Below are 112552 nucleotides of genomic sequence, written 5' to 3'. Positions count from 1 at the left end.
TCGACGCCGGCTGGAACGAACTCGTCGGCACCGACACCGAGCGCATCCGCGCGGCTCTGACCGACGAGCGGACGCCCGAGACGTCGCCGAACCCCTACGGCGACGGCACCGCGAGCCGCCGGATCGCCGAAATTCTGAAGGAGCGAATCGACGGGGACGGCGCGTCGGAGGCGGAACTCGAGTCCGCGGCCGGCGACTGACGCGGATCGCGCGGTTCGCTCGAGAGTCGGTCTCGGAGGGCAGCGAAGTCCGGACCGGCACGGCCGAGGGCGAGGACGACTGGGAAGTCACGAGCGTCCTGATCGAGAAGTCGGTCGGCGAAGACAAAGCCGAGGAACAGGCGACGAAGATCGTCGAGAAGATCGAGTCTTGAGCGGGATATCCGGCGCTCGAGCATCCACAATCCCGGGATCGACGTCTCGAGGCGTCGGCCCGTCTGCGAGTCGATCGCCGTCTCGGTTGCGAACTCCCGACGTCTTTGCGAGCACCGCGAGCAAAGGCTCGGAAGACGAAGTCTTCCGTTGAGTCCACGTCTTCGCGTCGCTTCGCTCGTTCGGTCGTTGACTCGTCGAACATCGCAAACTCTACGGGTTTGCTTAATCCGGGCCAGCAGTTATCCCGCCGAACGGTGGACGAACCTACGCGAACCGAGAGCTCACCGACGACGCGATCCGATTACGCGAGGAGTACTGACCGAAATCTCGCGGTCGGAGCCGCGTTCCCGGCACCGCCGCCGGACCTGCCGACGCACCTCGAAATCGGGCCGGCGGCGGCGGCCCAGCCACGCGTAAAGGGTGGCTTTTTATGGCAACCGTCCGTAGCACGGCGTATATGTTCAAGGCCATCGTGAGCGCGGAAACACTCACCAGCGCGCTCGATTCGATCAGCGTGCTGGTCGACGAGTGCAAGATCCACCTCGAGGAGGACGGCCTCGAGATCCGGGCCGTCGACCCCGCCAACGTCGGCATGGTCGACCTCTCGCTCGACGCGTCGTCGTTCGAATCCTACGAGGCCGACGGCGGGCTGATCGGCGTCGACCTCTCGCGGCTCGAAGACATCGCGGGCATGGCCGAGTCCGGCCAGCTCGTCCAGCTCGAACTCGACGAAGAGACGCGGAAACTCCACATCCAGATCGACGGCCTCGAGTACACGCTAGCGCTGATCGACCCCGACTCGATCCGCCAGGAGCCCGACATTCCGGATCTGGACCTGCCCGCGGAGGTCATCCTCGAGGGGAAGGACGTCAACCGCTCGGTGAAGGCCGCCGACATGGTCTCGGACCACATCGCGCTGGGCGTCGACGAGGCCGACGAGTTCTTCTACGTCGACGCGGAGGGCGACACCGACGACGTCCACCTAGAACTCACGGCTGAGGACCTGATCGACCTGCAGGTCGGCCCCGCCCACTCGCTGTTCTCGCTGGATTACCTGAAGGACATGAACAAGGCCATTCCCTCGGATACGGAAGTCACGCTCCACCTCGGCGAGGAGTTCCCGGTCAAGATCTACTTCGGCTTCGCGGAGGGGCAGGGGCAGGTCACCTACATGCTCGCGCCGCGCATCCAGAGCGACTGACGGAGCGCGTCTCGGTTTCCGGTCGGTCGAGTCTTCGTCCGGCGATCGAACGGTTATCCCCACCGACGGCGACCCGCGGTCGGCCGAGTGTCTCATCTATTACTTAAAATTACTATATAGTAAGGGGACAACCTACCGGTTCGCTCACAGTAACGGATGGTATGCCCTCCGAAGACGACCCCGCCGATGCGGGCGACGTGGACTACGTCGCCACGTTCGACCCGGACGCCGGCGAGCGGGCCAGCGAAGCCGTCCTGACGGCGGTCGCCACCCTCGTCGACGCGCGACCGGCCGACCTCGCGCCCCTCTACGAGGCGGTCGATCCCGACGCGCTCGACGCGCTGGTCGAGCACGCCCGCCGCACGGACGCCGGGACCCACCAGCTCTGGTTCGCCTACGAGGGGTTCGACGTCGGCGTCCGGAGCGGCGGGCGAATCCTGATCCAACCCTCCTCGATCGCGACGAACCCCGACCTCGAGTAGTTCCCCGGTTCCGTCCCCCCGCTGACGCGCCCCCGATAGCTCCGACTGACGCGCCCCCGACTCCTCCCCTCCGACTGACGCGCCCCCGACTCCTCCCCTCCGACCGACGCGAGCGCGACCCTCTCGCGGCGCACGTCGCACTGCTCGCTACTCGTTGGCGTCGAGAAACGCCAGCAGTTCCTCGTTGACCCCGTCGGCGTCCTCGATGAAGAACAGGTGTGAGCCGCCCTCGAACCGCTCGAGGCGGGCGTCCGGAATCGCCTCCTCGAGCAGCAGGGCGTTCTCGAACGGGACGACGCGGTCGTCGGTCCCGTGGAGCACCAGCGTCGGAACCCGAATCCGTTCGAGGCGGTCGCTCACGTCGAAGTTCAGCACGGCCGCGGCTTGAGCCTCCCGTGCCGGGTCGGTGGCGTCCTGCTCGAGGCGCCACTCGATGATCCGGTCCATCAGATGGGGGTTGCGGTTCGTAAAGCGCTCGGTGAAGGCCGGACGCATCCGGTGGCGGATCGTCTCCCGCTCGTTCGCGCCGTCGGGAACGTCGAAGATGAACTCCTGGGTCTCGTCGGGGACCGGGACGGCGTCGGGACCGCCGTGGCTCGTACAGCACAGCGTCAGCGTCTTCGCGCGGGAGTACTCGATCGCGTAGCGCTGGGCGATCATTCCGCCCATGCTCGCGCCGACGACGTGCGCCTCGCGGATCCCGGCGTCCTCGAGGACGGCCTCGAGGTCCGCCGCGAGGCCGCCGACGGAGTAGCCGGCCAGTTTGAAGATGAGCGGCGCGCGGAGTTTCCGGGGCAGGCGCGGAAGCAGCGGCGGCAACCCGGCGTCGGATTGGCCCGTCCCGCGGTTGTCGGGGGCGACGACGTCGTAGCGGTCGCCGACGGCCTCGCGCTGCCAGCGCCACATCCAGCGGCCGTAGCCCAGTCCCTGCACGAAGACGACCGGCGTTCCGCCGTCCTCGCTCTCGTCGCGCTCGTAGTAGATCGACACGCCGTCTCGTATCGCCCGTGGCATACCCGAAGTGACGTATCGGATCCCCTTGTAATCGACCCACGAGTCCCGACAGGTCCGGCGAGCGGATCTGACGCGCGCTCCTAACTCGCCGTTACCCGCCCCTACCACCCCTCGAACAATCAGCGGGTTTAACCCGCCGCAGTAACATCCCATTACCGATGCAGCGACTCCACGCCCGGTACCCGTTCCTCGAGGCCGCCCGCGAGGCCGTGGCGACGGAGGCCGTGGACCTAGCCACCGTGGTCGAGCAGGATCCGGCCGTCGTCGACCGCGCCCGCGAGCGCGTGCTGGCCTCCCTCGAGGGGCGGTCGACCGGCGACCCGCGCCGCGATTCCCGCGTCGAGTTGCTCTCCTACCCCGTCGCGCGCGTCCTCGTCTCGATGGTCGAGGAGCGCGTGCTCGTCCGCAAGTACGCCCGCGCCGAGGCCGCGACGGCCTTCGAGCGCTTCGCCGCCGACCTCGAGGACACGACCGAACTCAAGAGCGTCGAGTCGACGGGACTGGGCCTCGAGGATCTGCTCGCGGAGTTCGACCTCCACGAGGCGACCCGGGAGACCCCCGACGGCTACCGGGTCGACGTCGGCACCTACCTGCCGCTGGCGGAAGCCCTCCGGGACGACGAGTGGCGCCTCGTCAACCGCGCGCTGGCCGACGGCGAGGTGCCGGTTACGGAGACCGAACTACACACCTTGCTCCGCGAGGCCATCCGGAGCCGCATCGAGGACGGCCTGCCGTTCGACGTCCCCGAGGCCATCGCGACGGCCCTCGAGGAGGAGGCCGCCGAGATCCGCGACGTGCTGGCGGACCTCGACCTGACCCGCGAGATCGACACCGTCGTGCCGGACCTGTTCCCGCCCTGCATGAAGGCCCTGCTGGACGACATCCAGAAGGGCGAACACCTCCCCCACCACTCCCGGTTCGCCATCACCGCCTTCCTGACGAGCATCGGGATGACCACCGACGAGATCGTCGAACTCTACCGCGTCAACTCCTCGTTCGGCGAGGAGATGACCCGCTACCAGACCGACCACATCCGCGGCGATAGCTCCCCGACGGAGTACTCGCCGCCCTCCTGTGCCACGATGCAGTCCTACGGCGACTGCGTGAACAAGGACGACCTCTGCGAGCGCATTCCCCATCCCATGGCCTACTACGAGGAGCGGATCGACGACGCCGACGACGACGACCTCGAGGACTGGCGGGAGGCCAACGGCGAGGAAGAGGCGGCCAGCGGCGACTAGGTCCCTACTGCGCTACTGCTGTTCGTCGAGTTCGTCGGCCTGCCGCTGAATCTCGTGGAGCGCCCGTTCCTGTTCGCCGCGGGTGAGACCGCCGGATTCGACGTGGCGACCGTCGTACTGCCAGGGCGGAATCGCGTTCCAGACGTTCGACTCGGTCCCGTCGCCGCCACTGCGGTCGCCAGCGTCGACGTCGCTACTCGGATCGTCGGTGTCGGCCGTCGGGGCCACGGCGCGGCGCCACAGCGCGCCGGCCGCGGCGAGTGCCAAAATTACGATCCCGCCGACGGCGACGCTCGACTCGACGAGCGACGTCACGAGGAACAGCAGCGACGACCCGAGCAGGACGGCGAGGACGACGGCGGGGATCACTGCCCAGCTCGAGCGTGACCGATCCGTCGATTCGACGGCGGCGTCGGAACTGTCCATACTACACGTCAACTGACCAACGTCAAAAAAATACCGTCGTCGTCAGATCGCGCTCCCGGCGTCGGCGTCCGTCTCGTCCGACTCGAGGCCGTCCTCGGGGTCGTTCAGGACGTACGCGAGGGTGATGCCGACGACGAGCATGAGGAAGATGAAGCCGGTGATAGCCATGACGAGCAGTTGGCCGCCGTCGGCCGAGAGCGTCCCGCTGTCGCCGCCGTACGTGGACCCGATACTGATCATGGTCCCGAGCATCACGATGACGGTGGCGACGGCGACGCCGATTTCGATGAGTTGGTCTCGTTCGACCATTGTCCGTTCGTTTCGGCGGCCCGGTCAAAAGGGCTTCGAAGGGGCGGCCCACCGCGTCTCGGCGGGCCAGACGAGCTGGAGGGCCCGGTCTCACGAACGGCTACCAGGATCGACGGCCAGCAGGGTCGAACGGCCGCTGGGGCCGAACGACCGCCGGGTTCCACCGGAAGCGAAGGGGTTCCGCCTCGCGTCCGTACACATAAATCGACACCCAGCAGTCGCCGGCGCGGTCGTTATAGTCCCTGAGCCCCTACCGTATTCGAACAGTGAACCGACTACCGAACCGGTGATCGACGCCGCGTCGACCACCGCTACCGGCGATTTCGCGATCACCACCCGACGCACCTATGAACACAACAGCGTCACCGAAAACAGCACTGCCAGTACCGTCGAGCGACCACCTCGAGGAGCGATCGCGCCGCGCCCGCACCGAACCGATGTCGGTGCTGGGGCTGGGCGACGGCCTCTACGAGATCGAGTCCGCCAACGACCACACCTACCTCGTCGACCTCGAGGCGGGCCGGTGTACCTGTCCGGATCACGTCTTCCGGGACGCCCGCTGCAAGCACATCCGCCGGGTCGCCATCGAGATTACGCACGGCCGCACCCCGCCGCCGGGCCGGATCGCGGTCGCGTGTCACGACTGCGGCGACACCGTCTTCGTCGACGAGTCGGAGTCCGAGCCGTTCTACTGCGAGGAGCACGCGCTCCACCCGGGCGACGCCGTCGTCGACCGCGAGACGGGCGACCGACTCACCGTCGTCGACGTCTCGGACCTCCGCGCCGACGCCGTCGGAATCGGCGGGACCGACACCACCGTCGCCGAGTACGCGACGAACGAGGACTACGAGCCCGACGTCCCCGTCGTCGGCGCCGTCTACCCCCACGCGACCGTCGCCCAGAACGGCGTCGTCCCCGAGTCGCTGAAGGTCTACGTCTTCCCCCGGACGCGACTCGAGAAAGCGACGTAAGCGACGACGATGTTTTTCGGGATGGAGTCGCCCTACGGACGTACCAGCTCGAGCCACCGGGTGCGGTGGCGCGCGCTGTGCCACGGTGAGGGATACCGAACCGTAGCACGAAGTCGTGCGAGGTCGTCGCGGGTAGTGCGGGACCTTCGGTCCCGCAGACTATGCGAATAGGGCGAGACTTCCAGTCTCGCCGACCATGTGAACGGGCGCTTCGCGCCCGTGAACAGACGGCGGCAGCGCCGCCGTGAGCAGATATCACGAGCGAATGGCTTGGAAGACGCGAAGCGTCTTCCTGTGGATGAGTGAGTGAACGAACGTGAACGAGCGTTAGCGCGGAACCAAAGGTTCCGCGAACCATGCGAACGGGCAGAGCGCGGCGCTACGCGCCGCGACTGTCGGGACGGCGAAGCCGTCCCGCAGCGCCCGTGAGCAGAAATCGGTTGGGGGAGGTGGTGGCAATCCCCAGATGCCCCGATAGCAGCAGAAAATCGGGTTCTCTATCCCAGTCACAGTCGCGTACCAGTAGATAGTAGCGCGGCTTCTTTACCTAAATCAGGCTATGAAAATTGGAGCGAGTACAGGTAGTATCTCTACTGGACGGAATCGACCGATAGTCGTCCCAAATATATTGGCAACCAAGTCTTTCTCTCGTGAGAGACTATTCAGCACGCTGAATAGGTGACGAGTTTCTCGACCCCCCACATCATGACCACCAACGACAACTGGGATGAAATAATCCCTGTGTACAAAGTCGATCTGGAGCAAACCCCCGATCAATCGACGAGTTTCATGGTAATCCAAAGCATCGCAGAGTTGACCGGGCAGGAGCCGGACGAACTCGAACCGTTATGGAACCATGTGGATCCGGAAGCGCTGAATTCGGTCGTCGCTCGCGCCGAGGAGACCGCAACTCCGTGCCGGCTGACCTTCCAGTATCAGGGATACACGGTCGAGATCGTTACGAACGACGAACTTCGAATCGTCCCGGACGAAGAACCACTGTCGATAACCGAGTAGCCTCGAAAGGCTACCGGCGATCGTCGTCTCTCACGTGTGAACTGCGTCCTGACGGACAGTCACGTTGCATCTGGAGTTGCCGAACTGGACCGTTTGATTCGGATCTAATTCCGGAAATGAGCCCGTATCGCCAACAGGTTGCAACGACGAAACTCTGCTTGGGCCGAGGCGGCGTACGAGGAGTTCGCGTCGCCGCCGGCTACGAGAGCAGGCGGAAGTCGGTCCCTCCGCAAGGGCAGTTCGCCGGCGAGCCGATCGGTCGAATCCGGCCGTCCGGCCAGACGCGGACCGCGAACGCCGAGCCGCAGTTCTCGCAAACCGCCGTCCGTCGGACGATAGCCGTCGAATTGCTCATTGGTCACCGGATTCAGACCGCCCGAATGGATATCGCTTCAGCCCAACTAGTTGGGCCGGCGGCCGACGGCGGGGAACGCGAGGTCACGGCCGATTCGCGTCGGGTCGAACGCGGCCGACGCGAGGCCACCGATCGAGTCGAGTCGCGTCGGGTCGCGTCGGAGCGAACGCGGACTACTCGAGCAGTTCGGCGGCCTCGTCGACGTCCATCACGCCCTGTTCGACGGCGTTGAGCACCCGCAGGATCTCCTCGTCGGGCCCGTCGTCGGCCTCGCCGACTTCCTCGAGGGTGACCTTCGCCGACTCGCCGACGAACTCGGCGAAATCGGTGCCCTCCGCGATGGCGGTCTCCTTCTTGACCCGGTAGTTGCCGCCGTCGGTGACGTGGAGGTCGCCGGGGTGGAAGAAGTACCAGTCCTCGCGGTCGAACCGGACGCCGATGCGGGGTTTCGCGCCGAAGTTCTGCGAGAAGTAGATCAGCGCCTCAACTTCCTCGCCGGTGAGATAGATGGGGTCGCCGGAACTGGACTTGGCCTCGATCGCGTAGAACCGCTCGCCGTCGCCGGCGAGCACGTCGGGGAGTTCGCGCTCGGTTGCCGACCCGCTCGCGGGGGCGCGCATCACCGCGAAACCGGCGCCGTCGAGTTCGTTGACGAGTTCCCGCTCGCGGCGGTCACCCTTCGCCTGAGACATACCGGCCTCTCGACCGCGGGTGCTAATAAAAGGACGGAGCGCGCGGTGAAAGTGGTCGGCGGAGTGGTCGGCGAGCTACAGCGGAACCGCCGCCAGCGCGTCGACGACCGCGTCGGCGGTCGGCTGAGCCTCTTCGAAGAGGTCGTACTCGAGGGCGAGGTAGAGCAGGCCGAACTGGAAGGCGTTGAAGGTGGCGTGGGAGACGATCGGTACCAGCAGGTTATCCGTTTTCGCGTAGAGGTAGCCGAAGACGAGCGCGCCGCCGGTGACGGTCGCGAGCGGCACCGCGGTCGCGAGCATCGAGTCGGAGAGGAGCGCGTACGACGGGAAGTGAACGAGTCCGAAGATCACGCTGGCGATGACGACCGCCTGCAGCCGGCTGAACGCCGCGTAGAGGCGCTTCTGGACGATGTTCCGGAAGAGGAACTCCTCCGCCGGCGCGTTGAAGAAGAAGACGATGGCGATCATGATCAGGACCATCGTCGGATCGTCGTCGATGTAGGACATGACCTGGTTCTCCGAGGAGGGCAAGGAGAGCGTGGAGACGACGATGCTCACGAGGAAGTAGAACGCGAGGATGGCGACGATGCCGATGCCGACGTACTTCCAGCCCCGCTTCGACGGCATCCGGAGGTCGACGTACGCCCAGCCGTGATCGGTCGCGGCGAGGTAGATGGCCCCCGCCAGCGCGAAGCCGACGAAGTTCAGGATCAACAACACCGAACGAGCGGCCCGCGACGCGTCCGCCGGCGACTCGAGCAACGCGGGATCGAGGAGAAACGCCGGCAGCGTCGTGAAGTTGGCGACGAGGAGGCCGAGTATCGTCAGTCCGGCGGCGACGAGCACCGAGCGGAGCGGACCGTCCTCGCGGCGCCGTTGGGAAGTCTCCATAGCCGGGCGTACGAGGACCGGGTCCTTGGGCGTTCCTCTCTCGGGCCGTCGGCGCCCCTACGAGGGCTCGATCGGCGCCAGCCGCTCGGTGGCGAACAGCTGCGAGAGCAGGCGCTGCTGGCCGATCCGGAGGTGGCGGTTGACCGTCGGCTGGGTCACGTCGAGCATCTCGGCGATCTCCTCGCCGGTGCTCTCGCGGGGCCACTCGAAGAAGCCGGCGAGGTACGCCGTCCGCAGCACCTCGAGCTGGCGGTCGGTCAGGTCGTCGAACAGCGACGTCACGAGTTCCTGACGGGTGTGCATCGCCCGCTGGACGTGTCGCCGCGACTGGAGCTCGACGCCCTCGTACCGATCGCCGAGCATCTCGACGAACTCGCGGACGTCCGTCGTCGTCGGCACGTCGACGGTGATTTCCGTGCGGTCGCCGTCGGCGGTGATCGCCCGCGGACTCCCGCCGTGGCGGACCAGCCGCGAGGCGATCGTCTCCCCCGTCACGGTCGCTTCGAACAGGCAGCCGTCGTCCGAGTCGGCGATGAGCCGAGCGTCGGTGACGGAGACAAGATCCTCGAGCGCGTCGCGAACATCGTCCGCCGAGACGCCGCTCGTCTCGAAGAACAGCACCGGCTCCGATCCCGAGTGCGTGCCAAGGCCTTCGTAGGTGACCGTGCCGCCGGTCGCCGACGCGATCCGCGAGAGGAGGTCGTCACCCTCAAGGCCGAGGGTCAGTTCGACGAGCGTTTCGGCGTGGAGCGCCTCCTGGGTCTCGGCCGCGTTGATGGCGTTCGCGATCCCCTCGCCGAGTTCGGCGAACACCGTCTCCTCGAGATCGCTGAACGCGTCGGGTTCGTCGGAGTACACTGCCAGGACGCCGTAGCTGTACTCCTCGAAGCTGAGCGGGACGGCCAGCGCCGACTGGAAGCCGGCGTCGAGGGCCGTCGTTCGCCACGATTCCTGTTGGAGCCCCTCGACGACGTTTGCCGCGAGCGTCGGCGTCTCCGACCGGGCGGTCAGGACCGCCGGCTCGCTCGAGTCTGCCTCGAGATCGAACGGCAGTGCGTCCAGATACTCCGGATCGCTACCGGCCCAGGCTCGGGGCTCGAGTTGGGTGCCGCCGGCGTCGAGGTCGCCGATCCAGGCGAAGTCGACGGTGTCGGCCTCGACCAGCTGATCGGGGACGGTGCGTTCGATCTCGGCGCGGCCGTCGGCGCCGATGAGCGAGCGGTCGATTCCGCGGATGATATCGGTGATCTGAATCTGGCGTCGCAGCCGCCGGTTCCGGGCTTCCAGTTCCGCGTCGCGCTCCCGCAGGGTCGCCTCGCTTTCGAGGCGGTCGAACGCGGTTTCGGTCGTCGCGACGAGCGTCTCGAACAGCTGCCGGGCCTCCTCGTCGATCGTCGCGGGCGGGGCGACCAGGACGAACACGCCGTGATCGCCGATGGGGACGAGCAGGCCGCCCGGCGCGTCGCCGCCGAACAGCGCCGAACCGTCACCGATCGCGGCGTCGTCGACGACGGTCTGGGTGCCCGTCACGTAGGTCGTCCAGAGGACGGAATCGGAGTCACCGATCGCGACCGACGGCGGATCGTCCGATCGTGGGGCGAACGCCGGCGTGAACGCCACCGGCTCGAACCGGTTCGTTCCGGAATCGAGCAGGTAGACGGCGACGGACACGTCCTCGGTCTCGAGTAACTCGGCGGCCGTCTCGACGACTAGTTCGGCGACCGTCGCTTCGGTCTCCGCATCGAGCAGGCCGCGGGCCGTCTCGTGGAGCGACTCGAGGGCCAGTTCCCGTCGCTTTCGGTCGGTGATGTCCTGAACCGAGCCGCGGAAGGTCTCGAGTTCCCCGTCGTCGTGGATCGGTTCACCCATCGCGTGGACCCATCTGACGTCCCCCGAATCCGACCGGAGCCGTGCCTCGTAGTCGTAGGGTACTTCCTCGATGACCGCCGTCTCGACTTGCTCACGGACGAACGGGCGGTCGTCCGGATGATAGCACGCGAGCGTCGTCTCCAGATCGGGCTCGATATCGCGCGGGAGATCGTGGAGTCGATACAGTTCGTCCGTCCAGATCGCCGTCGACGGGTCGTCCTCCATCTGCAGCTCCCAGCCGCCGACCCGTGCCATCCGCTGGGTGCGCTCGAGGAGGTCCCGCGTCCGTTCCAGATCACGCTCGCGCTCCTTTCGCTCGGAGATATCACGGACGACGCCCGCGGTGCCGGCGAACTCGCCGTCCTCGGTCGGCAACAGCGCGACGTGGTTTTCCGCCTCGATCGCGTCGCCGTCGGCAGTCTCTAGCGCCATCTCGAAGGTTTCGTAGGGCTTGTCTTCGCGGCGGAGTTCCCGCACCAGTTCCTGTGCTCGCTCGAGATCCGACGGCCGCATGAATTCCGAGACGGGCTCTCCGATCATCGTCTCGGGGTCGTAGCCCGTGAGCGGTTCGATCGCATCGTTAATAAAGCGAAAGTCGCCCGACGCATCGAGCGTGTACACCGGATCGCCGATCGCCTGGATGATCGTCTCGTAACGCTCGAGTTCTCGTTCCCGTCGCTTTCGATCCGTGATATCCTGGAAGGAGCCGTGTATCTTGACGACGTCACCGTCCGCCTCGACGGGGTCGCCGATGGTTCGAACCCATCGGTGGCTGCCGTCGCCGTCGTCGTCGAGCACGATCCGCAGTTCGAGATCGTACGCCTCGCCCGCCTCGACGGCGCGCTCGAGCGCCCGTTCGATCTTCGGTCGATCCTCGGGATGGTAGAAGTCGATCGCCGTCTCGAGATCGATTTCGGCATCGAGCGGGATTCTGTGAATCCGGTGAACCTCGTCCGTCAACTCGAGTTCGTACGGGTCCGTCCGAGCGTCGAGGACCCACGCGCCGACGTTCGCGAGCTGTTCGGCCTGCTCGAGCGCGTCCGGGAGCGCGATCCCGAACTGCCGATCGTCCTCCTCGTGGACGACCCGTCACCGGCGCTCGACGAGACGATCGACTCGTACCCGCTGGTCGACTGGCTGCGCCGAGCGGATTCGATCGCCGCCGAGCGACTGCGCCATCGGATCCGGTCACTCGTCGAGCGACGGCGCCTCGCCGCGCTGACACAGCGCTCGCTGACCGGCGTCGAACTCACCCAGGACGCGATCGCGATCGTCACGCCCGACGGCATCATCGAGTTCGCGAACCGGGCGTTCGCGATGCAGTTCGGCTACGACCACGAGGCGCTCGTCGGCCAGCCCTGGCGGACGCTGTTCACCGACGAAAGCGTCGAACACCTCGAGGCGACCGCGATTCCGACGGTCGCGGACGGCTGGCGCTGGACGGGGTCCTGTACTGGGCGCCGACGATCCGGTCGGACGATCCCCGTTACGGTTCGCCTCGGTGGTCCCGAGGACGGCAGTCTGGTGTTCGTGGTAGCAGCATCGACTGCCGACGAAGACGACGAAACGGCCTGAGACGGTCGAGAGACCGTCTTCCAGCCGGAAATCCGTTTTGACGTGATGCCGACGTTCGTGAGTCACAGCGTTACGCTTGCTGTGACGCGACGCACACGACCCGGACAAACAGTTCGAGGGACTGTTCGGTGCCTATTCGCTGGAACGCTCTACGTTCCGTGGTCCCAGCTACCCATGTACTCGCGCTGGGTATCCGTCAGCGAATCGAAGTCGACGCCCTCGGCCTCGAGTTTGATCTCGGCGATCTCTTTGTCGAGTTCGTCGGGGACGTCGTGGACGCCGGCCTCGTACTGATCGGCGTTCTCCAGCATTTCGCGCACGCAGACGGCCTGCACACCGAACGACTGGTCCATCACTTCGACCGGGTGGCCCAGCGAGACGGGCGCGGCGAGGTTGACGAGTCGGCCCTCGGCGATGACGTTGAGTTTGCGACCGTCCGCGAGTTCGTAAGCCTCGACGCCGTCGCGGGCCTCGTGGCGGTCGACCGCCAACTCGTCGAGCGCCTCGAGATCGATCTCGATGTCGAAGTGACCCGCGTTGGCCAGCAGGACGCCGTCCTGCATCTTCTCGAAGTGTTCCTCGACGATGACGTCGCGGTTACCGGTCGTGGTGAGGAAGACGTCGCCGACCTCGGCCGCCTCGGCCATCGGCATCACGTCGTACCCCTCCATGTGGGCCTCGAGCGCGCGGCGGGGCTCGACTTCGGTGACGATGACGTTCGCGTTCTGGCCCGACGCCTTCTGTGCGACGCCCTTGCCGCAGTAGCCGTAGCCCGCGACGACGACGTTCTTGCCGGCCCACGAGAGGTTCGTGGTCATGGCGATGGAGGCCAGCGAGGACTCGCCGGTGCCGTGGACGTTGTCGAACAGCCGCTTCATGGGCGTGTCGTTGACGGCGAAGACGGGATACTCGAGCGCGCCGTCCGCGTCCATCGCGCGCAGGCGGTGGACGCCCGTCGTCGTCTCTTCGGCCCCGCCGACGATGCCGTCGATCAGTTCGGGGTAGTCCTCGTGGATCGCCGCGACGAGATCCATCCCGTCGTCGACCGTGACGGTGGGTTCGTGGGCGATGACGGCCTCGATAGCGGCGTAGTACTCCTCGTCGTCGACGCCGCGTTTCGCGTAGCTGGTGATGTTCTCGTGGGTGTCCAGCGCGGCGCTCACGTCGTCGTGGGTCGAGAGCGGGTTACAGCCGGTGACGGCGACTTCGGCCCCACCCTCCGCGAGCGTCTCGACGAGCATCGCCGTCTTGGCCTCGACGTGCATCGCCATCCCGATGCGCTCGCCCTCGAAGGGCCGGTCGGCCACGAACTCCTCCCGGACGGACTCGAGGATGGGCATGTGCTGGGCGGCCCAGTCCATCTTACGACGGCCCTCCTCGCGTGCGGACTCGAGGTCGTCGAGTTGCTCGCTGATCGGCGGATACGCAGTGTCGGTCATAGGTCGACTGAGTGGGAGGGGACGCAAAACCCTACCGAACCGGCGTCGACGGCGGGCCCGGTTCGATCCGACGGCCGCTACGGAGCCGCCGGCGCTGGGCGGAGAGCCGTCGCTCCCGGGCTCGAGAGGTCGAAAAAACGGTGTGCATCGGTACGCGCAGGGTGGATCGCGAGCGCCCGACGCGAGTCGAGCGGCCGCGATCGGTCGGGACACCGGCGGCGGGATCGTGCCTCTGACAGTACGAACCGCGAGCCGTCGACCGGCGTCCGTCGGTCGGGTCGTCACCTGCCGTCGTCGTCCGACGGGTCCTTACTTCCCGGCGTGGGCCGGCGGGCCGCCGCCGTTACCGCTGCCGTTGCCGTTACCGTTCCCCTTCTTGTCCGACGGACCGCCGGCGTGTTCGGGCTGGCCGCCGCCGTTCTTCTTCTCGTCCTCGCCCGGCGGGCCCGCGTGGTCGGGCGCGTTACCCGGGTTGTTGTCGACGACGAAGCTCGCCACCAGCTGGCCGAGCGGGCCGTCGGTGTCGGAGTTGTTCTTGACGTTCTCGACGAACGCCGAGACGAGCGAGCCGAAGTTCTCCTCCTCGCCGGCGTCCTCGGTCGGCTCGAGCGTCGCCGTCGTCTGGGCGGTCGCGTTGTCGACCGTCGCCGTGACCGTCACGTTGACGCTCTCGTTCCCGGTCGGCGCCTCGAGGGCCACCGTCCCGTTCTCGTCGGTCGTGTACACGCCCGTTCCGACGTACGAGGTGTTCTCGTCGTCCGTCGTAACCTCGACGGTCGCGTTTTCGACCGTTTCGTTCGCCGCAACCGTTACGAGTACGCCGTCGTCCTGTGAGACGGACACCGAAAGCGCGTCCTGGTCAACCGTGGCGGCCGCCGCACCCATCGGTGCGAGCGCCGTACAGACCATGACGGCAGCCAGTGCCGTCGCAAGTAGTCGATATGAGTTCATCCACTCGATACATTCAGTAATTCATGAATAAACCCCCTCGGCAGTTATCGATCGTTCCTCCTCAGCGAGACCGACAGAGAATCGTTTTGAACGTTTATAATCGCCTCTAGGTGTTCAGTTCGTTCATCGAAGTGCGACACTGACCGGCCTCAGACGTCAGCGCGATCGATCAGCGCCGCGGCTTCCTCGCTCGCTCGCGCACGAACCGCGTCCTCGTCGAGCGTCAGCACCTCGTGGTCGCGCATGAGAAGCTGCCCGTCACAGACGGTGTGGCGGACGTCCGCCGCCGCCGCGGCGTAGGCCAGGTGGCTCACGAGGTCGTGGCGCGGGGTGAGGTGGGGCTGCTCGAGGTCGATCACCGCGAGATCGGCGGGGGCGCCCGCCTCGAGTCGCCCCGTATCGAACCCGATGGCGTCGGCGCTCCCCCGCGTCATCATCTCGACGACCGCCTCCGCGGGGACGGCGCTGGCGTCGTCCGCGGCGAGCTTGCCGATCATGGCCGCGTCGCGGGCCTCGTCGAGCATCGAGAGGTCGTTGTTCGAGGCGGCGCCGTCGGTCCCGATCCCGACGGTGACCCCGGCCTCGAGCAGGCGCTGGACGGGCGCCATTCCGCTGGCCAGCTTCATGTTCGAGGCGGGGCAGTGGATCACGCTGGTGCCCGCCTCCGCGAGCAGGCCGATCTCGCTCTCGTCGAGGTGGACGCCGTGGGCGATGAAGTCGCCGTCCTCGAGCATCCCCTTCTCGGCGGCGTACGCGAGGGGGCGGACACCCTCGGATTCGACGATCGGCGCCACCTCGTCTTCGGTCTCGTTGGCGTGGTAGTGGATCGGCACGCCCAGTTCGCGAGCCTGCGGAACGAACTCCTCGAGGTACTGCTCGTCGACCGTCGTCAGCGAGTGGGGCATGAACGCCGACGAGATGCGGCCGTCGCCCATCCCGTCGACGTCCTCGGCGACCGCGAGGCCCTCGCGGGCGTCCTCGCGGACCGCGTCCTCGTCCTTGCCGACCGAAATAACGCCGTGGCCGAGTCGAGCCCGCAGGCCCGCGTCCGCGACCGCCCTGGCGATCGTCGGCACGAAGAAGTACATGTCCGCGAACGCGGTGGTTCCGGACTTGATCATCTCGAGGACGCCGAGTTCGGTCCCGGCTCGAACGGAGTCGGCGGTCAGTTCGGCTTCGACCGGCCAGATGTCCTCCTGCAGCCAGGCGTCGAGCGGCTTGTCGTCCGCGAATCCCCGGAGCAGGGTCATCGCGACGTGACTGTGGCCGTTGACGAACCCCGGGGTGACCAGCGAGTCCGCGGCGTCGAGCGTCTCGTCGGCGTCGGCCGCGAGGTCGTCGCCGATCTCGAGGATTTCGCCGCGGTCCTGATCGATCAGGACGTCCGCACGGGTGACCGTGATGTCGGGCAACAGTACCTGTCCGCCGGTGATCGCCAGCGTTGTCATGGCTCGGCGTTTCTCGCGGAGTCGCCTTATCCTGTCGAATGGGAGTCGGGCAGTGATCCCGCCGAGTTGCAGTCAGGCGCGCGGTTCGCCGGCCCGCTCGAGCAACCAGGACGTTCCGCTAGCGGACTACAGCATCACGAAGCGCGGCAGTCGGACATTTCGCTGTACGGTCAAAGGCGGTGGATCGTCACCGATCCGATGTCGTTTACCGCGGAATTAATCCGAAAATTACATTATACTAATATGAATCTTGAGCGGCCATACTCCATTTTTGGACATTATCACTTACCGAAATGGATACAGGACCGAGACTTAACCCAGCATTCGCTCCAGAACAAGTTCTTGTGTTCGTATTTATACAAGTATGCTTTTATTGTCCTTTAATGGGATAGTTACGCCCATCACCGGTCACATCTTCCAGTTCAATTCAGAATGATCCTGTTACTTTATCTCGACCGTTATCTGACTCTGGCGCAGGGATATCAACTTCTGCCAGCACTCCACCCGAACCAGAATATTCTCCGTAATTTACGTAGTCGTAAGATGTACTGAAGTTGCTTCTTCCGAGACTTACTGGCTGCCAATGGTTCTCGTTCCAGAATATTGCAGCACCATCATCAGGGCAAACACTGTTTGATGTAAGCCAACTGCCCTCTTCAACTAAGGTCCAGCGGTTTACTACGTCGAACGTCCCATTGAAGTTATTATAAACTCCGACGAATATTTCCGTATCTTCATGTGTGCTAGGAGAAACGTATCGGCCATTCTGAATGGATACGTTATTAGCTGGACGTGTGATTGCAAATGAATGCTCGATATCGTTCTTTTCCAGCAATTTTTTAGCTTTTTGGTACTCACCTTTCTCGATAAACTTCCGGACTGCTACAGTTACACCTTTTCCACTGTGATCTTCTTTTGCGGTAGCTGAACTTGCGAGAGTGCTCATGCCAGCAATTCCGATACCAGTGTTCCGAAGAATCTGTCGTCGGGTTCTATCTACCATACAATTGTAGGCATACAATACAATTACGTAATACTACCTATTTAGGAAACTCCATATAGGTGACTAACTTCATATATTTCTGTTGGCTAGTTTTGCTATTTTATAGTAAGTAATTATTGTATTAGACCCTATCCGATAATGTGGAAAATTATATGATATTGGAACAAGATTATTCTATCGAACATGAATAAGCAAAGTATTTACGAGATAGCTGCAATCGGGATAGTAATTATATCTGTCTTGATTATAACTATGTTATTATCTCAGGAGGTAATTGTTTGGTTTGGATACACCTTACTAGTGATTATAATATATCTGTTGTGGAGATTCGTCCAATCGATTGAAAAGATCGCGGATAAATTTTGAAAATAATATTACTGTAAGTGCGTCTAATAGACGGTCGCGCAGTTCCAGAAGATTATTATTCTCTATTTCTGTTATACTGCGCTAAGAGATAATCCCTCCATTGCTCGCAAACGAACTCCTGAAGATGCTCGAGACAGATCATACTTGAACCATTTTACTTTTTCAAAAAGTCGGCGATAAGTTCACTATCTGATCTTGAACTCGTCACCAACACTGGCGTACTCGAGGAGTCGATTCAGCAGATCCGGTCGACGGTCGAGGCGACCAGCGACCGGGTGTGACTACTGTCCCAGATAAGTGCGTGTAGTTTGGCCCGCGAGAGGTGTGTTCGGCCGCCTAACTTCACCCATAGTGTAAAGTGACACTGGTATAGAGAACTACACGAACAATGACTGAATGGGAGAGCAGCGAATCGGCACCAGAGGACGAGATCCGGCGTAAATTCAACGCCCTCGATCGTCGGATTAGTCGCCTCGAGAAAATGCACAAACAGATACTCGACCAAATCCGGAAGATGAACGCTCGAAAGGGCGATGGGCCGACGCTCGAGGCCTGGTCAAACCCCGATCTAACTCATCATGTTCTGTCTATCGTCAAGGAACTGGAGACAGATGCTCAGGGCGCGCACATCGACGAGATCAAGCAGGTTGCAGCCGAGGAGGGAGAGCTAAAGACGGAAACAAAACTTGAGCTCAAAAGCCTCGCCGAAGATGGATATGTGTTACAAAAGGGGGATCGATACAGATTCATGAAAACGCCGGAGGACGACCGGGCCCACGAAGCCGAACATCCCGAGGAGGCCCAGTTGGACTTCGACGAGGACGACATAGATACATTATGAATCGAATTTCGAGATAGAAATCCTCTATTCTCTGGGATCGAAGTGTACGGCGAAATCCGGACGAGTGTCCTTGAGGGGCGATTAGACACCTACCGTGTCGGTCACGGCGGATCAGTTTCGCGTCAGGAGACGGGCTACTGGCGCGGTGATCTCGACGAATGGCAGTCGAGAGTCCGGTTCGCCGGCTCGCTCGAGCATGCCCGCCTGCAGCCGGCGGATTTATCAGACGTTTCGTCGAATTGCCACTATGCGCGACGACGATAGGGGTGGCCGAACCGAAACGGACCCCGACCGCGACGAGTGGCCGCCCGCTGGAAGTCCCGAGAACGACGACGTCGGTCGCGACCGCGAGACGTCGCCGACCGACCGATCCGCGGCCGACCTGCAGGACGAGTCCGGACACGACCCCGGCCGGACCGCCTCGAGTTCCGAACCGAGTCGGGGCGACGGGTCGGAACCAACTCAGCCTCCGGGCGGATCCGATCCGGAGGCCATCCGACGCTGGAGCGCGCTCCTGTTCTCGCTGGCGGTGATCGCGGCCGGGACCGCGGGGGCGATTTTCGTCGCGTCCGACGCGCCGAGAGCGGCCGGCGGCGCGAGTGTTCTCGCGCTCGTATTCGGTGCGGTCGGGCTCCTTGGACGGACGGCCGCGCCGTCGGTTCTCGGCCACCTCGACGACGCGTGGACCGAACACCGGCCGTACGTCTGGTTCTCCGCCGGCGTGTTCGCCGTCGGCGTCGTCCTCGGGGTCGCGCTGTACGCCGCCGGCGTCGACCTCGTCGACTTCTTCCTCGAGATGATCACGCAGGAGTTCGGCGAGGAGGAACTGCCCGGCGAGGTCGGGGATCCCACGGGCGAACTGCCGTTCGAACCGACGGCGACGTTTTTCATCCAGAACAACACCCCGCCGTTCCTGGCGTCGATCGCCGGCGCGCTCACCCTGGGGGTCGTGACGCTGCTCATCATGGGCTTCAACGGCGTCCTCATCGGCAACATCGGGGCCGTCGTCGGCTCCGAGACCGGGTTCGGCCTGATCGTCGCCCTGATCGGCCCCCACGGGATCTTCGAACTCCCGGCGCTGTTCATCGCCGCCGGCGTCGGCTTCCGATTCGTCCACCGCCTCGGCCAGCGCGTCTTCGGTTCTCGCGACGCGCTGTTCACGAGGAGCTACCTCCTGCGGACGACGCTGTTCGTCGTCTTCGGCTGGCTACTCTTGGTCCTCGCGGCGTTCGTCGAGGCCTACGTGACCCTGCTCATCGCGGACACGCTCGTTCCGCTGTGACCGGCGGACTCCGACCGACGGCGGGTTCCGCCTCGAGCCGACTTTACTATGCGGCGGCGCGCGCTGTGACATGGTGAGCGGCGCGAGGCCGAACGAAGTGAGGCCTCGAGAATGCGAGCGGTGACCGGCGGGAACCGCGAGCCGAGCGAACCATGGAACGATACCGCGCGAGGGATGAGCGAACGGAGTGAGCGAATCGGCTGGGGAGGGTGTGGAAATCCCCGTTGCCACGGTACGCTGCATGGAGGCCGTCACTTGCCGGTTACTCTTGCGAAGAGAAAGACACTCGTCGGTTACTCGCCCGAAGCGAAAAACAGTGCAACCACGGTCAGTAACTACGAACTAGCGCCGGAGTCGTCCGAACAGTTCGTAGTCGTGATCCGGGGTGTACCGGCGGAACAGCAGGCTGTTCGAGAGCACCGAGACCGACGACAGCGCCATCGCGCCGGCCGCGAGCACCGGCTGGAGCAGGCCCAGCGAGGCCAGCGGGATCAGCGTCGTGTTGTACCCCAGCGCCCAGACGAGGTTCTGCTTGATCTTCGCCAGCGTCGCCTCGGAGATGCGGATCGCCTTCACCACGTCGAGGGGGTCGTCGCGCATCAGCGTCACGTCCGCCGCCTCGATGGCCACGTCCGTCCCGGAGCCGATGGCCGTCCCGACGTGGGCGACGGCCAGCGCCGGCGCGTCGTTGACCCCGTCGCCGACCATCATCGCCTTCCGCCCCTCGGCCTGGATGGGCTCGAGCGCGTCGGCCTTGTCCTCCGGCAGGACGCCCGCGCGGACGTTCTCGGGATCGATCCCGACGCGTTCGGCGACCGCGCGGGCCGTCCGCTCGTTGTCGCCGGTGATCAGCATGACGTCGAGGCCGCGCTCGCGCAGGGCGGCGACCGCCTCCTGCGAGCTCTCCTTGACCGTGTCGGCGTCCGCGACCACGCCGGCGACCGCGCCGTCGACGGCGACCAGCATGGCGGTCTTGCCCTCGCGCTCGAGGCGTTCCATCGCCTCGGCGGCGGGCGCGGGATCGACGCCTTCCCCCTCGAGCAGTCTGCGGTTGCCGACCAGCACCTCGCGGCCCTCGACGGTCGCCCGGACGCCCTGTCCGGGGACGTTCTCGAACGACTCGGGGTCGGTTAGCTCGAGGCCGCGCTCCTCGGCGCCCTCGACGATGGCCTGCGCGAGCGGGTGTTCGCTGTTGCGCTCGGCGCTGGCCGCGAGGCGAAGGACCTCGCGCTCGTCGAGCGACTCGCGAGCCACTACTGCACCGCCGTCTGCGGCCGCATCCCCGCCGTCCGCGGCCGCGCGGTCGCCATCGCCCTCGAGCGCGACCACGTCGGTCAGCGTCATCTCGCCGGTCGTCAGCGTCCCGGTCTTGTCGAAGACGACGGTGTCGACGTCCCTCGCGCGCTCCAAGATATCGCCGCCCTTGAACAGGACGCCGTTCTGCGCGCCGAGGGTGGAGCCGACCATCGTCGCCGCGGGCGTCGCCAGCCCCAGCGCGCAGGGACAGGCGATCAACACGGCCGAGGCGAAGACGACGACGGCGAACTCGAACGTCGAGAGGGCGGCCGGGCCGCCGCCGACCAGTTCCAGCACCGGGATACCGCTCGCGACGCCCGCGAGCGCGTCGGGGAAGAGGAACCAGACCAGCCCCCAGAACGCCGCGTTGAGGATGACCGCGGGGACGAAGTACGCCGAGATGCGGTCCACGAGGTTCTGGATCTCCGGCTGGCGGGACTGGGCCTCCTTGACGGTCTGCACGATTCCCTGCAGGGCCGTGTCCGAGCCGACCTTCGTCGCCTCGACGACCAGCACGCCGTTCTCGTTGATCGTCGAGCCGATCACCTCGTCGCCCTCCTCCTTCTCGACGGGGACCGACTCGCCGGTCACCATCGACTCGTCGACCGCGGACTGGCCGTCGACGACGACGCCGTCCGTCGGCACCTTCTCGCCCGGCCGGACCTTCATCCGGTCGCCGACCGAGACGTCCTCGAGGGGCACCTCCTCTTCGTTCCCCTCGTCGTCGACCAGCGTGGCCGTCTCGGCCTCCATCTCGAGGAGTTTCCGCAGCGCGTCGCCGGCCCGGCCCTTCGAGCGGGCCTCGAGGTAGTTGCCCAGCGTGATGAACACGAGGATCAACGCGGCGGTGTCGAAGTAGAGGTTCCCCGCGAGCAGGCCCAGCAGGACGACGAGGCTGTAGACGTAGGCCGTCGAGGAGCCCAGCGCGATCAGCACGTCCATGTTGGCGGTCCGATTCTTCGCGAGCGCGGTGTAGGAGTTTGCGAGGAACTCCCGGCCGAGCACGAGGTAGACCGGCGTCGCGAGCAGGAACTCGAGCCAGCCGAACTCGACGCCGAGGATCGTCTCGGGGAGAATCGCCCCGTCGAGCAGGAGCCGATCGGCGATGAACAGCAGGAACGGCGCCGTCAGGATCGCCCCGAACAGCGTCAGTCGGCGGTGTTTGCGGATCTCGGCCTGCCTGGCCGCGTCGCGGCGCTCCTGGTCCGATTCCTCGCCACCGTCGTCGCGGACGGGCGTGTAGCCGGCGTCCTCGATGGCCACGTACAGGTCCTCGAGCGAGACGTCGCTCGGATTGTACGCGACGGTCGCCTCGTCGGTCGCGTAGTTGACCTCCGCCTCGACGACGCCGGGGACGGACTCCAGCGCCGACTCGTTGGTCTCCGCGCAGTTCGCGCAGGTCATGTCCGTGATGCCGATGGAGCGACTCGAGCGCTCGGCCTCGTAGCCGGCCGTCTCGACCGCGTCGTATATCTCGGCGAGCGATACCGCCTCGGGGTCGTACTCGACGGTCGCCTCGTCGGTGGCGAAGTTGGCGTTCGCCTCGCTGACGCCGTCGAGGGATACCAGGGCATCGCTGATCGTCTGCGAGCAGTTCGCACAGCTCATGCCCCGAACGTCCAGGTGCGCGGTCCGGGTACTCATTACTAGGCGGTCCCGCCTTACCCCCTTTACTGGTCAGACTCCGAAGTTCGGCGGCGCGCTCGGTTTGGAATCGAAGGTCACGCGCCCTCCTCGAGTCGAGTGTACCGCGCGTCGAACCGGCTCGAGCACGACGGACAGCAGAAGTGGTACACTTCACCGTCGATGCGCGTCGATTCCCCCTCGCTGTCGACGGTGTTGCCACACTCCGCGCAGGTGAGCGCGAACGACGTGCCGTCGAGCGACGGCGTCCACTCGGCGTCGTCCAGCAGCGTCACGTCGTAGGCGACGCCGTCGGCGGGGAAGAGGCCGTCGAGCCACTCGCGAACCCGCTGGACCTGCGCTCGGGCGTAGAACCAGACCTCGCCGTCGGCGGTGACGAACACGTGCTCGACGGCGTCGGCGTCCGCGACGGCCGCCCTGCAGTCGTCGACGTCGCCCGCGGGAACGTTCGCCCGCACGAACACCGGAATCCCGGCTCTGAGCTGGGACTGGTCCACGTCGACGGTGAAGCCCTCGATGACGCCGGCCTCCTCGAGTCGCCGAACGCGGTCGGAGACGGCCGGCCCGGAGAGGCCGACCCGCTCGGCGATCTCGCTGTACGGCCGGCGAGCGTCCTCGCCCAGCAGCCGCAGAATTTCCATGTCGGTTTCGTCGAGGTCGCGCATACCGCCAGTTCGGACTCGAGTGCAAAGAGGATAGCGACGGTCACTTTGGAATCGAAACTCGAACGCCCGTTCTCGCTCGCGTCGAAAGCAGAAACCCACAAAGACCCGGCGCCCCTACGTCCTCGTATGAGTCAGACCATCACCGTCGAAGGCATGTCCTGCGAACACTGCGAGCAAACCGTCGAGGAGGCGCTCGAGGGCGTCGAAGGCGTCGAGTCAGTAGCTGTCGACCGGGAGGCGGCGCGGGCGACTGTCGAGGGCGACGCGGAGGCGCGAACGCTCGTCGCTGCCGTCGACGAGGCCGGATACGACGCGTCGGCGTGAATCGCCCTCGAGGACGGAAAATATTATAATTCTGACCAATCTACGTGCAGACACTATGCGGTGCTCTTTTCCCCGCTGCCATCTTCTGCACGCGTAACGAGTCGCATTCGGAGCGGAAGAGGAAGGCCTCTGCATATCGGAGCCACGAACCGGTAGCGAGCTGCCGCCAATTGAAGGAAACACATGAGTGAACACCAATCGAACGACACTGGTCGCCATCCCACGTCTGCCGCCGGACGCAGGCTCGACGCCTCGCAATCGAGTTTCGACATTCGCGACCCCATCGAACCGATCGACGGCCACCACGACACCGACCATTTCGCGCTTCTCTACGAGGACCGAGACGAGCAGTTCGCGGCGGTCGTCCCGTTCATCCGGGAGGGCCTCGAACGGGGCGAGCGGTGCGTCTACGTCGCCGACGACAACACCGTCGACGAGGTACTCGAGGCGATGCGAGCCCGCGGCATCGACGTCGACGCCGCCCTCGAGTCCGGGGCGCTCTCGGTACACACGGAGGACGAGACCTACCGTCGGACCGGCGAGTTCGACCGCGAGGCGATGCTGGCGTTCTGGGAGGAGACGCTCGCGGACGCCACCGCCGACGGGTTCGAAGGGGTCAGAGCCGCCGCCGAGATGACGTGGGCGCTCGAGGGCGACGACGCGCACTTCGAGCAGGTCTGCGAGTACGAAGAACTGCTCAACCCGCTCTACGACGGCGAGGAGTACACCGTTTGCTGCCAGTACAACCGGAACCGATTTCCGGCGGACGTCCTCCACGACGTTCTCAAGACCCACCCGTTCCTCGTCTACGACGACACCACCGTCTGTCAGAACTTCTACTACACGCCGCCCGAGGAGTACTTCGGCCCCGACCGGCCGTCGCGCGAACTCGACCGGAAACTGGCGACGGTGGTCGACCGGACCCAAACGCAGACGACGATCGAGACTCGCGAGCAGTATCAGCGGGAACTGTACGAGACGATCGCCGATTCGAACAGCTCGTTCGGCGAGAAAATCGAGGAGCTACTGCGATTGGGGCGCGAACGACTCGGTCTCGAGATCGGGTACTTTACGAAAACCAACGACGACGACACGTTCGAAATCGTGGAAGCCGTCGGGGGCCACGAGATCATCGAGCCGGGTGTGACCGATTCGCTCAGGGAGACGTACTGCGAGAAGCTACTCGCCTCACCCGGTACGATCTCCGTCCGGAACGCGGCGGAAAGAGGGTGGACCGACGATCCCGCCTACGAGCGGTTCGGCCTGGACGCCTACTTCGGAACGACCGTCCACGTCGGCGGCGAGGAGTACGGGACGCTGTGTTTCGCCGCCGAGACGCCGCGCGAGGAACGGTTCTCCAGCGCCGAACGAACGTTCCTCGAGATGATGGCCAAGTGGGTCGAGTACGAACTGGAGCGCCAGCGCCGCGAGCGCTTCCTCCGCGAGAGCTACCGGATCACGGCCGACCCCGACCGCGACTTCGACGAGAAACTCGAACAGTTGCTCGAACTCGGCCGGGAGCAGTTCGGCCTCGAGATGGGCGGGCTGAACCACCTGCCGTCGTGGGGCGGCGAATTCCGGCTGGAGAAGGGCGTCGGCCTCGGCGTCGGCCCCGAGGAGGAGCTGTGGTCCAACCCGGGATACGGGCACTTCTGTCGCCGCACCGTCGAAACCGAAGACCCCGTCGCGATGGCTGACGTGCGCGGCACCGACTGGCAGGACGACCAGATCTACCGGGAGTTCGGGTTGACGAGCTACCTCGGGACGCGGGTGATGAACGGATCGAAACCGTACGGGACGTTCTGGTTCGGCAGCACGGAGCCCCGCGACCGGCCGTTCTCCGAGACCGAGCGCACGTTCATCGAGCTGATGGGCCAGTGGGTCAGCTACGAACTCGAGCGCGAGCGGCGAGAACAGTATCAGCGGACGTTGAGCCGGATCGCCGCCGATCCCAACCGTTCCTTCGAGGAGAAACTGGACGACATCTTCGAGCTGGGACGCGAGCGGTTCGATCTCGAAATCGGCGGGCTCGCCCAGATCGATCCGACGGCCGATTCGTTCGAAGTGGAAGCTACGAAGGGCGACCACGACCAGCTCGTGCCGGGCGCGGAGGTACCGCTCTCGGAGACGTACTGTCGGACGACCGTCGGTGACGAGACGGTGACCGACGTCACCGATCCCGAACGGTCCGGGTTCGGGAACACCCTCGCGTACGAGGCGTTCGGCGTGGAGACGTATCTCGGCACGCGGATCGAACTCGACAACGAGCCCGACCGAACGCTCTTTTTCGTATCGACGGACTCGCGCGGCCGGGAGTTCACGGACGCCGAACGGACGTTCCACCACCTCATGGCGCAGTGGGTCAAGTTCGAACTCGATCGAAAACAGCGGGAACGGGCGCTCGAGGAATCCAACGAACGCCTCGAGCAGTTCGCCTACGCCGCCTCCCACGACCTGCAAGAGCCCCTCCGGATGGTCACGAGCTACCTCCAGTTGCTCGAGCAGCGCTACGCCGACGCCTTCGACGAGGACGGCGAGGAGTTCCTCGAGTTCGCCGTCGACGGGGCCGAACGCATGCGCGACATGATCGACGGCCTCCTCGAGTACTCGCGGATCGAAACGCGGGGCGATCCGTTCGAACCGGTCGAGCTGGATACCGTTCTCGACGACGTGCTCGCGGACTTGCAGCTCCAGATCGACGAAACCGACGCGGAGATCGCGGCCGCGGAACTCCCCCGCGTGACGGGCGACGCCAGCCAGTTACGGCAGGTCTTCCAGAACTTGCTCAACAACGCCATCCAGTACAGCGGTGACGAGCCGCCGCGGGTTCACGTCTACGCGAATCGGCGGGGACGAGAGTGGGTCATCTCGGTGCGAGACGACGGAATCGGTATCGATCCGGAGGACCAAGACCGCGTGTTCACCGTCTTCGACCGACTCCACAGTCGCGACGAGTACGAAGGGACGGGCATCGGGCTGGCGCTCTGTCAACGGATCGTCGAGCGCCACGGCGGCGACATCTGGGTCGACTCCGAACCCGGCGAGGGCTCGACGTTTTCGTTCACGCTTCCCGCGCAGCGCGATCGGTGAGGAGGCGGAATCAATCCGCCGGCCGCGGCTCCCGCGGCGCGGCAACGTCCGGTAGGTTCGGGACGGAGAGATCGACTCGCCGGAGGAACTGCGCGTTGATCGCGACGATCACCGTGCTGAGCGACATGAGCAGGGCGCCGACGGCCGGCGAGAGCAAGATCCCGACCGGCGCGAGCACGCCCGCCGCCAGCGGGAGCGCGAAGACGTTGTAGCCCGCCGCCCAGACGAGGTTCTGTCGCATCTTTCGGTAGCTCGCGCGGCTCAGTTTCACGAGCCGAACGACGTCCATCGGATTGTTCTGGACGAGGACGATATCGGCCGACTGGACCGCGACGTCCGTCCCGCTCCCGATCGCGATGCCGATGTCGGCCCGGGCGAGCGCCGGCGCGTCGTTGACCCCGTCGCCGACCATCGCGACCGATTTGTCCTGTTCCTGTAGCTCCGTGATCTTCTCGTCCTTGTCGTCGGGCAACACCTCGGCGAACACCGTGTCGATCCCGAGGTCTGCCGCGACCGCCCGGGCGACGTCCTCGGAGTCGCCGGTCAGCATCGCCACCTCGAGTCCCAGCTCGTGGAGCGCGTCGACGACCCGGTAGCTCTCCTCGCGGATCACGTCCGCGAGCGCGAACGCGGCGACGGGCTCGCCTTCCCGAACGAGGTAAACCACGGTCTGTGCGTTCTCGCCCGCGCGATCCGCGAACCGCTCGAGATCGGCCGGCACGTCACCCTCGAGTTCCGAGAGCAGGTTCGGCCCGCCGACGTAGATCTCGTCACCGTCGACCGTCGCGCGGACGCCTCTACCCTTCAGGGCCTCGAAATCGGCCGCCGTCCCCCTCGAGACGCCGCGGTCGTCGGCCGCCTCGCGGATCGCCCGGGCGATCATGTGCTCCGAGTCACCTTCGACGGTGGCCGCGAGCGCAAGCGCCTCGTCCGTCGTGACGTCGTCGACGGTCGCGGTGTCGACCAGCCCCTGTTCGCCCTCCGTGAGCGTCCCCGTCTTGTCGAAGACGACGGTATCGAGGGTGCGAGCCCGCTCCATCGCGATCCGGTCCCGGACGAGCATCCCGTTGCGCGCGGCCAGCGAGGTGTTGATCGCGACCACCAGCGGGATCGCCAGCCCGAGCGCGTGCGGACAGGCGATGACGAGGACGGTGACGACGCGCTCGATTACCGCCGAGTCGAACCCCGTCGCGACCGTCCACGCGACGGCCGTGACGACGGCCGCGCCCAGCGCGACGTAGAACAGCCAGCCCGCGGCGCGGTCCGCGAGCGCCTGCGTCTTCGACTCGCTCGACTGGGCCTCCTCGACCAGCCGCATGATGCCGGCGAGCGTCGTCTCCTCGCCCGTCGCGCCGATCCGCACCCGGAGACTGCCGTCGCCGTTGACGGTCCCGCCGATCACCTCGTCGCCGGGCTCCTTCGAGACGGGCGTCGACTCCCCGGTGATCATCGACTCGTCGACGTCCGACTCGCCCTCCTCGAGGACGCCGTCGGCCGGCACGCTCGCGCCGGGGCGGACGAGGACGAGATCCCCTTCCTCGAGGTCGATCGCCGGAACCTCTTCGGTCTCGCCGTCGTCCGTAATCCGCTCGGCGGTGTCGGGCATCAGTTTCGCCAGTTCGTCCAGCGCACTCGAGGCCCGCCGGACGCTCCGCATCTCGATCCAGTGGCCCAGCAGCATGATGTCGATCAGCGTCACGAGTTCCCAGAAAAAGGCCGTCTGGGTGGGGAAGACGAGGCTCGCGAGGCTGTAGACGAAGGCGACCGTGATCGCCATCGAGATGAGCGTCATCATTCCCGGCGCGCGCTCGCGCAGTTCGGGGACGGCCATGCGGAGGAAGGGGACCCCGCCGTAGGCGAAGACGATCACCGCGAAGACGGGAGATATCCACTCGCTGCCGGGGAACGCGGGGACGGTGAAACCGAGCCACCCCTGCAGCGTCTCGCTGTAGAGGAGGACGGGGATCGAGAGCAGCGTCGAGACGAAAAAGCGTCGCCGGAACATCGTCTCGTGGCCGGCGTGCATCCCGCCGCTATGGCCGTCGCCGTGACCGTTGTCGCCGCTGTGGTCGTGTTCCGCGCCGTGACCATCCCGGTCATCTCCGCGCTCGTGTCCGGCGTGCTCGCCCTCGCGCTCCTGTCGGTCGCGAATCTCGGCTCGCCCTCGCTCGGCGTCGTCGGCTTCGTCCTCGAGCGCCGACTGTTCGACCCGGTCCGGTCGCTCGCGGTCGTCGGTCGGGTCGCCGTCGGATCGGTGATCGTGATCTCCCATGAACTGGTCCTCGATCGGTCGATACGACGTCACGCACCAAGGTAGTGGGGCCGGGCGCTCGCGGACCGGGTGCGAAAACCGAATCGGTCCATCCGCTCCGGGATGAAAAGACAATTCCCGACCGACGCCGAACCATCGACCAATGCGAATCGCCGTTCCCAACAAGGGCCGCCTGCACGAGCCGACGATCGACCTCTTAGAGCGGGCGGGGCTCCACCTCGAGAACGGTGCCGACCGGAAACTGTACGCCGACACCGTCGATCCGGACGTCTCCGTCCTCTTCGCCCGCGCGGCGGACATCCCGGAGTACGTCGCCGACGGCGCGGCCGACCTCGGGATCACGGGCTACGACCAGGTCCGCGAGGCCGGCGTCGACGACGTCTCGGAGCTCCTCGACCTCGAGTTCGGCCGCTGTCGCCTCGTCCTCGCGGCCCCCGAGGACGGCGAGATCGAGGCCGTCGAGGACCTCGCGGGCAAGACCGTCGCCACCGAGTTTCCGAACATCACGCGGGACTTCTTCGCCGAGGCGGGCGTCGATCCCGACATCGTCGAAGTGACCGGCGCGACGGAACTGACCCCCCACGTCGAGATGGCCGACGCCATCGTCGACATCACGAGCACGGGGACGACGCTGAAGATGAACCGCCTCGCGGTCGTCGACGAGGTACTCGAGAGTTCCGTCCGCCTGTTCGGACGGGACGACGTCCTCGACGATCCCAAGGTCGAGGAGGTACGAACGGCGCTGACCTCTGTCAAGCAAGCCGAGGGCAAGCGCTACCTGATGATGAACGTGCCGCGGGCGAAACTGGACGCGGTCAGGGACGTGATCCCCGGCCTCGGCGGGCCGACGGTGATGGACATCGCCGGCGACGAGGACGACGAGGGCGGGGACACGGTGGCCGTCCACGCCGTCGTCGACGAACGGGACGTCTTCGAGACGATCACGGCGGTCAAGCAGGCCGGCGCGAGCGACGTCCTGGTGACCGAGATCGAACGGCTGGTCGAGTAGCTCGAACGGCTGGTCGAGTAGCTCGAACGACTGGTCGAGTAGCTCGAACGGCTGGTCGAGTAGCTCGAACGACTGGTCGAGTGAGCCGATCGGCGGCGATCACTCCTCGAGGTCGGCGCCGAACACCGACTCGAACGCCGAGAGCCGCGCGCCGGGCGCGACGAGTCCACAGCCTCGATCGTACGAGAGGATACGGTGGTCCTCGAGCAGCGGGAGGTGGGTTCGACACAGCGAGACGTGCACGCGCTGGCGGAGGTCGTGCAGCGGCGTCACGGCCGTCGCGTCGTCCTCGGCGTCGGCGATCCGGGCGACCAGCGTCGAGAGCGAGAGCGAGTCCTCCGCGTCGATGAGGCAGCGAAGGACCGCGCGCCGGCGGTCGCTGTTCAGGACGCGTCGAACCGCCGCCAGCGGGATGGAGTCGTCGGCCGCGACGGCCTCCTCGAGTGGACTGCGACGACCCAGCGCGTGAGCGTTCTGCGCGGACATCGACCGGTCCGTGTGGATTGTCATCGATAGCTGAAACTCAGTCATCGGGAGTGGATAAACGGGGTCAGTCGTTCCGATCGCTCGGGCCGGATTTAGCCCACTATGGATCGTTCAACGGGCGTTGAACGATCGAAACGCGACAAAAGCGGGCGTAAGCGAGGCTGAACGGATCGAACCGCGCCGTCGGCGCCGGTCGCGTAAACGGTCGGAATGCCGACCGAAATCGGTCGATAACGTCACGAGCGTAACCGGTTCGGTCCGGCCCGAACGTCGTGGCGGCGTCGCTCGACGCGTCGCGAACGCGGTGTCGCTCGAGTCGCCGTCGAGGGAGATCACTCGACGCAGTCGACGGTCCGCGAGCGACCGAAAACGGGTGGCGCTACTCGAGCAGGCCGAGGTCCTCGAGTCGGGAGACGATCTTGTCGACGGCGTGTTCGGCGTCCTCGGGCTTCTTGCCGCCGGTGATGACGAGTTTGCCGGAGCCGAACAGGAGCGCGACGACCTCGGGTTCGTCGAGGCGGTAGACGAGACCGGGGAACTGCTCGGGTTCGTACTCGATGTTCTCCAGCCCGAGCCCGATCGCGATGGCGTTCAGGTTGAGGTTCCGGCCCAGGTCGGCGCTGGTGACGATGTTCTGGACGACGATCTCGGGGTCCTCGTTGACCTGAATCTGCAGTTCGCGGAGCTTGTCGAAGACGATGCGGAGGCTCTCGTGGACGTCGTCGGTGCTCTTGGCACCGGTACAGACGATCTTGCCCGAGCGGAAGATCAGCGCGGCGGACTTGGGGTTCTGGGTGCGGTAGACGAGGCCCGGGAACTGCTCGGGATCGTAGTCGGCGCCCTCGAGGTCCATCGCGACGCTCTGAAGGTCGAGTTCCTGCCCGATACCGGTCGACGCCACCACGTTTTCGATGTTGATGGTGTCCTTGGGATCCGTCATAAGTCGCTTAAAAAGACGTATTTAAGGTTTATAAAGGTTAGTACCGCCACCTGATATATCCGGTATATTCGGCGGCCGTCGTACGACGGAATGTGCCAGTTTCACACGCGAGAGCCCCTCAGAGACCCATTCAATCGATTTCCTTGAGAGCACCTGCGACGTTCGGCAGGCGCCAAATGTCGCAGATTAGTTCCTTGGAAGGCGGTTGTTTCCTTGGAGGGAATAGATACTTAACCGTTCACTTCAAAGAGCGATTATGGGTTCATCGAGCGGCCGCAATACCCGTGTTCCCGACGAAGACATCCTCTCAGTCCTCCGAGAGTCAGACGATCCTGTCCTCTCGACAGCAGAGGTCGCCGACCGACTACCGATCGAACGTCGATCGACGCTAAATCGGCTCCGTGCACTCGAGGAGCAGGAGTTCGTCGAGAGCAAGCAAATCGGCGGTCGGAATACCATCTGGTGGCTCTCGGCTCCGGAACGGGAGGACGCGATTCCGGAGGACGACCCATTTTTCTCCGGTGAGCCGATCTTCGCGTCGGACGACCCGGCCGACGAGGACGAAATCGACGACATCGTTTACGGAGACGTTGAGGGCTGAGACGTGTCCGAACTCGGAGCGACTCCGCTGTTCGTCGACACCGGCGCGTTCTACGCCTACTACGACGAAAGTGCGTCTCGTCACGATCGAGCGGCCGCCGTCTTCGACGCGATAGCGTCGGAAGGGGTGCAGTATCGACCGCTCTACACGACGACACACGTCCTCGCCGAACTCTCGACGTTGCTCGCACGCAAGCGGGACCACGAGACCGCTGTTCGCGGTCTCCGTCGAATTCGGAACTCGTCGGCGTTTTCGATCGTTAGACCGACCGAAGACGAGTTCGAAGTTGCATGCCGGCAATTCGAACGGTACGATGATCGGGAAATCACGTTGGTCGATCACCTCACGGCGGTGCTGGCGGACGAGCGCGCTACCGATCACGTCTTCGCCTTCGATACCGACTTTCAGACGCTCGGATTCACGCTCGTCCCTCGAGACGTCGACATCGATGTTTAGCTGTGAGCCGTCGTGTCGAAAAACGGTACCCTGATACTCGCTCCACGGTGACGACTACGCGTGTACCTACTCGAGCTCGGCGGCGAGGACGACGCGTTCGCGGCCCGCGAGGCGGCAAGCGCCGCGGCCGGCGTTCAGCGGATCGCTCCCGGGCTCGCCGTCGCCGACGCCGTCGTCCCCGAACGCGTCCGCGGGCTGGCGTACACCCACCGCGCGAGCGACCTGCTCGGACGGACCGACGCCAGCCTCGAGAGCGCAGTCGCGCTGCTCGAGACCGCACCGATCGACCGCGAGGGGAGCGTCGCCGTACGCGCGACGGACGTCCACGGCTCGACGGACGTCAGTACGGCGCGTGCGGAGCGCGAACTCGGCACGATTCTGGTGAATCGGGGATTCTCGGTCGACCTCGAGGAGCCGGACCACGTGCTGCGCGCGACGTTCTCCGAGGGGCAACTGGAGGGCGGCGGGACCCTCGAGGCCGACGAGGAAACCGGCGACCTGTTCGCGCACCCGGACGGCGACGCGTCGCCCGGGGAACGCGTCTCGGTCTGCGCGCTCGGCTGGCTCGCGGCCGAGAGCGTCCGCGACTTCGGCGACCGCGCGCCGACGGACAAGCCATTCTTCCAGCCCGGAAGCATGGACCCGCTGCTGGCCCGCGCCGTCGCGAACGTCGCGGGCGCCCGCCCCGGCGCGGCGATTCTGGATCCCATGTGTGGGACCGGCGGCGGCCTCGTGGAAGCGGGACTGGTGGGCGCGGACGTGATCGGGACCGACGCGCAGGAAAAGATGGTTCGGGGCGCGCGGGAGAACCTCGAACACTTCCTCGAGCCCGACGACCCCTCGCCGACGGGCGTCGCGCGCGGGGACTGGCACGTCGCCCGCGGCGACGCGACGCGACTGCCGCTGGCCGACGACGCCGTCGACGGCGTCGTCTTCGACGCGCCGTACGGACGCCAGTCGAAGATCGAGACCCACCGCCTCGAGGATCTGGTGTCCGGCGCACTCGCGGAGGCGCGGCGAGTCGCCCCGCGGGCCGTGATGATCGCCGACCGCTCGTGGGCTAGCGAGGCGCGGGCCGCGGGATGGGACCTCGAGGCCACCTTCGAACGCCGCGTCCACCGCTCGCTGACGCGGTACGTGCTGGTCCTCGAGCGGCGGTCGACGGCGTAAGGGAGTCGGCAGGACACGGATGCCGTCGGGTCGGACCGCAGCGCCGAACGACTGGAGGGGCTACTGCTCGACGGTGCAGGTGAGCGTCGACGCGATCCACGCGCGGTCGTTCCGCGGATCGGCGATGACGCCGCCGTCTTCGTCGGACGGGAATTCCCGGAACGTTTCGCGAATTCGATCGTCCGCAGTTTCAGTATCGGTCATCGGAGAAGAGGAGCGCCAGCTGCAGCCATCGGTGTCGGTTACGAGCCATCGGCGTCGTCCCGGGATGGGCGCCACTCGTCGCGACACGCCTCGCTACAGAACCGAGCGATACGGTACGTCCCGTCCGAATCCGTCCACCCGACGGTCGGATGCCAGCGTCCCGGATCGAGGGTCGTTCCGCACGTCGCACAGCGGTCGGGAGCGCCCGACGCTGCGGGGGCCGACGGGTCGCCGTCATCCATCGAATCCGCCGCGGCTGACGAGGACCATCAGGACCACCACTTAGTTCGCGTGGGCGCGCGTCGAGGCGCCCGAGTCGGCGGCCGTCTCCGCGTCCGCCGTCACGACGACGGTTCCGTCGCCGACGTCGACGGTACATCCCGCGATCGTAAAGGACACGCGCGGTCCCGCCTCCGTCCGACCGTCGCTTCGTGGCTGGACGATCGCATCGAGGGCGTCGGGGTCGATCGCCGTGTAGAGCGGCGGCAGTTCGTCGACCGGCGTTTCCGTCTCGTCTGCGACCGCCATCGCGACCGTGATACATACTTCGTCGCTCCGCGAAAACTGTCGGGTCGTGGGCTCAGTTGCGCTCATCTGTGATCTATTGTGACGAACGGGACCTTTCGGGAAAGCCGTACTAGCTCAACTGAAAGCGGGCCGCTCGAGCGAACACTATCAGTTGAGATATCGGCGATCGGCGGGGGCGTTCGAACGGGGGGCGAGGCTCACTCGACGTAGAGCAGCGTCAGCAGTTTTCGCAGCGCCGCTCGAAGGTGGTGGTTGAACGTCGGCTGCGTGATATCCAGCGTCGCCGCCACGTCCCGGCCGCTGCTCGCGCGCGGCGATTCGAAGTAGCCGCTGAAGAAGGCCGTCCGGAGGACTTCGCCCTGTCGGTCCGTCAACAGGTCCTCGAGCGTCGTCTGGAACGCCTGTCGCGTCTGTACCGATCGCTCGTCCTCGCGACTCGCCACCAGCGACGACTCCGGATACATCGTCTGAAACCGCTCCGCGAACCCGCGGACGTCAGCGTCGCTCGAGAGTTCGACCGTCAGGTGGCCCGCGCCGTTTTCGGCCGTCAGCGTCTGTACCGTCACCCCCTGTTCGAGACAGAACGAGACGACGTTCGGCTCCCGGAGCGTACACTCGAAGACGCAGTCGTCTTCTCGCTCCGCGACGAGCGTGAGGTCGTCGATCGCGAGCGATCCTCCGGCGAACGCGACCACGTCGTCGACCGATGCCCCGCACGTCGAGAAGAACACCCGGAGTCGGTCGTCGGTTCGCGGGACCACGCTCTCGAAGGCGAACTCGCACTCGAGCGCGTCGGTCAACTCCAGAAACGCGAGGTCCGCGTCCCGCACCTGGAATTTGAGTTCGACGACCCGATCGCTGATCAGCGCCTTCTTGCTCTCGACCGCGTTGATCGCGTGGGCGATCGTCTCGCCGAGTTCGGACAGGACGGCCTGGACGCGATCGGTGAAGATCCCCGGCCGATCGGCGTAGATCGTCAACACGCCGTACAGCGTCTCCGCGTACACGAGCGGAATGCTCGCGATCGACCGATAGCCCCGTTTCCTCGTCTCCTCGCGCCACGGCGGGTGCGAGAGATCCCGCATCGCGTCGTCGACCACCTGAAGGTCTCGCGTGCGCACGGCGGTTCCGACCGGCCCGCGGCCGGTCTGACTCTCGTCGGTCGTGATCGTGACGCTCTCGAGAAAGCCGTCCTCGACGCCCGCGCGGGCCCGCGGCGTGAGCGTCCGCGTGAGCGCGTCGTGGACGCCGATCCAGGCGAACCGGAACGAGTCGGCGTCCACCAGCCGATCGCAGACGGCTTGCTCGATCTCGGATCGCGTCGTCGCGTGGACGACGCCCTGGACGACGTCGCGGATCATGGCGTTGATCTCGTTGAGCCGCTCGAGCGACTCGGTCTGGGACTCGAGTTCGGCCTCGCGCTCCTGCAGCCGCTGCTCGCGCTCGAGGCGCTCGAACGCCGCCTGCGTGTTCGTCGCCAGGATCTTCGCGTAGTCGACGCCGGGAGACGGAATCGACGGGGAGGTCGCCGACCCGAGGAGGAAGACGCCGTGCGTCGCGAGCGGAAACACGATGCGACTGGCCAGCGGGAACTCGTCGTCCCCGGAGGCAGGGTCGGTCTCCCCGTCGGAGTCGACGACGACCCGATTTGTAGCGAAGGCCCGTCCGACTACCTCCGCACAGGCCGACGACAGCCGGGGCGAGCCCTCGTCTCCGTCACCGGTTGAGTCCTCGGCGAGCAGGAGCGATTCCGCCCGATCGGTCGCGGCGAGCGGCCGCAACTCGCCGTGGTCGGTGTCGTAGCGACAGACCATCGCGACGGGGAAGTCGAGGGACTCCGCCGCCGCGACGACGGCTCGCTCCGCGATATCGTCGAATGAGGTCATCGACATCAGTTCCCGCGAGACCGTCGACAGCGCGGTCAACTGCGTTTCGCGGTGGTGGCGCTCGAGCGCGTGTCGGAGCGAGCGGGTCAGCAGTTCGCTGGAGATCTCGTCCTTCACGAGGTACGCCTGCGCGCCCTGCTGGACGGCGCGGACGCCGACCCGCTCGTCGGAGAGGCCCGTCAGCACCACGATCGGCACGGTCGCCGAGTGCTCGAGCACGGTCGTGAGCGTTTCCAGCCCGGAACTATCCGGCAACCCCAGATCGAGCAAGACGACGTCTACCGCCGTCTCCGTCAACTCCTCGAGCGCCGTCTCGAGGCGGTCGACGCGGTGGAGATCCACCGTCTCGGTTCCCGCGTCGTCCGCGCCGCCGTCGCTCCCGCGTTCGATCGAGGACAGCGGGACGGACGTCTCTCGAAGCATCTCTTCGATGAGCCGGGCGTCGCCCGAATTGTCCTCCACGAGGAGGATGCGGAGCTCGTCGTCCGCCGTCATGTAATCACACAGCCATATATTGCTCGGCCAGGGTCATGCACCAACTGTAATTATACATAGATTTTCGCCGACTCGAAGCTACTTCCGCTATCACTGTTGTCGGATATTGTGATGAGGCGGGGACAGATAAATGCACAGGCGAGTAAACCCGAACGTTTATCACTCGACGCATCCGCCGTTCGTCCTATTCCTCTTTTGTCATATATTCGATTCGTCGATCAGAGATATAGTGTTGCTAGTTCGATATGAGAGGGGCAGCTCGATCGCTCCTCCGGGATCACCCGGCTCACCCGGCTCTCCCGCTCGAGTCACTCCCGGCGCGGTTCGCTCGCCGCGATACGGCAGCTCACGCGTCCGGGCCCTGATCACAGAGCACGACCGTCTCACTCGAGTCACCCGCGCCGAACTCGAGCGTCCGTTCGCCGGCGCCGCTTTTGAGGGTCAGCGTCAGGTCATGGGTGGTCTCGACGCGGACCTCGAGCGGCTCCGTCGTGTCGATGCCGGCGTCGTCGACGTACAGCGTGGCCGCGGTAACGGCCTCGGCCTCGAGTTCGATCGCGTTCTCGGCGGGTCGGCGCTGGAGCGGATCGCGCCAGCGGATCCCCTCGCGGGTGTTGGGTCGCGGCTCGGTCGACTCCTCGGTGAACTCCTCGGCGACGGGGTCACCGTAGCCGTCGACCAGCGAGAGCGCGTCGACGAGGCCGTCCTCGGCGTCGTCCGCGACCGTGATATCGTGAACCCAGTAGGCGCCGTCGTGGCGGATGTCGTAGGTCTCGTTGCCGAACTCGGGGACGGCCCGATAGGTGACGCGGGCGGGCCGGCGGTCGACGGTGGCGGCCCCGAGGTAGTCCCGGCCCGGGCCCCATTCGTCCTTCGCGAAGAAAGAGAAGTGGTCGTCCTCCGGGAACGAGTCGAGCCGGTGGCGGTAGCCGTGTTCGACGAGGTCGTCGCGGTAGTTTCGCACGCCGGCGTAGGGGACGAGTTCGTCGAGCATCCCCGCCCACATGAGCAGCGGCACGTGCCGGAGGTTGTCCGTCACGCGCATCATGTTCTGGGGGTTCTCGGATGAGGTCGCGTATTCGCCGTAGAGCCCGTCCGTGGGCCCGCCGAGGATCGACTCGTCCGCGGGCCCGACGACGGCGAACCCGCGGGCGAACAGGTCGGGATACAGCGATCCGATCCGGTAGGTGCCGTGGCCGCCCATCGAGTAGCCGCTGACGGTGACTCGATCCGGATCGATATCGTACCGGGCGCGGAGGTCCGCCCAGGCCTCGAAGAGGTCGAGTTCGGCCTCGTTCTTCCACCAGCCCGACGGACCGCGACCGTGAGGCATCAACACGATGGCGTCGCGCTGCTCGCCGAGCTGGGCGAGCATGTTCGGCGAGGCCGAGTACTGGTTGTAGTTCTCCCCCAGCGAGTGCAACAGGACCACGAGCGCGGTCGGCTCGCCGGGCTCGTAGCTCTCGGGGACGTACACCGAGTAGGGCTGGACCCGGCTCTGATAGATCTCGCGGGGATCCTCGAGGTCGATCCCCGGCCCCAGGTCGTACCGCGAGGCGTAGAGTCGGTTGTGGTAGCCCGCCCGCGGAACCGACCGGCCGACGTCGCCGTCCTCCAGTCGGCCGAAGTCGACGTCCGCTCCCAGCTCCGAGATGTCCCGCTCGGAGAGCGCCTCGGCCTGCCCGGCCGAGCGCCACATCCCCTCACCGTCGGTGAGCAGGACGTGGTACTCCCCCGTCTCCGAGAGGACGTCGCGGTCCGCCTCGCGGGCCTCGAGCGGTTCGTCGCGGACGGTTCGGAAGCCGACCTCGTACACCGGCGGCTCGTCCGGTCCGAACGGCCCCGATTCCCGGGAGAAGCCGCCGTCACCGTCGTGGACCCCCGAGACGGCGTAGTGGCGCCACGTCTCCCGGCCGGGCTCGAGGGGCACCTCGACCTCGAGGCGGTTGCGCTCGACGTCGACCGCGTACGCGTCGTCGGGCAGCGGGTCGCCGTCGAGGGTCGCGCCGGTCCCCCAGCAGACCAGCACGTGATCGACCGGCGCGCCGAGCTCGCCGAGGCCGTGGCCCCAGTCGGTTCGGCCGTCGCCGCCGGTATCGATTCCGATCGCGACGACGGCCGCGTCGGGCTCGACCATCGCGTTCAGCGCGACCCGGTAGGCGACGCCCTCGTCGGTCGGCTGGGCGCGGATCTCGAGCAGATCGGCCGCGTTGTTGGCGTAGCGGTCGTCGTCCGGATACGAGCGCTCGTTCTGCGCGCCGCGGTCGTCGAACGGCCAGCCCTGCGCGAGGAACTCGCCGTCGTCGTACGCGGCGTACCCGCTGACGAGCAGCGGCTCCGCGTCCCAGCGGTCGTCGACCTCGAACTGCGGCGCCGTGACGGGATCGTCGTACAGCACGTCCGGGCCGGGACGGGGCGACTCGAGGTTGTTCGCGCCGGGACAGCCGTCGGGGTCGGCCGCCGCGATTCCGCTCGGACCGGCCCCCGCACCGAGGAGTCCGGCGGCGGACGCCACACCGAGCGATCGAAGGACGCGTCTGCGGGACGATTCCGATTCGTCGCGGTCGAACGGATTACTGTCACCGTCTCCCATACCCGTCCCGGGCCACGGATTCCGGGAAAACTATTGTGACAAATACGTCAAACCGTTCGACGGTATCGGGCGGCTAACTATCCGAGGATTCGCTCACGCCGACGCCCGGCGCTCGAGGAGCGACTCGAGTTCCCGGGCGACCGCTGGGGGCACCACGATCCGCCGCGGGCCGGCGACGTACTGGCCGTCGGGCTGGGCGTACTCGAGTTTCAGAATCGCCGCGTCGCCGACCCGGCGCGTCGAGACGTCCACGATGACGTCGAGGTCGATCGCCTGGTCGGGATCGTAGAGGTAGAGCACGCCCTCCTCGCGGTCGAGCGCGCCGACCGATCGCAGGAAGGAAGCGCACACGAGCGCGACCAGGGCGAGCGGGAGCGACAACGCGGCCGCGCCGGTGAACGGGCCGGCGCCGACCCCACCCAGGAGGTCCTGCTGGGAGACGACCCGGCCGATCGCCATCAGCGACCCGATGACGGCGAGCATCGCGACCATCCCGAGGGCGGCGTCCATCGCCCGCTCGAGGCCCCGTTCGGACTGCGTATCGACGGGGAAGCGTCGAGCGAGCGCCTCGAGTCGGCCGGTGGTGTCGCTGGCGACGGCGAACGCGAGAATCGTCGCGACGAGCGCAGCGAACACCCCGACGACGACCGCACCGGCGTCGGCCTGTCTGGCGAGGTCGTACAGCCGCCAGAAGACGATGATGGTGATCGCGGCGAAGAACGTGCCGACGCCGAGCGACCAGAGGAGGCGGACGGTCCGGGAGGTCGAGCCGTCCCGTCGCCACTGGATCGTTTCGGGATCGGTCGACTCCCCCATCGCGTCCTCGTCCATACTGGCACTCGCGACCCGTCGTGTAAAGCCTGTTCGATGTCGACCGCCCGCCACATACTGTCGGACAGAAGTCAGTGAGAAGTCGGTCGCGAGTTCGCGGTCGTTCCCTCAGGTAACGGCCGCAGTTGAGCGACCGATCTTCGAATAGCTCTGTCCGACAGTATCACCCCAGCACGAGGGAGATCGCCGTGAAGCCGACGTACGAGAGGGCGATTGAGCCGGCGAGCGAACCGATCCACGCGAGGACGGTGTACGCCATCTTCCGGCCGCTGACGCCGCCGCCGGCGCCGGCCGCGGCGTAGCCGCTCCCGATGATCGCGCTGACGATGATCTCGTTGAACGAGACGGGGATCCCGAAGAGGACGGCCGACTGGGCGATCATGAACGAGGGGATGAGCGCGGCGATCGAACGCCGCGGCCCCAGCGATGAGTAGTCCTGCGAGATCGCCTTGATCATCCGCGGGGCGCCGGTCCACGACCCCAGCAGGAGGCCGAAGCCGCCGCCGACGAGCAGGGCCATCAGGGGAATCTCGAGGTCGCCCGACAGCGGGAGCAGCGGACCGACCGCCAGCCCGACCTGACTGCCGCCCGCCGAGAACGCGACCAGCCCGCCCAGCACGAGCAGGAAGTGGCGCTCGCCGCTCTCGAGGCCGCTCCGGAGATCGAGCCCGACCACGACCGCCCAGAGGGCCGCGATCAGGGTCGTCATCGCGACGACGCCGACGACTGCGGAACCGGGAACCCACCCGCTCGAGGCCTCGGCGATCGACGCGCCGCCGCCCGCGCCCGACCCGAGGATCGCGAACTCGATGTTGGCGACGAGAACGCCGACGAAGGCCGCCAGAACGACGATGAGATACTTCTCGTCGATCAGTTCGGCGCGGAGCGCGCGGGCGATCGAGTACGCGATGCCGCCGCCGACGAACGGCGTCAGGATCCAGAGCGTGGCGATTTCGGTGTACTTCGCCCACGCGGGGTCGCCGCCCATCCCGAGGCCGACGCCGATGACCGCGCCGGTCACCGTGAACGCGGTCGCGATCGGGTAGCCGGCGAAGACGCCGATCGCGACCAGTCCGGCCGCGATCGCCAGCGCGATCGTCGCCGCCATCGGCGACAGCGTCACCCCGCCGATCAGGTCGGCGCCGACCGCCTCGGAGACGTTCGCCCCCTGCAACACGGCGCCGGCGAATCCGAGGATGCCGACGAGAAAACCCGCTCGCATCACCGAGATCGCGTTGGCGCCGACCGCCGGCGCGAACGGCGTCGAGCCGCTCGAGCCGGCGCCGATCGCCCAGGCCATGAAGAGGCTGGCGAGGGCGGCCACCAAAAACGTCGCGATCGTCACGAGCTCGACCATCTGTTCCGGCTTACCAGCTAGCCCTACAAGTGTGTGCCGACCTGCGAGTGCGCCGTCCCGATCCGATTTCGACGTACGATCGGTTACTATTCCCGCATATCAGTGGTAAATATTGTTCAACAGGCGAAATAAAACCTTAACAACTAACCCGACTCGGTCGAGTAGTACGTAATCGATGACCGACGAAACCGAAACGTTCGACAGGCGGAGTTACCTGAAGCTAACGGGCGTCACGGGGATCGCCGCGACGGGATTCGCCGGCTGTCTCGAAGACGCCGGAAACGGAAACGATGAGGGGGATCAAAGCGACGGTGCCTCCGGCGAGAACGAAATCATCGCCGGAACGGCGCCCGGCTTCCAGCCGTTCGAGATGAACCGAGACGGCGAACTGGTCGGATTCGACATCGACCACCTGGAGGCGGTCGTCGATGAGACCGACTACGAACTGACTGGCTGGGAGGAGTTTGAGTTCGATACGCTGATTCAGGCGCTCAACAACGGCAACATCGACGTGATCGCGGCGGCCATGACGATCAACGACGAGCGCAGAGAGCAGATCGCGTTCACCGACCCCTACTACAGCGCCAATCAGTCGGTGCTCGTCCAGACCGGTGGCGGCTTCCAGCCCTCGGACCTCGACGACCTCGCGGGCCGAACGCTCGGCGCGCAGTCGGGAACCACGGGCGAAGGAATCATCGAGGACGAGGTCGAAGATCCGGACTACCAATCGTACGAAAACTACGTCTACGCCGTCCAGGAACTGGAGCAAGGGAGGATCGAGGCCATCGTCATCGACCAGCCCGTCGCCGAGTCGTTCGAGGCGGACCGCGAGGTCGAGATCGCTTTCACGTTCGAGACCGGCGAGGAGTACGGTCTCGGGGTCCGACAGGACGACGACGACCTCCGAGAGGCGCTCAACGAGGGGATCGCGGCCGTCCAGGAGTCGGGCGAGTACGAAGAGATCACGCAGGAGTGGTTCGGCGAGTAAGCTGATCGGCAATGGATTTCGCAGTACAGGCGGCAGACGCCGCGGTGACGCTTCCGGTCGGGCAACTCCTGCCGATCGGCGAGGAGACGGTCGGCCGGCTGCTCGGCGAGGACGTGGAGTTCGTCTACCGCAACGCCGAGTATCTGCTGTGGGGAGCGGTCATCTCGGTTCTCCTGACGGTCACCAGCATTCTGCTCGGTTTCCTGGCCGGCTTTCCGGCCGGCGCGATCGAGACCTACGGGAGCGGCTACTCGCGGGCGTTCGTCCGAAAGTTCGGCGTCCTGCTCCGAGGGACGCCGATTCTCGTCATCATGCTCGTCACGTTCTTCGTGCTTCCTTATGGTATCGTCCACGGCGCGGTCGAAGCGCTCCTCGGCGCGCTCGATTTCGTCCTCGGACCGACGCCGTTCACCGCGGCCGTCGACGTTCCCGGTGCGTTCGTCGCGGCGACGCTCGCGCTCGGCTTTCGCAGCGCGGCCTACCAGTCGCAGATCTTCCGCGGCGCGTTACAGAGCATCGACGAGGGCCAGATGGAGGCCGCCCGCTCGATCGGGATGAGCCGACTCGAGGCGATCCGACACGTGATCGTCCCGCAGGCGCTGCGGCGCAGCGTACCGGGCTTTCAGAACGAGTTCACGATCGTGCTGAAAGACACCTCGATCGCCTTCGCGATCGGACTCGCCGAACTCCTCAAGCGCAGCGAGGACCTGTTCATCGAACAGACCACGGCGATCCTCGAGGTCATCGTCTTCATCAGCCTGCTCTACTTCGTGCTGACCTTCACGACGAATCGGACGCTCGACTACGTGAACAACCGCTTCGCAATTCCGGGTGAATCTTCGTGACCGAACACCGAACCGACGACGCCGGCGGCACCGACCACGCAACGACGCGGGCGGCGGACGGGCCGCTGCTTCGCATCGACGACCTCTACAAGTCCTACGGCGACGAGGAGGTGCTGAAGGGGATCGACCTCGAGATCGACCGCGGCGACGTCGAGGTGCTGGTCGGCCCCAGCGGCAGCGGCAAGTCGACGCTGCTGCGGTGTTGTAACCGACTGACGGAGGTCGACAGCGGCGACATCTACCTCGGCGATCTGGAGGTGACCGCGCCGGACACCGACCCCGACGAGGTGCGCCAGCAGATCGGAATGGTGTTTCAGGACATCAACCTCTTCGCGCACCTCACCGCGCGCAAGAACGTCACGCTCGGGCTCCGCAAGGTGAAGGGCCTCCCCAAGGCCGAGGCCCGCCAGCGGGCCGACGCCGAACTCGAGCGCGTCGGCCTCGCCGATCAGGCCGACTCCTACCCGGCACAGCTGTCGGGCGGCCAGAAACAGCGCGTCGGCATCGCCCGCGCGCTCGCGATGGACCCGAAGGTCATGCTGTTCGACGAGCCGACGAGCGCGCTCGACCCCGAACTGAGCAACGAGGTGCTCGAGGTGATGCGCGGTCTCGTCGCCGAGGGGATGACGATGGTCGTCGTCACCCACGAGATGCGCTTCGCCCGCGGCGGCGCGACCAATATCTCGTTCCTCGCCGACGGACAACTCGTCGAGCGCGGACCGCCCGAGAGACTCTTCGAGAATCCGACGCACGACCGAACGGCCGAGTTCTTCGAGAGCATCCGTCATGACTGAGGACGCGATACCGATCCGAACGCGAACGGGGGCGACCGCTCGATGAGCGCGTCGAAGGCGTTCGGCTTGGAGCGACTCCGCGGCACGATCGGCGACGTCGACCGCAGTCTCGCGGTCGTCGTCGGCGTCATCTTCTGGGGCTGGCTGCTCGCGCGCTGGCTCTACGACTGGGTGATCAGCCGACTGGGCGTCGGTCCGGGCGCCGGCGAGCAGTTCGTCTCGGTCGCCCCCCTCGAGTCGATGGCGGCGATATTCGAAGACACGGTGGCGGTGTACGGTCCGGTTCCCGTTCCGTTGACGTCGGTGGAGCTCGGTCCGCTCGTCGTACCGATGGACTGGCTCGCGAGCCTACTGAACGGCATCGCGCTGGGGATCGAGATCGCGCCCGCGTTGGCCGCGGGCGCGTGGTACACGATCGTCCTGACGATCGCCAGCATCGCGCTCGGGCTCGTCATCGCCGTCCCGGTCGCCGTGGTCCGAGTCTACGGCGGTCCGCTCCGGTGGCTCGCGCTGGCCTACACCGAACTGATCCGCGGGACGCCGCTGCTGGCCCAACTGTTCGTGCTCTACTACACGCCCTACCTGGCGGTCCCGCTCAGCGAGGTCGACCTCATCGGCCGGGGCTTCGTCCCCGGATACGCCTTCTGGATCGCCATCGTCGGCTTCACCATCAACGGCTCGGCTTACCAGGCCGAGTACATCCGCGGCGCCTTGGAGAGCGTCGACGAGGGGCAGTTGACTGCCGCCCGGGCCATCGGTCTCTCGAAACTCGAGGGCATCCGCCACGTCGTCCTGCCGCAGACGCTGCGCTACGGGATTCCGGCGTGGACGAACGAGCTCGTCTACCTGATCAAGTACTCCTCGCTGGCGGGCTTTATCACGGTGCCGGAGCTGTACTACCGCGCCAGCGATATCGCGTCGTCGACGTTCGAGTACACGCCGATCTACGTCCTGCTCGGGCTGGTCTACCTCGGACTCGTCCTCTCGGCGACGAACGTCATGAGCCGCGTCGAGCGCCGGGTCGCGATCCCCGGCCTGGGACGGGCCGAAGGGCGCCAGCAGGGGACGGCCGAGTAGCGGCGGCGGCGCAGCCTCGCCATCGGCACGCGCCGTTCGACGCGGTTCAGTTCGTCGTCGACCGCGAGTCGTCGTCGGGCTCCGGCGGCGGTTCGGCGCCCTCGATGGCCTCGGCCGCGTCGGTGTCCTTCTCGACGCCGACGTGCCAGCGGTCGACCTCGTCCTCGTACTCGGCGAGTCGGTCGGAGACGTCGTCCTTGAGGACGTCATCGTTGACGTTGACCTCGAAGACGAACTGCTCGCCGTTTCCGCCGTTGCGCGCAGCCTGCTGGATGTTAGCGCTGATCAGTTCGTTGTCGAAGTAGTACGGCGCCAGCTGGGTCATCACGTTCTGGTAGACCGTGTCCTCGACGCGCCGGAGCGCCTTGCGACTCGCGGAGTCGGCCGCGCGCGCGACGTAATCGATCGACTCTCGCCAGTTACCGACCGCTCCTTCGGCGTCGTCGTCCTCGAGTCGCTCGTAGGACTCCGAGAGCTTCTCGCCGGCGGTCTTGATGTCCTCGTCGGGGTTCTTCCCCGCCTTTTCGCCCTTGCCCTCCTCGACGCTGGCCTGATCGGCCGTCTTCTCGCTGACGTCGCTGTCGAGCGTCTCGTGGGCCTTGGGTCGCCACTCCTCCCACTCCTCGAAAGCGGGAGTGAAGTCGACGTCGGACTCGTCCTCGCCGTCGTGGACGCCGGCGTCACGCAGCGCGCGGGTGATGCGCTCGCCGTGTTCGACGACGTCGCCCCAGTCACCGCGAACCTTGAATCCCGAGATACTCTCTTCCATTCGGTTGCCCCGGTCCTAAGTGGCGAACGGCTATAAACTTCGGTGCTGCGCAATACTGGCCGCGATCGAGTCAGTATCGTTGACCGGTCATCGCGGACCCACCCCTCGGCTGGCCGCTCGTTCCCTGACCGTACTGCCCCTGTTCCGGGAGTCCCTGCATTCCTCGACTCGCCTGCTGACTGCCGCTTCGAGAGCCGCCGACCGACCGCTCGAGGAGGGCTTCACAGGAGTTCATCGTTCGCTCGATCGTCGCGGCGGTCTCGCGGACGTGGGGGTGGCGCTGCTGGTGCTGTCGGAGCGTCTGTGCGCCCTCGACCGCGACCCGCATGAACGCGTCCGCCATCTCCGGACCGAACGCCGAGTCGCGGGCGATCAGCAGCTCGTTCACGGCGGCGATCTCGGCGAGGTCCTGGCAAACGCGGGCACAGGTTCCGAGCTCCGGATCCCCGGTCGCACACTGCGAGGCGTACCACGCGGCGACGTGCGAGAGTTCGCTGAAGTCCTCGAGGGCGATCCACAGGTTGAAGCCCGCCGCCGGATGGCGATCACCGGTTCGCCGCCGGAACGGCGACCCACCCCCGTCACGGTCGCGGCTGATCGATAACGTGAACTATCCGGGACAGCCAGTACGGGTATGACGATCGAAGACCGGGACAACGCCCATCTCGTCACCCACGCACTGGCGAAGGACACGCTGAGCCGGATCCGCGACGTCGAAACCGAGCAGGTCAGCTTTCGGAAGGGACTGGTCAAGCTGGGTCGGATCTGCGGCTACGAGATCATCGACGGCCGGATGGAGACCGAGTACGTCGAGATCGAGACGCCGCTGGAGACCACGATGGGCGAGCGGGTGCGCGGCCTCGACGACGTCGTGATCATCAACGTCCTGCGCGCGGCGACGCCGTTCGTCGAGGGACTGCTGAAGGCCTTCCCGCGTGCGCGACAGGGCGTCATCAGCGCGAGTCGCAACGAGGAGGCCGGCCGGGAGGACGACGGCTCGTTCCCCATCACCGTCGACTACGTGAAACTCCCCGAGATCACCGAGGAGGACACCGTGATCGTCGCGGACCCGATGCTCGCGACCGGGAGCACGATGTGTACCGTCCTCGAGCACGTCGTCGAGAACTCGCCGGAGCCGGAGAACCTGATCGTCCTCTCGGCGGTCTCGGCCCCCGAGGGGCTGCTCCGGGTCGGCGAGGCGTGCCCCGAGGCCGACCTGCTGACGGTCTCGATCGACGACCGCCTCGACGAGGACGGCTTCATCGTCCCCGGACTGGGCGACGCCGGCGACCGGGCGTTCCGCACGACCTGACCGCGCCACCGTACCGCTGCCGTCGACTTTTTGTGGCCGAACGGCAATCGACTCCTATGGAGTACACCGTCGTCGATCCCGACGAACTCGAGGCAGTCGAGGACCGCCCCTGCGACCTGCGCCGACTGAGCGACGCGGCCGGCCTCGAGAACGTCGCGATCAACCGGTTTCGCGCCGAACCCGGCGAGCAACTGCCGCTGGCCTACCACTACCACGAGCAACAGGAGGAGGCGTTCGTCGTGCTCTCGGGGACCCTGCACGTCGAGACGCCCGAGGGCGAGTTCGAGGTTCCGGCGGGCGATATGTTCGCCGCGCAACCCGAGTCGGCTCACCGCGCGTACAACCCCGACGACGCAGAAAGCGCGGTCGAAGTGGTCGCCATCGGCGCGCCGCCGGCCAGCGACGACGCCGTTCCCTACGACGCCGACGAGTAGCGCGACCGCCCTCGTTTCGAGTCGCAGCCGCAGTCGCAGTCAGTTCGCGTTCCCGCTCGAGTCGAGCGGACGGGTTCGCTCTCGTCTCGAGGAGGCCCCTTTTCGCTCGAGTCGAAGGGACCCTCACTCAGCGGCGCACGTGTCGATTCCGAAGAGGGCGTTGACCGGACAGCGCTGGATGACCGCCGTCGCGACGATGTCGCTGCCGGCGACGAAGGCGAGCGTGCCGGCCGTCCGATCCCGGTTCCGGTAGCCGACGAGCAACAGCACTATTCCGAGGACGACGCGCAGCGTGCGGTCGAATCCGCCGACGTTTCTATCCATGCGCGATCGGACGGGCGGGACGCCCGTAGGAGTGATCCCTGCAGCCGACCGAACCCCTTCGTTTCCGGTCGAGACCGAGTCGAAACTGTCCCCCGTTGCGAGGATTACTCCGCTCGAGCGTCGTCGCCGTCGCGTCTCTCACCGCCGTTCGTCTCGCCGCCGGCGCTCGAGAGCCCCCCGTCGGGGTCGCGCTCGAGCGCCGGCGGTGCCTCGCGATGGGCCGAGTAGCCGTCGAACCAGCGGGCGATGCGCTCGAGGCGGTCGACGACGTGGGCGGGTTCGCCCGAGCGGGAGAGTTCGTGGCCCTCCCGCGGATACCTGACCAGTCGCGTGTCGACGCCGTGTTTCTTGAGCCCGAGGTAGAACAGTTCCGCCGTGTTCGCGGGCGTGCGGTAGTCCCGATCCGAGTGCATCACGAGCGTCGGCGTGTCGACGTCGGCGACGTGTGCCGCGGGCGATTGGTCCCAGAAGAACGCGGGTTCCTCCCACGGCGTCGCGTCGAAGTCGCCCTCGATCAGTTTGAACGCGTCCGTCGAGCCGTAGAAGCCGGTGAGGTCGTAGACGCCGCGCTGGGAGACGGCCGCCTCGAAGCGGTCGCTCTGGGTGACCGCCCAGGCGGTCATGAACCCGCCGAAGCTGCCGCCGGTAACGAACACCTCGTCGTCGTCCACGTAGTCGCGCTCGCAGACCGTCTCGACGCCCGCGAGGACGTCGGTCAGGGTGACTGCGCCCCAGTCGCGCTCGATGGCCGTCGCGTGGTCCTCGCCGTAGCCCGTCGACCCGCGCGGGTTGCACCAGAAGACGACGTACCCCCGCGCCGCCAGCGTCTGGAACTCGTGCCACATCGTCCCGGCGGTCGTCCAGTGGGCGTGGGGACCGCCGTGAATCTCGACGACGAGCGGGTACGACTCGTCGGACGCGGCGTCGGCGTCGAACTCCGGTGGCGTGAGGAGCCAGCCCTGAATTGATTTGCCGTCGCTTTCGAACCACACCTCCTCGGGCTGGCGGACCGGCCGATCGGCGAGGTAGTCGCCGTTGACCCGCGTCAGCCGATGCTCCTCGTTGCCCCCCCGCGTGGTGACGAAGACGTCGCCGGGGTGGTCCCACTCGCTGTAGACGGCGGCGACGGCGTTCTCGCCGACGTCGAAGTCCGAAATCGTCGCACCGTCGCCGAGTACTCGCGTCGGCTCGGCGCTCGCATCGCTCGGGACCGACCAGCACGCTCGCGAGCCCTCGTCCGGCGTCGTGAAGTACAGCGTCTCGCCGTCGGGCGCCCACTGGAACCCACAGCGGTGGCCGACGGTCCGATCGAGCGCCTCCGTCGGCGTCCGTTCCGCGCCCGTCTCGCGGTCGTGGACCCGAATTTCGGTCTGGCGCATCGAGGGCCGCTCCTCGGGCGTCCACTCGAAGGCGACCCGGCCGTCGTCGGTGGCGTCGATCGAGCCGGACTCGAGCCAGCCCGTCGTCCGAGTGAACGCCTCGATATCGCCGCTCTCACGGGTCGCTTCGCTCCCCGCTCGCTGGTCCGAGGCGCGTTGCGCCTCGCTCTCCACGTCGTGTTCGTACAGATCGTACGTCAGCGTGTCGTCGGGTTCCTCGCCCGCCGCCGCGGCCTTGGCCGCGTAGTAGATCGTCTCGTCGTCGCCCCACGTGGGGGAGACGTAGTCGACCGCTGCGTCGGCCGGCCCGTCGCCGGTGAGCCGGGTGATCGCATCGCCTGCGGGATCGTCTTCCGGCGACACAGAGAGCGCTTCATCGACCTCGAGGAGGTAGACGTGGCGCCGCCGACCGTCGGCGTACTCGGTTCCGGCGCGGTAGCTCATCCGGTCGATCACCCGCGGATCGGGGTCCTCGTGTTCGTAGTCGGAATCGACCGCACGGTCCCGACCCGCCTCGCAGTCCGCGGGGGTGACGCGCTGGGTGAACAGCAGTCGGGAGCCATCCGGACTCCACTCGAGGTCGTCGACGCCGCCGACGACGGCCGTGAGTCGGCGCGCTTCGCCGCCGTCGGTCGGGACGAGCCAGACCTGCTGCCGGTCGCCGTCGCCGCGGGTACTGACGAACGCGAGTCGGTCGCCGTCGGGACTCCAGCGGGGCTGACTGTCGACGCCGTCGCTGGCGGTGAACTGCGTCGTCTCGTCGCCGCCGACCGGCACGACGAAGATCGACGCCGTATACGACTCGTCGTCCGCGGGCGTCCGGCGGACGAACGCCACGCGCTCGTCGTTCGGGGAGATCCGCGGTTCCTCGGTGTGAACGATTTCGCGGTAGTCGGCCGCCTCGATCCGGTTCATATCCGACGTCGCATCCGCTGGACCAAATACCTCGGTACCGCGGCAGGGCGCCGCACCCGCTAGACGTCGACTCCGGCGGCCCCGGCAGCCCGTTCCCAACGCCGTGAGGATTTCGCCACTGGCTGGCCGTTCCTCGAGTACGGCTGTGCGAAACTCGACCGGCGGAGCCGCGCTCGAGGACGGCGGCCGGAATGCAGTTACCCGAGGTCGACCCGGCCGCTCGTCGCGCTCCGCAGTCGATCCCGAAACGCGCCGGCCTCCTCAAGGGGCACCCGAACGGCGAAGGAAACCTCGGCTTGGTAGTCCGCTTCGAACTCGTAGCCCTCGCTCTCGAGGATGCCCCGTACCGTCCCCGAATCGTCGTAGTCGACGGTGACCGAGACGCGCTCGTGGGGTCGCTCCTCGACGATGCCGGCCGCCTCGACGGCGTCTTTCACCGCGCGCGAGTACGCCCGGACGAGGCCGCCGACGCCGAGGTTCGTCCCGCCGTAGTAGCGCGTGACGACGACCGCGCAGTTCTCGAGGTCCTGCTGGGTGAGGACGTTCAGCGCCGGCTTTCCCGCGGAGCCGGACGGTTCGCCGTCGTCGCTCGAGTACTCCCGGAGGAAGTGACCGCCAGTCCCATCGTCGCCCCCACCGTCGCCACCGCCCGTTCGCACGCGGTAGGCCGGCACGTTGTGGGTCGCGTCGGCGTACTCCTCGGCGACCGCGTCGACGAACGCCTCGGCGGCCGAGACGGACTCGACGGGGCGAACGTGGCCGACGAACTCCGACCCTTGAACGACGAACTCGGCGGAGGCCGGCGCCGCGACGGTCCGGTAGGTCCCGCTCACGATACTCGACGACTCGAGCGCGGGCGAAAAGAGCGCGTCGGTCCGTCGGGAAGCCGGCACGCGCAGTCCGTCGAACGGGATCGTTCGGGACCGTTCGGGAAGCGATCTCCAGTGATATTGGTATGTCACGGAATCCGAATGGAGTCAGCCCGCTGAAACCCCCTACGCTCTTGGTCCCCGGTGTGGAGACACCGGGCATGGACGGCGATGCCATCGATCCGACGCTCGCGGACGAACTGCGAAGCCTCTGCCGGACGACGGTCGGCGACGAACTGCGGAGCATCACGTACTTCACGGCGGACGATGTCGAACAGCTCTACCTCCGATCGGACTTAGAGCAGACCGCCGATCTGATCGGGTTCGCCGATCACGAGCGGCTGGGCTTTCGCTCCCAGTCGGCGTACCGCAACACCCAGCTGGGCGACTACGAGGCGACCATCCGGATGTTCGAGAACGGCTACCTCTCGCGGGTGATCCGCGGCCCCCACGGCGTCTGGGTGACGACGGACGACATGTCGATGGAGCGCTTCGAGGAACTCACGAGCGCACTCGAGTCGGTGCTCGAGGAGTTCGCGGACTCGGTGGACGCCGCCGAGCCCGAGACCGACGACTGACGCCGGCGCTCACTGGAGTTCGATCTTCCGGACGAACTCGAGGTCGCGGATCTCGGTGATCACCGCGCCCGGCAGGTCCTGGTCGGTGATCAGGTAGAGCATCGGCTCGTCGGTGAACTCGGGGTCCTCGCTGATCGTCTGGCGAATCGAGATGCCGTTCTCGGCGAGGGTGCCCGTGACCTGCGCGACGATCCCCTCCTGTTCGGCGTCGTGGACCGCGACCGACAGCACCGTCAGATCGAGCACCGGCGCCAGATCCATCAGGCTCGGCACCTGCGAGATGTTCTGGAAGATGCGACGCAGTTCCGGGTCGTCGAGAATGACGTCGGTCGTCGAGTCGACCACGCGCCGATCGACGCCGATCTCGCGGGCGATGCCGGTGTTCGGGATCTCGATCCCGCCCGAGACGACGCGGCCGTCGTCGTTGACCGAGAACCCCCGCTCCAGTAACAGGCGAATGACCGCCTGCTGACTCGGCGAGCCCTCGAACTTCTCCATGATCTCGTCGAACATTCGTTCCCGCATATACGAGGGGCGAGGTATAATGTCCGGTGATCGCTGCCGATCGTGGCCGAGACGCGATCCGCGTCTGACGGACGATTTTTGGCGATCCAGTCAGTACCGTCTACGCATGCGCGAACTCCGGAGCTGTGACTTCTGTGGGGCCGACGCCGTCGGTACCTTCGCCGTCGTCCCGCCCGAACTCGAGCCGACCGAGGCCGAACAGCGTCGCGTCGTCTGCTGTAACGACTGCAAGGACCGACTCGAGACCCTCCTCGAACCGCTGCTCGCCCGAGCCGGCGTCGACGTCGGCGACCGCTCGGGCGACGAGAGCGGCGGCGGCGAAACCGCCGGCGAGAGCGGGGCTGTCGTCGCGTCCGCGGACGAGTCCACCCGGAAGCGCTCGCGGACCTCGAGCCCGAACGCGACCGTCTCGGACGCCGACGCCGGCATCACCGACAGCGCCAGCGATACCGACGGCGCTGACGACGAATCACCGTCCGACTCGGTCCTCGAGGACGGAATCTCCTTCGAACGAAACGAATCCGACGAATCGGAGACGGCCGCGGCCACGCAGGCCGACGACGAGGCGATCGACTTCGATGAGAGTGCAACCGACGAGACGAACGACGACTCGGGGAGCGGAGACGCGACCCGGCCGCCGAACGGGTACGGTAAGGTACTCCGACTGCTGCGAAACCGCGAGTTCCCCATGAAACGCAGCGCCGTCGAGAACCTGGCCGCCGGCGCCTACGACCTCGAGGCCGACGAGGTCGACGCGATCGTCGATCACGCGGTCGAAAACGGCGAGTTCGTGGAGAAGCAGGGCAAACTGCGCCGCCCGTAGACCGGAGCGTCAGAGGGTCCCTTTCGTGCTCGGCGTCCCCGATCGCCGCTCGTCGCGTCGCGTCGCGTCGTCGAGCGTCCGCGCGAGCGCCTTGAACAGCGCCTCGACCTCGTGGTGGGCGTTCTCGCCGGCGACGACCTCGAGGTGGACGGTCAGCCCGGCGTTCATCGCCAGCGACTCGCCGAAGTGGCGGGCCATGTCGCTCGTGAAGTCGCCGATCTCGGCCTGCGAGAACGTCCCGTCGAAGTAAAAGCGTGGACGGCCGCTCACGTCGACGACGGCGCCGACGACGGCCTCGTCGAGGGGGACCTTTCGGTCGGCGTAGCGAACGATGCCGGCCCGGTCACCCAGCGCCTCGTCGAACGCCTCGCCGAGGACGATCGCCACGTCCTCGACGGTGTGGTGATCGTCGATCTCGAGGTCGCCGTCGCACTCGACGCGCAGGTCGAACAGCCCGTGTTTGGCGAACGACGCCAGCATGTGGTCGAAGAAACCGATCCCGGTGTCGACGTCGACCTCGCCGTCGCCGTCGATCTCGAGCGCGCACTCGATCGACGTCTCGGCCGTCTCGCGCGTCACGGTCGCCGTTCGCTCGCTCATGTCACACCGATTGGACCGCCGGTACAAGGGGGTTGCGCTCGCCCGCTCGCCGGGAGCGACTCGCGCGCGTCGCACTGACGGGCCGCTCCGCGCGGTATTTAGACCGGGTTCGCTCGCGTGTCGCGATCGGGACGGACGTGCAACCGCGATTTCGACCGCGCCGACGGACAGGCCCGATAAACGCCATAGATACGCCCATAAAATGTCTAAACGTTTTTCGTCCCGTTTCGAATGGTCGTTTCGGAACCATTATCGGAGTGAAACGAAGCGAAACCACGCCAAGATTCGGCCCATTATATGATGAGTAGGCTGAATGTCGTCTGTACGAAGAGGTGAACCGAATCGATGTCCAGCCCCTCCCCGCTCTCGAACGAATCGCTCGGTCCGTCAGGCCCTGAACCGGACCGTCAGCACGAGCAGCGCGCCCGCCAGCTCGCTCGCTCAGTCAAAGCACCCGCACAGTTCCTCTCCTTCTGGATCGCGATCGCCCTTCCATTCGTGCACCTCCCCCTCCTCACGCAGGGACTGGGCGATCCGCAGGTCACTCTCACGTTCATCGCCCTGCTCGCGGTCAACGTCTTCGCCCTCTACCTCGGCCACGGCCACAACCAGTGAGCCCTCGGGCCGAGTAACCCGCCGACCCGACTCGAGCAGGGACGACGCCGACGCGCGATCACGATACCGACAGCCGAGGCCGGCGACCGGCGGTCGCGTTCGACCGGACGCCACTGGGTCTCGAATCGGACGAACTAATGCCCTCGCTGTGGCACCTGTGATCACGCGATGCAGATTCGTGTCGACTGGCGCTCGAGTTGTAGCCTCACCGGGACCGTCCTGAAGTGGCTCACCGTCCCGCTCGCCGCCCCGCTCGCACTGGCGTTGCTGGACGGCGAGGATCCGATCCCGTTCGTCGCGGCGATCGTCACGACGGTCGCCGTCGGCCTCGCCCTCGAGGGACTGCGCGACGAGCCGACGCTCGAGCAGCGGGAGGCGTTTCTGATGGTCTCGCTGACGTGGCTGACCGTCGCCCTCGTCGGGACGGTGCCGTTCGTCCTCGTCGGCGTCGGCGCGCCTTCGGCATCCGCGTTCGCCCTCTCGGTCGACGGCGTCGTCAACGCGACCTTCGAGAGCATGAGCGGGCTCACGACCACCGGTGCGACGGTGATGAGCGGCTGGGACTTCGAGAACCAGTCCCGTGCGATCCTCCTCTGGCGGCAGCTCCTCCAGTGGCTCGGCGGACTGGGTATCCTGATCGTCGCCATCGGCCTCCTCTCGAACCTGCTGGTCGGGGGCGCACAGCTGATGGAAACCGAGACGCAGACGAAGAGCGTCCAGAAACTTCGTCCTCGGATCGGCGAGACCGCCCGGCTCATCTGGGGGCTGTACGTCGGCCTCACGGCGCTGGCCGCGGCGACCTTCTACGCGCTCCACCTGCTCGGCGCGGCCCCGAACATGACTCTCTTCAACGCCGTCTCCCACGCCCTGACGAGCGTCGCGACGGCCGGCTTCTCGCCGGAAGGCGAGAGCGTCGGCGCGTTCGCGCCGGCCGTCCAGTGGGCCGTCATCCCCTTCATGATCCTCGGCGCGACCAACTTCGTTCTCCTGTACGCGCTCACCCAGGGGGAGTTTCGCCGCCCCCTCGAGTCCGAGGAGTTCCGGTTCTACATCGGCCTGCTCGCGGGAATCGGCGCGCTCGTCGCGGCGATCCTCTGGATCGATCCGTCGATCGAAGCGGGCCTCGAGGCGACGATCCGACACGGCCTGTTCAACGTGGTCTCGATGCTGACGACGACCGGCTACGCGTCGACGGACTTCAACTACTGGTCGGCCGCCGCGACCCAGTTGCTGTTCCTGTGTATGTTCATCGGCGGCATGGCCGGCTCGACGACCTGCTCGATCAAGACGCTGCGCTGGCTCGTGGCGTTCAAGGCGTTCCGGCGCTCCTTCTTCACCACGATCCACCCGCAGGCGGTCCGCCCCGTTCGGCTGGGCGACGACGTCGTCGACGAGGAGACGATCAGCGACATCTTCTCGTATCTCATGCTGGCGATCAGCATCTTCGCCCTGCTGACCGTCTTCGTCGTCGTGGACGCGGTCCGCTTCGCCGACCCCGACGTCAGCGAGTTCGAGGCCCTCAGCGCCTCCGCCTCGATCTTTCTGAACATCGGCCCCGCCTTCGGGATGGCCGGCCCGATGGACAACTACGCCGGCTTCCCGACCACCACGCGCACCGTGATGATCGTCATGATGTGGATCGGCCGCATCGAGATCATTCCCGTGCTCGTGTTACTGACGCCGGCGTTCTGGGAATCCTAAGAACGAAGTTTTGCTCCGCGGGCGCGGCGTCGCCGCGCCCTCGGCAAAAATTCGATTAAAAGCACCGGAAGACGCTTCGCGTCTTCCGAGCCCTCGTTCACTCCGTTCACGAGGACACTCCTCCCTCCGTTCCGGCCCCTCTGGGGCCCGGCTCACGGCTCGCGCCGTGAGCGCGAGCGAACGAATCGGCTGGGGAAGGCGTGGAATCCCTCGATGCCAGAGCGAGCAGTACGTTCGAATATTCGGAACGTCAGTGAAAACTGGGTCAGCAACCCCTAGTCGACAGATCGTTCCGCGCCAATTCAGCTATCGTCGACGACAGACTGCGCCTCCTCGAGCGTGAACTTCCCTTCGTAGAGCGCGCTGCCGACCACGACGGCGGCCGCGCCGGCGTCCTTCAGGTCGCGAACGTCCTCGAGCGTGGCCACGCCGCCGCTGGCGACGACCGGGATAGCGGTCGCGTCGACCAGTTCCCGCACCGGTTCCGTGGCGACGCCCTCGAGTTGGCCCTCGACGTCGACGTTGGTGAAGAGAATCGCGGCGGCGCCAAGCTCTTCGTACCGCTCCGCCGCTTCGACCGGGGAGATTCCCGCGCCCTCGGTCCACCCCTCCACGACGACCTCGCCGTCCTTGGCGTCGAGGCTGACGACCACGCTGTCTGGGTGGCGCTCGCTGATCTCGGCGACGATCTCGGGATTCTCGACGGCCGCCGTTCCGAGGATGACCCGGTCGACGCCGCGCTCGAGCAGGTCGACGGCGTCGTCGGCGGTTCGGATGCCTCCGCCCAGTTGCGTCGGGACGTCGACGGTCTCGAGGACGTCGTCGATGGCGTCGGCGTTGGCCCGCTGGCCCTCGAAGGCGCCGTCCAGATCGACGAGGTGGAGCGCTTCGGCGCCCTCGTCGAGCCACCGGCGGGCGGCGTCGACGGGGTCGCCGTAGCGCTTCTCGGTCCCGCGCTCGCCCTGGACGAGCTGGACGACCTCGCCGTCCTGGACGTCGACGGCGGGAATCACCTGAAATGTCGGAAACTCGCTCATACGGTAGCGGAGGCCGGGCGCGGGCCTAAAGCCACCGACTTCGGGAGCGACCGAACCGTGAGCGTCGCCTCGAGGCGACGGCTCGTCGAACGACGCCGGAGCCGACGGCGAGTGTCCGGGTCGGTACCGTCGCCGGCTGCAATCGCATGCGAATGTCGTATCCGGCTGTCCCAGTACTTATTTCAGGAACCCTCAGATATCCACTCCCAATGGTCGAAACCGTGTTGTTGGTCGGGATCGTCGCGTCGCTGTTCGTCGGCTTCAACATCGGCGGCTCGTCGACCGGGATCGCGTGGGGGCCCGCCGTCGGAGCCGGACTCCTCCGGAAGACCACCGCCGCCGGATTGATGACCGTCTTCGTCTTCCTCGGCGGCTGGACCGTCGGTCGGAACGTGATGGACACGCTCGCCGGCGACATCATCGCGATCGACATCTCGCTCGCCGCGGGCGTCGCCGTGCTCTTTTTCATCGGCTTCGGCATCCTCATCGCGAACGTCTTCGGCGTTCCGGTGCCGACGTCGATGACGACCGTCGGCGCCATCGCCGGACTGGGGCTCGCGACGAACACGCTCAACTTCGACACGATCGGCTGGATCATCTCGTGGTGGGTCGTCACCCCGATCATCGGCCTCTGGGTCGGTGCCACGATCGGGCGCTACGTCTACCCGGAACTCAACCGCCGGTTCAACATTCGGTCCTCGGAGGGACCGCTGCTGGTTCTCGACCGCGGCGGATCGGTCCCGAAACCCGCGTACGGACCGAACACGACCACCCAGGAGTTCGTCGGGACGATCCTCGTCCTCGTCATCGGCTGTTACATGGCCTTCAGCGCCGGTGCGAGCAACGTCCCCAACGCCGTCGCGCCGCTGGTCAGCAGCGGCGCGCTCGGGGCCGACAACGCGATCGTCCTCGCGACGATCGCGATCGGCATCGGCGGCTTCACCATCGCCCGTCGGACGATGGAGTCGGTCGGCAGCGAACTCAGCGACATCCCGCTGCTGGCGGCGCTGGTCGTCATGACGACCGCCTCGACGATCACGACGATCCTCTCCTGGATGGGGATCCCGATCAGCCTCGTGATGGGGTCGGTAATGACCATCGTCGGCCTCGGCTGGGGACGGGCGACCCGACCCGTGACGGCTCGAGATGCGATCCGCGGCGACGTCGACGCGGAGATGTCGATGGGGGCGCTGAAGGCGGAACCGGAGGCCCCGGTGACCAAGATCGGTGAAGCGGAGTCCGACGAAGTCCTGAACGCGGGCGACCTGTTCAACCCGCGGGCGATCATGAAGTACGTCTCGATGTGGATCATCGGGCCGTCGATGTCGACGATCCTCGCCTACGCCTTCTTCGTCGCCGTACCGTTCGTCTAAGTGAACAGCCCGCCGCGTTTATTCCCCTCGCCGTGGGAACTGACGTATGATCTCCCGCGTTCTCGTGCCGATGGACGGCTCCGAAATGAGCGAGCACGCCCTCGAGTACACCCTCGCGGCCCACCCGGACGCCGAGATCACGGTGCTCACCGTCGTCGGCGAACCGTCTCCGCTGTGGGGCGAAGCGACGGGGCTGGCGTTGGCCGACGACCTCGAGGCGATGGCCGAGGAGCACGCCGAAGCGGTGTTCGACCGCGCGCGAGACCTCGTCGAGGCGTCCGACGGGGAACCGACGCTCGAGACCGTCGTTGAGCTGGGTCATCCGGTCCGCGCGATTCTCGACCGGGCAGGCGACCACGATGCGATCGTCGTCGGCAGTCACAGCGGCAGCCTCGCGGACCGGTTGTTCGTCGGCAACGTCGCGGAGAAGGTGGTCCGACAGTCGCCGGTTCCAGTGACCGTCGTCCGGTGAGCAGCGTGGTCGCAGGAACCCGGCTCGGCTCAGTTCTCGACTCGGCTCAGTTCTCGACTCGGCTCAGTTCTCGACTCGGCTCAGTTCTCGACTTCCTCACCCTCGGTGGACTCCTCGAGGAGGTCCTCGATCTCGTCCTCGCGGGGACGGCGGTCGACGCGCTCGTCGACGGACTCGACCTGCGCCTGGACCTCGTCGAGTTGGTCGCCGACCGTCTGTTCGACGGTTTCCTCGACAGTGTCGCTGACGGTTTCCTCGACGGTACTGCTGACGGTCTCCTCAACGGTACTGTTGACGGTTTCCTCGACGGTGTCGGTGACCGTCTGCTCGACCTGCTGTTCGACGGTCTGCCCGACCGATTCCTCGACCGACTCCTCGACGGTCTCCTTGACGGACGTCGTCATCCAGTCGGGATCGAATCGGGCCATCTTCCAGACGACGTGGAGGATGTACGAGGCGAACACGCCCAGCCCGAACGTCAGCCCGATCCGAAGGTCCAGCGTGGCGATCAGCGCGATCGAGATGAAGATCAGGGCGCCGTACGCGAGGTCGATCAGCGCGTCGATGCGCGCCGGTCTCATGGCTGCTCGCTGGTCGAATCCGTATCGATCGACGTGCTTTGCGACCGCGGCCGCGATCCCGCTCGAGGCTGAGACGGGCCCGCTCCGTGCCGCGATCGATTACGTTCCGGAATCGGCGGTGTGCGTGGCAACATGATAGCTGCCCGTACGAAGCGACGCGTCGAAACGTTTGGGATCGAGGCTGCAAGGCGCCACCGGCGTGCGTCGGTGGCAACGGCGGACCCGGGCGTGAGGTCGGCCCCGGTGCGGCGGCGAATGAGCGCGTTTTTAGTACCGGATCGCGTAAGCGTCGGACGTGAACGCGGAACCGCTGCTTATCGTCGGGATTCTCACGGCGATCTTCGTCGGCTACAACATCGGCGGCTCGACGACCGGGCCCGCGTTCGGGCCCGCCGTCGGTGCCGACGTGATTACGAAGGTGATGGCCGCCGGGCTGATGTCGATTTTCTTCTTCATCGGGGCCTACACCATCGGCCCGCAGGTCGTCACGACGCTCGGCGAGGAACTCGTCACCGACACCGCCATCTTCACGATGCGGTCGAACGTCGCCGTCCTCTTCTTCATCGGGGGCGCGCTGTTCGTCGGCAACTACGCCGGCGTCCCGGCGTCGACGTCGATGACCGCCGTCGGCGCCATCGCCGCGCTCGGCCTGGCGACCGGGGAACTCGACTGGTCGGTGTTAGGCGAGATCGTCGTCTGGTGGATCGTCGCCCCGATCATCGGCTTCTGGGTGGCCGGCGTCGTCGGCCGCTACTTCTACCCGCGGATCAACGCGTGGGTCGCCATCGAGGGGAGTACGGACGGCGAGCCGATGATATCCGTCGACCGGTCCGGCACCGTCCCGCGGCTCCAGTTCGGCGGCGACGGCGATCGACGGGAGATCACCGGCGCGTTCGTCGTCGTCGGCATCGGCTGTCTGATGGGCTTTTCCTCGGGGACGAGCAACATCGCCAACGCGATCGCGCCGATCTACGGCACCGGCGACGTCGACATGGTGCCGCTGATTCTGATCGGCTCGGCGGCGGTCGCCGTCGGCTGCTTCACCATCGCCCGCCGGACGCTGGACACGCTCGGCAACGACATCACGAACCTCCCGCTGACGGCCGCGATCGTCGTCGCCGTCATCAGTTCGACCATCGTCGTCGGCCTCTCCGCGATCGGCATTCCCGCGAGTTTCGTCGTCATCGCGACGATGAGCATCGTCGGGTTAGGCTGGGGACGGGCCACCCGGACGACGACGCTGTCAGACGCCGCCCGCGGCGAGGAGACTCGCGTCTCCGTCGGCGCCCTCACCGCCGAGCAGGAGGGCGAACAGTCGCCCGGCATCGGCGAGGAGGAACCCGAAGACATCCCGAAGGCGTCGGATCTCTTCGATCCCTCGACGACGGCCCGCGTCATCCTCATGCAAAACGTCGTGCCGCTCATCTCGACGGTCGGCGCGTACATCACGTTCCGGTTCGTCCCGATCTTCGGCTTCTGACGGCCGACGGGAGACCGGCGGCCACCCAGTCGGCGGAAACCGCCACCGTCAGCGCGGGAAGCGGCAAACGACGCGGGCCAGGGACCGGTTCGGTGGATATTTTCTTTTTTCCCACCCGTTTTGCGCCACGGTAGTTTACGTTTGGTGACGTTCTTTGGTTCGAACTTTCGAATTCCGAGTCAAAGACAATTTAGGACTGAACAGCAAGCTATACCAGTGCGGGACGTGAAGCTTCGGGTGATGCCCACGGTAGAATACCTCAACTACGAAGTACTGGACGACCAGGGCTGGGACATGGATGATGACGACCTCTTCGAGCAGGCTGCCGACGCCGGTCTCGACGACGAGGACTACGGAACCCTCGACGTCGCCGAGGGCGAGTACATCCTCGAGGCCGCCGAGGCCCAGGGCTACGACTGGCCCTTCTCCTGCCGTGCAGGCGCCTGTGCGAACTGTGCGGCGATCGTCCGAGAGGGCGAGATCGACATGGACATGCAGCAGATCCTCTCGGACGAGGAAGTCGAGGAGAAGAACGTCCGACTGACCTGCATCGGCTCCGCCGAGACCGACGAGGTCAAGATCGTCTACAACGCGAAACACCTCGACTACCTGCAGAACCGCGTCATCTAAGGGTACGTGGTAGCGACGATTTTTTCGACCGGGATCGAGTGACCGGGCGCACGTACGTCCGAAGTAGGTGCTACTCTGTTCGAGTCCGGGACTCGAACAGCGTACAGAGAGTTCGTGAGCGCCAGCCGCTGCCATAGCGGAGCGTGGTGACAGCGGCTCGTTTCGAATTGGACTCGAACACCGAGCCTGGCGGCCGAGAGACTCTCTGTCAAACCTTACTCAGCTGCGAATTAATAACACCAATATTTATTATGGGAGACGGTAGATACTCGCCCGTGACAAAATTCGCTATGAGCGATAAGAACGACAGCGGTCGGACGCTTCGACGGCGTCGCGTTCTGGGTGCGATGGGTGCAGCGGGTGGGTTAGCGCTCGCGGGCTGTCTCGGCGGCGGCGAATCGGACGCCGATTCGCTCGACGAGGCCATCGACGAGGACCTCGAGGAGAGCGAGTACGAGACGCTCGAGATCGGTCACTGGTGGACCGCGGGCGGCGAGAAGGACGCGTTCGATGCCCTCATCTCCGGGTTCGAAGAGGAACATCCCGACATCGACGTCGAACCGCAGGAGTCACCAGGCGGGGGCGGCAGCGCGCTCGAGACCGACGTTCGGAGTCGGTTCGTCGACAACGATCCGCCGAGCACGTTCCAGATCTGGCCCGGACAGGCGCTGACGACGTACACCAACGACGACCTCCTGTTCGACATCGGGGAACACGTCTGGGAGAGCGACATGCAAGACGCCTACCTCTCGGGCCCCGAGGAGCAGGCCCAGATCGACGGGACCTACTACGCGGTCCCGATCAACATCCACCGACTCAACAACGTGTTCTACAACGTGTCGGTGCTCGAGGACGCGGACGTCGACCCCTCGTCCCTCGAGAGCATCGACGATTTCGCCACTGCGCTCGCGGCCGTCGACGACGCCGGCTACACCGGCTTCGCGCAGTCGACCGCGACGTTCATGATGGTCCAGCTGTGGGCCGCGACGCTGCTTTCGGAGGGCGGCGTCGATACCTACGACGCGGTCATCAACGGAAACGTCTCGGACAACGAGGACGTCGTCCGAAGCTCGCTCGAGCGGGTCGTCGAGTTCTCGGAGTACTTCCCCGAAGACGCCAGCTCCGCCGCGTGGGACGAGGCCAACGGCGACGTCATCGCCGGCGAGGCGGCCTTCCACCACAACGGCGACTGGGCGGCCGGCCAGTACCTCGGCGAGGACGGGTTCGACTTCGAGGACGACTGGGACTACATCCCGTTCCCGGGAACCGACGGCATGTACGCGCTGAACATGGACTCGTTCGTCTTCCCGAAGAACAACCCGTCGCCGAACGCGACGCTCGCGTTCCTCCGGTACGCGGGGACGGCGGACGCACAGCGGCGCTTCAACCTGCAGAAGGGGTCGATCCCGCCGCGGAACGACGTCGACACGTCCGAGTTCACCGCCTTCCACCAGCGCCAGATCGAGCAGTTCCAGTCCTCCGACGAACAGCCGCCGTCGATGGCCCACGGACTGGCGCTGTCGCCGGGGCAGCAGTCGGACGTCGAGGGCGTCATGACGGCGATGGCCGAAAACTGGGACGCCGACGAGGCCTACAGCGGCATCGTCGACGCGCTCGAGTAAGATGACACACCGGCACGGCACTTCGAACACATGATCGAACGGCTCGTTCGCTCCCTCCGGCAGTCGTCGGACTCGGATGCGGACGCGGACTCCGGCCGACCGCTCCGATCCGACGGCGGTGAGCGGCTCAACGAGCCGCGATCCTCGTCGGAGCTTCGCTCTGACGGCGGTGAGCGGCCCGGCGGGGTCGACGCCGCCGAGTCCGGCCTCGGCCGACCGGACGAGACCGGTCCCGAGTCGGAATCGACGCTCGGGTCGATCCGCCGAAGCGAGTTCGTGCAGTCGATTCCCTTCTGGCTCCCCGGGTTCCTCCTCGTGGGGGCGTTCGTCTACGGCGCGATCGGGTGGAACTTCCTGATCTCGCTGACCGACTGGTCCGGACTGGGCGACCCCGACTACACGAATCTCTCGCTGGATACGTACGTCCAGCTCCTCCGGGACGGCGCGTTCCACAACGCGACGTGGAACACGATCGTGCTGATGGTGGCGTTCACCGGCGTCTCGCTGATCGTCGGGCTTCTACTGGCGATCCTGATGGACAGAGAGATCCGCTTCGGCAACGGCTTCCGGACGATCTACCTGTTGCCGATGAGCCTCTCGTTCGTCGTCACCGCCATCTTCTGGAAGTGGATGTACAACGCCTCCGACGGCGTCATCAACGTGACCCTCGAGGCGATCGGCCTCGGCGCGATCGCGCCCAACTGGCTCGGCGATCCCCGATTCAAGCTGTGGGCGGTCGTCATCGCGCTGATCTGGCAGTTCAGCGGCTACTGCATGATCGTCTACCTGGCGGCGCTGCGAGCCATCCCGGACGACCACTACGAGGCGGCCCGCGTCGACGGCGCGACGACCCTGCGGCTCTACCGGCGCGTAATTATCCCGCAGCTCCGCGCGGCGACGATGGGCGCGACGGTCGTGCTCGTGGTCTTCGCGCTGAAGGCGTTCGACTTCATCTACGTCATCTACGGCGGCAGCCAGCCGGGCCCCTCGGCCGACATCCTCGGCATCATGATGTACCGCGAGGCGTTCGCCGGAACCCCCGAGTGGGCGTACGGCTCCGCCGTCGCGATGGTGCTGTTCGTCCTGGCGCTCGCCGTGATCGCCCCCTACGCCTTCGCGCAGTACCGACGAGGTGACCTATGAGCAACGCACGACCGTCGACGGAAGAGACGGCAGAATCGCGGTTCGACAAGCTGAACTACCGGCGCATCGGCCTCTACGGGCTGCTGGGCGCGGTCGCCGTTCTCTTCCTCGTGCCCCTCGTGAGCGGGCTGATGACGTCGCTCAAGGGCGGCAACGCGTTCGCGACCACCCTGCCGTTCGTCCCGCCGTCGCCCGACGTCGCGACGCTCGAGCCGTGGTCGACCGCGTTCTCGCGGCTCGGCGGCGCGATGATAAACAGCGCCGCGGTCGCGATCCCGGCGACGGTCTTCTCGGCGCTGTTCGGGAGCATGACGGCCTACGGCCTCACGAAGATCGACTGGCGCGGCCAGCTCGTCGTCGTCGTGTTGTTGCTCGCGGCGGTCTTCATCCCGTACCAGGCGGTCCTCGTCCCCCTGCGACAGGGGTGGACGATGGTCGGCCTCGAGCACACGCTCGAACTGATCCCGGTCGTCGGCGACGCGCTCGCCGCTCGCACCGGCCTGTTCGAGCTGATCGTCACCCACACGGCCTACGGGATCCCGATCTGTACGGTCCTCTTCCGATCGTACTACCAGAAGTTGAACGACGAGATTCTCGAGGCGGCGCGGCTGGACGGCGCGCCGGAGCGGCGGGTCTACCGCCGCATCGTGCTGCCGCTGTCCGTGCCGATGTTCGCGGTGACGCTGATCTACCAGTTCACCCAGATCTGGAACGACTTCCTGATCGCGCTGGTGCTGCTGAACTCGCCGGAGAACTTCGTGGTGACGCTGGAACTCAACGCGCTCGCGGGATCGATGCAGAGCATGTACAACGTCCAGATGGCCGGCGCGTTCCTCGCGGCGTTACCGACGCTGCTCGTCTACATCGCGTTCGGAGAACAGTTCGCGAAAGGTGCAACCGTATGAGCTACGAGAGAGACGACAGATGACAGAAGTCACGATCGACGGCGTAACGAAGACGTTTCAGGACAGCAACGGCGAGATCGTCGCCGTCGACGACGTAACGATCGAGATCGAGGACGGGGAGTTCCTCGTCCTCGTCGGCCCCTCGGGCTGTGGCAAGTCGACGACCCTGCGGATGGTCGCCGGCCTCGAGACGGTCACCGACGGCTCGATCCGACTCGACGGCCGATCGATCGAGCACCGCCAGCCCAAGGACCGGAACGTGGCGATGGTGTTCCAGTCCTACGCGCTGTACCCGCACATGACCGTCCGGGAGAACATGCGCTTCGGACTCGAGGAGTCGACGGACCTCGGCGACGAGGAGATGGACCGACTCGTCGAGGAGAGCGCGGAGATGATGGGGATCGGGGAGTTGCTCGACCGGAAACCGAGCGACCTCTCGGGCGGCCAGCAACAGCGGGTCGCGCTCGGACGGGCGATCGTCCGCGACCCCGACGTGTTCCTGATGGACGAACCGCTGTCGAATCTGGACGCCAAACTGCGCTCGCAGATGCGGACGGAACTCCAGCGGATCCAGGAGGAACTCGGCGTGACGACGATCTACGTCACCCACGACCAGACCGAGGCGATGACGATGTCCGACCGCATCGCCGTCCTCAACGACGGCCGACTGATGCAGGTCGGGACGCCCCTCGAGTGCTACCACCGGCCGGCGAACCGCTTCGTCGCCGACTTCATCGGCGATCCGTCGATGAACTTCGTGGACGTCACGCGGCGCGACGACGCGCTCGTCACGACCGACGGGGGACTCACCTATCCCCTCGCGGCGGACGTGGCGGCGAATCTCGGCGACGCGACGGACCTCGTCCTCGGCGTTCGGCCGGAGGACGTGGAGATCGACGGCGGATCGGCCGCCGACGAGCACACCGTGGCGGCGACGATCGACGTGATCGAACCGACGGGCGACGACAACGTCGTCTACCTCGACCTCGACGACGTCGATCTCTCGCTGGTCGCCACCGTCGACGGGATGCGCCGCCTCGAGAGCGGCGACGAGGTGACCGTCGGCATCCCCGAAGACGCGATCCACGTCTTCGACCGGGCGACCGGCGAGGCGCTGCACAATCGGCGCCTCGAGGAAGACGAGATCGATCAGCCGGCCCACTGACGCGCCGGCGGTTCGCCGGCGGTTCGTGCCCGTCTCTGGGCCCGAACGACCCGCGGTTCCTCGGTTCGCGGTTTCTCTGATCTTCGCGCCAGGTGCTTCGCTCCTCCGTACTTCGCTCCTCGCTACGCTTCGTCCCTCGATATCGAGAGCAGTCGCCCCCAGACGCAGCAAGAGCGCTCTAGCGAGGGAACCGGGGTCGAGATTCGAGCGGGGCGCAGCCGAAAGGATAACACTCCCCCGCTTCGAGAGGGGCATCTGTGACACTCGCCGACGTCGCGACGATTCCGGACCTCCTGCGGCTCATCGCCGTCCCCGTCTTCGCCTGGGTCGCCGTGCGCGATATCAAGACCAGGCGCGTCTCGAGTACCGTCTGGATCCCCCTCGCCCTGCTCGGCGCGGTCCTGCTCGCCTGGGACGGCTGGCTCGCCTGGAGCGCCGGCGGCTACGCCTGGACGCACGACTTCCTCGTGCCGACGGCGGTGGGTCTGGGCTTCGTCGTTCCGATCGCGTACCTGTTCTGGTGGTTCGGCGGCTTCGGCGGCGCCGACGCGAAGGCGCTGCTCGTGCTCGCGCTGTTCTTCCCCACGTACCCGCAGTACGCCGTCGGGTCGGTGACGCTGCCGCTGACGGCCACGCCCGTCGAGACGTTCTCGTTTACCATCCTGACCAACGCCGTCGTCGTCGGCCTCGCGGTGCCGATCCTCCTCGTCGTTCGCAACGCCGCCGCGGGCCGCGTGACGTCCGTCATGGCCATCGGCTGGCCCGTCTCGTGGAACGATATCCCCGAGACCCACGGGCGACTGCTCGAGACGCCCGAGGGTCCCTCCCGCGGGGGGCTGGACCTCGACGCCCTCCGGATGTACCTGCGCTGGCGCGGCCTGACGCTGGCCGACGTCCGGGAGGCCCCCGACCGGTACCGCGATCCGGCGACCCTCCCCGAGGACCCGAACCCGCCGACCGACGGCGCCGTGACCGCAGCCCCGGTCCGGGGCGACGGCGGCGCGGAACTCGCGGTCGAGAACGACGGGGACTCCGCGGCGAGCGGTTCGGACGCCGCCGCGAGCGCCGACGACCACGCCTCCGACGACCCGTGGGGCGCCGACGCCTTCCTCGAAGACATCGACGGGACGGCTTACGGCACGACGGCCGCCGACCTCCGGGAGGGCCTCGAGGTGCTCGCCGAGAAAGACACCGTCTGGATCTCGCCGGGCACGCCGTTTCTCGTCCCGGTGTTCGCTGGCCTGGTGATCGCGCTGGCCTACGGCGACCTGCTCGTCGGGACGCTCCTCTGATCGCCTCTTATCGACTCGAGTTCGAGCGATCCTGACACTATTCGTCGACGATATCGGCAGCCGAGGCGTCACTCCGGACCGACCGGTCCACGTGCAGTGGCGCGCGCTGTCGATCGGTCCGAGGACTCGAGGACCGATCGACGTTACTGCGCGAGGGATGAGTGAGTGAACGGAGTGAACGAACGAATCGGCTGGGGAGGGTGTGGCAATCCCTGACCGCCAGACTGAGCAGAACGCTTCTGAGCGCTTCCACTGTTGCTCGCGACCGTGTTGTTAAACACGACTCGACGGTACGGATAGAACCGCGGCCGCGAGTGAAGTGAAGGACGATGAATACCGTCTTGCGTATCGTGGCAACAGGGAATCACCACGCCCTCCCCAGCCGATTCGCTCGTTCCTTTCAGTCACTCTCTCATCCCTCGCACGAACGTACCGACGCGTCTTCGCGATACTCAGACGCGTCGCCAGCGCGCGCCACCGCACTAGCGGTTCATCAGTCCGCGGTGATTCGTCGGTGCTAATCGGAGCGAGTCGCCGGATGAGATTCGTCTCGAGCGGTAAAATGGACTGTCGATCCGTCAGGGGCGATGAAGCACTCGAGGCTCAGTACACCAGCCGTTCGTACAGCGGCACCAGCGCCGTCCAGAACACGACGAAGACCGCGCCGACGCCGATCAGGGCGAACCACGCATCGCCCCGGCCGGTCGGAGCGCCGCTCACGAGGAGAGCGAGGGTGGCCGCGAACAGCCCCACGCAGACGAGGAGGCTGCCGACTTCGAGGGCCGTGGCGACGGGGTGGGCCCGAAACTGGGCGGCGATTCCGGCGATCATACGCGACGCTCGCAGGCGAGCGGTAAAAACGTCACGGGCGTCGCCGGGTCCGCCGACCGGCCTTCGATTCGACCCGGCCTCGAGCCCTAGCCCGCCCTCAGGCCCGAGACTCGATCGCGTCGGCGATGTCGTCGAGTTCGTCGTCGGGGAGGTCCTGCTGGCCGTCGAACAGGAAGTGGATCGGGCCGTGGTCGTCGTCCTCGAAGCGGGGAACGATGTGACAGTGGACGTGGGGCACTTCTTGGCCGGCCTCCTCGCCGTTGTTGAACGCGACGGTCGTCGCGTCCGCGTCGACGGCGTCTTCGACCGCGGGGACCATGCGATGGATCGTCGCGTAGAGGTCCGTCGCCACGTCGTCGGGGACGTCGTTCAGCCGTTCGTACTCGTCTTTCGGGATGACCAGCGTGTGCCCCGGCGCCAGCGGGTTGGCGTCGAGGAAGGCCATCGTCGTCTCGTCTTCGTACACGACTCGAGCGGGGATCTCCCCCTCGACGATCTGGCTGAAGATCGTACTCATGTGTGCGTGTGCGTCGGCCCGCTGTATGAAGCTTACTCGCTCGAGCGCGGTCACGGTATCGACCCGTTACCGTCATCGGTCGTAACCCGCGTGAACTGCGGTGAAGTCACGGTAACTCGAGGCACCTGCCGAGAATCGCGCTGGACGATTGCTCGCGTTCAATACCGACGGCCACCTCCGGACGAGTGCCCACTGGGGCACCGTCGTATCGACCCTGAGCCGGAAGGCACCCGAACTGGAACCACGACACACGGACACACCCCCGCCGATTTTTTCGCTCCCGACCGTCGTCGATTCTCGATAACGTGTGGACTCGAGAACGGGGCCGAGAGCGGAAGTAGGCCCGAGGGAAAATTCACTAAATCATATCCCATAATTGTATACGTTCGTGTAGCCTTACCATGAGAGGCTGCAAGTCTTATTACGCTGACCGGCCTACGTGTGCCTATCGCCATCACGGTAACTGCACGCACACCGCGCGTCGGCACGGGACCGAGACGAGACTGCTCGCGGACCCGGTTTTCGGGTGACTGGTAGCATATGGTCGAGGTACTGTACGCCATCGAGCGACCGTTCATGCGGAAGACGTTCGAAGCGATCGACCGCCACGTGGAGGTCACGTCGGCGTTCATCCCGGTTCGGACGGACGCACGCGGCTGTAGCGACCGCATCGAGGAACTCCCGGTGGACGACCCCGGTGCGGTCGACGAGAACGTGCGGGCGATCGACCCGTCCGTCGTCGTCTACAACCACCGGTTCGGCATCGAGCGGTTCACCTTCTACGAGGAATACCCGCTGGTTCACCTCCGCCACGGCGCGTCGATCGGCCGCGGCGAGATCGACGTCACCGCGGAGACGATGCTCGAGCACGTCGCCGCCGCGCTCGCGCCAGGCGAGCGGTGGGCGAGAGCCTACCGCGCCGCCGCACCCCCGGACGTAACCGTAGCCGTCGTCGGGATTCCGGAAGCCGACGCGCTGGTCGGCGCACCCGCTCCCCGCGAGCGACGGGTGCTGTACGCGCCGACCAATTACATGGTCGGCCGCGGCGCGTACGCGAACACCGCCCGCTCGGTCGTGGAGTGTTTCGCCGACTCGACGTACGAACTCCTCTTTCGGCCCCACCCCACCGACAGGCGCGAGGGGCCGGGCCTGCCCGTCACGCGCGAGTGCCGGGAGCGGATCGCCGACCTCCCGAACGTCGTCTTCGATACGACTACGACGCCGGGCGAGAGCATGCGCCGCTCCGACGTCCTCGTCTCGGACTACTCGGGGACGATCACCGAGTGGCTCCACACCGGCCGCCCGCTCGTTCAGTTGACCGATATCGACGCGCCGGACCGCGAGGTACCCGAAATCGGCACCACGACCGACGCGCTCGACCTCGCGCTCGTCGACGACCTGTACCGGAACGGCGAGTCCGCGGCCGCGACGCGCCGACGCGAGTCGTGGCTCGAGTCCCTCGAAATTCCGATGGACGGTCGGGCCGGCGAACGCGCCGCCAGGGAGGTGTGTAAATGCAGAGCGTGATTCTGGCGGCGGGCGAGGGCCGGCGCATGGGCCGGCACACCGACGACGTCCCGAAGGCGTTCCTCGAGTTCGACGGCCGGACGCTGTACGACCGACAGCGCGCCCTGCTCGAGCCGCACGTCGACGGCACGAGCGTCGTGTTGGGCTATCGCCACGAGACCGTCCTCGAGCGGTACGATCCCGCCGATCCGATCGTCCTCGAGGGGTGGGACCGCTACGAGAACGCCGCCTCGCTGCTCCTCGCGCTCGAGCGCATCGACGACGACCTGCTGGTGCTCAACGGCGACGTGCTCGTCGACGAGCGGGAAGTCGGGCGATTGACGGAAGCGTTCGAGGCCCTCAGCCGCCGCCTCAACCTCGTCGGATGTATCCCGGGAATCCAGAGCGCGGAGACGGCGATCCGCTGGGACGAGACGGGACGCGTGTCGGCCTACGGCCTCATCGAGGGCCACCAGCACGCCGGGTTCGGGATCGTGAGCCGCGACCACCGGACGGCGGCGATGCAGGTCCTGCGAGAGCGACTCGACGACTGGTATCCGTGCATCTACCCCCGGACGCCGACCCGACCGCTGTTGATCCCGGCCGAACGACACGTGGAAGTCAATCGACCGGCCGACCTCGAGCGGGCGCGTGCGTGGCTCGACTCCGAGCGGATCCGGTCCGCGTGATACCGTTCCGAGCGGATCCAGTCCGCTGTGATACCGCGCGCTACCGACGGTCGACGGTCGTTGGACTACCGGCACCGTTCGGACTACCCACCTATCCGCCACGGAGATACTCGGTGTTCGGCGACAGTTCGAAGGAGAGACCGGTGTCAGACGCCGAAACCACAATGTTGATGGCCGCTGGCTGTTGGAACCCGGTAGATGGAGATCATCGGCCATCGTGGCTGTGCAGAGCAGCGTCCGGAGAATACCCTCCTCGCGATCCGCGACGCCGCCCGTCGACTCCCCGCGGTCGAGGTCGACGTCCGGCGGTGCGGATCGGGCGAACTGGTGGCGTTTCACGACGAGACCCTCGAGCGCGTCACCGACGCGTCGGGGCGGGTCGACGAGACGCCGTGGGCCGACCTCCGCGACCTGACCGTCCTCGAGTCGGCCGAATCGATTCCCCGCCTCGAGGCGGTCCTGCGGGCCGTCCCGGACGACGTCACCGTCCAGCTCGAACTGAAAGAACGGGGGATCGCGTCGGATACGCTGCAGTTGGCGATGACGGCCGGCGCCGACGTCCGCGTCTCGTCGTTTCTCCCGGACGCGCTCGCCGAAATCGAGACGGACTACCTCGACGTTCCCAACGGCCTGCTCTTCGGCGACGAAGCCGACGCGAACCTCTCTCGAGCCGCCGACCTCGACTGTACGCACGTGTTCCCCCACTACGACCTCTGTCTCGAGACCGACGTCGTGTCCGCCGCCCGCGAGCGCGGGTTCGACGTCATCGCCTGGAAGGCCGCGCGGACGCCCGAGCACGTTCGAGCGCTCCACGAGGCCGGCGTCGACGGGGTCACCGCGGACCGCTGGGACGTCGCGCCGCCCTCGCTGCAGGCGACGCTCGAGGCGGAGCGGTCGGAGCGGCCGAAACGGTCATCGCGAGCGGAGTAGCGCACAGCGCCGCGAGCGCGAGCATTCGTACGAAAACCGATGAAATAGCGCGGGAGCCGTCGGCCGCTACCCGCACAGGTCCTCGAGCGTCTCGCCGATCGCCGCGAGGTACGCCTCGGGTTCGTACCCGAGGCGGCCGATCCAGACGTCCTGGTAGGAGGGGTGCAGAATCGGCACGAGGGTCGTCTCGAGTCGCTCGCAGCGGACGGGCTCGAGGACGGTCTCGATGAATCTCTCGAGCTCCCGGTCTTCGGCCGCGAGCACGCTCGTCGTCGCGTGTTTCCCGGTCGCCAGCACCACGTCGGGATCGATCGTCTCGATCTCGGTCAGCAGGTGCGTTCGGCAGTTCGTCCGCTCCTCGGGGGTCGGCTCGCGATTGCTGGTCGGATCGTCCGGATCGGCGGGAAAACACTTCACCGCGTTCGTGTAGTAGGCGTCGTCGCCGTAGTCGACCCGCTCGAGCATGCGGCGGATGCGCCGGCCCGAGTGTCGGGAGGTGTAGGCCTTCCCGGTCCAGTTGCCGCCCTGCCAGCGGTCGGCCTCGGGGATGCCGGCGCCGGGCGCTTCGCCGACCACGAGGACGCTCGCGTCGAGGGGACCGGTGCCCCACGAGATACACTCTCGATGCTCGACCAGCGCCGGACAGCGCTGGCAATTCGGTTGGAGGACGTTTCGCGTCGTCGGGAACGGCGGCTCTCGAGGGGGCGTCGAGTCGGATTCGGAGGGCGACGGAGACACACGAGACCGGACGGCCTCGAGGGAGTTAGGTCGCTCGGCGTCGCGTCGGACGTGAGGGGACAGGTTTACCTCCCCCCGGTTGCTTTCAACCGGCAATGGCATCGGCTACCCCGGAACTCCTCACGGAACTGCTCCCGCTCGTTATCTACGCGGTCGCCGGCGGCCTCCTGACCGCCGGCGGCCTCGCCGCCGAGTACGCGAGCCTCCAGCACCTCGGCGCCGGCGAGGCGATGGTGGGCGCGTGGCTCGCCGCGATCGGCTGCGTGATGCTCTACGCCGCGTACAGCATCGGCTACCGGAAGGTCCTCGCGCAGTTCGCCACCGTCGCACAGTAACCGACGGCTCCGAATCCGCTGGTTCTCCCGTGGCGCCTCGAGTCGACAGTTGCGACGCCCGGCGGACCGATTCCCCTTTACTCCCGGAGTGAGATTGCACCCGTATGAGCAGATTCGACGAGGTCGACGACCAGTACGATCCCCACGCCCTCGAGGGGCGGGTCTTCGACTACTGGGACGACGTCGACGCCTACGAAAAGACGGTCGAGCACCGATCGGACGGCGAATCCTACTTCTTCGTCGACGGGCCGCCGTACACGTCCGGCTCGGCGCACATGGGAACCACATGGAACAAGTCGCTGAAGGACGTCTACCTCCGGTTCCACCGGATGCAGGGGTACGACGTCACCGACCGGCCGGGGTACGACATGCACGGCCTGCCCATCGAGACCCGCGTCGAGGAGCGGCTGGGCTTCGAAAACAAGCAGGACATCGAGGAGTTCGGCGAGGAGAACTTCATCCAGGAGTGCAAGGACTACGCCGACGAGCAACTCGAGGGCCTGCAAGCGGACTTCCAGGACTTCGGCGTCTGGATGGACTGGGACGACCCCTACCGGACCGTCAGCCCCGAGTACATGGAGGCCGCCTGGTGGGGCTTCGAGAAGGCCGCCGAGCGCGGCTTAGTCGAGAAGGGCCACCGCTCGATCTCGCAGTGTCCCCGCTGCGAGACCGCCATCGCGAACAACGAGGTCGAGTACGAGGACGTCGAGGACCCCTCGATCTACGTCAAATTCGACCTCGCCGAGCGCGAGGGCTCGATCGTCATCTGGACGACGACGCCGTGGACGATTCCGGCGAACACCTTCGTCGCCGTCGACGAGGAGGGTGACTACGTCGGCGTCCGCGCCGAGAAGGATGGTGAGGAAGAACTGCTGTACGTCGCCGAGGCCAAACACGAGGAAGTCCTGCGGGAGGGCCGCTACGAGGAGTACGAGGTCGTCGAAGAGCTGACCGGCGACGAGCTGCTCGGCTGGTCCTACGACCACCCGCTCGCCGAGGAGGTCCCCGAGCATCCCGACCACGAGGGCGCACGCGAAGTGTATGCGGCCGACTACGTCGACACTGAGGGCGACGGCACCGGCCTCGTCCACTCCGCACCCGGTCACGGTGAAGTCGACTTCGAGCGCGGCCGGGAACTGGGCTTCCCGATCTTCTGTCCGGTCGGCGGCGACGGCGTCTATACGGCAGAAGCGGGCAAGTACGAGGGGCAGTTCGTCAAGGACGCCGACGACGAGATCACGGCCGACCTCGAGGACAACGGCGCGCTGCTCGCCTCGGGCACCGTCCAGCACAGCTACGGCCACTGCTGGCGCTGTGACACGGGCATCCTCCAGATCGTCACCGACCAGTGGTTCATCACGATCACCGACGTGAAGGACGAACTCCTCGAGAACATCGAGGACAGCGAGTGGCACCCCGACTGGGCCCGCGACAACCGCTTCCGGGACTTCGTCGAGGAGGCCCCCGACTGGAACGTCTCCCGGCAGCGCTACTGGGGCATCCCGCTACCCGTCTGGACCCCGGAAGAGAGGGACGACGACGAGGACAGAATCGTCGTCGGCGACCGCGAGGAACTCGCCGAACGCGTCGATCAGGAGATCGATCCCGAAACCGTCGACCTTCACAAGGACACGGTCGACGATCTCACCATCACCGAGGATGGAACCACGTACACGCGCGTGCCCGACGTCTTCGACGTCTGGCTCGACTCCTCCGTCGCCACGTGGGGGACGCTGAACTACCCCGCGGACGACAGCCGGTTCGACGAACTCTGGCCCGCCGACTTCATCCTCGAGGCCCACGACCAGACCCGGGGCTGGTTCTGGTCCCAGCTGGGAATGGGGACCGCCGCGCTCGGCGAGAGCCCGTACAAGGAGGTCCTCATGCACGGCCACGCGCTCATGCCCGACGGCCGCGCGATGAGCAAGTCCAAGGACATCCTGATCGACCCCCACGAGGCCATCGACCGCCACGGCCGGGACGTCATGCGCATGTTCCTGCTCTCGAACAACCCGCAGGGCGACGACATGCGCTTCTCCTGGGACGGGATGCAGACGATGGAGAACCACCTCCGGACGCTGTGGAACGTCTTCCGGTTCCCGCTGCCGTACATGCGGCTGGACGACTTCGACCCGCAGGAGACGACGCTCGAGGACGTCGACGACGACCTCGAACTCATCGACGAGTGGGTGCTCGCCCGCCTCCAGTCCACGAAGGCCGAGATGACCGACCACTTCGAGGACCGCCGGCAGGACCGCGCGCTCGACGCCCTGATCGAGTTCGTCGTCGAGGACGTCTCCCGGTTCTACGTGCAGGCGGTCCGCGAGCGCATGTGGGCCGAAGAGGACAGCGGCTCCAAACGGGCCGCGTACGCGACGATCTACCGCGTCCTGCGGGAGAGCGTCGCCCTGCTCGCGCCCTACGCCCCGTTCATCAGCGAGGAGATCTACGGGACGCTGACCGGCGACGAGGGTCATCCGACGGTCCACATGGAGGACTGGCCCGCGGTCGACGAGTACTGGGAGGACGAGCAACTCGAGGACGACGTCGCCTTCCTGCGAGCGATCGAGGAGGCCGGCGCGAACGCCCGCCAGCAGGCCGGTCGGAAACTGCGCTGGCCCGTCCCGCGGGTCGTCGTCGCCGCCGACGACCAGCGCGTCGTCGAGGCCGTCGAGCGCCACACCCCGCTGCTCGAGGACCGGCTCAACGCCCGCGAGATCGAACTGGTCTCGCCCGACGACCGTTGGGGCGAACTCCAGTACAGCGCCGAGGCCGACATGAGCGAACTCGGGCCGGCCTTCGGCGACCGCGCCGGCCAGGTCATGAACGCGCTCAACGAGGCCCGGATCGACGAGTCGAGCCTCGAGGCCATCGAGGACGGCGTCGGCGACGTGCTCGAGGACGACGAATCCATCACGGAGGAGATGGTCTCGTTCGTCACGCAGACCCCCGAGGGCGTCGCGGGCACCGCGTTCGGCCTCGACGGCGACGACCGCGGCGTCGCCTACGTCGACGCCTCGCTGACCGACGACATCGAGAGCGAGGGCTACGCCCGCGAGGTCATCCGCCGCGTCCAGGAGATGCGCAAGGACCTCGATCTCGACGTCGAGGAACGCATCGCGCTGGATCTCGCGATCGACGACGACCGCGTCGCCACGCTGGTCGCCGAGCGCGAGGACCTCATCCGCGAGGAGGTCCGCGCCGACGAGATTGGATCGCTCGAGGGCGAGGGTCACCGCAAGGAGTGGGACGTCGAGGGCGTGTCGATGGAGATCGGAATCGAACCGCTCGCGGCTGCTGAGGCGTCTGACTAGTCGCCGCCGAGCGGCGCGAGGGCTGAGCGAATGCGAAGCCCTCGGAAGCGAATAGCGCGGGATCGAAGGTCCCGCGGACCATGCGAACGGGCAGAGCGCGGCGCTATGCGCCGCGACTGTCGGGACGGCTTCGCCGTCCCGCAGCGCCCGTGAACAGACGGTGAACGACGTGAGCCGTGAGCAGCACGAGGCGTTTTTTGGTTCGGATTTTTCGGAGCGGTGAGCGGATGCGCGGCGCGTAGCGCCGCGGAATGCGAACGGTGAAACCGCGAGCACAGGAGAGAACCCGACGAGAAAACGGTGGATGCCGAGATCGGGACCGAACCGCTGGCGACGGCTGAAGCGTCGGCGTAGTCCAACCCGCGATCCCCCGATCACCGTTTCGCTTCGCGTGTCTATCTGTTCTCAGTGACACTAAGAATGCCATAAAAGTCTTAGTTCTTGACTCGACAGAGACGGGTAGTGACATCCCGGTTCGCCGTTCTCCTGACTGTCTGTCTGCTGATCGGAACCGTTCCGGCCGGTGTCGTCGGCGCTGGCAGCGGTGGCGCCGGCGTTCCGGTGACGACCGACCGCGAAGTCGCCGTGAGCGCGCCGTCGCCGTCGATTTCGACCGACGCCCGCGGCGGTTCGACCACGATGGCCGACGCCGACGACGTCATGCACCGGACGACCGAACTCCGCCACCTCCCCGATCGACCGGGCGAGTTCGAGGCCGAGATGACCTTCGAGATCCCGGAGCCGATGTCGGCTCTCGAGATCGAACTCGATTCCGAAGCCGACGTCCGGTCGACCATGGGCTTCGAGGCGACCGAGAAAGGCACCTACAAGTGGACCGAGGAGACCGACGCGCCGTCGATCCGGTTCCGAATGCCCGCCGATCGGCGCGGCGATGGCGCCCGCGACGGTGAGGAGTCCCCGGCGGCGGGGACAATGACCGACGCCGCGGCCGGGGGCGGCGGCTACACCTTCGTCGACACCGGCGAGTGGGGCATCGTACAGGTTCCCGACGTCGGGATCACCTTTCGCCGGGACAGCTCCGTCGAGATCGGCATCGAACGGACGGTCACCGTCGACGGCCCCGGCGCCGCCGGCACCAGTATCGCCGTCTTCGGCCCGGTAACCGAGTACGAGCGGGCCGTCGACGGAGGGACGGTCACGCTGGCCGTTCCCGACGCCGCCGACCTGCGGGAGCGACCGGCCGACATCCTCGAGTCGATCGCCGACGCGGACGAGCGCCTCGACGTCGGGTCGCGGGAGAAAGAGATGCTGTTCGTCGCCGCGCCGACCGACGTCGACTGGGGCCCCCGCGGCATCCAGTACGGCGAGTCGGACGCGTGGGTCGCCGCCGACGCCCCGCTCGACGAGGCGTCGAACGTCTGGCTCCACGAGTACGTCCACGTCCGGCAGGGGTTCGCCGACCGCGACGTCGCGAGCGACGCCCGGTGGCTCGTCGAGGGCGGCGCCGAGTACTACGCCGCCCTGCTCGCCTACGAGCAGGGGCGGATCTCGTTCACCGAGTTCCGGGACGAACTCGAGCGCGGCGAGCGCTCGCCGTACGCCGACGGCGCCCTCGCCGATCGGACGACGTGGAGCGATCCCGACACCGACTACGTCAAGGGGCCGCTGGTCTACGGCGACCTCGATCGGCGACTCCGAGCGGCGACCGACGGCGACCGGCGCATGGACGACGTCCTCCGGCAGTTGAACGCGCAGAACAGCCGGGTGACGGCCGCCGATTTCCTCGCGGCGCTCGAGGAGATGGGCGGAACGGGCGTGCGGGACGCCGCCGAGACGTACACGCGAACGACGGCGACGCCCGACGCGTGGAGCCAACTCGAACACCGCGCGGCGTTCGACCAGCCGCGGGCGGCGATCGAGTACGGCCTCGGCCCGGCGCCGCTCGAGGTCGCCGGGCAGGAGTGGGAGCGCTGGGATCGCGACGACCTCGCGGGTCCCGCCGCCGACGTCGGCCGGGGCGACGTCCTGGCCGTGCCGGTCGGCCAACGGGTCGCGGTCCCCGTCGCGATGGCGAACGACGACGACCGCGCGGGCACCGCCGACGCGTCCCTGCAGGTCGACGGCGACATCGTCGACGCCGATCGACGCGTCCTCGAGGCCGGCGCGACCGCGACGACGGTGCTCTCGTGGACGCCGACCGATCCCGGCGTCTACGACGTCCGGGTCGGAACGGACCGCCTGACCGTGTTCGTCCGATCGACGCCGAGCCTGACCGTCACCGACCTGCAGGCCGCCCCCGACAGCGTCGCTCCCGGCGACCCGGTGACGGTCACCGCGACGGTCGCGACCGCCGACCCGTTCCCCGCCGCGGGCGCGCTCCGGATCCGGACGGCCGAGGAGACGACGATCGCGGAACCGATCGCGCTCGCACCCGGCGAGACCGGGAGCGTCGAGGCGACGATATCCTTCGCGGGCGACGGCAGGCACGAGATCGGCGTCAGCGACCGGTCGACGACGGTCCGCGTCGGCGGAATCGGGTCGAACCTCGAGTCGATGCCCGGGTTCGGCGTCGCCGCCGGGGCCGTCGCGATCGGCCTCGTCGTCGCGATCGCAGCGGTCGGTCGGCGGCGCCGACGCTGAACCGTCCCGAGCCGAAAATCAGAGCCGTTCCGCGAGCGTCGGCGCGACCGAAACGGCCGTCGACTGGCGCTCGATCGTATCGGTGCCGTAGATCGCCTCGACGCCCGCGTTCGAGAGCTTCGTGACGGCGTTGCGCGCGAGCAGCGGGTGAACGCAGGTGACGAACACCCGGCCGACGCCGCGATCCCGGAGGACGCCGACGGCCTCGCTCATGGTCGACCCCGTCGCGATGATGTCGTCGGTGACGACGACGTCGCGGCCGTCCACGTCGACGTCGCTGGGGCTGATCTCGACCTCGGTCCCGGAGTGGCGTGTCTTCTCGAAGTAGTCCGTCTCGCCGTCGCCGTAGGCGTCCCGGACCGTCTCCGCGAGGGCGATCGCGCCCGCATCGGGCGAGAGGAAGACCGGATCCTCGAGGACATCGGGCAACGGCTCGGCCAGTCGGCCGGCCGCGTCGACGGCCGTCGCCGTAGGCTCGAAGAAGTCACAGATGGCGTCCTCGTGAGGGTTGACCGTCAGCACGCGGTCGGCGCCGGTCGAGACGGCGCGGGCGACGGCGCGGGCGGAGACGGGGTGGCCCGCCTCGAAGGCCTCGTCCTGGCGGGCGTAGCCCATGTACGGCAGGACGGTGACGACCTCCTCGGCGCCGGCTTCTCGGACGGCGTCTTGTAGCAAGAGGAGTTCGAGGTGCGCGTCGCTCGAGACGGTCGAGGCGACGACGACGGCCCGGTCGTCGTCGAAATCGGGGACGGCCGCGAGCCGTTCGCCGTCGGGAAACCGGTCGTACTCGACGGCGGCGAGCGATACCTCGAGTTCGTCCGCGAGGGCGGCGGCCAGCGCCTGGGAGGCGGAGCCGCCGACGATCGTGGTCATACTCGAGGGGAGAGCGCGGGGGCTAAACCCGTTTTCGTTCTCGTCGTCGACGCCGTTCGTTCTCGCCGTCGATCGCACTCGGGATCGAAGGAATCGACAGCGGGAGCGTCCCCGATAGTCGGGACCGCAGGAGCGCCACCGATCGTCGGAACCGCGGGAGCGTCACCGGTCGCCGAAAATCACGCGTCTGCGTCGCCGGTGCCACACGGCCCGCCGTCGGTATTGCCGTGGATCGTCAGCGTTCCATCGCCGTTGATTCGGACCAGCAGGTTGAGACAGTCCGGTTCGTTCCACTTGGCCGGCGTGACCTGAACCAGCGATTCGCTGTCGAGGCGCGCCGTCACGCGGAAGTTGCCCGGATCGGTCGGCCACTCGCGCTCGAGGGTCGCCTCCTCGTTGGTCGCCAGGTCCACGGTCTCCCACGACTCGATCTCGCGGTCGAACTCGACGAGCACGTCGACCGTGCGGGCGGACTCGTTCGAGTTGTCGACGGTGATATCCCCGAGGATGGTTCCCTCGAGGTCCGTCGTGCTCTCGGTCTCGGTCTCCTCGGGTTCGTCCTCGTTCTCCGCATCGTCACCGTTTCCGCCGTCGTCGCCGTTGCCGTTTCCGTCGTCGCTCGAACAGCCGGCGAGGCCCCCCGCGAGGGCGGTGCCGGAGACGGCCAGCAGTCGGCGGCGTGGTAGATCGCTCGAAGGTAGATCACTCATATAAGAAACAGAGAGTATTCGCGGTAGTTAAACGTTCGTCAGACATCGCGCTCGCGGCCCGGTGCTCGCGGCCGCCGTGACCGCACGGCTGACGGTGACGTCTCGACTCGCCGCGACCGCTCTCACTCGGCGGCGGGCACCGCGAGTCCGGTCACGTCGCCGACGCCGAGAGTTTGGGAGCGCCACGGGCCGGTCCCGTCGTCCGGCGTGGCCGAGAGGAATCGGCCCCGCTCGGTGACGGCGTAGACCGTGCTGGCGTAGCCGATTCCGACGATGGCAGCGCTCGAGCGGTCGTGCTCGCCCCACCGGTCGCCGTCGGCGTCGTAGGCGTAGACCGTCTCCCCCGACACTGCGTGCGCTCGTCGCAGCCGTCCGCGCTCGCTACGCGGGTCCGCGGCGACCGTCTCGAATCCGCCCTCGAGGGCCTCCATCCAGCCGTTGCCGAGTTTGTAGAGGCCCTCGGCGGTGGCGGCGAGCGGGACGCCGGCCGCGGAGACGTCCCTCACGTCCGTCAGTCCGGCGTGATCGAGGGCGCCGTCGTGGACGCGGTAGACGCCGCCGTCGGTGCCGACGAGGTCGCCGTCGATCGCCCGGACCGTTGCGACGCCGTCGCTTTCCAGCAAGGTCCACTCGCCGTCCGAACTGGCGGCCGACTCGAGGCGAGCGACGTCGCCGTCCGGGCCGGCGGCGATCAGTCCCGACTCGTCAGCGCCGACGGCGACGGCGGGGCCGAATCCGGTGTCGGCGAACGCCGCATCGTCGGTCCCGGCGGCGTCGGGGTCGCGCTCGAGGTCCAGCACGCGGACGTCCTCGTCGGTCGCGATCGCGACGGTCCCCTCGGTCGCCGCGATGTCGCGGGCGTTACAGCGGTCACAGAGGCCGAACTCGCCGACGGCCTCGTCGGCGACCCGGACGCGGACGACGCCGATCGAACTGGCGACGTAGACCTCGAGGGCGCCCTCCCGGTCGCCGTAGACGCGTTTCTCCTCGATCGAATCCATACGTGGAGGGTCGGGACCGCGCGCCGAAAGGGTTCCGTCTGCTCCGGAATCCCTTTGAGGTGTCCGGTCGGACTAGCGACCGATGCAAGTGTTCGGATCGAGCGGGACGCGCGGCGTCGCCAACGAAGAGCTGACGCCCGAATTCGTCCTTCGAGTCGCGAAGGCGGCCGGTACGGCCTGGGGAGTCGACCGGGTGGGGATCGCGCGCGACACGCGGTACACCGGCCGGATGTTGGCCGACGCGGCCGCCAGCGGGCTCGCGAGTACGGGTACGGACGTCGACCGGCTCGGGATCGTTCCCACGCCGGGCGCACAAGCCTACGCCGACCGGGAACGGATCCCCGTCATAGTGATCACGGCCTCGCACAACCCGCCCCAGTACAACGGCGTCAAACTCGTCGGCAGCGACGGGATCGAACTCGCGGTCTCGGACCTCGAGGAGATCGAGCAAGTGCTGCTCGCGGAGGGGTTCGACGTGGCTCCGTGGAACCGGACCGGCCGCGTTCGCGAGGTCGAGGGCGTCAGGGCGACCTACGTCGACGAACTGCTCGCGGCGGCCGAAAGCGAGGCCGTCGCCGACGCCGACCTCACCGTCGCGCTCGATCCGGGCCACGGCGCCGGCGCGCTCACCAGCCCCGAGTTCTTCCGCGAACTGGGCTGTCGCGTCGTCACCGTCAACGGCCAGCCCGACGGCCACTTCCCCGGTCGCGATCCGGAACCCGTCCCCGAGAACCTCGAGGATCTCGGGCAACTGGTCCGGGCCACGGACGCCGACGTCGGGATCGCCCACGACGGCGACGCCGACCGCGCCATCTTCTACGACGAGACCGGCGAGTACGTCGAGGGCGACGCCGCGCTGGCGGCCCTCGCCGCGGCCGAACTCGAGGCCGGCGACACCACCGTCTCGGCGGTCAACGTCTCCCAACGGCTGGTCGACGTGGTAAACGAGGTCGGCGCCGACCTCGAACTCACCCCCATCGGCTCGACGAACATCATCACCCGGATCGAGGAACTCGAGGCCAACGGCCAGCGCGTCCCGATCGCCGGCGAGGGCAACGGGGGGATCTTCTTCCCGGCCTACCGGCTGACCCGGGACGGCGCATTCACCGCCGCGCGGTTCCTCGAACTCGTCGCCCGGCGACCGGTCAGCGAGATCGTCGCCCCTTACGACGACTACGCGAACGTTCGTCACAACATCGAGTACGAGTCGACGGCCGAACGCGACGCGATGTTAGACGCCGCGGCGAACCACGCACACGCCGCCGACGCCGAACTCAACACGCGCGACGGCTACCGGCTGGACCACGGCGACGCGTGGGTGCTCGCCCGCCCCTCCGGCACCGAACCGCTCGTCCGCATCTACGCCGAGGCCCGCAACGCCGACCGCGCCCGCGAACTCGCTGACGAGATGTACGAGACGCTGGCCGAGGCGAAGGCCGAGGCCTGAGTCGGCCGTCCGTCGAGGTCTGATTCGGACGCCCGTCAGTCGTTTTCGAACGCTATTTCGATCGCTCAGATACCGCGCCAGGTACTGAATCGCTATTTCGGAACGGATCAAGCCGTGCGCGGTGGCGCGCGCTGTCGGCCGGCGATAGCGCGCGAGGGATGAGCGAACGAGCTTGCGAGTGAGCGAATCGGCTGGGGAGGGCGTGGCGACTCCCCGTTGCCAGTGTGAGCGGATCGTTCGAATCACCCGTTCTACTCGAGTCAGTCAGATCGCAGTCAGATCCCTCCGAAAACGAGAGTACATTCGACGAGTCGACCGCTCACCCCCGACGACGGTCTCATCACGGCGTTAAGATGCCCGACGAAAATACCGGTTCCTACGATCGAAGTCGCTCGCCGTAGCGCGCGCCGATCCGTTCGGTCGCGAGCAGGAGCTGGTGGGCGACGACGAGCACCACGACGGTGGCGACGATCAGCGCCCCCTCGAGGGGACTCGAGAGCAGGCCGAGAGAGACGATCAGCGTCGTCGCGCAGGCCGGCGGGTGGCGGGTGTCGGTCGCGAGCATCCCGCCCGCGGTCAGCATCGTGGCCGCGACGCCGCTGGCGCCCAGCAGCAGGGCCTCGAGCGAGCCGGGATCGGCCCCGGCCGTGATCGAAGTGGTGACGCCGAGGAGGTGGTAGGCCAGCAGACCGGCGGCGACGCCGATCGCGTGGCCGCCGATCACCCGCCGCGGGGCGGTCGCCTCGCTGTCCTGAAACAGCGCGAGCACGAACGCGGAGGGGCCGAGGCTCGGGAAGAGCAGCGGGAGGCCGGAGAGCCACGCCATCAGGGCCGTCGTCGAGATGAGCAGGCCCGTGTGGAGCGTGGTCCCCGTCCGATCGTCCATGGCGGACGATTCGTGAGACGGGCGAAAAACCCGACGGTTCGACAGTTGTCAACTTCTCGAGTGTCTCGAGCGCTAATTCGGGACGATCGGTCGGTTTCCGAGGGACGGACCGAGAACGTGGAGGGCAGCGGACGGCGGCGATCAGGGAACGATCGTCACCGGCACCGACGCGCGCCGCGTGACCGCCTCCGCGACGCTCCCCAGCAGCATCCGGGAGACGCCGGATCGGCCCTCGCTGCCCATCACGATCCCGTCGACGCCCGCCTCGTCGGCGTACTCGAGGATCGCGTCGGCCGACGTCCCCTCGACGACGACCGTCTCGACGGTCCGGTCGTACTCGGCGGCGATCGACCGCACGTCGGCGAAGAAGTCGGGTTCGGTCGCGTCGGCGTCGTCGGACGTCACCGGCTGGCCGCCGCCGTACCCCGCCTCGAGGTCGTCGATGGCGTGGATCACGGTGATCTCGTCGTCCGGGAAGACGGCGAGCGCGTGCTCGAGCGCCGCTCGCGCCCGTTCGGAGTCGTCCATCGGAACGAGCAGGTGTCTGGTCATACCGGCCCTACGACGGACGGCGCCTTCAGTCGTGGCCTCGAGGACGGGGGCTCGAGGACGGGCCCGAGCCGCCGGTTCGTCTCGCGGCGAGGACGCCACGGAATCGACGCGATCGACGGGAGACGCACTCGGAACCGAAGCTGTGCGCACACTTTTCCGACACACCATTGAGAACAACGGCATGAACGCGGACGAGCCCGGGATCGACGAGGAAGAACGGATCGACGAGGCGGTGAGTCGGAGCGATCTCGTTCACGAGCGGCTTCGCGAGTCGCCGATCAAACGGTGGGTGATGCTCGACGGGAACCGGTACGCGATCGCGGGACTGTTCTCGCTCGTCGTCTTCGCCGCGTGTGCCGCCATCGGCTTCGCGGGGTACATTCCGGTCACCGACCCCGGCACCGCGACGACGCTCGTCGCGGCCATCGTCGGTGGGACCCTCCCCTTCATCACCATCGTGCTCGCGATCAACCAGCTGGTCCTCTCGCAGGAACTGGGCTGGCCGGGCGACCTCTCGGATCGGTTCGAGGCGATGGCGACCTTCCGCCGGGAGATCGAATCCCTGACGGAAACGGCGGTCAGCCCGGCCGCACCCGCAGACTTCCTGCAACTCGTCGTCGACACCGTCGTCGAACGGACCGAGCGGCTGGAGACGGTCGCCGATCGAATGACGGATCCGGACCGCGCCGCCGTCATCAGGGAGTTCGTCGAGGCGGTCGAGACCGAGGGCGAACTCGTCTCCGCCTCGCTCGAGGACTCGGACTTCGGCACCTTCGAGACGCTGTCGGCGGTGCTCGGCCACTTCAACGGGGCGCACTTGTACGCGGCCCGGCAGATCCGGGCCCACTACGCCGACGCGCTCTCGGACGACGACCTCGAGACGCTCGACGCGATCGTCGAGTTGCTCGGCCAGCTCGCGATCGCTCGCCAGACGTTCAAGACGCTGTACATGCAGTACGAACTCGCGCACCTCTCGAAGGTGCTGCTGGTCGTCGGCTTTCCGACGCTGCTCGGCGGCGGAATCTTCCTGATGACGTACTCGATGATCATCGAGGCCGTCGGAACGCCCGCAGTGCTCGTGCTCGTCGTCAGCGGCGTCGTCACCTTCGTCTTCCTCCCGTTTACGGTCTTGCTGGTCTACACGTTCCGGATCGCCTCGATCGCGTCCCGAACGGCCGACTTCGGCCCGTTCGTTCCGCGCGTGGACTTCGAAGACGAAGCGGGCCTCGAGGAGAGCGAGGAGTGACCCGATCGGAAGAGATTCCGCGAGTTGAACGGTTCGTCCGTGGAAATCGAGACGGAAGCGACCGGTTCGATCGTGCTAGTTAATAGCACGACCTCCCCAGCCGATTCGCTCACATCGTCCGCGAATTTCCCGGCGTGTTCGACGAGGGGTGTGAATGTCGCGATATTCAGGGGAAAAATGACCCTCATATCAGGTCTCTATCACTGAGGAAACGGGGCTACCGCGGACGTGGTTCAGCAACCATAACTAATTGGAGTGATTTTCGGTAAGCGATGAAGTCTCTCACTGACGTCTTCTCAGATATCGGCGGGCGGCGCGCCATCTTGGGTCTCGGAAGTGTCTATATCGTACTGAGTGTCGTGTGGCCGTTCGTGAGACGTCCGCGACGGTCACCACTCGAGGAGGAACTGATCGTGTCCATCCTGGTCGGCGGGGCTGGACTCATCCTCTTCTATTGGGGCTATCGCCTGCCGCAGAGCGATATTCGACCCGAATTCTTCGCTACCGTCGCCAGCTGGTGTTTCCGCGCAGTCGGAGTAATGGTCGGTATCCTCGTCTTCATCGGTCTCGTCGCTCATTTGAACGATCCAGCCCACAACTTTCTCATCCTGCCGGCGCTCGCTGCCGTCGCCGGCGTTGGCGCTGGTAGGCACGAAGCGCGAGCCAAAACGCGCACGTATACGCTCGAGCAGCGTAACCAGGAGCTACAGCAGACACAGTCGGAACTCGAAGAAACCGTCACCCGACTCGAAGAATCCGAGCAGCGCTACCGCACGCTCGCGGAGAACTTTCCGAACGGAGCGGTCGGGTTGCTGGACGACGAGCTGCGGTATACACTCGTTGCAGGGCAGGGCTTCGAGAAGGTCGACTTGAGCGCCGCTGATCTTCACGGTGAACGGGTACAGGACATCTACTCGGATGATATCTTACAGGTCATCGAACCGAACTACCGGACGACACTCGACGGAGAGCCGACCAAATTCGAGCAGGAGATTCAGGGACGAACGTTCGAGTTCCGCACACACCCGCTGACCGACGAGGACGGCGACGTCTACGCCATCTTAGCGATGACTCAGGACATCACCGAGCGCAAGCAGTACGAGGCGAAACTCGAACAGTTGGTCGCCGACCTCGAGGAATCGAACGAGCGCCTGGAGCAATTCGCCTACGCCGCCTCGCACGACCTGCAAGAACCGCTGCGGATGGTTTCTACCTACCTCCAGCTCATCGAACGCCGATACGGGGACGAACTCGACGAGGAGGGGGAGGAACTCTTCGAGTACGCCGTGGACGGAGCCGAGCGAATGCGCTCGATGATCGACGGCCTGCTCCAGTATTCCCGAATCGAGACGATGGGCGACGAGTTCGAACCGGTCGATCTCGATGCCGTTTTCGACGACGTATCTGAGGACTTACGGATGAAGATCGAAGATAGCGGGGCCGAGATAACCGTCGATCGGCTTCCTCGTGTTATCGGGGACGAAAACCAGTTGCGCCAGGTGTTCCAGAATCTGTTGTCGAACGCGATCAAATTCAGCGGTGAGGAGCCGCCGCGGATACAGGTCTCCGCCGAACGGAACGGCGAAGAGTGGATCGTCTCTGTCGCCGACCAGGGAATCGGCATCGACCCCGACGATCACGAACAGATATTCGAGGTCTTCGAGGGGTTGCACGGCGGCGAGGACTATGCAGGCACGGGAATCGGCCTCGCAGTTTGTAACCGTATCATCGAACGTCACGATGGGGAGATATGGGTCGAGTCCGAACCTGGTGAAGGATCGACGTTCTCGTTTACGCTCCCAGCAGTGACTGAGTCCGCTCCGTAGCGTCCCGATACTGATCATTCGCGGGACGAACAGCGGGCCGAAGAATGAGTTCGGTAAGACTCGCTGCGTGTTTCGTCTTCAGACCGGATCTTCGACCTCGAGCGCCGCCTCGAGGGCCTCCCGCTCGGTCCGCATGGCCTCGAGTTCGGCGGCGACCCGGCCGTCGGCCAGCCGCTCGCGTTCGTCGGCGGAGAGCTGGGCGACCGCCTGCGCCGCGGTCTGAAGCTGGTCGTACTCGAAGCCGGGATCGGTCGTGAGCCGCCGGATCGACCGCAGCGTCGCGACGACCTCCTCGTCGGCGACGCGGGCGACGAAGGGGCGGAGTTCGCGGATCCGGCGCCGGAGGACTCCCGCTCGCCCCGGCGGCCACGGGATCGTCAGCGGCGCGGCGTCGATTCCGTCGAGGAACGTCTGCTGGGTCGCCACCCGCCGCTTGAGTTCGTCCGCGCTGTCGACGTAGTGCTCGAGTTTCGACCGGGAGTAGTCGGCGTACTCGAGCAGTTCCGGGATGGTGTACTCGCCGGCCGGATCCTCGCGGACGTAGGCGGCCAGATCGTCCGGCGGCTGGGTGTAGTCGACGAAGGGGTACCAGCGACTCCGTTCGAGCAGGTCGAACACCTCGCGCGCGGAGGCCTCGAGACGGTACTCCTCGAACGCCGCCTCGACGGCCTCGTTGTACGCCGCGATGGGCTCGCGGAGGTCCTCGACCGGCGCCTCGAGGTCGGCGTTCCCGAGTTCGAGCAGGCGCTCGTGGTCGGAGATCTCGCGACCGAGTTCCCGGCGGCGCTTGGCGGCGGCCGTCCGCGCCTCGTCGATCGCCTCGCGGGCGGCCTCGCGCTCGTCGAGCAACTCGGCGTACCGTTCGGCGGGCTCGAGGGCCTCGTGAGCCCGTTCGAAGTCCGCCTCGCTGAGTCGGCGCTTGTCGATCGCGTCGAGCGCCTCCTCGAAGGCCTCCCGCCCTTTCAGCTCGTCGTCCAGGCTCTCGACCAGCGAGTCGAACTGGCCCTCGAGTTCGATGTAGGCCTTGAAGTTCTCCCGGCCGGTACCCGTCGCCCGGTCGACGTAGTCCTCGAGCAGCGTCGTCGCGTCCCGGTAGGCCTCGGCGGCCGCCGTGACCGCGTCGCCGCCGTGGTCCTCGATCCGCGCGTCGGCCCGCTCGAAGCGCTCGCGGGCCGCCTCGAGTGTCTCGAGCGGGGTTCGATCGTCGCCGGAACCGGAGCCGGCGTCGGTGCCGGCGCGGTGGGCGCGTTCGCTCATGGGCTGTCAGTCGTCGTATACTGCGTCGGGATCGAACACCCGTTCGCCGACGTTCTCCCCCTCGATCGTCCGGTAAAAACACGACCGATGGCCGGTGTGACAGGCGCCGCCCTCCTGATCGACCAGATAGAGCAGCGTGTCCGCGTCGCAGTCGACTCGGACCTCCTCGACGTCCTGGACGTGGCCGCTGCTCTGGCCCTTCTGCCAGAGTTCCTCGCGGCTCCGGGAGTAGTAGTGGGCCACCCCCGTTTCGCGCGTGCGCTCGAGGGCCTCCGGGGAGACGTACGCGAGCATGAGCACCTCGCCGGTCTCCGCGTCCTGTGCCACGCCGGGGACGAGGCCGTCCTCGCCGAAGTCGACCGCAACGTCGTCGTCCATGGCTAGCGGGTTGGTTGGGACGCCGATATGTCTTTTGCCGCGGCGTCGACGTCGGGAAGCCGGCCCAGTGTCCGCCGGTCGGCGAGACGGCGATCCCGGCCTTGCAAACGTCAGCGCGGCGGCTATCCGCCTCGAGGCCGGAGCCGTCGGTGATGAGTTCTCGGAGCCGAACCGACAAGCCAGTCACCTGCCGAGTGTGCGACACGAAAAACGACCACTTCTACACGTACTGCCGAAACTGCCTGCAGACGCTTCCCTCGAGACCGGACTCGAGACGACCGTGAAGGGGTCGACACCGTACGTGGCCGAACGACCCGATCAGGCCTGGCCGTTCAGCGTGATGTAGTTGAGGCCGATGATGCGCTCGTCGGCCTCGAGTTCCTCGCGGGCGGCGTCGGGAATCTCGCTGTCGACGTTGTAGACGGTCAGGGCCTCGCCGCCGATGGTCTCGCGGGCGTTGAACATGCCGGCGATGTTGACGCCGTGCTGGCCCATGACGCTCCCGATGAGGCCGATGACGCCGGGTTCGTCGGTGTTGCGCGTGACGACCATCTTGCCGTGGGGGATGGCGTCGACGCGGTAGCCGTCGACGCGGACGATCCGCGGGTCGTCGCCGGCGAAGAGGGTGCCGTCGACGGAGACCTCGTCGTCGTCGTTGCTGACGGTCACGGAGATCAGGCTCTGGAAGTCCTCGGCCTGTCGAGTCTTGGACTCCGTGACGTCGACGCCACGGTCCTCGGCGATCTGGGGCGCGTTGACGGCGTTGACCTGCCACTCGAGGGGTTCGAAGACGCCCTTCAGGGCGCTGGCGGTGACGAACTCGACGTCCTCGTCGGCGATGTCGCCCTCGTAGACGACCTCGACGTCCTCGATGCGACCCTCGAGCAGCTGGGCCGCGATCTTGCCGGCGGTCTCGGCGATGTCGATGTAGGGCTCGAGGCGCGGGAACGCGCTCTCGTCGATCGACGGCGCGTTCAGGGCGTTCGCGACCGGTTCCCCGGCGAGCGCGGCGCTGACCTGACTGGCCGTCGAGGTGGCGACGTTCTCCTGTGCGGCCTCCGTCGAGGCGCCCAGATGGGGCGTGACGATGATGTCGTCGTGCTCGAGCAGCGGCGAGTCCGGCGACAGCGGTTCCTCGGCGAAGACGTCCAGCGCGGCGCCGGCGAGGGTGCCGTCCTCGACTTTCGCCGCGAGCGCGTCCTCCTGGACGATGCCGCCGCGGCCGACGTTGACGAGGTAGCCGCCCTCGAGGAGGTCGAGTTCCTCGGCGCCGATCATCCCCTCGGTCTCGGGGGTCAGCGGCGTGTGGATCGTCAGGAAGTCCGCGCGCTCGAGGCAGGGTTCGAACTCGACGAGTTCGGCGCCGATGCGCTCGGCGCGCTCCTCGGAGATGTAGGGGTCGAAGGCGACGATGTCCATCCCCAGCGAGTCGAGTTTCTTGGCGACCTCCTGGCCGACCCGTCCGAGGCCGATGACGCCCAGCGTCTTGCCGTCGAGTTCGGCGCCGAGGTAGTCACTCTTGGCCCACTCGCCGTTCTTCAGGCGGATGTGTGCCTGCGGGATCGAGCGGGCGGCCGCGAAGGTCATCGCGACGGTGTGTTCGGCCGCCGCGCGGACGTTGCCCTCTGGAGCGTTAGCGACGATGACGCCCTCGTCGGTGGCGGCCTCGATGTCGATGTTGTCGACGCCGATACCGGCGCGGCCGACGATAACCAGTTCCTCGGCGGCCTCGAGCACCTCGGCCGTGACCTCCGTCCCGGAGCGGACGATCAGCCCGTGGGCGTCCGATACCGCCTCGAGGAGGGCCTCCCCCTCGAGGTCGTAGCCTGTCTCGACGTCGTGGCCGGCGTCTCGGAGCACGTCCAGACCCGCGTCGGCGATCGGGTCCGTGACCAGTACGTTCATGCGCGAGACAATCGGGCGCATCGGGTAAACGCTTCCGTTGTCGACGGGGCTGGCAAAAATTGTCCACAGTGGCCGTGATCGCCGCGTTCGGACGGCGGTCGGCCACGCGATTTCCCGCGAATCGCGAGCGCCCGTCGGGCGCTCGTCGCCGATGACGTTCGAACGAACACCTATATGTGACCCTCGAGGCACAGTTCACCAATGGCAGGACTCGAGCGACTCAGGGTCTACCCAGTCAAGGGACTCGACGGCATCGACCGCGAGGCGGCCGCCGTCCTCGAGGGCGGCACCCTCGCGCGCGACCGGGAGTTCGCCCTGTTTGACGACGAGGGAGAAGTGCTCAACGGGAATCGAACCGACCGCGTTCACGACCTGCGGACCGATTTCGACCCGGAAACCGGCGAACTCGAGATCACGGCACCGGACGGCGAGGTCGTTCGCTTCGACCTCGAGACCGAGGCGGATCGCGGCCGCGCCGAGGGCTGGTTCGGCGACTTCTTCGACGCGGACCTGACGCTCGAGCGCGACCGGGAACTCGGATACGTTGATCGCCGCGAGATGGGGCCGTCGGTGATCAGCACCGCGACGCTCGAGACGGTCGCGGACTGGTTCGACGACGAGGGCATGACCGTCGACGGCGCCCGTCGGCGCCTGCGGGCGAACGTCGAGATCGGCGGCGTCGAGCCGTTCTGGGTGGACCGATTCGTCGGCGCGGACGCACCGACGTTCGAGGTCGGCGGCGTCCGCTTCGAGGGCGTCACCCCCTGCGGTCGCTGCGTCGTTCCCCAGCGCGACCCCGAGACGGGCGAGCCGATCCCCGAGTTCCGGCAGCGATTTATCGAGAAGCGCCGAGAGACGTTTCCGGACTGGGTCGACGAGGAGGCGTTCGACCACTACTACACGGTGATGCTCATCGCTCGAGTGCCGGAATCGGACCGCGGGGCGACGCTTCGCGTCGGAGACCCGGTCGACGTCGTCGACTAACCCCGGCGTTCGGCTGCGCCTCGAGCCGCCATCGAGGCCGCGACGACGAGAAGCAGTCCCCCGGCGAGCACCACGAGCGATCGTCCCCACATCGTCCCGTTCACGTTACGATGAATTACCCTTAAACCTACTCATCAGGAACTCGATCGGCGCTCAGACGGTGATCAGCACCGCTCCGACGACGATCAGCGCCGCGCCCGCGACGACGCCCTTCGTCACCCGCTCGACGTCCCGCAGGAGGACGGCGGCGAAGAGGAGGGTGAAGAACGGCGCGGTCGCCACCAGCGGGTCGACGAGGGCGATCCGACCGCCCTCGAGACCGAGCGCGGCCATCAACGAGAGCATCGCGACCGTGGTCAGGAGGCCGCTGCCGGCGAAGTACCGGTAGGAGGCCCGCGGTCGCTCGAACACGTCGCGGCCGCCGGTCGCGACGACGTAGGCGACCAGCGCGACCAGTCCCGCGGTCTCGTTGAGCGCCACCGCCTCGAGCGCGGAGAGCGGCGTCTCGAGCATGCCGTACCGACGCGTGACGTTCGCGACGGCGAAGGTCGCGGCGGCGGCGATCGGCCACCACAGCTCCCGGGGCTCCCAGCCGCTCAGGTCGCCGCCCCTCGAAACGGTCAACAGGGCGAGGCCGGCCACGAGAACGACGATGCCGACGCCGGTCACCGGCCCCAGCGGTTCGCCGAGCCAGACGAGCGCGATCAGGGTCGCGAACAGCGGTCGGGTGCTGAGAATCGCGCTGTTGAGGCTCGCTCCCACCTTGTCGACGCCGACGAAGATCGTGATCCGCCCCAGCGCCGTGCCGACGATCCCCGCGACGGCGAACACCGCGACGGTCTCGAGAGTCAATCCCGAGAACGCCGCGCGGCCGTAGAGCACGGCGATGGCGAGCCAGTACAGCGAGGAGTCGACGACCACCACCACCAGCGACGCCTGCACGGAGCCGCCGCCGGCGGCCATGCCCCGCTTGTCGAAAATCGGCGTGAACCCCCAGAGGATCGCCGGCAGGAGGGCGAGCGCGAGGACCTCGAGGCCCGTGCTCGAGGCCGTCATCGAGTCGCCTCACCCGGGCGCGTCCGATCGCTCATCGACGAATCTGGGAGGAGACGGCTGGTCAACGTTACGAAGGCGGTTCGATTCCCCGGCTCCCGGCGCGGCGGGTCGACGAGGTCAGTCGGCGTCGCTGGCCAGGTCGAGCGGCGCCGCCTCGAGGATACGCGGCAGAGCGGCGATGGCGGCCCCGATGCCGACGAACACGAGCGCGGTCCTGGTGATCGACACCGCCGTCCCGACGTCGGTCGCGACGGCGAGCGTCTCCACGTCGTCGCCCTCGGGCGTCCACTCGGTGGTCCCCGCGACGACGAGGGCCAGGGCGACGTAGCTCGCGACGAGCGAACCGACGGCGAGCCCGATCTCCCGACGAGTCTCGAGGCGGACGTGACGCACGAGGAGGTAGCCCGCGGCGAGCAGAACGGCGGCCGGAATCAGCGCCGTGACGTGAGAGACGAGACGCGACGTGAGTCTGATAGAGATTCCGGATTCGATGGGGTCGCCGCCCACTTCGAGCGTCGCGCCGTGGTTCGCCAGGCCGATCAGTCTCGTCATCACCCACCGACCCGGTTCCGCTTCCCCGCTGCTGAAGTACCCCGCCGCGTCCATCGACGCGACCAGTTGATAGAGTACCGCCAACACGGTCGCGAACGCCGTCGCGCCCGCACCGAACCCGGCGAGGACGGCCGGAATCGGACCGACCGATCGGGCTCGTTCGTCCGCACCGCCGTCAGCCCCGTCGTCGCTCTCGCTCTCGCCGCTCGAGTTCACCTCCTCGAGTCGAGGCCCCTTCTCGTACTCGAAACGTCGGTCCGAAGACATGTATCCGACGGTGAACGCGAACCGGGAATACGTTTCGGTCAGTCCGGGTTCGGAACCAACCGGTCGGTCCGGGCGACGGGGACCTGCGCGACCCGTCCGACGCGAAACCTGAACTGGTTTATCCGGGGCCGCACAATCGCCGAGCGATGACAGTCGTCGCTTTCGACTTCGACGGGACGCTTTCCGACTCCGAGATGACCGTGTTGCTGGGCGACCGCCGCGGGGTCGCCGACGAGATGGCCGAGATCACCGAGCGCTCGATGAACGACGAAATCGACTACGCCGAGAGCCTCCGCAAGCGCGCGGCCCTGCTCGAGGGGCTCCCGGAAGACGACGCTACGGCCGCCTTCGACGAGGTCGAACTCCGCGAGGGGGCGGCCGACCTCATCGCCGAGTTGAACGACGCCGGCATCACGACCGCCATCCTCACCGGCGGCTTCGAACGCGGCGTCGCGGCCGCCCTCGAGCGCGAGGACGTCTCCGTCGACCACATCGTCTCGAACCGGTTGCCCGTGCGCGGTGGAGAACTCACCGGCGCCGTCGAGGGACCGCTCATCGAGGGCACCAAGGACGACGCGCTCGAGGACCTCGCCGACGAGGTGGGCGTCGACCTCGCGGACACCGTCGCGGTCGGCGACGGCGCGAACGACCTCCCGATGCTGGAGGTCGCCGGCCTCTCGATCGGGTTCGAGCCGAAACCGGCCGTCGAACCCCACTGCGAGGTCGTCGTGACCTCGATGGCCGAAGCCCGCGAGGTGCTGCTCGAGGAGGGCGTGCTTCCCGAGAGCGGTCGGTAACGACGCCTTTCCGTCCGGTCACCGACGAATTCTCGAGCGACCGTTCGCCATTACTCGATCGTACCATCGAGTAGCGCGCTCGAGCCGGCCGAATTCATCACGGTCGTTCACGGCGTATCGTCGGTTCTCGAGAACGCGTTTACAGCCGTGAACGTCCGGTTCAATGGCGAATTACGAGATCGAGAAGGTTTTAACTCATGGCCGAGTAAGAAGTTGTATGATGTGGCAAGACCTGATCTTCATGCTCGGAAGCGGCCTCTCGATCGTCTTTCTGGCGCCGACCCTCCGCGACGCCAGTTCCCGCGTCCCCCTCGGCACCAGTCTCCCGTCGATGGGGATCGGTTTCGTCTACGCTGCGACCTTCTTCACGCTCGGAATGACTTTCTCGGCGCTCGGCTCGCTGGCCGCCGGCACGATGTGGTCGCTGATCGCCATGCTCCGATCGCCGACCGGCATGAGCGTCTCGGGACGACTCCTCCGCGTCGAGAGTCCCGCCCTGTTCGTCCACGACCTGCGTCGCTGGCTCACCAACTACCGCTCCTCGACCGGCAGCGAACAGTTCGTCTCCTTCGACGGCGCGGACGCTCACGAACAGCAGTACTGAGTGCGGAACGCGCGTCTCAGCGCGTTCGCTCCTTATTTCGCGGCGCTTCGTCATCGACGCTCGAGTCGATCGACCGCCGATCGACGACGGTCCGGGGCGGCGGTTCGGCGAGTGCAGGCGCTCTCGAGTACGATGGCGTCGCGCGAAAAAACGATTCCTCCTGACCCCGGATCAGCAGGGTAGGTAGCTGCCGCGTCGCGTTACTGCACCTTCGCCATCACGGTCTCGAGGGCCTCGCGACGCTTGGTGAGCACCCCACCCAGCGCACCGAGGACCACGGGGACGACGAGCCCCGCGTAGAGGATCGCGTCGCTGGTCGAGGGAGCGAACTCGACGTTGGAGGTGACCTGATCGCCCGCGTCGTTGAGGAACTCGCCGGCGCTGAGCCCGAGGACGCCGGACCCCTCACCCTCGACGAGTTCGATGACGGTGGGCACTTCCGAGAACGAGTGCGTCATCACGAGCGCGACGAGCGCGGCGAACGCGAGGTACGGAACGGCGACGGTCGCGCCGGCCTTCGCAGCGTCGGCGGCGTCGTCGGCGTCGGTGTATCGGGCGACCGCGTAGCCGGCCGCGACGATGCCACCGACCGTCGCGAGGAAGAGGAGCAACTCTGAGAGGAAGAACGGTCCGCCCGCGAACGCGGCGGCCTGATTCGGCGCGTCGCCGAGCGTTGCCGCTTCGCCGTCGACCTCGAACCCGGTCCCGAACGCGCTGAGGTAACTCCAGCCGGCGGCTTTCCAGGAGGCGACCATCTCCGTCACGACCAGATCCTCACCGATGGTCGCGGCCTCCGGACTCGACTGTGCCGTCGATACCGCCGTCAGGAACAGGTGCGCGAGGTACGTGGCGATCACCGCGATCGCCCCGAACACTGCCCCCTCCTTGATCGGCAGTTCGCTGGCGGTTCCCTGCCCGGCCGCCGGCCGCTGTGCGGGTTGCTCCTCGACCTGTCGCTCGTCGTCGTACTCGAGTTGACTATCGTCTGCCATCGATGATAAATCAAACAGAGTGATATTATATGTTGCGAACTAGTCGCCCGTCTCGTGCGAATTTACCCTTTTGAGCGCGAATATGCAGTAATTTCCGCCTTCGCCGACGGGGAAATATCACTCGGAAAAGAGGCTCGTGTGGACCGGGGCGAACGATTCCGTCTCGACGGCTTCCGACCCCGTATCGGTGATCGCTCGACCGGCGAGTCCGGCCTCGAGCAGGTCCGACAGCGGCGGACCGACATTCTCGGGTTCGACGAGGAAGGCGTCGTGGCCGTGGTCCGACTCGACGACGTGGTGGGCGACGTCGACGCCGCCCTCGCGGCAGGCTTCGGCGAGCGCCTCGGCCTGTTCGACGGTGAAGTGCCAGTCGCCGGTAAAGGAGAGGACGAGGAGTTCGCCCTCGAAGGCCGCCAGCGCGTCCGCGTCGGACTCGTAGCCCGCCGAGAGGTCGAAGTCGTCCATCGCGCGGGTCATGTAGAGGTAGCTGTTCGCGTCGAAGCGGTCGGTGAACTTGTCGGCCTGGTAGTCCAGATAGGACTCGACCTCCCGATACGGGAAGAAGGCGGCCGCGGGATCCGGGGGCTCCTCGCGGACGGCCTCCCGACCGGCCGAGCGGCGGCCGAATTTCCGCGACATGGAGGCCTTCGAGAGGTACATGATGTGACCGATCTGCCGGGCGCGTGCGAGGCCGTCCGTCGGTTCCGGCCCGCCGTAGTAGTGGCCGCCGTTCCAGTTCGGATCGCTGGTGATCGCCCGCCGGGCGACCGTATCGAGCGCGAGACACTGCGGATCGAGCCGGGCGGCGGTGGCGACTGCCCCGGCCCGCTCGACGTCGTCCGGATAACGGCGGAGCCAGTCGAGGACGTTCATCCCGCCGACGCTGCCGCCGACGACGGCGTGGATGCGGCCGACGCCGAGTTCGTCCAGCAGCTGCCGCTGGGCGCGCGTCCAGTCGCCGACCGTGACCGGCGGGAAGTCGGTGCCGTAGGGCTCGCCCGTCTCGGGATTCTCGCTGGACGGTCCCGTCGTGCCGTAGCAGGAGCCGGGCGCGTTCGCACAGACCACGTAGTACTCGCTGGTGTCGACGGCCTTCCCGGGGCCGACGACGTCGCCCCACCAGGCGCGGGCCTGGCCCGCGGTGTCGCCGCCCGAGTCGGGTCGGCGGGCGACGTGGGAACTGCCTGTCAGCGCGTGGCAGACGACGACCGCGTTGTCGCCCGTGAATTCGCCGTAGGTCTCGTAGGCCACCTCGAGGCGCGGAATCGTCTCCCCCGAGAGGAACTGGAACTCGCCGAGATCGATCGTGTCTTTGGTCGTCATAGTGTGGGGATGGATACAGTGATCGTGGCGCTCAGTCGCTCGCCGCTCGCGTCGCCGCGTCGATCGCTTGCTCGAGGTCGGCGAGAATATCTTCCGGATCCTCGATGCCGACGGACATTCGGATCAGGTCGTCGGTGACGCCGGCCTCCTCGCGTTCCTCGGGCGTCAACTGCCCGTGGGTGGTGCTCGCGGGGTGGATGACCAGCGTCTTCGCGTCGCCGATGTTCGCGAGGAACTGGGCGACCTCGACGCTCTCGCAGAAGGTCTTACCCGCCTCGAACCCGCCCTCGAGGCCGAACGCGACCATCCCCCCGAAGTCCGACAGATAGCGGGTGGCGTTGTCGTGGGTCGGGTGGGTCTCGAGGCCCGGATGGGTGACCCAGGCGACGTCCTCGTGGTCGACGAGGTACTCCGCGACGATGGCGGCGTTCTCGCAGTGTTTCTCGACGCGAAGGGGCATCGACTCGAGTCCCTGCAGGGTCTGCCACGCGTCGAACGGGGACTGCTGGTTGCCCAGACTGCGCAGCGAGCGGTAGCGCGCGGTGGCGGCGAAGGGCGCCTCGGGAAAGTCCCGCGAGAAGTCGACGTCGTGGTAGGCGTGGTTCGGACCCGCGATCTCGTCGTAGCCGTGCTCGCCCCACGGGAACGACCCGCCGTCGACGAGGACGCCGCCGACGGTCGTGCCCGAACCGTGGAGCCACTTGGTCGTCGACTCCCAGACGACGTCGGCCCCGTGCTCGAGCGGGCGACAGAGCGCCGGCGTCGCGAAGGTGTTGTCCACCACGAGCGGCACGCCGTTCTCGTGGGCGACCCCGGCGATCCGCTCGAAATCGGGCGTCACGAGCGAGGGGTTGCCGATCGTCTCGACGTGGACGAACGCGGTGTCCTCGTCGATTGCCTCCTCGTAGGCGTCGTACTCGAGGGTGGGGACGAACTTCGTCTCGATGTTCCGTCGAGAAGCGGTCTTCGAGAAGTAGGCGGTGGTCCCCCCGTACGTATCGGTGGAACAGACCACGTTGTCCCCCGCCTCGGCGAGGATCAGCGTCGCGGAATCGAGGGCGGCCATCCCGCTGGCGGTCGCGACCGCGTCCGCGCCGCCCTCGAGCGAGGCGAGGCGCTTCTCGAGGGTGCGGACGGTCGGGTTGGCGATGCGAGAGTAGATGTAGCCGTCGTCCTCGAGGGCGTAGCGATCGGCGGCGGTGTCGGCGTCGTCGAACACGTAGGAGGTGGTCTGGTAGATCGGCGGGGCCATCGCGCCCGTCTCCGGATCGGGAGACTGGCCGGCGTGGACGCTTCGCGTCCCGAGACCGCGCTCGGGACGGTCTGAACTGGTCCCGTCGCTCGCGTCGTCGCTCATGTTTAGTATGCATACTACTGCAGATTCATATGCATCGCAGTAACGGCAAAAACCGCAGCCGATTCGGTGTGATTCACACGCGAACTTTTTGCCCCTCGGGTTCGCTCGCTGCGCTCACTCACCACTCGGCGCAAAAACTTCGATGAAATAGGGCCGCCTGCGCGGGCAAAGCCCGCGCAAGCGGAGAACTGCTCGCTGCGCTCGCAGATGCTCATAGGGGATTGGGGTTCACAGCAGAAACTAGTTGAAGCGACGAGCGCTCGAGTGGTGACTGCGTTCCCTCGCAGGGCCAACGACTACCCGCTCACGAGGCCGAGCAACGGTCGTGCAGACAGTATTCCACCTGATCGCCGACGATCCGGAACAGCAACAGACCGCACTCACGATCGCCAACAATCTCACGAAAGACGACTCCGTCGAGATCGACGACATCGCCATCGTCGCCCAGGCCGAGGGGATCGAACCGCTGACGGCCGGCGGCGACGGCAGTGACGCGGTCGAAGAACTGCTCGAGACCGGGGTCGCCGTCAAGGCCTGTGGCAACACGCTCGAATTGAAGGACCTCGCGGAGTCGGACCTTGTCAATGGCGTCGAGACCGTTCCCTCCGGCGGCGGTGAACTGACCCGCCTGCAGGACGAGGGCTACGCTTACATTCGGCCGTAACGGTCACGGGTTCGGGTCGTCCTGCAGCGGTCACATGCGGTCCGTTCAAATAGGCGATCTAGATACCGCTCGGCCGGTCAGCTGGCATGCGGTGGCGCGTGCTGTGCCGCGGTGAGCGAAAGCGAGGTGCGAACGGAGTGAGCGCCTCGGAAAGCGAATGGGGAGCGAAGCGACCCATGAGCACAGCGAACCGCGGCACGAACTCACGCGAGGGATGAGCGAGCGGAGCGAGCGAATCGGCTGGGGAGGGCGTGGCGAATCACTGTTGCCACGATAGCAGGACACTTCGCTTTACTCACTCCGCCAATCGAAGCGCCGTTCCATTCGCACACTCAGTTGCCGTTCAATACAGGCGGAGAAGTGTGCGCTCACCGCGAGCGAACGGAGTGAGCGAGCGGGCCGACGACCGACCCGTAGGGGAGGGAGGAGTGCTTTTCATCGAAGTTTTGCCGAGGGCGCGCCTCCGGCGCGCCCGCAGCGCAAAAGTTCGGTTCGCAGACGAACTGAACAGGAACGTAAGTGGACGCGACCAGGAGATCGATTCGTTCACTCGTGCTCGAGGGACTCGAGCATCGTTCGAACGGCGCCGGATTCGGTTTCGAACCCGCCCGCCTGCGGATAGGCGGCGACGCCGATCACGAAATCGTCACCGTGGGAGACGAGTTCGCTGACCTGCAGGAAGACGTCGAGGGTCGTCCCGGCCTCGATCAGCCGGGCCTTCGCCCGGTAGCGGGCGAGCGTCGTCTCGCTGTCCAGCACCGAAATCGGCTCCTCGCCGACGCGCTCGACGTCCTCGAGTTGGTCGTACCGGTCCTGAATCAAGGCGACGAGTTCGTCGGTCGAGTACTCGCCGACCGGATTGAAGGTCTTGCCGAGCATCGACACCTGCGGCGTGGTGAGCACGGAGACGACCGAGGCCTGAAACCGTCCCAGTCCGAGCGCGTCGAGGGTCACCGACCGATCGTACTCGGCGTACCAGTTGCTGACCTCGATTGTCCGTTCGATGCCGAACCGGCCGATCGTGCGCTCGACGACGACTTCCTCGACGGTGTGTTCCGCGTAGCCGGTCTCCTCGAGGGCCGCCTGCGAAACCCCCGCCGGATCCGACGCGAGTTCGTCGGCGACGAGATCGGTACAGCCGGCGACCAGCGCGGTTCCGGCGGTCGCCCCCGCGGCGAGAAGGTGTCTTCGAGAGACGGTCATCGAGGGAGACAGGTCGCCGAAGAACGAAAACGCATCGGTTCGAACCGTCAGCGGTATCGGTTCGAGCCGTCGGCGTTCCGCCGCCGCTGTCACGAACGGAGGCTGCCCGCGATCGGCCGGCCTCGGCGGCCGAGACGAACGCCTTGATATTCGCGTAGTGACAAGGGCCACTCGTGCACTCGAGAAACCGGGATCGAGTCGTCCTCGCCGCCGTCGTCTTCGCCGTGCTGTTCTCGCAGCTGTTGCTCTACCCCGGCGTCGCGACGCTCGTCGAGACGCTGGGGGCCGACGCGGCGACGTCGCCGTTCGCGGCGACCCCCCTCGATGCGAGCATGTGGTTTCTCGTCGCCGAGTTCACCGGCTACGTCGCCTTCGTCGGCCTCTGGGGGGCCGCGAGCGACATCACGGGTCGCCGAACGCCCTTTATCGTCGCCGGAGCGCTCGCCGGGGCCGTGAGCTACGCCGCCCTCGCCGCCGTCCCCGCGGTCGGCTCGGTCCCCTTCGAGGGAGTGCTCCTCCTGCGGTTCGTTCAGGGCGCGATGACCATCGGCGCGTTCTCGCTGACGATGACCATGCTGATGGACCTCGAGGGCGGTCACGGCCGGAACATGGGCGCTGCGGGTATCGCGATCGGGCTCGGCGCCGCCCTCGGCGCGCCGATCGGGGGCCGACTCACCGAGTTCGATCCGCTCGCGCCGCTACTGGGCGCCGCCGGACTGCTCGTCGTCGTGGGCCTGCTCGTCATCCGCGTCACGGACCGGTCGCCCGGCGGTGGGCGGACCGCTCGAGCGGTCCTCGAGGGCGTTCGCCGCCAGCCGGCGCTGTCGATCCCATACGTCTTCGGCTTCGTCGACCGGCTGACGGCGGGTTTCTTCGCGCTCGTCGGGACGCTCTACTTTCAGGACGCGTTCGGCGTCGGCCCCGCCGCGACCGGACTGTTGCTGGCGTGCTTTTTCGCCCCCTTCGCCCTCCTGCAGTATCCCATGGGGATGCTCTCCGACCGGATCGGTCGAACCCTGCCGATCGTCGTCGGGTCGCTGTGTTACGGCGTCGGCATCCTCGCCGTCGGCGCCGCCCCGTCGGTCGCGACCGCGGCGATCGCGATGGTCGCCGTCGGCGTGCTCGGCGCGCTGGTCTCGCCGGCGACGATGGCGCTGGTCACCGACGTCGCCGCCGAGAGCGAGCGCGGGGTCGCCATGGCCGGCTTCAACGTCGCCGGCAGCCTGGGCTTTCTGAGCGGCTTCCTCGTCGGCGGGGCGGTCGCCAGCGAGTACGGCTACGATCCCGCTTTTCTCGTCGTCGGCGGCCTCGAGATCGCGATCGCGCTGATCGCCGTCCCGGCGTTCCTGCGACTGTCGATGGGCCGTCACGACGGGTTCGCGAGCGAGGATCGCGGCCGCCTCTGACGCTCGCTTCCATCGCGGCGTGCAGGTGAATGCAGCGTCGACATGAACTCGCCCCCGGATCGTCGGATCGACTGTCAACTATCGGATTATACTGTCGATCGAAACGACTTACACGCCGACGAGAATAGATCGGGCGTCACCCCGAACGACCCGGGTACGGTACGATTTCATGGACTCTGCGGGCAACAGTCACGGGAACATATTCGGCGAGGGAATGGTGTGGAAACACATGACAGTGTCACGATAGAGGGTATCAATTTTTATGTACTCAATCCCAATCCCGTAGTGATGGCACGAGAATACTCAGTCTCTCGGCGGACAGCGCTGAAACTCACCGGCGCGGCGGCTTCGACTGCGCTCGTCGCCGGCTGTGGCGGCAGCGGGAACGGTAACGGCGGCAACGGCGGCAACGGCGGCAACGGCGAGGGCCCATTCGAAATCGATCCCGATACGGATATCGAGCTCCGATCGCTCGCTTCGTCCTGGGAGGGTATCGCACCGGACCCGATCAGCGGCGTCGAGAACCCGGACCTCAGCCTCCAGGAAGGCGAATCCTACACCATGATCTGGGCGGAGAACGATCAGGGCACCCACAACCTCGCGATCTACGACGACAGCCAGTCGGAAGTCGAGGGACCGACGGACCAAACCGACGAGGAAGAGCCCGGTCTGGAACTCGATTTCGAGCCGTCGGACGAGACCGTCGAGTACGTCTGTGTGCCCCACTACAACGCCGGAATGGCCGGCAACATCGAACTCCAGTAACGCCGACGATCCGGCGCGAACGCACCGGACGTACCGGACGAGACGTTTCGAGAATTATATGGATAGCCGGTCGCTACCGTTTTTTCGGTGGCCGGCGTGACGTCGTAGCCGGCACCGTCGGACTCCCCAACCACCGAAGCGGCATTCGTCCGACGACCGCTGTACCCCACTTGACGCCTCCGCCTGTCCGGTCCGACGAATTCAGTCGTCGATCGATTCTTCGCTCCCAGCGGGCATCAAAAGTACCATACCGTCTCGCATACCAGTAGGCGGTACTCAGGTGATTTCCGTGACCGAAAAACGCGAATATACGGGCGACTACCCCGACAAGACGCTATATATCCCCGGTCCGACCGAGGTGCGCGAGGACGTCATCGAGGCGATGTGCGAGCCGATGTTCGGTCACCGCATGGACCGGATGACGGACCTCTACACGACCGTCGTCGAGGACACGAAGGAGTTCCTCGGCACCGAGAACGACGTCATCGTCCTGACGGGGTCGGGGACCGAGTTCATGGAAAGCGCGATCCTGAACCTCGTCGACGAGGACGTCCTCGTGACGACCTGCGGCAGTTTCAGCGAGCGCCAGGCCAACGTCGCCGAACGACTGGGCAAGACCGTCGATACCCTCGAGTACGAGTGGGGGCAGGCGGTCAAACCCGAGGACGTCCGCGAGCGACTCGAGGAGCGCGACGCCGACTACGACGCCGTCACCTGCGTGATGAACGAGAGTTCGACCGGCGTCCGCAACCCCATCGAGGAGATCGGCGACGTGGTCGCCGAGTATCCGGACACCTACTTCGTCGTCGACGCCGTCTCCGCGCTGGGCGGCGACTACGTCGACATCGACGAGCACGAGATCGACGTCATCTTCACGTCGGTCCAGAAGGCGTTCGCCATGCCCCCCGGGCTGGCGGTCTGCGTCGTCAGCGACGACGCGTACGAGCGCGAACTCGAGTCCGAGTCCGCCTCGTGGTACGGCGGTTTCCAGCGGTCGCTCGACTACTACGACCGGAAGGGACAGACCCACTCCACGCCGGCGATCCCGGTTATGCTCGCGTATCGAAAGCAAATGAAACACATGCTCGAGGAGGGCCACGACGCCCGGGATCAGCGCCACCGCGAGATGGCCGAGTACACCCGCGAGTGGGCCCGCGAGCACTTCGCGATGTTCCCCGAGGAGGGGTACGAATCACAGACGGTCGCCTGCATCGAGAACACGCGGGGGATCGACGTCGCCGAGACCATCGAGACCGTCTCCGAGGAGTACGACATGGTCTTTTCGAACGGCTACGGCTCGCAGCTCGGCGAGCAAACGTTCCGCATCGGCCACATGGGTGAACACGACCTCGAGTCGATCGAAGCGTTGACCGACGCCATCGAGGACGTCACCGGACTCTGAGCCGGGTTCGGGACCCGTCGGTCGAACGGCCTGTCACGCTCTCGGTCGCGACTTTGTATCGGCGAGCAGCCGTCGAACGACGGTCGCCGCGTCTTTGAACGCGTTTATGTCGACCGAGCCGGGGCGGGCCGTTCGAGACCTCGAGGTCCTGCAACCGGTCCGGAGGAGCATCAAAATTGCCATATCGCTACTCCGTTTACGGACACAACGCTTTCCCGTGTCCGAGAAACACGGGTACAAGAGAAATATCCCAACCAAGACAGTGTATCTCCCGGAGCATTCTCGGTATCGATATCAAGGTGATCACCTTCACGGGTCGAGAATCGACTTCGGAGAGGACTCGGTTCCGGACCTCGGCGACGAGGAGGTCCTCGGGACTATCCGCGGGCCTCAGTGAGCGATAGGCCGGCGTCCCTCGGAGTCTCGGGGAGAGTATCGACGCTCTCGTGCTGGAGGTGACACTAGAGCAGGCTTCTGCCCATCGGTCGCGTTCTCCGTTTTCAGTCGATATCCGTGTACGGGGATACACGTAGTCGGATCAACGTCGAGTGAAATCGAGGACTGCGTCGGATTCGTTTCACGCGGCGCAAAAGGCACCAGTATATAAGCTCCATGGTTATATTAAATTACAACTATATTAATTAATAAAGTAAATTTATAAATATTGTATGTTTGAGAGTCAATAATGAGATTCAGGAGATATATTTATATTCTATTCTAAGCAAAGTTTATATATTGACGCTGTTATACTCGGTTGTGGTTAAGAAGAATACAGGCGGAAAGCGGTCGAATAGAGTCAAACTGAACCGAAGAACGGCGCTTAAATCGGGTCTTTCCGGATTTGGCGTCGCCGGCCTGTCCGGGATGGTTGCCGCATCCGAACCGGACGAATCTGGGCCAGAAAACGAACCCAGAGATGCCGCACCGCCGCCGACGATCGAATACGGCAAGAAGATCAAGGAACTCACCGGACCTATCCTTCCGCTACTGGGGGAGAAGGACCAAACGCTGTCATATATCGACGAAGCGGACGTATCCGCAGAGCTACGACAGCAGGCGCGTGAAAACGTGAAGGACCTTTGGGATCGCATCGACGTCAAAACGAAGACGAAAAAGCAGGGAAAGGGCCCGTACAAAACAAAAACGACGGTGTATCAGCTACAGGGTAGCGTCAAAAAGGCCAACGAAACGCTCCAGACGTTGGCGACACGCCAGATGAATCAGGGGGGAGTGAGCGCTGCCAGCAGTGGGCAGACCGCGAGCATATCGTCGGTTATCAATTCCGGAGCAGAGGTACTCGGGGATGACGACAGCGCCGGTGAGGTTTCAGTGCAGTGGGATCCGACAGATTCCCACCAGCTCATGAACGAGTTCGCCGGGAAGAACCTTGATCTCGACGACAGTCACTGTACTACCCTGAAATACGCCGGTGATGACCCGGACAACTGGGAGTACGATGTCACGGGCATGCCGGAATCGTGGGAGGAATCACTCGACCAACCGGGTCGCCGGTGGACGCACGCGTGGGGGCCGAATCCGCTTCCGGTCCCGCCGTCGACGGTCGGAAGCGCTCCCTCGTGGGCCAAAGACTACATGGAGAAGGCCCACGATGCGAGTTCCGACTACCAGAAGTACAGAAACATGGGATTCGCCCTTCATTTCCTCGCTGATATGGGGAACCCGATGCACACGGGCGCGTTTCTGCAGCAGATTCACAATCAGTGGATTCACTACACGTACGAGGCCTCTGCGGAGCGCCACCTGATGTACGAGGGAACAGACTCGAAATACGCGAATTATCTCATCAACAACGTCGATTTCAGTCTTCATCCCGACCTCGGTCCCACCGACTACGTGGAAGTAAACGACCCCGAGTTTTACCAGTTCTTCAATAAGTGGGCGAATCATGCCAAGCGACTCTCCAATATATCGCGCGACTACTCCAACGAGCACGTCCAGAAGACGTACGACTACGGGAGGAATGCCGATGTCATGGAGATAGACAAAGACATAGAGACCCAGATCGAGTACCTGTTCGAGGAAACGATGCGATTCATGATGGGCTACGTCGAGGAATACAACGGCGACGTCTCCTACTGACTGGGAGCCCCCGACACTCTCGTCAGTGGGACCTACGTATCCCGGCACGAAAAATTTATATTGTAATAGTTGTGAACATTGCATAAAAGAAAGTCATAAATGAACTCTCACCACCTACGAACGGTCGTTATAGTTATCCTACTCGGAGTAACCCTTCCGCTCGGTGGTTGTCTTGGGGGGGGTTCCGAGTATACTGTCTCGACCGAACAGCCGACGACGGGCAACGTCTTCGGCGAAGTCGTCGAAACCGAGATTCACGAGGACTGGTCACACTACGTGACAGTCGAAGTGACGTACTCGATCAACGAGACCTGGGTCGATTCCAGCGGAAACGTGACCGGACCGAACGGAACTTGGTCGGAGCGACCGGAGATAGCGCAAGTCGAGTTGATCGACGGGACGGCCGAAGTCAGTTGGAAGGACTATCTGCGCCCAAACGATGGACGCTGGCAGGGTGAGTTCCTGCTCGGGGATTCCGAAACCCATAGCTTCCAGCTCAGGGCCGTGGTTGGTGATGAAATACTCGATACTGTAAACGTGACCGTACAGAAAACGTAACTGCAACAAAATCGATATCAATGACACCAGACCTAAACCCCCGATTCGGATATCTCGCTGTCTTCCGGGGTTCGATCAAACGTACTGATCGCCGATCGGTCCACTCGAACGAAACTCCCTCGATACACAGCCATGGTTGATGTACATACACGATACGAAATCGGGAACGAGCGATTACTCGACGGATTCATCGTCGCTCTCCTTGTTGCCGGACTCGCCTTGCTCGCACTAAACGGTCCGTACTCGTCGATCCGAGACATCAGGATCGAGACCTTCGTCTTGACTGTCCTTCCGGTCGTCCTCGCGGTCGCCGCCTACGGACGCGTCGCACCGTCCGTTTCCCCGCTTGAGACGGTAGTGGTGGCCATCTGGGGGTACTACTCGATTCGCATGGCCGGCGTAACCGCCTACTTCCTGTTCGGGGCCCAGTCCGCCTCCTATCCTGGAGAACTGGCGGAACTGTGGACCGACGTTGCGTTGTTTCTCGGGATGGCCACCGTCCTCGGTGCCCTCTATTCGGCCGCTGCGAAGGTAGATCGACCGCTGCTGAAGTGGGGACTCGTCGGTGCCGTCCCGCTCGGACAACTCGTCGCGTATGCGGTCGTCTTGTCCGTCGCCTGATCGGTGGTCAGCGCGAGACAGATCGGTGTCACTGCAGGTCTCGAGGGTCTCGTTCACCCCGAGTTCGACCAGCTGATCCGCCATCGCGTGCGACAGCGTGGTCGATCGATTCGACCAGTTTTGTGTCTCTCTCGACCCCTAGCGTGGGGCCGTCGGTGTACTCGCCGGGTGGCCGAACTCTCATCGCTTGCCTGCGATTTCGTCCCGGCTACGAAAACAGCCCCCAGAGCCACTGGAAGAAGCTCACGATCAGGTCCACGACCCGCTCGAGTAGCGACACCAGTCCGCCGCCGCTGAGGGGGCCGCTGGCGCCGTCGGTCGCGCGCTCGTCGCCCAGCGCCGCCGGTGCGTTCACGAGACCGTGTCCCTCCGCGCAGGTTCCGAGGACCGTCTCGGCCGTCTCGCCGAGGATTTCCCGGACCGGCTCGTTCGGCCCCGGACCATCCTCCTCGCGGGTTTCCCAGACCAGCGCCGCGACGCCGGTGACGAACGGGCAGGCCATGCTCGTCCCGCTCGCCTCGGCGTACTCGTTGTCGACGGTCGCCGAGGTGACGGCCGTGCCCGGCGCCAGCAGGTCGACGGCCGAGCCGACGCTGCTGTAGGACGCCAGCCGGTCGTCCTCGTTCATCGCGGTGACCGCGACGACGTGCTCGTGGGTCGCCGGGTAGGTCATCGTCTCCGCGTCGCACGAGTCGCTCCCGTCGTTCCCCTCGTTGCCGGCCGCACAGAGCAGGAGGTGCCCCGCCGAGTGCGCGGCGTCGATCGCCCTGCTGAGCGTGGAGCTCTCGGCCGTCCCCCCGAGACTCATCGAGATCAGCTCCACGTCGTTCGACATACACCAGTCGATCCCGGCGATCAGCTGGCTGTACCGACCGGAGCCGTCGTCGTCGAGCACCTTCACCGCGTACAGATTCGCGCCGGGAGCGGCGCCCACGACGCCGACGTCGTTGTCGTCGGCGCCGGCGATCCCGGCGACGTGCGTCCCGTGACCGTGACGGTCCTCGTAATCCCTGGACGTCCCGTCACTGCTGAAGTTCCGACCGCCGGCGACCGACAGACTGCAGTGGTCCGACTGGATGCCCGTATCGAGAATCCCCACGTCGACGCCCGACCCGTCCGGGTCGACGGCGTCGGCGCCGATGCGTTCCAGTCCCCAGGACGGTTGCTGGTCGGGATGGGTGGAACAACCCGAGCCGCCGGGTGGATCGAAGATGCCCGGCAGGGACGGCGACCAGTCCCCGGGGATCCCCGTCTCGTCGTCGTCTTCGACGGACGCCACGCGGCGGTCACCACGCAGTTCGTCCAGCCGGGTCGACGGCACCTCCGCGACGACGAACTCGAAGTTGTCGTACTCGAGGATCGTCGTGCCGCCGACGGCCTCGATGAGGTCGAAGAGGTCGCCGAGCCCGTCGAGCAGTCCCGTTTCGGGGTGGACGAACACCCGCTCGGTGTCGGGTTCGGACTCGGCGGCCGACGCGGGCACGCCGAGCAGCCCGGCCGCAGCGCCGGCCCCGATCCCGCCGAGTAACCGTCGCCGGCTAAGTGTCATGCGCGGGTCGACGCACAACGATAGAATAAGTCTTCTGTGTCGGATGACAGTCAGTCGAATCGATCGGTCGCGCGTTCTCTAGCGATATCGGAAACACCGATACCTCGACTGCAAGGACCAGATTCCAAGACTGTCCCTGAAGATCAGAAACTACCGATAGATATCGGACAATGAAACTAGCCCACTCGTATCGTCGGCGAGCGAGCGGTTCGAAGGACCCGAGCGACGCCGTTCACCGCGAGCGCCGTACGGCGCTCGCGGGCCGACGACTGACCCGGAGTGAACGAGAGCGCGGCGCAACGCGCCGCGTACAGACGAGCGGCGGAAGCCGCGAGTCGAGTGAACGAAGGGAAAGGAGGAGGCTTTTCATCGAAGTTTTACCGAGTGTGGTCGCGAAGCGACCGCACACAGCGTAAAAGTTCGTTCTTACTGGATATGCCCTTCCTCGCGCAACTGGTCGGCCTCGCTCTTCTCGTAGCGCCAGGTGATGTCGGCCTTCTCGTCCTGCCAGTCCCAGGGTTCGACGAGGACGACGTCGTCCTCGCGGATCCAGATACGCTTTTGCATTTTGCCGGGAATGCGCGCGGTGCGCTCCTGGCCGTCGGCGCAGCGTACTTGCACCCGATTCGCCCCGAGCATGTCCGTGACGGTCGCGAAGACCTCGTCGTCTTCGGGCATCCGGAGGTTCTTCCGACCGCCGTCACCGTCGTCGCTCATGGGTGAGCGTTCGAATCCTAGCCGTTTAACCGTTTATCAATGCGCCCCGACGGACCCGACGCCGGCGGTGATTCACCGTGCAGACGTCGGGGTCGCCACCAGCGCCAGGGTTCCACCACCACCACCACCACCATCGGGAGCGTCACCAGCATCGGCGTCGTCACCCGCCTCGTGGCCGAACTCGAGTCGGTCTACAGCCCGTCGTCGCGTACCGACGGCAGCGCCGGCCGAAACCGGAAAACCACGCCGTTTATTTCCCTCGGCTGGGCAGTGCTGGGTATGCTGCAGAACCTCGGCGCGCTCGGAATCGTCGGTCTCCTGCTCCTGATCGCGGGTATCGGGCTCATCGCGTATCAAAACCTCCTGATCGCCGCCGGGATGGCGCTCATAGTCGCGGGTCTCGGACTGGTCGTCAAGTCCCTGATCTCGGGGATGCTCCAGAACTTCGGGATGTTCTGATCGCGAGCGGCGACCGAGTCACGACACCGACGCTGCCATTGCGCTCCGAAGCGTTTTGGCGGTTCGGCGCCACGGTTCAGTATGGGCTACTCGCTGCACTACTACGACCTCGTGTTGGCCTGTATTGCCGCGAGCCTCGGGCTCGGCGCCGTTATCGGCACCGTGACGGCGGTCGCGCTCGAGGTCGCGATCGCCGTCCTCGGCCTCGTCGCGATCGGCTTCATCGTGCACGCGCTGTTCGTCAACGGCCCGGTCGACGACACCGAGGACCTAGCCGAAGAAATCGAACTCGAGGATGTTCCAGCGGTGCTGTCGCCGATGGAATCCCCGAAGTGACGGCGTCTCGAGGGGCCGGAGTGAGTCGAGTCGAAGCGACTCGAGACGCCGCGAGAACTGTCTTCGTTATTGCCGGCGCGGGCACTGTCCCCGTCGTCGCCGGCGCGGGCGCTACACCTCGTTGTCGCCGGCGCGGTGTTCGCTGATGAGTTGATCGACCATCGACGCCTTTCGATCGCGCCGGCGTTCCTCGGCGCGCTCGTGCCAGTCCTCGATGACCGCCTCGACGTCGTCCTCGCGAGCGACGGCGAGTTCGTCGACCTCCTGCATGGCGACGTCGTCGGCGGGGCCGACCGGAATCGCCTCGTCGAAGAGGATCTCGTCGGCGATCTCGGAGAGCCCGCCTTCTTTCAGGATGACCCGGGGTTCGAAGCTCGCGAGGAGGTCGGCCGTCGACTTCCCCGCGCCGCTGGCGTCCCGCAGGTAGACGACGTCGTCGGAGGCGATCCCGTACTGGTCGTCGGCCTCGCGGATCGCGCCCTTCGTGAACTTCTCGATCACCTTGACCGGGACTAACCCCTCCTTCTTCGCCGAGACGTCGCTGAAGTTCGAGTGGTCGAGCTTCCAGAGGGCCTTCATCCGCTCGACTTTCTTCTCGAGTTCCGTGACCGCCTCGCGGGCCTCGTCGCGCTCCCGTTCCAGACGGTTGGCCTTCCGCTCGAGGCGGCTGACCTCGCGGTCCTTGCGGACCTGCGTGCGCTCCTCCCGGCGCTTGAGGGAGAGCTCCGACTCGAGCTCCTCGATGCGCTCGTCGCGCTCCTCGACGCGGCCCTCGAGGGTCTCGACGTGGTTCTGGAGGCGCTCGACCTGCCGCTCGAGGGACTTGATCCGCTTTTCCTCCTCGGTGAGTTCGCGGGGCTCGTGCTCGGTCGACTCCTCTTCGTCGCCGGAGTCGTCGTCCCTCAGGTCCCGCAGGACGGCCTCGACGCTCTCCTCGCCGGCGACGACGCGGGCGGTGACCTCGCCGCGGTCGATTCCCGGCGGGAGCTTGTCGGCGATGCGCTCGAACTGGTCCTCGTGGGCGTCGACGGCGTACAGCGCGGCGGCCATCGCATCGCGCTGGTGGTCGTCGTCGTACGGTTCCTCGCGCGTGCGGTGCTGTTTCTCGTCGACCGGCAGGTCGCTCTCGGGCGCCCAGCCCGCGGCGTCGAAGCTTCGCCGGAACTTCTCGACCGTCTCTGGCATCGGCGTCACGTCGGCCGCGACGATGATCGGGCGGCCGCGTTCGACGATCCACTCGATCACGTCGGCCGTGTCGCTGGTCCGTGAACTCCAGACGTCCAACACCTCGCCCTCGAGCGAGACGATGGCGACCGCCGTCGTCGTCCCGGGGTCGATGCCGACGACGACGTGGTCGCGGCGCTTGACGAGCGGCTTGAACTCGATGCCGTCCCGGCGCTCCCGTTCGATCTCGACGCGAACGTCGCCCGAGCGATTGCGCGAGACGGGGATGTCC

The 112552-nt window shown here is 66.4% G+C and carries 109 protein-coding genes (2 of these 109 running past the window's edge); 57 read left to right on the top strand and 52 right to left on the bottom strand.

Translation table 11 applies throughout. From position 1 onward, the window contains the following. The 3 genes from wecB to J0X25_RS26165 form a co-directional block, all read left to right on the top strand. A protein-coding gene (wecB, locus tag J0X25_RS26175) for a non-hydrolyzing UDP-N-acetylglucosamine 2-epimerase (RefSeq protein WP_207290476.1) crosses the window boundary here: on the top strand, positions 1–200 show its end. It extends 913 nt beyond the left edge of the window; only the last 200 of its 1113 coding nucleotides appear in the window; its start codon lies off the left edge, out of view; its stop codon occupies positions 198–200. 631 nt (positions 201–831) lie between these two features. Next, positions 832–1575 carry a DNA polymerase sliding clamp gene (locus J0X25_RS26170; RefSeq protein ID WP_207290475.1) on the top strand — a complete coding sequence of 248 codons (744 nt, stop codon included), beginning with the start codon at positions 832–834 and terminating at the stop codon, positions 1573–1575. Between the two features lie 161 nt (positions 1576–1736). Continuing rightward, the gene (locus J0X25_RS26165; protein WP_207290474.1) at positions 1737–2057 is read left to right on the top strand and encodes a HalOD1 output domain-containing protein; all 321 of its coding nucleotides are present in this window, start codon (positions 1737–1739) and stop codon (positions 2055–2057) included. A gap of 147 nt (positions 2058–2204) precedes the next feature. On the opposite strand, the gene J0X25_RS26160 is transcribed toward J0X25_RS26165, so the two are convergent. Beyond that, positions 2205–3071 carry an alpha/beta fold hydrolase gene (locus tag J0X25_RS26160; RefSeq protein WP_207290473.1) on the bottom strand — a complete coding sequence of 289 codons (867 nt, stop codon included), beginning with the start codon at positions 3069–3071 and terminating at the stop codon, positions 2205–2207. 158 nt (positions 3072–3229) lie between these two features. Here J0X25_RS26160 and priL point away from each other — a divergent pair, with 158 nt between their 5' ends. Next, positions 3230–4312, top strand: coding sequence for a DNA primase regulatory subunit PriL (gene priL / locus J0X25_RS26155; RefSeq protein ID WP_207290472.1), 1083 nt, complete (start codon positions 3230–3232; stop codon positions 4310–4312). 12 nt (positions 4313–4324) lie between these two features. On the opposite strand, the gene J0X25_RS26150 is transcribed toward priL, so the two are convergent. Together J0X25_RS26150 and J0X25_RS26145 are read right to left on the bottom strand one after the other, a co-directional pair. After that, positions 4325–4738 (bottom strand): hypothetical protein, encoded by a 414-nt coding sequence (locus tag J0X25_RS26150; protein ID WP_207290471.1) that lies wholly within the window; start codon positions 4736–4738, stop codon positions 4325–4327. A gap of 42 nt (positions 4739–4780) precedes the next feature. After that, positions 4781–5047: a DUF7472 family protein gene (locus J0X25_RS26145; RefSeq protein ID WP_207290470.1), complete on the bottom strand. Its 267-nt coding sequence runs from the start codon at positions 5045–5047 to the stop codon at positions 4781–4783. A gap of 347 nt (positions 5048–5394) precedes the next feature. Here J0X25_RS26145 and J0X25_RS26140 point away from each other — a divergent pair, with 347 nt between their 5' ends. Beyond that, positions 5395–6018: an SWIM zinc finger family protein gene (locus J0X25_RS26140; protein ID WP_207290469.1), complete on the top strand. Its 624-nt coding sequence runs from the start codon at positions 5395–5397 to the stop codon at positions 6016–6018. Between the two features lie 705 nt (positions 6019–6723). Then, positions 6724–7035, top strand: a complete 312-nt coding sequence (locus tag J0X25_RS26135; protein ID WP_207290468.1) for a HalOD1 output domain-containing protein — start codon at positions 6724–6726, stop codon at positions 7033–7035. A gap of 199 nt (positions 7036–7234) precedes the next feature. Here J0X25_RS26135 and J0X25_RS26130 read toward each other — a convergent pair whose 3' ends face one another. The 4 genes from J0X25_RS26130 to J0X25_RS26115 all read right to left on the bottom strand — a co-directional run bounded on the left by J0X25_RS26130 (position 7235) and on the right by J0X25_RS26115 (position 11802). Next, complete coding sequence (locus J0X25_RS26130) at positions 7235–7390, bottom strand: hypothetical protein (RefSeq protein WP_207290467.1); 156 nt, start codon at positions 7388–7390, stop codon at positions 7235–7237. 173 nt (positions 7391–7563) lie between these two features. After that, positions 7564–8082: a Holliday junction resolvase Hjc gene (gene hjc / locus J0X25_RS26125; protein ID WP_207290466.1), complete on the bottom strand. Its 519-nt coding sequence runs from the start codon at positions 8080–8082 to the stop codon at positions 7564–7566. 75 nt (positions 8083–8157) lie between these two features. After that, complete coding sequence (locus tag J0X25_RS26120; RefSeq protein WP_207290465.1) at positions 8158–8973, bottom strand: CPBP family intramembrane glutamic endopeptidase; 816 nt, start codon at positions 8971–8973, stop codon at positions 8158–8160. Positions 8974–9030: 57 nt separating this feature from the next. Then, entirely contained in the window at positions 9031–11802 is a 2772-nt protein-coding gene (locus J0X25_RS26115; protein WP_425600930.1) for a bacterio-opsin activator domain-containing protein, read from the bottom strand. Between J0X25_RS26115 and J0X25_RS26110 the strand changes: the two genes are divergently transcribed. Further along, positions 11785–12417: a PAS domain-containing protein gene (locus tag J0X25_RS26110; RefSeq protein WP_225896745.1), complete on the top strand. Its 633-nt coding sequence runs from the start codon at positions 11785–11787 to the stop codon at positions 12415–12417. The genes J0X25_RS26115 and J0X25_RS26110 overlap by 18 nt on opposite strands. Before the next feature lie 149 nt (positions 12418–12566). On the opposite strand, the gene J0X25_RS26105 is transcribed toward J0X25_RS26110, so the two are convergent. The 4 genes from J0X25_RS26105 to J0X25_RS26090 form a co-directional block, all read right to left on the bottom strand. Next, positions 12567–13856 (bottom strand): adenosylhomocysteinase, encoded by a 1290-nt coding sequence (locus tag J0X25_RS26105; protein ID WP_207290463.1) that lies wholly within the window; start codon positions 13854–13856, stop codon positions 12567–12569. 309 nt (positions 13857–14165) lie between these two features. After that, on the bottom strand, positions 14166–14807 hold the full coding sequence (locus tag J0X25_RS26100; protein ID WP_207290462.1) for a hypothetical protein: 642 nt from the start codon (positions 14805–14807) through the stop codon (positions 14166–14168). Between the two features lie 149 nt (positions 14808–14956). Continuing rightward, complete coding sequence (locus tag J0X25_RS26095) at positions 14957–16255, bottom strand: amidohydrolase (protein ID WP_207290461.1); 1299 nt, start codon at positions 16253–16255, stop codon at positions 14957–14959. A 427-nt stretch (positions 16256–16682) separates the two neighbouring features. Continuing rightward, positions 16683–17258: a hypothetical protein gene (locus J0X25_RS26090; protein WP_207290460.1), complete on the bottom strand. Its 576-nt coding sequence runs from the start codon at positions 17256–17258 to the stop codon at positions 16683–16685. Between the two features lie 183 nt (positions 17259–17441). On the opposite strand from J0X25_RS26090, the gene J0X25_RS40045 reads away from it, so the two are divergent. The 3 genes from J0X25_RS40045 to J0X25_RS26080 all read left to right on the top strand — a co-directional run bounded on the left by J0X25_RS40045 (position 17442) and on the right by J0X25_RS26080 (position 19747). After that, positions 17442–17624, top strand: a complete 183-nt coding sequence (locus J0X25_RS40045; protein ID WP_486606262.1) for a DUF8066 domain-containing protein — start codon at positions 17442–17444, stop codon at positions 17622–17624. Positions 17625–18012: 388 nt separating this feature from the next. Next, positions 18013–18465, top strand: a complete 453-nt coding sequence (locus J0X25_RS26085) for a hypothetical protein (RefSeq protein WP_207290459.1) — start codon at positions 18013–18015, stop codon at positions 18463–18465. 247 nt (positions 18466–18712) lie between these two features. Further along, the gene (locus J0X25_RS26080) at positions 18713–19747 is read left to right on the top strand and encodes a stage II sporulation protein M (protein WP_207290458.1); all 1035 of its coding nucleotides are present in this window, start codon (positions 18713–18715) and stop codon (positions 19745–19747) included. A 342-nt stretch (positions 19748–20089) separates the two neighbouring features. Here J0X25_RS26080 and J0X25_RS26075 read toward each other — a convergent pair whose 3' ends face one another. Together J0X25_RS26075 and J0X25_RS26070 are read right to left on the bottom strand one after the other, a co-directional pair. Continuing rightward, positions 20090–22687, bottom strand: a complete 2598-nt coding sequence (locus J0X25_RS26075) for a heavy metal translocating P-type ATPase (RefSeq protein ID WP_207290457.1) — start codon at positions 22685–22687, stop codon at positions 20090–20092. Between the two features lie 77 nt (positions 22688–22764). Continuing rightward, positions 22765–23352 carry an AsnC family transcriptional regulator gene (locus J0X25_RS26070; protein WP_207290456.1) on the bottom strand — a complete coding sequence of 196 codons (588 nt, stop codon included), beginning with the start codon at positions 23350–23352 and terminating at the stop codon, positions 22765–22767. Between the two features lie 126 nt (positions 23353–23478). Here J0X25_RS26070 and J0X25_RS26065 point away from each other — a divergent pair, with 126 nt between their 5' ends. After that, complete coding sequence (locus J0X25_RS26065; protein WP_207290455.1) at positions 23479–23676, top strand: heavy-metal-associated domain-containing protein; 198 nt, start codon at positions 23479–23481, stop codon at positions 23674–23676. Between the two features lie 183 nt (positions 23677–23859). Then, on the top strand, positions 23860–26766 hold the full coding sequence (locus J0X25_RS26060) for an MEDS domain-containing protein (RefSeq protein ID WP_207290454.1): 2907 nt from the start codon (positions 23860–23862) through the stop codon (positions 26764–26766). A 10-nt stretch (positions 26767–26776) separates the two neighbouring features. On the opposite strand, the gene J0X25_RS26055 is transcribed toward J0X25_RS26060, so the two are convergent. Then, entirely contained in the window at positions 26777–29038 is a 2262-nt protein-coding gene (locus J0X25_RS26055; protein ID WP_425600929.1) for a copper-translocating P-type ATPase, read from the bottom strand. 142 nt (positions 29039–29180) lie between these two features. Between J0X25_RS26055 and hisG the strand changes: the two genes are divergently transcribed. Further along, entirely contained in the window at positions 29181–30047 is an 867-nt protein-coding gene (gene hisG, locus J0X25_RS26050) for an ATP phosphoribosyltransferase (protein ID WP_207290453.1), read from the top strand. A gap of 99 nt (positions 30048–30146) precedes the next feature. Here the strand turns inward: hisG and J0X25_RS26045 are convergent, their stop codons facing one another. Together J0X25_RS26045 and J0X25_RS26040 are read right to left on the bottom strand one after the other, a co-directional pair. Next, entirely contained in the window at positions 30147–30557 is a 411-nt protein-coding gene (locus tag J0X25_RS26045; RefSeq protein WP_207290452.1) for a DUF7344 domain-containing protein, read from the bottom strand. 355 nt (positions 30558–30912) lie between these two features. After that, positions 30913–31473 carry a TATA-box-binding protein gene (locus J0X25_RS26040; RefSeq protein WP_006671604.1) on the bottom strand — a complete coding sequence of 187 codons (561 nt, stop codon included), beginning with the start codon at positions 31471–31473 and terminating at the stop codon, positions 30913–30915. Positions 31474–31729: 256 nt separating this feature from the next. Between J0X25_RS26040 and J0X25_RS26035 the strand changes: the two genes are divergently transcribed. Genes J0X25_RS26035 through J0X25_RS26025 form a run of 3 tightly spaced genes read left to right on the top strand, consistent with a single transcriptional unit; the run spans position 31730 to position 33700 of the window. Beyond that, complete coding sequence (locus tag J0X25_RS26035) at positions 31730–32074, top strand: winged helix-turn-helix domain-containing protein (protein ID WP_207290451.1); 345 nt, start codon at positions 31730–31732, stop codon at positions 32072–32074. Between the two features lie 3 nt (positions 32075–32077). Then, positions 32078–32530, top strand: a complete 453-nt coding sequence (locus J0X25_RS26030) for a type II toxin-antitoxin system VapC family toxin (RefSeq protein WP_207290450.1) — start codon at positions 32078–32080, stop codon at positions 32528–32530. 60 nt (positions 32531–32590) lie between these two features. Next, on the top strand, positions 32591–33700 hold the full coding sequence (locus J0X25_RS26025; protein WP_207290449.1) for a methyltransferase domain-containing protein: 1110 nt from the start codon (positions 32591–32593) through the stop codon (positions 33698–33700). Positions 33701–33760: 60 nt separating this feature from the next. Here the strand turns inward: J0X25_RS26025 and J0X25_RS26020 are convergent, their stop codons facing one another. From J0X25_RS26020 to J0X25_RS25995, 7 genes are all read right to left on the bottom strand, one after another. Beyond that, the gene (locus tag J0X25_RS26020; RefSeq protein WP_207290448.1) at positions 33761–33904 is read right to left on the bottom strand and encodes a hypothetical protein; all 144 of its coding nucleotides are present in this window, start codon (positions 33902–33904) and stop codon (positions 33761–33763) included. Positions 33905–33942: 38 nt separating this feature from the next. After that, entirely contained in the window at positions 33943–34146 is a 204-nt protein-coding gene (locus tag J0X25_RS39990) for a DUF7576 family protein (RefSeq protein WP_425600928.1), read from the bottom strand. 40 nt (positions 34147–34186) lie between these two features. After that, positions 34187–34498, bottom strand: coding sequence for a HalOD1 output domain-containing protein (locus J0X25_RS26015; RefSeq protein ID WP_207290447.1), 312 nt, complete (start codon positions 34496–34498; stop codon positions 34187–34189). A gap of 131 nt (positions 34499–34629) precedes the next feature. Beyond that, positions 34630–36813 carry a bacterio-opsin activator domain-containing protein gene (locus J0X25_RS26010; protein WP_207290446.1) on the bottom strand — a complete coding sequence of 728 codons (2184 nt, stop codon included), beginning with the start codon at positions 36811–36813 and terminating at the stop codon, positions 34630–34632. 346 nt (positions 36814–37159) lie between these two features. Then, positions 37160–39406, bottom strand: coding sequence for a prolyl oligopeptidase family serine peptidase (locus J0X25_RS26005; protein WP_207290445.1), 2247 nt, complete (start codon positions 39404–39406; stop codon positions 37160–37162). A gap of 93 nt (positions 39407–39499) precedes the next feature. Next, on the bottom strand, positions 39500–40237 hold the full coding sequence (locus tag J0X25_RS26000; protein ID WP_207290444.1) for a hypothetical protein: 738 nt from the start codon (positions 40235–40237) through the stop codon (positions 39500–39502). A gap of 163 nt (positions 40238–40400) precedes the next feature. Continuing rightward, positions 40401–41594, bottom strand: a complete 1194-nt coding sequence (locus J0X25_RS25995; RefSeq protein ID WP_207290443.1) for an inorganic phosphate transporter — start codon at positions 41592–41594, stop codon at positions 40401–40403. Between the two features lie 175 nt (positions 41595–41769). Here J0X25_RS25995 and J0X25_RS25990 point away from each other — a divergent pair, with 175 nt between their 5' ends. The 4 genes from J0X25_RS25990 to J0X25_RS25975 are packed head-to-tail and all read left to right on the top strand — an operon-like array spanning position 41770 to position 45298. After that, positions 41770–42582 carry a basic amino acid ABC transporter substrate-binding protein gene (locus tag J0X25_RS25990; protein ID WP_207290442.1) on the top strand — a complete coding sequence of 271 codons (813 nt, stop codon included), beginning with the start codon at positions 41770–41772 and terminating at the stop codon, positions 42580–42582. Positions 42583–42593: 11 nt separating this feature from the next. After that, positions 42594–43427 carry an amino acid ABC transporter permease gene (locus J0X25_RS25985; RefSeq protein ID WP_207290441.1) on the top strand — a complete coding sequence of 278 codons (834 nt, stop codon included), beginning with the start codon at positions 42594–42596 and terminating at the stop codon, positions 43425–43427. Then, positions 43424–44221 (top strand): amino acid ABC transporter ATP-binding protein, encoded by a 798-nt coding sequence (locus J0X25_RS25980; RefSeq protein ID WP_284145196.1) that lies wholly within the window; start codon positions 43424–43426, stop codon positions 44219–44221. Before J0X25_RS25985 ends, J0X25_RS25980 begins: the two co-directional genes overlap by 4 nt. 42 nt (positions 44222–44263) lie before the next feature. Next, positions 44264–45298 carry an amino acid ABC transporter permease gene (locus J0X25_RS25975; protein ID WP_207290440.1) on the top strand — a complete coding sequence of 345 codons (1035 nt, stop codon included), beginning with the start codon at positions 44264–44266 and terminating at the stop codon, positions 45296–45298. 46 nt (positions 45299–45344) lie between these two features. On the opposite strand, the gene J0X25_RS25970 is transcribed toward J0X25_RS25975, so the two are convergent. Together J0X25_RS25970 and J0X25_RS25965 are read right to left on the bottom strand one after the other, a co-directional pair. After that, the gene (locus tag J0X25_RS25970; RefSeq protein ID WP_207290439.1) at positions 45345–46067 is read right to left on the bottom strand and encodes a DUF5828 family protein; all 723 of its coding nucleotides are present in this window, start codon (positions 46065–46067) and stop codon (positions 45345–45347) included. A gap of 70 nt (positions 46068–46137) precedes the next feature. Continuing rightward, positions 46138–46581 carry a four-helix bundle copper-binding protein gene (locus J0X25_RS25965; RefSeq protein ID WP_486606264.1) on the bottom strand — a complete coding sequence of 148 codons (444 nt, stop codon included), beginning with the start codon at positions 46579–46581 and terminating at the stop codon, positions 46138–46140. Between the two features lie 120 nt (positions 46582–46701). On the opposite strand from J0X25_RS25965, the gene upp reads away from it, so the two are divergent. Continuing rightward, positions 46702–47379: a uracil phosphoribosyltransferase gene (gene upp / locus J0X25_RS25960; protein ID WP_207290438.1), complete on the top strand. Its 678-nt coding sequence runs from the start codon at positions 46702–46704 to the stop codon at positions 47377–47379. 56 nt (positions 47380–47435) lie between these two features. Further along, the gene (locus tag J0X25_RS25955) at positions 47436–47813 is read left to right on the top strand and encodes a cupin domain-containing protein (protein ID WP_207290437.1); all 378 of its coding nucleotides are present in this window, start codon (positions 47436–47438) and stop codon (positions 47811–47813) included. 123 nt (positions 47814–47936) lie between these two features. On the opposite strand, the gene J0X25_RS25950 is transcribed toward J0X25_RS25955, so the two are convergent. From J0X25_RS25950 to J0X25_RS25940, 3 genes are all read right to left on the bottom strand, one after another. Continuing rightward, positions 47937–48137 carry a YgaP family membrane protein gene (locus J0X25_RS25950; protein WP_207290436.1) on the bottom strand — a complete coding sequence of 67 codons (201 nt, stop codon included), beginning with the start codon at positions 48135–48137 and terminating at the stop codon, positions 47937–47939. A gap of 104 nt (positions 48138–48241) precedes the next feature. Beyond that, the gene (locus J0X25_RS25945) at positions 48242–50431 is read right to left on the bottom strand and encodes a S9 family peptidase (protein WP_207290435.1); all 2190 of its coding nucleotides are present in this window, start codon (positions 50429–50431) and stop codon (positions 48242–48244) included. Positions 50432–50628: 197 nt separating this feature from the next. Further along, positions 50629–51264, bottom strand: coding sequence for an IMPACT family protein (locus J0X25_RS25940; protein ID WP_207290434.1), 636 nt, complete (start codon positions 51262–51264; stop codon positions 50629–50631). A 197-nt stretch (positions 51265–51461) separates the two neighbouring features. Here J0X25_RS25940 and J0X25_RS25935 point away from each other — a divergent pair, with 197 nt between their 5' ends. Further along, positions 51462–51878: a DUF7522 family protein gene (locus J0X25_RS25935; RefSeq protein ID WP_207290433.1), complete on the top strand. Its 417-nt coding sequence runs from the start codon at positions 51462–51464 to the stop codon at positions 51876–51878. Positions 51879–51887: 9 nt separating this feature from the next. On the opposite strand, the gene trpY is transcribed toward J0X25_RS25935, so the two are convergent. Then, positions 51888–52391, bottom strand: coding sequence for a TrpY family transcription regulator (trpY, locus tag J0X25_RS25930; protein WP_207290432.1), 504 nt, complete (start codon positions 52389–52391; stop codon positions 51888–51890). A gap of 118 nt (positions 52392–52509) precedes the next feature. Here trpY and J0X25_RS25925 point away from each other — a divergent pair, with 118 nt between their 5' ends. Next, on the top strand, positions 52510–53226 hold the full coding sequence (locus J0X25_RS25925) for a hypothetical protein (protein WP_207290431.1): 717 nt from the start codon (positions 52510–52512) through the stop codon (positions 53224–53226). A 9-nt stretch (positions 53227–53235) separates the two neighbouring features. Here J0X25_RS25925 and hisB read toward each other — a convergent pair whose 3' ends face one another. After that, positions 53236–53826 carry an imidazoleglycerol-phosphate dehydratase HisB gene (gene hisB / locus J0X25_RS25920; protein ID WP_207290430.1) on the bottom strand — a complete coding sequence of 197 codons (591 nt, stop codon included), beginning with the start codon at positions 53824–53826 and terminating at the stop codon, positions 53236–53238. 345 nt (positions 53827–54171) lie between these two features. Between hisB and J0X25_RS25915 the strand changes: the two genes are divergently transcribed. Then, complete coding sequence (locus tag J0X25_RS25915; protein WP_207290429.1) at positions 54172–54441, top strand: DUF8028 family protein; 270 nt, start codon at positions 54172–54174, stop codon at positions 54439–54441. Between the two features lie 168 nt (positions 54442–54609). Further along, the gene (locus tag J0X25_RS25910) at positions 54610–56142 is read left to right on the top strand and encodes a TrkH family potassium uptake protein (protein ID WP_207290428.1); all 1533 of its coding nucleotides are present in this window, start codon (positions 54610–54612) and stop codon (positions 56140–56142) included. Between the two features lie 302 nt (positions 56143–56444). On the opposite strand, the gene hisA is transcribed toward J0X25_RS25910, so the two are convergent. Next, entirely contained in the window at positions 56445–57179 is a 735-nt protein-coding gene (hisA, locus tag J0X25_RS25905) for a 1-(5-phosphoribosyl)-5-[(5-phosphoribosylamino)methylideneamino]imidazole-4-carboxamide isomerase (RefSeq protein WP_207290427.1), read from the bottom strand. Between the two features lie 209 nt (positions 57180–57388). Here hisA and J0X25_RS25900 point away from each other — a divergent pair, with 209 nt between their 5' ends. Then, positions 57389–58552, top strand: coding sequence for an inorganic phosphate transporter (locus tag J0X25_RS25900; RefSeq protein ID WP_207290426.1), 1164 nt, complete (start codon positions 57389–57391; stop codon positions 58550–58552). A gap of 46 nt (positions 58553–58598) precedes the next feature. After that, complete coding sequence (locus J0X25_RS25895) at positions 58599–59024, top strand: universal stress protein (RefSeq protein WP_207290425.1); 426 nt, start codon at positions 58599–58601, stop codon at positions 59022–59024. 80 nt (positions 59025–59104) lie between these two features. Here the strand turns inward: J0X25_RS25895 and J0X25_RS25890 are convergent, their stop codons facing one another. Further along, a complete protein-coding gene (locus J0X25_RS25890; protein WP_207290424.1) occupies positions 59105–59605 on the bottom strand; it encodes a hypothetical protein in 501 nt (166 codons plus the stop codon). 295 nt (positions 59606–59900) lie between these two features. On the opposite strand from J0X25_RS25890, the gene J0X25_RS25885 reads away from it, so the two are divergent. The 7 genes from J0X25_RS25885 (at position 59901) to J0X25_RS25855 (ending at position 67842) form a co-directional block, all read left to right on the top strand. Next, positions 59901–61085: an inorganic phosphate transporter gene (locus tag J0X25_RS25885; protein ID WP_207290423.1), complete on the top strand. Its 1185-nt coding sequence runs from the start codon at positions 59901–59903 to the stop codon at positions 61083–61085. A 240-nt stretch (positions 61086–61325) separates the two neighbouring features. Then, positions 61326–61715, top strand: a complete 390-nt coding sequence (gene fer, locus J0X25_RS25880) for a ferredoxin Fer (protein ID WP_207290422.1) — start codon at positions 61326–61328, stop codon at positions 61713–61715. Positions 61716–62005: 290 nt separating this feature from the next. Continuing rightward, the gene (locus J0X25_RS25875; RefSeq protein WP_207290421.1) at positions 62006–63337 is read left to right on the top strand and encodes an ABC transporter substrate-binding protein; all 1332 of its coding nucleotides are present in this window, start codon (positions 62006–62008) and stop codon (positions 63335–63337) included. A gap of 30 nt (positions 63338–63367) precedes the next feature. After that, the gene (locus J0X25_RS25870) at positions 63368–64480 is read left to right on the top strand and encodes a carbohydrate ABC transporter permease (RefSeq protein ID WP_207290420.1); all 1113 of its coding nucleotides are present in this window, start codon (positions 63368–63370) and stop codon (positions 64478–64480) included. Continuing rightward, on the top strand, positions 64477–65385 hold the full coding sequence (locus tag J0X25_RS25865) for a carbohydrate ABC transporter permease (RefSeq protein ID WP_207290419.1): 909 nt from the start codon (positions 64477–64479) through the stop codon (positions 65383–65385). The genes J0X25_RS25870 and J0X25_RS25865 overlap by 4 nt, the downstream gene beginning before the upstream one ends. 19 nt (positions 65386–65404) lie before the next feature. Continuing rightward, positions 65405–66550 (top strand): ABC transporter ATP-binding protein, encoded by a 1146-nt coding sequence (locus J0X25_RS25860; RefSeq protein WP_207290418.1) that lies wholly within the window; start codon positions 65405–65407, stop codon positions 66548–66550. 257 nt (positions 66551–66807) lie between these two features. After that, positions 66808–67842 (top strand): A24 family peptidase, encoded by a 1035-nt coding sequence (locus J0X25_RS25855; protein ID WP_207290417.1) that lies wholly within the window; start codon positions 66808–66810, stop codon positions 67840–67842. A 603-nt stretch (positions 67843–68445) separates the two neighbouring features. Here J0X25_RS25855 and J0X25_RS25850 read toward each other — a convergent pair. Together J0X25_RS25850 and J0X25_RS25845 are read right to left on the bottom strand one after the other, a co-directional pair. Beyond that, positions 68446–68673 carry a hypothetical protein gene (locus J0X25_RS25850; RefSeq protein ID WP_207290416.1) on the bottom strand — a complete coding sequence of 76 codons (228 nt, stop codon included), beginning with the start codon at positions 68671–68673 and terminating at the stop codon, positions 68446–68448. 97 nt (positions 68674–68770) lie between these two features. Continuing rightward, entirely contained in the window at positions 68771–69190 is a 420-nt protein-coding gene (locus J0X25_RS25845; protein WP_207290415.1) for an HIT family protein, read from the bottom strand. Positions 69191–69730: 540 nt separating this feature from the next. Here J0X25_RS25845 and J0X25_RS25840 point away from each other — a divergent pair. The 3 genes from J0X25_RS25840 to J0X25_RS25830 all read left to right on the top strand — a co-directional run bounded on the left by J0X25_RS25840 (position 69731) and on the right by J0X25_RS25830 (position 72315). Next, positions 69731–70717, top strand: coding sequence for a hypothetical protein (locus J0X25_RS25840; protein WP_207290414.1), 987 nt, complete (start codon positions 69731–69733; stop codon positions 70715–70717). Further along, positions 70705–71385 (top strand): NTP transferase domain-containing protein, encoded by a 681-nt coding sequence (locus J0X25_RS25835; RefSeq protein WP_207290413.1) that lies wholly within the window; start codon positions 70705–70707, stop codon positions 71383–71385. The genes J0X25_RS25840 and J0X25_RS25835 overlap by 13 nt, the downstream gene beginning before the upstream one ends. A gap of 198 nt (positions 71386–71583) precedes the next feature. Beyond that, on the top strand, positions 71584–72315 hold the full coding sequence (locus tag J0X25_RS25830) for a glycerophosphodiester phosphodiesterase (RefSeq protein WP_207290412.1): 732 nt from the start codon (positions 71584–71586) through the stop codon (positions 72313–72315). 66 nt (positions 72316–72381) lie between these two features. Here J0X25_RS25830 and J0X25_RS25825 read toward each other — a convergent pair whose 3' ends face one another. Beyond that, on the bottom strand, positions 72382–73053 hold the full coding sequence (locus J0X25_RS25825; RefSeq protein WP_225896743.1) for a uracil-DNA glycosylase: 672 nt from the start codon (positions 73051–73053) through the stop codon (positions 72382–72384). 95 nt (positions 73054–73148) lie between these two features. Here J0X25_RS25825 and J0X25_RS25820 point away from each other — a divergent pair, with 95 nt between their 5' ends. From J0X25_RS25820 to J0X25_RS25810, 3 genes are all read left to right on the top strand, one after another. Further along, on the top strand, positions 73149–73388 hold the full coding sequence (locus J0X25_RS25820; RefSeq protein WP_207290410.1) for a DUF8151 family protein: 240 nt from the start codon (positions 73149–73151) through the stop codon (positions 73386–73388). A gap of 104 nt (positions 73389–73492) precedes the next feature. Next, entirely contained in the window at positions 73493–76702 is a 3210-nt protein-coding gene (gene ileS / locus J0X25_RS25815) for an isoleucine--tRNA ligase (protein WP_207290409.1), read from the top strand. A gap of 462 nt (positions 76703–77164) precedes the next feature. Continuing rightward, a complete protein-coding gene (locus J0X25_RS25810) occupies positions 77165–79303 on the top strand; it encodes a hypothetical protein (protein ID WP_207290408.1) in 2139 nt (712 codons plus the stop codon). A gap of 18 nt (positions 79304–79321) precedes the next feature. Here J0X25_RS25810 and J0X25_RS25805 read toward each other — a convergent pair whose 3' ends face one another. The 3 genes from J0X25_RS25805 to J0X25_RS25795 all read right to left on the bottom strand — a co-directional run bounded on the left by J0X25_RS25805 (position 79322) and on the right by J0X25_RS25795 (position 81887). Then, positions 79322–80176, bottom strand: coding sequence for a ribose-phosphate diphosphokinase (locus tag J0X25_RS25805; protein WP_207290407.1), 855 nt, complete (start codon positions 80174–80176; stop codon positions 79322–79324). 179 nt (positions 80177–80355) lie between these two features. Next, positions 80356–80886, bottom strand: a complete 531-nt coding sequence (locus J0X25_RS25800; RefSeq protein WP_207290406.1) for a hypothetical protein — start codon at positions 80884–80886, stop codon at positions 80356–80358. Between the two features lie 122 nt (positions 80887–81008). Beyond that, on the bottom strand, positions 81009–81887 hold the full coding sequence (locus J0X25_RS25795; protein ID WP_207290405.1) for an HVO_0234 family beta-propeller protein: 879 nt from the start codon (positions 81885–81887) through the stop codon (positions 81009–81011). A gap of 82 nt (positions 81888–81969) precedes the next feature. Between J0X25_RS25795 and glmM the strand changes: the two genes are divergently transcribed. After that, positions 81970–83334 (top strand): phosphoglucosamine mutase, encoded by a 1365-nt coding sequence (gene glmM / locus J0X25_RS25790; protein ID WP_207290404.1) that lies wholly within the window; start codon positions 81970–81972, stop codon positions 83332–83334. A gap of 376 nt (positions 83335–83710) precedes the next feature. Here glmM and J0X25_RS25785 read toward each other — a convergent pair whose 3' ends face one another. Both J0X25_RS25785 and J0X25_RS25780 read right to left on the bottom strand, forming a co-directional pair. Beyond that, positions 83711–84220, bottom strand: a complete 510-nt coding sequence (locus J0X25_RS25785; protein ID WP_207290403.1) for an HPP family protein — start codon at positions 84218–84220, stop codon at positions 83711–83713. A 141-nt stretch (positions 84221–84361) separates the two neighbouring features. Further along, complete coding sequence (locus J0X25_RS25780) at positions 84362–84772, bottom strand: universal stress protein (protein WP_207290402.1); 411 nt, start codon at positions 84770–84772, stop codon at positions 84362–84364. A gap of 181 nt (positions 84773–84953) precedes the next feature. Between J0X25_RS25780 and J0X25_RS25775 the strand changes: the two genes are divergently transcribed. Next, positions 84954–86018, top strand: a complete 1065-nt coding sequence (locus tag J0X25_RS25775; protein WP_207290401.1) for a DUF7972 family membrane protein — start codon at positions 84954–84956, stop codon at positions 86016–86018. A gap of 272 nt (positions 86019–86290) precedes the next feature. Continuing rightward, positions 86291–87844 (top strand): sensor histidine kinase, encoded by a 1554-nt coding sequence (locus tag J0X25_RS25765; RefSeq protein ID WP_345778475.1) that lies wholly within the window; start codon positions 86291–86293, stop codon positions 87842–87844. A 78-nt stretch (positions 87845–87922) separates the two neighbouring features. On the opposite strand, the gene J0X25_RS25760 is transcribed toward J0X25_RS25765, so the two are convergent. Next, positions 87923–89101, bottom strand: coding sequence for a DUF7118 family protein (locus J0X25_RS25760; RefSeq protein WP_207290400.1), 1179 nt, complete (start codon positions 89099–89101; stop codon positions 87923–87925). 6 nt (positions 89102–89107) lie between these two features. After that, positions 89108–89479 (bottom strand): phosphoribosyl-AMP cyclohydrolase, encoded by a 372-nt coding sequence (hisI, locus tag J0X25_RS25755; RefSeq protein WP_207290399.1) that lies wholly within the window; start codon positions 89477–89479, stop codon positions 89108–89110. A 152-nt stretch (positions 89480–89631) separates the two neighbouring features. Between hisI and J0X25_RS39985 the strand changes: the two genes are divergently transcribed. Then, positions 89632–89763, top strand: coding sequence for a DUF7577 domain-containing protein (locus J0X25_RS39985; RefSeq protein WP_425600927.1), 132 nt, complete (start codon positions 89632–89634; stop codon positions 89761–89763). A gap of 34 nt (positions 89764–89797) precedes the next feature. Here J0X25_RS39985 and serA read toward each other — a convergent pair whose 3' ends face one another. Then, positions 89798–91384 (bottom strand): phosphoglycerate dehydrogenase, encoded by a 1587-nt coding sequence (serA, locus tag J0X25_RS25750; RefSeq protein WP_207290398.1) that lies wholly within the window; start codon positions 91382–91384, stop codon positions 89798–89800. Between the two features lie 201 nt (positions 91385–91585). Between serA and J0X25_RS25745 the strand changes: the two genes are divergently transcribed. Next, positions 91586–92368, top strand: a complete 783-nt coding sequence (locus tag J0X25_RS25745; protein ID WP_207290397.1) for an MOSC domain-containing protein — start codon at positions 91586–91588, stop codon at positions 92366–92368. A 153-nt stretch (positions 92369–92521) separates the two neighbouring features. Here the strand turns inward: J0X25_RS25745 and J0X25_RS25740 are convergent, their stop codons facing one another. After that, complete coding sequence (locus J0X25_RS25740; RefSeq protein ID WP_207290396.1) at positions 92522–93424, bottom strand: DMT family transporter; 903 nt, start codon at positions 93422–93424, stop codon at positions 92522–92524. Positions 93425–93541: 117 nt separating this feature from the next. Further along, a complete protein-coding gene (locus tag J0X25_RS25735; RefSeq protein WP_207290395.1) occupies positions 93542–94243 on the bottom strand; it encodes a DUF7978 family protein in 702 nt (233 codons plus the stop codon). Positions 94244–94389: 146 nt separating this feature from the next. On the opposite strand from J0X25_RS25735, the gene serB reads away from it, so the two are divergent. Beyond that, positions 94390–95040 carry a phosphoserine phosphatase SerB gene (gene serB, locus J0X25_RS25730; RefSeq protein WP_207290394.1) on the top strand — a complete coding sequence of 217 codons (651 nt, stop codon included), beginning with the start codon at positions 94390–94392 and terminating at the stop codon, positions 95038–95040. Between the two features lie 217 nt (positions 95041–95257). After that, the gene (locus tag J0X25_RS25725; RefSeq protein ID WP_207290393.1) at positions 95258–95644 is read left to right on the top strand and encodes a hypothetical protein; all 387 of its coding nucleotides are present in this window, start codon (positions 95258–95260) and stop codon (positions 95642–95644) included. Between the two features lie 200 nt (positions 95645–95844). Here the strand turns inward: J0X25_RS25725 and J0X25_RS25720 are convergent, their stop codons facing one another. The 3 genes from J0X25_RS25720 to J0X25_RS25710 form a co-directional block, all read right to left on the bottom strand. Continuing rightward, on the bottom strand, positions 95845–96636 hold the full coding sequence (locus tag J0X25_RS25720) for a DUF7978 family protein (RefSeq protein WP_207290392.1): 792 nt from the start codon (positions 96634–96636) through the stop codon (positions 95845–95847). Positions 96637–96753: 117 nt separating this feature from the next. After that, positions 96754–97959, bottom strand: a complete 1206-nt coding sequence (metX, locus tag J0X25_RS25715; RefSeq protein ID WP_207290391.1) for a homoserine O-acetyltransferase MetX — start codon at positions 97957–97959, stop codon at positions 96754–96756. 31 nt (positions 97960–97990) lie between these two features. Then, positions 97991–99316: an O-acetylhomoserine aminocarboxypropyltransferase/cysteine synthase family protein gene (locus J0X25_RS25710; RefSeq protein WP_207290390.1), complete on the bottom strand. Its 1326-nt coding sequence runs from the start codon at positions 99314–99316 to the stop codon at positions 97991–97993. 325 nt (positions 99317–99641) lie between these two features. On the opposite strand from J0X25_RS25710, the gene J0X25_RS25705 reads away from it, so the two are divergent. Continuing rightward, positions 99642–99980, top strand: coding sequence for a DsrE family protein (locus J0X25_RS25705; RefSeq protein WP_207290389.1), 339 nt, complete (start codon positions 99642–99644; stop codon positions 99978–99980). A gap of 546 nt (positions 99981–100526) precedes the next feature. Here J0X25_RS25705 and J0X25_RS25700 read toward each other — a convergent pair. Beyond that, positions 100527–101183 (bottom strand): DUF6517 family protein, encoded by a 657-nt coding sequence (locus J0X25_RS25700; RefSeq protein WP_207290388.1) that lies wholly within the window; start codon positions 101181–101183, stop codon positions 100527–100529. Between the two features lie 173 nt (positions 101184–101356). On the opposite strand from J0X25_RS25700, the gene J0X25_RS25695 reads away from it, so the two are divergent. From J0X25_RS25695 to J0X25_RS25670, 6 genes are all read left to right on the top strand, one after another. After that, a complete protein-coding gene (locus J0X25_RS25695) occupies positions 101357–102589 on the top strand; it encodes an MFS transporter (protein ID WP_207290387.1) in 1233 nt (410 codons plus the stop codon). Positions 102590–102877: 288 nt separating this feature from the next. After that, positions 102878–103354 (top strand): plastocyanin/azurin family copper-binding protein, encoded by a 477-nt coding sequence (locus tag J0X25_RS25690; protein WP_207290386.1) that lies wholly within the window; start codon positions 102878–102880, stop codon positions 103352–103354. A gap of 289 nt (positions 103355–103643) precedes the next feature. Next, positions 103644–104756 (top strand): pyridoxal-phosphate-dependent aminotransferase family protein, encoded by a 1113-nt coding sequence (locus tag J0X25_RS25685; RefSeq protein WP_207290385.1) that lies wholly within the window; start codon positions 103644–103646, stop codon positions 104754–104756. Positions 104757–105512: 756 nt separating this feature from the next. Next, positions 105513–106856 (top strand): phospholipase C/P1 nuclease family protein, encoded by a 1344-nt coding sequence (locus tag J0X25_RS25680; protein WP_207290384.1) that lies wholly within the window; start codon positions 105513–105515, stop codon positions 106854–106856. 99 nt (positions 106857–106955) lie between these two features. Next, positions 106956–107414: a hypothetical protein gene (locus tag J0X25_RS25675; RefSeq protein WP_207290383.1), complete on the top strand. Its 459-nt coding sequence runs from the start codon at positions 106956–106958 to the stop codon at positions 107412–107414. Positions 107415–107546: 132 nt separating this feature from the next. Then, entirely contained in the window at positions 107547–108035 is a 489-nt protein-coding gene (locus J0X25_RS25670; RefSeq protein ID WP_207290382.1) for a hypothetical protein, read from the top strand. A 208-nt stretch (positions 108036–108243) separates the two neighbouring features. On the opposite strand, the gene J0X25_RS25665 is transcribed toward J0X25_RS25670, so the two are convergent. Together J0X25_RS25665 and eif1A are read right to left on the bottom strand one after the other, a co-directional pair. After that, positions 108244–109584: a S8 family peptidase gene (locus J0X25_RS25665; RefSeq protein ID WP_207290381.1), complete on the bottom strand. Its 1341-nt coding sequence runs from the start codon at positions 109582–109584 to the stop codon at positions 108244–108246. Positions 109585–110010: 426 nt separating this feature from the next. Next, complete coding sequence (gene eif1A, locus J0X25_RS25660; protein WP_174681791.1) at positions 110011–110301, bottom strand: translation initiation factor eIF-1A; 291 nt, start codon at positions 110299–110301, stop codon at positions 110011–110013. A 279-nt stretch (positions 110302–110580) separates the two neighbouring features. Here eif1A and J0X25_RS39900 point away from each other — a divergent pair, with 279 nt between their 5' ends. Together J0X25_RS39900 and J0X25_RS25650 are read left to right on the top strand one after the other, a co-directional pair. Beyond that, positions 110581–110760, top strand: coding sequence for a DUF7470 family protein (locus J0X25_RS39900; protein ID WP_207290865.1), 180 nt, complete (start codon positions 110581–110583; stop codon positions 110758–110760). Positions 110761–110841: 81 nt separating this feature from the next. After that, positions 110842–111096, top strand: coding sequence for a DUF8015 family protein (locus J0X25_RS25650; RefSeq protein ID WP_207290380.1), 255 nt, complete (start codon positions 110842–110844; stop codon positions 111094–111096). A 111-nt stretch (positions 111097–111207) separates the two neighbouring features. Here J0X25_RS25650 and J0X25_RS25645 read toward each other — a convergent pair whose 3' ends face one another. Further along, on the bottom strand, positions 111208–112552 hold the 3' portion of the coding sequence (locus tag J0X25_RS25645; protein ID WP_207290379.1) for a DUF460 domain-containing protein. It continues 632 nt past the right edge of the window; only the last 1345 of its 1977 coding nucleotides appear in the window; its start codon lies beyond the right edge, outside the window; its stop codon occupies positions 111208–111210.

It is taken from the genome of Haloterrigena alkaliphila (genome assembly GCF_017352155.2).
In the GTDB taxonomy this organism is placed as follows: Archaea; Halobacteriota; Halobacteria; order Halobacteriales; family Natrialbaceae; genus Haloterrigena; species Haloterrigena alkaliphila.
The sequence above is the reverse complement of the archived record's forward strand: the minus strand, read 5'-3'. Positions and strand labels throughout refer to the sequence as shown.

Excerpts from the sequence above, each read along its gene's own strand:
- J0X25_RS26170 (WP_207290475.1), top strand. The coding sequence starts at position 832 with ATGTTCAAGGCCATCGTGAGCGCGGAAACACTCACCAGCGCGCTCGAT.
- J0X25_RS26165 (WP_207290474.1), top strand. The coding sequence starts at position 1,737 with ATGCCCTCCGAAGACGACCCCGCCGATGCGGGCGACGTGGACTACGTC.
- J0X25_RS26160 (WP_207290473.1), bottom strand. The coding sequence starts at position 3,071 with ATGCCACGGGCGATACGAGACGGCGTGTCGATCTACTACGAGCGCGAC.
- priL (WP_207290472.1), top strand. The coding sequence starts at position 3,230 with ATGCAGCGACTCCACGCCCGGTACCCGTTCCTCGAGGCCGCCCGCGAG.
- J0X25_RS26150 (WP_207290471.1), bottom strand. The coding sequence starts at position 4,738 with ATGGACAGTTCCGACGCCGCCGTCGAATCGACGGATCGGTCACGCTCG.
- J0X25_RS26145 (WP_207290470.1), bottom strand. The coding sequence starts at position 5,047 with ATGGTCGAACGAGACCAACTCATCGAAATCGGCGTCGCCGTCGCCACC.
- J0X25_RS26140 (WP_207290469.1), top strand. The coding sequence starts at position 5,395 with ATGAACACAACAGCGTCACCGAAAACAGCACTGCCAGTACCGTCGAGC.
- J0X25_RS26135 (WP_207290468.1), top strand. The coding sequence starts at position 6,724 with ATGACCACCAACGACAACTGGGATGAAATAATCCCTGTGTACAAAGTC.
- J0X25_RS26130 (WP_207290467.1), bottom strand. The coding sequence starts at position 7,390 with ATGAGCAATTCGACGGCTATCGTCCGACGGACGGCGGTTTGCGAGAAC.
- hjc (WP_207290466.1), bottom strand. The coding sequence starts at position 8,082 with ATGTCTCAGGCGAAGGGTGACCGCCGCGAGCGGGAACTCGTCAACGAA.
- J0X25_RS26120 (WP_207290465.1), bottom strand. The coding sequence starts at position 8,973 with ATGGAGACTTCCCAACGGCGCCGCGAGGACGGTCCGCTCCGCTCGGTG.
- J0X25_RS26105 (WP_207290463.1), bottom strand. The coding sequence starts at position 13,856 with ATGACCGACACTGCGTATCCGCCGATCAGCGAGCAACTCGACGACCTC.
- J0X25_RS26100 (WP_207290462.1), bottom strand. The coding sequence starts at position 14,807 with ATGAACTCATATCGACTACTTGCGACGGCACTGGCTGCCGTCATGGTC.
- J0X25_RS26095 (WP_207290461.1), bottom strand. The coding sequence starts at position 16,255 with ATGACAACGCTGGCGATCACCGGCGGACAGGTACTGTTGCCCGACATC.
- J0X25_RS26090 (WP_207290460.1), bottom strand. The coding sequence starts at position 17,258 with ATGGTAGATAGAACCCGACGACAGATTCTTCGGAACACTGGTATCGGA.
- J0X25_RS40045 (WP_486606262.1), top strand. The coding sequence starts at position 17,442 with ATGAATAAGCAAAGTATTTACGAGATAGCTGCAATCGGGATAGTAATT.
- J0X25_RS26085 (WP_207290459.1), top strand. The coding sequence starts at position 18,013 with ATGACTGAATGGGAGAGCAGCGAATCGGCACCAGAGGACGAGATCCGG.
- J0X25_RS26080 (WP_207290458.1), top strand. The coding sequence starts at position 18,713 with ATGCGCGACGACGATAGGGGTGGCCGAACCGAAACGGACCCCGACCGC.
- J0X25_RS26075 (WP_207290457.1), bottom strand. The coding sequence starts at position 22,687 with ATGAGTACCCGGACCGCGCACCTGGACGTTCGGGGCATGAGCTGTGCG.
- J0X25_RS26070 (WP_207290456.1), bottom strand. The coding sequence starts at position 23,352 with ATGCGCGACCTCGACGAAACCGACATGGAAATTCTGCGGCTGCTGGGC.
- J0X25_RS26065 (WP_207290455.1), top strand. The coding sequence starts at position 23,479 with ATGAGTCAGACCATCACCGTCGAAGGCATGTCCTGCGAACACTGCGAG.
- J0X25_RS26060 (WP_207290454.1), top strand. The coding sequence starts at position 23,860 with ATGAGTGAACACCAATCGAACGACACTGGTCGCCATCCCACGTCTGCC.
- J0X25_RS26055 (WP_425600929.1), bottom strand. The coding sequence starts at position 29,038 with ATGGGAGATCACGATCACCGATCCGACGGCGACCCGACCGACGACCGC.
- hisG (WP_207290453.1), top strand. The coding sequence starts at position 29,181 with ATGCGAATCGCCGTTCCCAACAAGGGCCGCCTGCACGAGCCGACGATC.
- J0X25_RS26045 (WP_207290452.1), bottom strand. The coding sequence starts at position 30,557 with ATGACAATCCACACGGACCGGTCGATGTCCGCGCAGAACGCTCACGCG.
- J0X25_RS26040 (WP_006671604.1), bottom strand. The coding sequence starts at position 31,473 with ATGACGGATCCCAAGGACACCATCAACATCGAAAACGTGGTGGCGTCG.
- J0X25_RS26035 (WP_207290451.1), top strand. The coding sequence starts at position 31,730 with ATGGGTTCATCGAGCGGCCGCAATACCCGTGTTCCCGACGAAGACATC.
- J0X25_RS26020 (WP_207290448.1), bottom strand. The coding sequence starts at position 33,904 with ATGACCGATACTGAAACTGCGGACGATCGAATTCGCGAAACGTTCCGG.
- J0X25_RS39990 (WP_425600928.1), bottom strand. The coding sequence starts at position 34,146 with ATGGATGACGGCGACCCGTCGGCCCCCGCAGCGTCGGGCGCTCCCGAC.
- J0X25_RS26015 (WP_207290447.1), bottom strand. The coding sequence starts at position 34,498 with ATGAGCGCAACTGAGCCCACGACCCGACAGTTTTCGCGGAGCGACGAA.
- J0X25_RS26010 (WP_207290446.1), bottom strand. The coding sequence starts at position 36,813 with ATGACGGCGGACGACGAGCTCCGCATCCTCCTCGTGGAGGACAATTCG.
- J0X25_RS26005 (WP_207290445.1), bottom strand. The coding sequence starts at position 39,406 with ATGGGAGACGGTGACAGTAATCCGTTCGACCGCGACGAATCGGAATCG.
- J0X25_RS26000 (WP_207290444.1), bottom strand. The coding sequence starts at position 40,237 with ATGGACGAGGACGCGATGGGGGAGTCGACCGATCCCGAAACGATCCAG.
- J0X25_RS25995 (WP_207290443.1), bottom strand. The coding sequence starts at position 41,594 with ATGGTCGAGCTCGTGACGATCGCGACGTTTTTGGTGGCCGCCCTCGCC.
- J0X25_RS25990 (WP_207290442.1), top strand. The coding sequence starts at position 41,770 with ATGACCGACGAAACCGAAACGTTCGACAGGCGGAGTTACCTGAAGCTA.
- J0X25_RS25985 (WP_207290441.1), top strand. The coding sequence starts at position 42,594 with ATGGATTTCGCAGTACAGGCGGCAGACGCCGCGGTGACGCTTCCGGTC.
- J0X25_RS25975 (WP_207290440.1), top strand. The coding sequence starts at position 44,264 with ATGAGCGCGTCGAAGGCGTTCGGCTTGGAGCGACTCCGCGGCACGATC.
- J0X25_RS25970 (WP_207290439.1), bottom strand. The coding sequence starts at position 46,067 with ATGGAAGAGAGTATCTCGGGATTCAAGGTTCGCGGTGACTGGGGCGAC.
- upp (WP_207290438.1), top strand. The coding sequence starts at position 46,702 with ATGACGATCGAAGACCGGGACAACGCCCATCTCGTCACCCACGCACTG.
- J0X25_RS25955 (WP_207290437.1), top strand. The coding sequence starts at position 47,436 with ATGGAGTACACCGTCGTCGATCCCGACGAACTCGAGGCAGTCGAGGAC.
- J0X25_RS25950 (WP_207290436.1), bottom strand. The coding sequence starts at position 48,137 with ATGGATAGAAACGTCGGCGGATTCGACCGCACGCTGCGCGTCGTCCTC.
- J0X25_RS25945 (WP_207290435.1), bottom strand. The coding sequence starts at position 50,431 with ATGAACCGGATCGAGGCGGCCGACTACCGCGAAATCGTTCACACCGAG.
- J0X25_RS25935 (WP_207290433.1), top strand. The coding sequence starts at position 51,462 with ATGGACGGCGATGCCATCGATCCGACGCTCGCGGACGAACTGCGAAGC.
- trpY (WP_207290432.1), bottom strand. The coding sequence starts at position 52,391 with ATGTTCGACGAGATCATGGAGAAGTTCGAGGGCTCGCCGAGTCAGCAG.
- J0X25_RS25925 (WP_207290431.1), top strand. The coding sequence starts at position 52,510 with ATGCGCGAACTCCGGAGCTGTGACTTCTGTGGGGCCGACGCCGTCGGT.
- hisB (WP_207290430.1), bottom strand. The coding sequence starts at position 53,826 with ATGAGCGAGCGAACGGCGACCGTGACGCGCGAGACGGCCGAGACGTCG.
- J0X25_RS25915 (WP_207290429.1), top strand. The coding sequence starts at position 54,172 with ATGTCCAGCCCCTCCCCGCTCTCGAACGAATCGCTCGGTCCGTCAGGC.
- J0X25_RS25910 (WP_207290428.1), top strand. The coding sequence starts at position 54,610 with ATGCAGATTCGTGTCGACTGGCGCTCGAGTTGTAGCCTCACCGGGACC.
- hisA (WP_207290427.1), bottom strand. The coding sequence starts at position 57,179 with ATGAGCGAGTTTCCGACATTTCAGGTGATTCCCGCCGTCGACGTCCAG.
- J0X25_RS25900 (WP_207290426.1), top strand. The coding sequence starts at position 57,389 with ATGGTCGAAACCGTGTTGTTGGTCGGGATCGTCGCGTCGCTGTTCGTC.
- J0X25_RS25895 (WP_207290425.1), top strand. The coding sequence starts at position 58,599 with ATGATCTCCCGCGTTCTCGTGCCGATGGACGGCTCCGAAATGAGCGAG.
- J0X25_RS25890 (WP_207290424.1), bottom strand. The coding sequence starts at position 59,605 with ATGAGACCGGCGCGCATCGACGCGCTGATCGACCTCGCGTACGGCGCC.
- fer (WP_207290422.1), top strand. The coding sequence starts at position 61,326 with ATGCCCACGGTAGAATACCTCAACTACGAAGTACTGGACGACCAGGGC.
- J0X25_RS25875 (WP_207290421.1), top strand. The coding sequence starts at position 62,006 with ATGAGCGATAAGAACGACAGCGGTCGGACGCTTCGACGGCGTCGCGTT.
- J0X25_RS25870 (WP_207290420.1), top strand. The coding sequence starts at position 63,368 with ATGATCGAACGGCTCGTTCGCTCCCTCCGGCAGTCGTCGGACTCGGAT.
- J0X25_RS25865 (WP_207290419.1), top strand. The coding sequence starts at position 64,477 with ATGAGCAACGCACGACCGTCGACGGAAGAGACGGCAGAATCGCGGTTC.
- J0X25_RS25860 (WP_207290418.1), top strand. The coding sequence starts at position 65,405 with ATGACAGAAGTCACGATCGACGGCGTAACGAAGACGTTTCAGGACAGC.
- J0X25_RS25850 (WP_207290416.1), bottom strand. The coding sequence starts at position 68,673 with ATGATCGCCGGAATCGCCGCCCAGTTTCGGGCCCACCCCGTCGCCACG.
- J0X25_RS25845 (WP_207290415.1), bottom strand. The coding sequence starts at position 69,190 with ATGAGTACGATCTTCAGCCAGATCGTCGAGGGGGAGATCCCCGCTCGA.
- J0X25_RS25840 (WP_207290414.1), top strand. The coding sequence starts at position 69,731 with ATGGTCGAGGTACTGTACGCCATCGAGCGACCGTTCATGCGGAAGACG.
- J0X25_RS25835 (WP_207290413.1), top strand. The coding sequence starts at position 70,705 with ATGCAGAGCGTGATTCTGGCGGCGGGCGAGGGCCGGCGCATGGGCCGG.
- J0X25_RS25830 (WP_207290412.1), top strand. The coding sequence starts at position 71,584 with ATGGAGATCATCGGCCATCGTGGCTGTGCAGAGCAGCGTCCGGAGAAT.
- J0X25_RS25820 (WP_207290410.1), top strand. The coding sequence starts at position 73,149 with ATGGCATCGGCTACCCCGGAACTCCTCACGGAACTGCTCCCGCTCGTT.
- ileS (WP_207290409.1), top strand. The coding sequence starts at position 73,493 with ATGAGCAGATTCGACGAGGTCGACGACCAGTACGATCCCCACGCCCTC.
- J0X25_RS25805 (WP_207290407.1), bottom strand. The coding sequence starts at position 80,176 with ATGACCACGATCGTCGGCGGCTCCGCCTCCCAGGCGCTGGCCGCCGCC.
- J0X25_RS25800 (WP_207290406.1), bottom strand. The coding sequence starts at position 80,886 with ATGAGTGATCTACCTTCGAGCGATCTACCACGCCGCCGACTGCTGGCC.
- J0X25_RS25795 (WP_207290405.1), bottom strand. The coding sequence starts at position 81,887 with ATGGATTCGATCGAGGAGAAACGCGTCTACGGCGACCGGGAGGGCGCC.
- glmM (WP_207290404.1), top strand. The coding sequence starts at position 81,970 with ATGCAAGTGTTCGGATCGAGCGGGACGCGCGGCGTCGCCAACGAAGAG.
- J0X25_RS25785 (WP_207290403.1), bottom strand. The coding sequence starts at position 84,220 with ATGGACGATCGGACGGGGACCACGCTCCACACGGGCCTGCTCATCTCG.
- J0X25_RS25780 (WP_207290402.1), bottom strand. The coding sequence starts at position 84,772 with ATGACCAGACACCTGCTCGTTCCGATGGACGACTCCGAACGGGCGCGA.
- J0X25_RS25775 (WP_207290401.1), top strand. The coding sequence starts at position 84,954 with ATGAACGCGGACGAGCCCGGGATCGACGAGGAAGAACGGATCGACGAG.
- J0X25_RS25765 (WP_345778475.1), top strand. The coding sequence starts at position 86,291 with ATGAAGTCTCTCACTGACGTCTTCTCAGATATCGGCGGGCGGCGCGCC.
- J0X25_RS25760 (WP_207290400.1), bottom strand. The coding sequence starts at position 89,101 with ATGAGCGAACGCGCCCACCGCGCCGGCACCGACGCCGGCTCCGGTTCC.
- hisI (WP_207290399.1), bottom strand. The coding sequence starts at position 89,479 with ATGGACGACGACGTTGCGGTCGACTTCGGCGAGGACGGCCTCGTCCCC.
- J0X25_RS39985 (WP_425600927.1), top strand. The coding sequence starts at position 89,632 with ATGAGTTCTCGGAGCCGAACCGACAAGCCAGTCACCTGCCGAGTGTGC.
- serA (WP_207290398.1), bottom strand. The coding sequence starts at position 91,384 with ATGAACGTACTGGTCACGGACCCGATCGCCGACGCGGGTCTGGACGTG.
- J0X25_RS25745 (WP_207290397.1), top strand. The coding sequence starts at position 91,586 with ATGGCAGGACTCGAGCGACTCAGGGTCTACCCAGTCAAGGGACTCGAC.
- J0X25_RS25740 (WP_207290396.1), bottom strand. The coding sequence starts at position 93,424 with ATGACGGCCTCGAGCACGGGCCTCGAGGTCCTCGCGCTCGCCCTCCTG.
- J0X25_RS25735 (WP_207290395.1), bottom strand. The coding sequence starts at position 94,243 with ATGTCTTCGGACCGACGTTTCGAGTACGAGAAGGGGCCTCGACTCGAG.
- serB (WP_207290394.1), top strand. The coding sequence starts at position 94,390 with ATGACAGTCGTCGCTTTCGACTTCGACGGGACGCTTTCCGACTCCGAG.
- J0X25_RS25725 (WP_207290393.1), top strand. The coding sequence starts at position 95,258 with ATGATGTGGCAAGACCTGATCTTCATGCTCGGAAGCGGCCTCTCGATC.
- J0X25_RS25720 (WP_207290392.1), bottom strand. The coding sequence starts at position 96,636 with ATGGCAGACGATAGTCAACTCGAGTACGACGACGAGCGACAGGTCGAG.
- metX (WP_207290391.1), bottom strand. The coding sequence starts at position 97,959 with ATGACGACCAAAGACACGATCGATCTCGGCGAGTTCCAGTTCCTCTCG.
- J0X25_RS25710 (WP_207290390.1), bottom strand. The coding sequence starts at position 99,316 with ATGAGCGACGACGCGAGCGACGGGACCAGTTCAGACCGTCCCGAGCGC.
- J0X25_RS25700 (WP_207290388.1), bottom strand. The coding sequence starts at position 101,183 with ATGACCGTCTCTCGAAGACACCTTCTCGCCGCGGGGGCGACCGCCGGA.
- J0X25_RS25690 (WP_207290386.1), top strand. The coding sequence starts at position 102,878 with ATGGCACGAGAATACTCAGTCTCTCGGCGGACAGCGCTGAAACTCACC.
- J0X25_RS25675 (WP_207290383.1), top strand. The coding sequence starts at position 106,956 with ATGAACTCTCACCACCTACGAACGGTCGTTATAGTTATCCTACTCGGA.
- J0X25_RS25670 (WP_207290382.1), top strand. The coding sequence starts at position 107,547 with ATGGTTGATGTACATACACGATACGAAATCGGGAACGAGCGATTACTC.
- J0X25_RS25665 (WP_207290381.1), bottom strand. The coding sequence starts at position 109,584 with ATGACACTTAGCCGGCGACGGTTACTCGGCGGGATCGGGGCCGGCGCT.
- eif1A (WP_174681791.1), bottom strand. The coding sequence starts at position 110,301 with ATGAGCGACGACGGTGACGGCGGTCGGAAGAACCTCCGGATGCCCGAA.
- J0X25_RS39900 (WP_207290865.1), top strand. The coding sequence starts at position 110,581 with ATGCTGCAGAACCTCGGCGCGCTCGGAATCGTCGGTCTCCTGCTCCTG.
- J0X25_RS25650 (WP_207290380.1), top strand. The coding sequence starts at position 110,842 with ATGGGCTACTCGCTGCACTACTACGACCTCGTGTTGGCCTGTATTGCC.